This window comes from Rahnella inusitata (genome assembly GCF_003263515.1).
GTDB lineage: Bacteria > Pseudomonadota > Gammaproteobacteria > Enterobacterales > Enterobacteriaceae > Rahnella > Rahnella inusitata.
Genome location: NZ_JYDE01000015.1, coordinates 1 through 115,343, shown reverse-complemented (window position 1 = coordinate 115,343; position 115,343 = coordinate 1). Strand labels below are relative to the sequence as shown.

93 protein-coding genes and 1 pseudogene (1 of these 94 running past the window's edge) are annotated in these 115,343 nt (G+C 52.5%); 52 read left to right on the top strand and 42 right to left on the bottom strand.

Going from position 1 to position 115,343, the window contains the following annotated elements; translation table 11 throughout:
* From TU92_RS09150 to TU92_RS09120, 7 genes are all read right to left on the bottom strand, one after another.
* Positions 1–630, bottom strand: the 5' portion of a protein-coding gene (locus tag TU92_RS09150) for an NAD-dependent epimerase/dehydratase family protein (RefSeq protein ID WP_112166420.1). 405 nt of this gene lie to the left of the window's left edge; the window shows 630 of its 1,035 coding nt (coding positions 1–630); the start codon lies at positions 628–630; its stop codon lies beyond the left edge, outside the window.
* A gap of 154 nt (positions 631–784) precedes the next feature.
* Entirely contained in the window at positions 785–2,227 is a 1,443-nt protein-coding gene (locus TU92_RS09145) for a DUF2867 domain-containing protein (protein WP_112166418.1), read from the bottom strand.
* Between the two features lie 78 nt (positions 2,228–2,305).
* Positions 2,306–3,319 (bottom strand): low-specificity L-threonine aldolase, encoded by a 1,014-nt coding sequence (gene ltaE / locus TU92_RS09140; protein WP_112166416.1) that lies wholly within the window; start codon positions 3,317–3,319, stop codon positions 2,306–2,308.
* A 90-nt stretch (positions 3,320–3,409) separates the two neighbouring features.
* Positions 3,410–5,131: a ubiquinone-dependent pyruvate dehydrogenase gene (gene poxB, locus TU92_RS09135; RefSeq protein ID WP_112166414.1), complete on the bottom strand. Its 1,722-nt coding sequence runs from the start codon at positions 5,129–5,131 to the stop codon at positions 3,410–3,412.
* 187 nt (positions 5,132–5,318) lie between these two features.
* Positions 5,319–6,332, bottom strand: a complete 1,014-nt coding sequence (gene hcr, locus TU92_RS09130) for an NADH oxidoreductase (protein ID WP_112166412.1) — start codon at positions 6,330–6,332, stop codon at positions 5,319–5,321.
* Between the two features lie 6 nt (positions 6,333–6,338).
* A complete protein-coding gene (hcp, locus tag TU92_RS09125; RefSeq protein ID WP_112166410.1) occupies positions 6,339–7,991 on the bottom strand; it encodes a hydroxylamine reductase in 1,653 nt (550 codons plus the stop codon).
* Positions 7,992–8,169: 178 nt separating this feature from the next.
* The gene (locus TU92_RS09120) at positions 8,170–9,069 is read right to left on the bottom strand and encodes a LysO family transporter (protein ID WP_112166408.1); all 900 of its coding nucleotides are present in this window, start codon (positions 9,067–9,069) and stop codon (positions 8,170–8,172) included.
* 189 nt (positions 9,070–9,258) lie between these two features.
* Here TU92_RS09120 and TU92_RS09115 point away from each other — a divergent pair, with 189 nt between their 5' ends.
* Positions 9,259–10,992, top strand: a complete 1,734-nt coding sequence (locus TU92_RS09115; protein ID WP_112166406.1) for an ATP-dependent nuclease — start codon at positions 9,259–9,261, stop codon at positions 10,990–10,992.
* Here the strand turns inward: TU92_RS09115 and TU92_RS09110 are convergent.
* Both TU92_RS09110 and cspD read right to left on the bottom strand, forming a co-directional pair.
* Entirely contained in the window at positions 10,989–11,978 is a 990-nt protein-coding gene (locus TU92_RS09110) for a VirK/YbjX family protein (protein WP_112166404.1), read from the bottom strand. The genes TU92_RS09115 and TU92_RS09110 overlap by 4 nt on opposite strands.
* Positions 11,979–12,265: 287 nt before the next feature.
* Complete coding sequence (gene cspD / locus TU92_RS09105; protein WP_112166402.1) at positions 12,266–12,487, bottom strand: cold shock-like protein CspD; 222 nt, start codon at positions 12,485–12,487, stop codon at positions 12,266–12,268.
* Positions 12,488–12,877: 390 nt separating this feature from the next.
* Here cspD and clpS point away from each other — a divergent pair, with 390 nt between their 5' ends.
* Positions 12,878–13,198 carry an ATP-dependent Clp protease adapter ClpS gene (clpS, locus tag TU92_RS09100; protein ID WP_056769226.1) on the top strand — a complete coding sequence of 107 codons (321 nt, stop codon included), beginning with the start codon at positions 12,878–12,880 and terminating at the stop codon, positions 13,196–13,198.
* Positions 13,199–13,225: 27 nt separating this feature from the next.
* Positions 13,226–15,508: an ATP-dependent Clp protease ATP-binding subunit ClpA gene (clpA, locus tag TU92_RS09095; RefSeq protein WP_112166400.1), complete on the top strand. Its 2,283-nt coding sequence runs from the start codon at positions 13,226–13,228 to the stop codon at positions 15,506–15,508.
* Between the two features lie 234 nt (positions 15,509–15,742).
* Here clpA and infA read toward each other — a convergent pair whose 3' ends face one another.
* From infA to trxB, 5 genes are all read right to left on the bottom strand, one after another.
* Positions 15,743–15,961 carry a translation initiation factor IF-1 gene (gene infA, locus TU92_RS09090; RefSeq protein WP_002211347.1) on the bottom strand — a complete coding sequence of 73 codons (219 nt, stop codon included), beginning with the start codon at positions 15,959–15,961 and terminating at the stop codon, positions 15,743–15,745.
* Positions 15,962–16,054: 93 nt separating this feature from the next.
* Positions 16,055–16,789 (bottom strand): leucyl/phenylalanyl-tRNA--protein transferase, encoded by a 735-nt coding sequence (gene aat / locus TU92_RS09085; RefSeq protein ID WP_112166398.1) that lies wholly within the window; start codon positions 16,787–16,789, stop codon positions 16,055–16,057.
* A 54-nt stretch (positions 16,790–16,843) separates the two neighbouring features.
* The gene (gene cydC, locus TU92_RS09080) at positions 16,844–18,565 is read right to left on the bottom strand and encodes a heme ABC transporter ATP-binding protein/permease CydC (protein WP_112166396.1); all 1,722 of its coding nucleotides are present in this window, start codon (positions 18,563–18,565) and stop codon (positions 16,844–16,846) included.
* A gap of 2 nt (positions 18,566–18,567) precedes the next feature.
* Complete coding sequence (gene cydD, locus TU92_RS09075) at positions 18,568–20,334, bottom strand: heme ABC transporter permease/ATP-binding protein CydD (protein ID WP_112166394.1); 1,767 nt, start codon at positions 20,332–20,334, stop codon at positions 18,568–18,570.
* A gap of 149 nt (positions 20,335–20,483) precedes the next feature.
* The gene (gene trxB, locus TU92_RS09070; protein WP_112166392.1) at positions 20,484–21,452 is read right to left on the bottom strand and encodes a thioredoxin-disulfide reductase; all 969 of its coding nucleotides are present in this window, start codon (positions 21,450–21,452) and stop codon (positions 20,484–20,486) included.
* A gap of 730 nt (positions 21,453–22,182) precedes the next feature.
* On the opposite strand from trxB, the gene lrp reads away from it, so the two are divergent.
* The 12 genes from lrp to TU92_RS09010 all read left to right on the top strand — a co-directional run bounded on the left by lrp (position 22,183) and on the right by TU92_RS09010 (position 39,120).
* On the top strand, positions 22,183–22,677 hold the full coding sequence (lrp, locus tag TU92_RS09065) for a leucine-responsive transcriptional regulator Lrp (protein ID WP_013574775.1): 495 nt from the start codon (positions 22,183–22,185) through the stop codon (positions 22,675–22,677).
* A 122-nt stretch (positions 22,678–22,799) separates the two neighbouring features.
* A complete protein-coding gene (locus tag TU92_RS09060; protein ID WP_112166390.1) occupies positions 22,800–26,291 on the top strand; it encodes a DNA translocase FtsK 4TM domain-containing protein in 3,492 nt (1,163 codons plus the stop codon).
* 196 nt (positions 26,292–26,487) lie between these two features.
* Positions 26,488–27,099, top strand: coding sequence for an outer membrane lipoprotein periplasmic chaperone LolA (lolA, locus tag TU92_RS09055; protein ID WP_112166387.1), 612 nt, complete (start codon positions 26,488–26,490; stop codon positions 27,097–27,099).
* 7 nt (positions 27,100–27,106) lie between these two features.
* Positions 27,107–28,450 carry a replication-associated recombination protein A gene (locus TU92_RS09050; RefSeq protein ID WP_112166385.1) on the top strand — a complete coding sequence of 448 codons (1,344 nt, stop codon included), beginning with the start codon at positions 27,107–27,109 and terminating at the stop codon, positions 28,448–28,450.
* Positions 28,451–28,556: 106 nt separating this feature from the next.
* The gene (gene serS, locus TU92_RS09045) at positions 28,557–29,849 is read left to right on the top strand and encodes a serine--tRNA ligase (protein WP_112166383.1); all 1,293 of its coding nucleotides are present in this window, start codon (positions 28,557–28,559) and stop codon (positions 29,847–29,849) included.
* 286 nt (positions 29,850–30,135) lie between these two features.
* Positions 30,136–32,592 (top strand): selenate/tellurate reductase subunit YnfE, encoded by a 2,457-nt coding sequence (ynfE, locus tag TU92_RS09040; RefSeq protein ID WP_112166381.1) that lies wholly within the window; start codon positions 30,136–30,138, stop codon positions 32,590–32,592.
* A gap of 82 nt (positions 32,593–32,674) precedes the next feature.
* The gene (gene dmsA / locus TU92_RS09035) at positions 32,675–35,119 is read left to right on the top strand and encodes a dimethylsulfoxide reductase subunit A (protein WP_112166379.1); all 2,445 of its coding nucleotides are present in this window, start codon (positions 32,675–32,677) and stop codon (positions 35,117–35,119) included.
* Positions 35,120–35,130: 11 nt separating this feature from the next.
* Positions 35,131–35,748: a DMSO/selenate family reductase complex B subunit gene (locus tag TU92_RS09030; RefSeq protein ID WP_112166377.1), complete on the top strand. Its 618-nt coding sequence runs from the start codon at positions 35,131–35,133 to the stop codon at positions 35,746–35,748.
* A 1-nt stretch (position 35,749) separates the two neighbouring features.
* Positions 35,750–36,607, top strand: a complete 858-nt coding sequence (locus TU92_RS09025; protein WP_112166375.1) for a dimethyl sulfoxide reductase anchor subunit family protein — start codon at positions 35,750–35,752, stop codon at positions 36,605–36,607.
* 71 nt (positions 36,608–36,678) lie between these two features.
* Positions 36,679–37,287: a Tat proofreading chaperone DmsD gene (dmsD, locus tag TU92_RS09020; protein ID WP_112166373.1), complete on the top strand. Its 609-nt coding sequence runs from the start codon at positions 36,679–36,681 to the stop codon at positions 37,285–37,287.
* Positions 37,287–37,841, top strand: a complete 555-nt coding sequence (locus TU92_RS09015; protein WP_112166371.1) for a 4Fe-4S binding protein — start codon at positions 37,287–37,289, stop codon at positions 37,839–37,841. Before dmsD ends, TU92_RS09015 begins: the two co-directional genes overlap by 1 nt.
* A gap of 133 nt (positions 37,842–37,974) precedes the next feature.
* Positions 37,975–39,120: an MFS transporter gene (locus TU92_RS09010; protein ID WP_112166369.1), complete on the top strand. Its 1,146-nt coding sequence runs from the start codon at positions 37,975–37,977 to the stop codon at positions 39,118–39,120.
* Positions 39,121–39,192: 72 nt separating this feature from the next.
* On the opposite strand, the gene pflA is transcribed toward TU92_RS09010, so the two are convergent.
* The 4 genes and pseudogenes from pflA to ycaO all read right to left on the bottom strand — a co-directional run bounded on the left by pflA (position 39,193) and on the right by ycaO (position 45,653).
* Positions 39,193–39,933, bottom strand: a complete 741-nt coding sequence (pflA, locus tag TU92_RS09005) for a pyruvate formate lyase 1-activating protein (RefSeq protein WP_112166367.1) — start codon at positions 39,931–39,933, stop codon at positions 39,193–39,195.
* 269 nt (positions 39,934–40,202) lie between these two features.
* Positions 40,203–42,484: pseudogene (pflB, locus tag TU92_RS09000) on the bottom strand (formate C-acetyltransferase).
* A gap of 74 nt (positions 42,485–42,558) precedes the next feature.
* On the bottom strand, positions 42,559–43,416 hold the full coding sequence (gene focA, locus TU92_RS08995; protein ID WP_112166365.1) for a formate transporter FocA: 858 nt from the start codon (positions 43,414–43,416) through the stop codon (positions 42,559–42,561).
* Between the two features lie 473 nt (positions 43,417–43,889).
* Positions 43,890–45,653 (bottom strand): 30S ribosomal protein S12 methylthiotransferase accessory factor YcaO, encoded by a 1,764-nt coding sequence (gene ycaO, locus TU92_RS08990; protein WP_112166657.1) that lies wholly within the window; start codon positions 45,651–45,653, stop codon positions 43,890–43,892.
* A gap of 159 nt (positions 45,654–45,812) precedes the next feature.
* Here ycaO and TU92_RS08985 point away from each other — a divergent pair, with 159 nt between their 5' ends.
* From TU92_RS08985 to TU92_RS08915, 16 genes are all read left to right on the top strand, one after another.
* Positions 45,813–46,502, top strand: a complete 690-nt coding sequence (locus tag TU92_RS08985) for a DUF421 domain-containing protein (RefSeq protein ID WP_112166363.1) — start codon at positions 45,813–45,815, stop codon at positions 46,500–46,502.
* 172 nt (positions 46,503–46,674) lie between these two features.
* The gene (gene serC / locus TU92_RS08980; protein ID WP_112166361.1) at positions 46,675–47,760 is read left to right on the top strand and encodes a 3-phosphoserine/phosphohydroxythreonine transaminase; all 1,086 of its coding nucleotides are present in this window, start codon (positions 46,675–46,677) and stop codon (positions 47,758–47,760) included.
* Positions 47,761–47,864: 104 nt separating this feature from the next.
* Positions 47,865–49,148: a 3-phosphoshikimate 1-carboxyvinyltransferase gene (aroA, locus tag TU92_RS08975; protein WP_112166360.1), complete on the top strand. Its 1,284-nt coding sequence runs from the start codon at positions 47,865–47,867 to the stop codon at positions 49,146–49,148.
* A gap of 196 nt (positions 49,149–49,344) precedes the next feature.
* Positions 49,345–50,043, top strand: a complete 699-nt coding sequence (cmk, locus tag TU92_RS08970; RefSeq protein WP_112166358.1) for a (d)CMP kinase — start codon at positions 49,345–49,347, stop codon at positions 50,041–50,043.
* Between the two features lie 120 nt (positions 50,044–50,163).
* A complete protein-coding gene (rpsA, locus tag TU92_RS08965) occupies positions 50,164–51,876 on the top strand; it encodes a 30S ribosomal protein S1 (protein ID WP_056769263.1) in 1,713 nt (570 codons plus the stop codon).
* Positions 51,877–51,936: 60 nt separating this feature from the next.
* Entirely contained in the window at positions 51,937–52,221 is a 285-nt protein-coding gene (gene ihfB, locus TU92_RS08960) for an integration host factor subunit beta (protein ID WP_013574835.1), read from the top strand.
* Positions 52,222–52,497: 276 nt separating this feature from the next.
* A complete protein-coding gene (locus TU92_RS08955; protein WP_112166655.1) occupies positions 52,498–54,741 on the top strand; it encodes a DNA internalization-related competence protein ComEC/Rec2 in 2,244 nt (747 codons plus the stop codon).
* A 38-nt stretch (positions 54,742–54,779) separates the two neighbouring features.
* On the top strand, positions 54,780–56,528 hold the full coding sequence (gene msbA / locus TU92_RS08950; RefSeq protein ID WP_112166356.1) for a lipid A ABC transporter ATP-binding protein/permease MsbA: 1,749 nt from the start codon (positions 54,780–54,782) through the stop codon (positions 56,526–56,528).
* Entirely contained in the window at positions 56,525–57,514 is a 990-nt protein-coding gene (gene lpxK, locus TU92_RS08945) for a tetraacyldisaccharide 4'-kinase (RefSeq protein WP_112166354.1), read from the top strand. The genes msbA and lpxK overlap by 4 nt, the downstream gene beginning before the upstream one ends.
* Before the next feature lie 352 nt (positions 57,515–57,866).
* Positions 57,867–58,076 carry a transcription antiterminator/RNA stability regulator CspE gene (cspE, locus tag TU92_RS08940; RefSeq protein ID WP_104921457.1) on the top strand — a complete coding sequence of 70 codons (210 nt, stop codon included), beginning with the start codon at positions 57,867–57,869 and terminating at the stop codon, positions 58,074–58,076.
* A gap of 261 nt (positions 58,077–58,337) precedes the next feature.
* A complete protein-coding gene (locus TU92_RS08935) occupies positions 58,338–58,550 on the top strand; it encodes a cold-shock protein (RefSeq protein ID WP_112166352.1) in 213 nt (70 codons plus the stop codon).
* A 96-nt stretch (positions 58,551–58,646) separates the two neighbouring features.
* The gene (locus TU92_RS08930; protein ID WP_112166350.1) at positions 58,647–59,873 is read left to right on the top strand and encodes a winged helix-turn-helix domain-containing protein; all 1,227 of its coding nucleotides are present in this window, start codon (positions 58,647–58,649) and stop codon (positions 59,871–59,873) included.
* 60 nt (positions 59,874–59,933) lie between these two features.
* Entirely contained in the window at positions 59,934–60,077 is a 144-nt protein-coding gene (locus tag TU92_RS22305) for a hypothetical protein (protein ID WP_167457468.1), read from the top strand.
* A 168-nt stretch (positions 60,078–60,245) separates the two neighbouring features.
* Positions 60,246–60,428 (top strand): Trm112 family protein, encoded by a 183-nt coding sequence (locus tag TU92_RS08925; RefSeq protein ID WP_056771818.1) that lies wholly within the window; start codon positions 60,246–60,248, stop codon positions 60,426–60,428.
* Complete coding sequence (kdsB, locus tag TU92_RS08920; RefSeq protein ID WP_112166348.1) at positions 60,425–61,174, top strand: 3-deoxy-manno-octulosonate cytidylyltransferase; 750 nt, start codon at positions 60,425–60,427, stop codon at positions 61,172–61,174. Before TU92_RS08925 ends, kdsB begins: the two co-directional genes overlap by 4 nt.
* 188 nt (positions 61,175–61,362) lie before the next feature.
* Entirely contained in the window at positions 61,363–62,256 is an 894-nt protein-coding gene (locus TU92_RS08915; RefSeq protein ID WP_112166346.1) for a YcbJ family phosphotransferase, read from the top strand.
* A gap of 1 nt (position 62,257) precedes the next feature.
* On the opposite strand, the gene elyC is transcribed toward TU92_RS08915, so the two are convergent.
* Positions 62,258–63,037: an envelope biogenesis factor ElyC gene (gene elyC / locus TU92_RS08910; protein WP_112166344.1), complete on the bottom strand. Its 780-nt coding sequence runs from the start codon at positions 63,035–63,037 to the stop codon at positions 62,258–62,260.
* Positions 63,038–63,205: 168 nt separating this feature from the next.
* Between elyC and cmoM the strand changes: the two genes are divergently transcribed.
* From cmoM to TU92_RS08875, 7 genes are all read left to right on the top strand, one after another.
* The gene (gene cmoM / locus TU92_RS08905; protein WP_112166342.1) at positions 63,206–63,991 is read left to right on the top strand and encodes a tRNA uridine 5-oxyacetic acid(34) methyltransferase CmoM; all 786 of its coding nucleotides are present in this window, start codon (positions 63,206–63,208) and stop codon (positions 63,989–63,991) included.
* Positions 63,988–65,310, top strand: coding sequence for a chromosome partition protein MukF (gene mukF / locus TU92_RS08900; protein ID WP_112166340.1), 1,323 nt, complete (start codon positions 63,988–63,990; stop codon positions 65,308–65,310). Before cmoM ends, mukF begins: the two co-directional genes overlap by 4 nt.
* Positions 65,291–66,022 carry a chromosome partition protein MukE gene (gene mukE / locus TU92_RS08895; RefSeq protein ID WP_112166338.1) on the top strand — a complete coding sequence of 244 codons (732 nt, stop codon included), beginning with the start codon at positions 65,291–65,293 and terminating at the stop codon, positions 66,020–66,022. The genes mukF and mukE overlap by 20 nt, the downstream gene beginning before the upstream one ends.
* Entirely contained in the window at positions 66,019–70,470 is a 4,452-nt protein-coding gene (mukB, locus tag TU92_RS08890) for a chromosome partition protein MukB (protein ID WP_112166336.1), read from the top strand. The genes mukE and mukB overlap by 4 nt, the downstream gene beginning before the upstream one ends.
* Positions 70,471–70,833: 363 nt before the next feature.
* Positions 70,834–72,684, top strand: coding sequence for a L,D-transpeptidase (ldtD, locus tag TU92_RS08885; RefSeq protein ID WP_112166333.1), 1,851 nt, complete (start codon positions 70,834–70,836; stop codon positions 72,682–72,684).
* Positions 72,685–72,861: 177 nt separating this feature from the next.
* The gene (gene mepK / locus TU92_RS08880) at positions 72,862–73,413 is read left to right on the top strand and encodes a peptidoglycan L,D-endopeptidase MepK (RefSeq protein WP_056769288.1); all 552 of its coding nucleotides are present in this window, start codon (positions 72,862–72,864) and stop codon (positions 73,411–73,413) included.
* 51 nt (positions 73,414–73,464) lie between these two features.
* Positions 73,465–74,112 carry an MBL fold metallo-hydrolase gene (locus TU92_RS08875; RefSeq protein WP_112166331.1) on the top strand — a complete coding sequence of 216 codons (648 nt, stop codon included), beginning with the start codon at positions 73,465–73,467 and terminating at the stop codon, positions 74,110–74,112.
* An 80-nt stretch (positions 74,113–74,192) separates the two neighbouring features.
* Here the strand turns inward: TU92_RS08875 and TU92_RS08870 are convergent, their stop codons facing one another.
* From TU92_RS08870 to pncB, 4 genes are all read right to left on the bottom strand, one after another.
* Entirely contained in the window at positions 74,193–75,383 is a 1,191-nt protein-coding gene (locus tag TU92_RS08870; RefSeq protein ID WP_112166329.1) for an amino acid aminotransferase, read from the bottom strand.
* Positions 75,384–75,627: 244 nt separating this feature from the next.
* Positions 75,628–76,740, bottom strand: coding sequence for a porin OmpC (gene ompC, locus TU92_RS08865; RefSeq protein WP_112166327.1), 1,113 nt, complete (start codon positions 76,738–76,740; stop codon positions 75,628–75,630).
* Between the two features lie 301 nt (positions 76,741–77,041).
* Complete coding sequence (asnS, locus tag TU92_RS08860) at positions 77,042–78,442, bottom strand: asparagine--tRNA ligase (RefSeq protein WP_112166325.1); 1,401 nt, start codon at positions 78,440–78,442, stop codon at positions 77,042–77,044.
* 275 nt (positions 78,443–78,717) lie between these two features.
* Complete coding sequence (gene pncB, locus TU92_RS08855) at positions 78,718–79,923, bottom strand: nicotinate phosphoribosyltransferase (RefSeq protein WP_112166323.1); 1,206 nt, start codon at positions 79,921–79,923, stop codon at positions 78,718–78,720.
* 482 nt (positions 79,924–80,405) lie between these two features.
* Here pncB and pepN point away from each other — a divergent pair, with 482 nt between their 5' ends.
* Positions 80,406–83,021 carry an aminopeptidase N gene (gene pepN, locus TU92_RS08850; RefSeq protein ID WP_112166321.1) on the top strand — a complete coding sequence of 872 codons (2,616 nt, stop codon included), beginning with the start codon at positions 80,406–80,408 and terminating at the stop codon, positions 83,019–83,021.
* Positions 83,022–83,091: 70 nt separating this feature from the next.
* Here the strand turns inward: pepN and ssuB are convergent, their stop codons facing one another.
* From ssuB to ssuE, 5 genes are read right to left on the bottom strand one after another with little or no spacing between them, the layout of a single operon-like run.
* Entirely contained in the window at positions 83,092–83,874 is a 783-nt protein-coding gene (ssuB, locus tag TU92_RS08845) for an aliphatic sulfonates ABC transporter ATP-binding protein (RefSeq protein WP_112166319.1), read from the bottom strand.
* Positions 83,871–84,662, bottom strand: coding sequence for an aliphatic sulfonate ABC transporter permease SsuC (gene ssuC, locus TU92_RS08840; RefSeq protein WP_112166317.1), 792 nt, complete (start codon positions 84,660–84,662; stop codon positions 83,871–83,873). The genes ssuB and ssuC overlap by 4 nt, the downstream gene beginning before the upstream one ends.
* Before the next feature lie 11 nt (positions 84,663–84,673).
* Positions 84,674–85,828, bottom strand: a complete 1,155-nt coding sequence (gene ssuD / locus TU92_RS08835; protein ID WP_112166315.1) for an FMNH2-dependent alkanesulfonate monooxygenase — start codon at positions 85,826–85,828, stop codon at positions 84,674–84,676.
* A gap of 58 nt (positions 85,829–85,886) precedes the next feature.
* Positions 85,887–86,867 carry a sulfonate ABC transporter substrate-binding protein gene (locus TU92_RS08830; RefSeq protein ID WP_112166313.1) on the bottom strand — a complete coding sequence of 327 codons (981 nt, stop codon included), beginning with the start codon at positions 86,865–86,867 and terminating at the stop codon, positions 85,887–85,889.
* 17 nt (positions 86,868–86,884) lie between these two features.
* Positions 86,885–87,466, bottom strand: coding sequence for an NADPH-dependent FMN reductase (gene ssuE, locus TU92_RS08825; RefSeq protein ID WP_112166311.1), 582 nt, complete (start codon positions 87,464–87,466; stop codon positions 86,885–86,887).
* A 316-nt stretch (positions 87,467–87,782) separates the two neighbouring features.
* On the opposite strand from ssuE, the gene pyrD reads away from it, so the two are divergent.
* Positions 87,783–88,793 (top strand): quinone-dependent dihydroorotate dehydrogenase, encoded by a 1,011-nt coding sequence (pyrD, locus tag TU92_RS08820; RefSeq protein WP_112166309.1) that lies wholly within the window; start codon positions 87,783–87,785, stop codon positions 88,791–88,793.
* Positions 88,794–88,980: 187 nt separating this feature from the next.
* Positions 88,981–89,529 carry a cell division protein ZapC gene (locus TU92_RS08815; protein WP_112166653.1) on the top strand — a complete coding sequence of 183 codons (549 nt, stop codon included), beginning with the start codon at positions 88,981–88,983 and terminating at the stop codon, positions 89,527–89,529.
* Positions 89,530–89,597: 68 nt separating this feature from the next.
* Here the strand turns inward: TU92_RS08815 and TU92_RS08810 are convergent, their stop codons facing one another.
* Positions 89,598–90,701: a YcbX family protein gene (locus TU92_RS08810; RefSeq protein ID WP_112166308.1), complete on the bottom strand. Its 1,104-nt coding sequence runs from the start codon at positions 90,699–90,701 to the stop codon at positions 89,598–89,600.
* A gap of 110 nt (positions 90,702–90,811) precedes the next feature.
* On the opposite strand from TU92_RS08810, the gene rlmKL reads away from it, so the two are divergent.
* The 6 genes from rlmKL (at position 90,812) to rmf (ending at position 98,840) form a co-directional block, all read left to right on the top strand.
* Entirely contained in the window at positions 90,812–92,932 is a 2,121-nt protein-coding gene (rlmKL, locus tag TU92_RS08805) for a bifunctional 23S rRNA (guanine(2069)-N(7))-methyltransferase RlmK/23S rRNA (guanine(2445)-N(2))-methyltransferase RlmL (protein WP_112166306.1), read from the top strand.
* Between the two features lie 5 nt (positions 92,933–92,937).
* A complete protein-coding gene (locus tag TU92_RS08800) occupies positions 92,938–94,842 on the top strand; it encodes an ABC transporter ATP-binding protein (protein WP_112166304.1) in 1,905 nt (634 codons plus the stop codon).
* A gap of 78 nt (positions 94,843–94,920) precedes the next feature.
* The gene (gene pqiA, locus TU92_RS08795) at positions 94,921–96,189 is read left to right on the top strand and encodes a membrane integrity-associated transporter subunit PqiA (protein WP_425272534.1); all 1,269 of its coding nucleotides are present in this window, start codon (positions 94,921–94,923) and stop codon (positions 96,187–96,189) included.
* Positions 96,176–97,828, top strand: a complete 1,653-nt coding sequence (gene pqiB / locus TU92_RS08790) for an intermembrane transport protein PqiB (RefSeq protein ID WP_112166299.1) — start codon at positions 96,176–96,178, stop codon at positions 97,826–97,828. Before pqiA ends, pqiB begins: the two co-directional genes overlap by 14 nt.
* Positions 97,828–98,397 carry a membrane integrity-associated transporter subunit PqiC gene (pqiC, locus tag TU92_RS08785; RefSeq protein ID WP_112166297.1) on the top strand — a complete coding sequence of 190 codons (570 nt, stop codon included), beginning with the start codon at positions 97,828–97,830 and terminating at the stop codon, positions 98,395–98,397. Before pqiB ends, pqiC begins: the two co-directional genes overlap by 1 nt.
* Before the next feature lie 275 nt (positions 98,398–98,672).
* Positions 98,673–98,840, top strand: coding sequence for a ribosome modulation factor (gene rmf, locus TU92_RS08780; RefSeq protein WP_112166295.1), 168 nt, complete (start codon positions 98,673–98,675; stop codon positions 98,838–98,840).
* A 189-nt stretch (positions 98,841–99,029) separates the two neighbouring features.
* On the opposite strand, the gene fabA is transcribed toward rmf, so the two are convergent.
* Both fabA and TU92_RS08770 read right to left on the bottom strand, forming a co-directional pair.
* On the bottom strand, positions 99,030–99,548 hold the full coding sequence (gene fabA / locus TU92_RS08775) for a bifunctional 3-hydroxydecanoyl-ACP dehydratase/trans-2-decenoyl-ACP isomerase (protein WP_056769330.1): 519 nt from the start codon (positions 99,546–99,548) through the stop codon (positions 99,030–99,032).
* A 68-nt stretch (positions 99,549–99,616) separates the two neighbouring features.
* Complete coding sequence (locus tag TU92_RS08770; RefSeq protein ID WP_112166294.1) at positions 99,617–101,383, bottom strand: AAA family ATPase; 1,767 nt, start codon at positions 101,381–101,383, stop codon at positions 99,617–99,619.
* Positions 101,384–101,593: 210 nt separating this feature from the next.
* On the opposite strand from TU92_RS08770, the gene matP reads away from it, so the two are divergent.
* The gene (matP, locus tag TU92_RS08765; protein WP_112166292.1) at positions 101,594–102,052 is read left to right on the top strand and encodes a macrodomain Ter protein MatP; all 459 of its coding nucleotides are present in this window, start codon (positions 101,594–101,596) and stop codon (positions 102,050–102,052) included.
* A 137-nt stretch (positions 102,053–102,189) separates the two neighbouring features.
* On the opposite strand, the gene ompA is transcribed toward matP, so the two are convergent.
* Together ompA and sulA are read right to left on the bottom strand one after the other, a co-directional pair.
* Entirely contained in the window at positions 102,190–103,266 is a 1,077-nt protein-coding gene (ompA, locus tag TU92_RS08760; RefSeq protein ID WP_112166290.1) for a porin OmpA, read from the bottom strand.
* 356 nt (positions 103,267–103,622) lie between these two features.
* A complete protein-coding gene (sulA, locus tag TU92_RS08755; protein WP_112166288.1) occupies positions 103,623–104,129 on the bottom strand; it encodes an SOS-induced cell division inhibitor SulA in 507 nt (168 codons plus the stop codon).
* A gap of 219 nt (positions 104,130–104,348) precedes the next feature.
* Here sulA and TU92_RS08750 point away from each other — a divergent pair, with 219 nt between their 5' ends.
* Positions 104,349–105,002 (top strand): TfoX/Sxy family DNA transformation protein, encoded by a 654-nt coding sequence (locus TU92_RS08750; protein WP_112166286.1) that lies wholly within the window; start codon positions 104,349–104,351, stop codon positions 105,000–105,002.
* Positions 105,003–105,021: 19 nt separating this feature from the next.
* On the opposite strand, the gene yccS is transcribed toward TU92_RS08750, so the two are convergent.
* Positions 105,022–107,163, bottom strand: coding sequence for a YccS family putative transporter (gene yccS, locus TU92_RS08745; RefSeq protein ID WP_112166284.1), 2,142 nt, complete (start codon positions 107,161–107,163; stop codon positions 105,022–105,024).
* Positions 107,164–107,215: 52 nt separating this feature from the next.
* The gene (locus tag TU92_RS08740; RefSeq protein ID WP_112166282.1) at positions 107,216–107,677 is read right to left on the bottom strand and encodes a YccF domain-containing protein; all 462 of its coding nucleotides are present in this window, start codon (positions 107,675–107,677) and stop codon (positions 107,216–107,218) included.
* A 207-nt stretch (positions 107,678–107,884) separates the two neighbouring features.
* On the opposite strand from TU92_RS08740, the gene helD reads away from it, so the two are divergent.
* Positions 107,885–109,939, top strand: coding sequence for a DNA helicase IV (helD, locus tag TU92_RS08735; RefSeq protein ID WP_112166280.1), 2,055 nt, complete (start codon positions 107,885–107,887; stop codon positions 109,937–109,939).
* 34 nt (positions 109,940–109,973) lie between these two features.
* Here helD and mgsA read toward each other — a convergent pair whose 3' ends face one another.
* Both mgsA and TU92_RS08725 read right to left on the bottom strand, forming a co-directional pair.
* Positions 109,974–110,435, bottom strand: a complete 462-nt coding sequence (mgsA, locus tag TU92_RS08730; RefSeq protein WP_112166278.1) for a methylglyoxal synthase — start codon at positions 110,433–110,435, stop codon at positions 109,974–109,976.
* A gap of 118 nt (positions 110,436–110,553) precedes the next feature.
* On the bottom strand, positions 110,554–111,213 hold the full coding sequence (locus tag TU92_RS08725) for a YccT family protein (RefSeq protein WP_112166275.1): 660 nt from the start codon (positions 111,211–111,213) through the stop codon (positions 110,554–110,556).
* 192 nt (positions 111,214–111,405) lie between these two features.
* Here TU92_RS08725 and TU92_RS08720 point away from each other — a divergent pair, with 192 nt between their 5' ends.
* Complete coding sequence (locus tag TU92_RS08720) at positions 111,406–111,819, top strand: CoA-binding protein (RefSeq protein WP_112166273.1); 414 nt, start codon at positions 111,406–111,408, stop codon at positions 111,817–111,819.
* Between the two features lie 95 nt (positions 111,820–111,914).
* Here TU92_RS08720 and hspQ read toward each other — a convergent pair whose 3' ends face one another.
* Positions 111,915–112,232 (bottom strand): heat shock protein HspQ, encoded by a 318-nt coding sequence (hspQ, locus tag TU92_RS08715; protein ID WP_112166271.1) that lies wholly within the window; start codon positions 112,230–112,232, stop codon positions 111,915–111,917.
* 123 nt (positions 112,233–112,355) lie between these two features.
* Positions 112,356–113,549, bottom strand: a complete 1,194-nt coding sequence (gene rlmI, locus TU92_RS08710) for a 23S rRNA (cytosine(1962)-C(5))-methyltransferase RlmI (protein WP_112166269.1) — start codon at positions 113,547–113,549, stop codon at positions 112,356–112,358.
* Between the two features lie 98 nt (positions 113,550–113,647).
* On the opposite strand from rlmI, the gene yccX reads away from it, so the two are divergent.
* Entirely contained in the window at positions 113,648–113,926 is a 279-nt protein-coding gene (yccX, locus tag TU92_RS08705) for an acylphosphatase (protein WP_112166267.1), read from the top strand.
* Between the two features lie 9 nt (positions 113,927–113,935).
* Here yccX and tusE read toward each other — a convergent pair whose 3' ends face one another.
* The 3 genes from tusE to TU92_RS22370 form a co-directional block, all read right to left on the bottom strand.
* Entirely contained in the window at positions 113,936–114,265 is a 330-nt protein-coding gene (gene tusE / locus TU92_RS08700) for a sulfurtransferase TusE (protein WP_112166265.1), read from the bottom strand.
* A gap of 136 nt (positions 114,266–114,401) precedes the next feature.
* Positions 114,402–115,064 carry an FtsH protease modulator YccA gene (yccA, locus tag TU92_RS08695; protein ID WP_112166263.1) on the bottom strand — a complete coding sequence of 221 codons (663 nt, stop codon included), beginning with the start codon at positions 115,062–115,064 and terminating at the stop codon, positions 114,402–114,404.
* 92 nt (positions 115,065–115,156) lie between these two features.
* A partial coding sequence (locus tag TU92_RS22370; protein ID WP_211182592.1) for a hypothetical protein occupies positions 115,157–115,343 on the bottom strand: 187 nt, incomplete at its 5' end.

Here is a 115,343-nt window from a genome sequence, read left to right as displayed (position 1 = left end):
GTTCTCGACGTAGGTCATGTCCACCAGCGCTTCACCGCCGCGCGGCAGCATCAGCGTGCCGCCGTATTTCAGCATTTGCAGCAGGCGCGGCAGCAGCACATTGTCGTGCGGGCCGAAAATCCCCTGCGGGCGCAAAATGGTGAAGTGGGTTTGCGGATTGGACATCGCCAGAGTGTGGATCACCTGTTCACCGGCAGCCTTACTGCGGGCAAAGGAGTTCGCAAAGCGGTGAGGGCGGAAGTCTTCCTGAATATCGCGGTGATGATGGAAATCGAAGTAGATCGCCGGTGACGAAATATGGACGAAGTTTTCGACGCCGTAGGCCGCCGACCATTCCCCCAGACGCCGCGTGGCGCGCACGTTAGCCAGTTCAAATTCCTTTTCACTGCCCCACGGCGACATCAGCCCCGAACAATGCCAGACGGTGTCGATATCCGCGAGCAGGGCTTTGGCCTGCGATGAGACCAGCGTGGTGAGATCGGCGTGAATAAACTCCGCACCGATTTTCTGCAAAAGTGAGCCCATCGCGGCATTGCGACCTGTCGCCCTGACGCTGATGCCTTTATTTCGCAGAAACTCAACCGCGTTACGCCCAAGACCGCTGCTGGCGCCGGTAACCAAAACTCTCATAAACAGGCCAATGCCTTCATAAACAGAGAAAAATTGTTGTTCGCTTCGGGGAGAATGCACCCGTGAGCAATAAGGGTGCCATTCTTTCGTGAATTTGTGCGGCTTGCAATGGGAAAGGGCGTGAGCAATGTCTGAAAGCGCGTTAAATAACCCTTTAACGCCCGCAGCGATCTTTCTGTCGCGCGAGGCTGGCGATGCGCTTGGCCATGCCACGAAAAATAAACTGATGAGCGGGCATCATACTAAACCAGTAGAGCAGGCCGCGGAAACCTGCCGGATGCCACCAGGCGCGGACATCAAGACTGCGACTTTCGCCATTGTCAGTGATGGTGAAGGTTAACCGCCCGAGCCCCGGCGCTTTCATCCCGAAGAGCAGCACCAGTTCACGCTGGGGTTTCAGGCCGATGACTTTCCAGCCATCAATTTTATCCCCTAATTTGAGGAATTCACGGTCAGGGCGGCCATACTTTACGCCGCCGCCGAGTAAATCATCCATACGCGCCCGCGTTTTCCATAATCCGTTGGCATAGAAATAGCCTTCGCGCCCGCCCAGCTGTTGCACCACCTGCCACAATGCCGCTTTGGAGGCCGAGGTTTCCAGCGTAAATCCGGCCTGCTTGGGGTAAAAGCCGTAGCCCGGACGCCAGCGTTCCCGTGCGTCGGCATCGTATCCCCAGTCCGGCGAGTCCATCACCTGATGCTCTTCTTTTTCCAGCGTGCTGCGGATGGCTTCATCAACGGAGATAAGTTCCTGCGGGATCAACGTTTGTAACTCTGCGCTGTCTGCGGGGAGATCGTGGTTGAGCCCCTGAATCAGCGCTTTGGCGAGCGGCGTCGGTACAGAGGTGATCAGGCTGAGAAAATAGACGGACACAAATGACGTCGGCATCGGAATGGGGATCAGCCAGCGACGTTTTCCACTCATGGCGATAAAGCGTTCAAACAGCGTCTGATAGCTGATGTACTCCGGTCCGGCCGCTTCCAGAATGCGGTTCTCCGTCGCGGGCAAGGTCACCAGACCGCGCAGATAGACCAGCAGATTCTCCAGCGCCAGCGGTGAGGATTTGGATCGCACCCAGCGCGGCGGCGTAAGCACCGGCAGGTTATAGACCATGTCGCGCATCACTTCGAACGCGGCTGACCCTGCGCCGATGACAATACCCGCGCGCAACTCGGTAACCGGGATATTGCTCATGCGCAGTAAATCGCCGGTCAGTTTGCGCGCCTGCAAATGCGGCGAATCGCTGTCTTGCGGCTGCATCGAGCCAAGATAGACAATGTGTTTGATCGAAGAATCTTTCAGTGCCAGCAAGGTATGCTGCGCAGCCTGCCGCTCTTTTTCCAGCAGATCGTCGTCTTCGGTCATGGCGTGAACCAGATACACCAGCACTTCTGCGTCTTCGAACGCGGCGGCGAGCGTTTTACTCTGGTAGACATCGGCAAAACAGCAGCGGACGTTTTGCCATTTCTGTTGTTGCAGCCATTCAAGGCGGCGCGCGGCGGCAGTGACCTTAAAACCGTGCTGGCTCAGGTGTGCAGTCAGGTGTTGGCCGATATATCCGCTGGCACCGAGTATGACGATCCGTGGCATGTGCATAATCCGTTTTGCTAAAGGTCAAATGAATCATAAAATTGCGGCGATAACTTTCTTATTAGCGCCGCAGGCAGGGCGATGTCAGGCGTGTTCGTGCAGGAACTCCTGCCACAGGGCGACGACTTTTTGCAAATCCTCACGGCTGATGTTGATGTGTGTCAGCACACGGGTCAGCGGGCCGGCACTGATGATCACACCGCGCTCGCGCATCCACGGGCCCATTTTTTCGGCCAGCTCTGCGCTCTGTCTGATGTACAGCACGTTAGTCTGCGCACCGGGCTCGGCGATTTCCACGCCCAGTTTGGTCAGCTCTTCAGCCAGCCATTGTGCGTTGTCGTGATCGTCTTTCAAACGTTCAACGTTATTTTCCAGCGCATAAATGGCCGCAGCGGCCAGAATGCCGGACTGACGCATACCGCCGCCGGTCATTTTGCGCCAGCGGTTAGCGCGGTGAATAAACGCTTTACTGCCGATCAGCAGTGAGCCTATCGGTGCGCCCAGACCTTTGGAAAGACAGATGGTCAGGGTATCGCAATATTGAGTGATTTCGCGCAGCTCAACGCCCTGGGCTACGGCGGCATTCATGATACGCGCACCGTCAATATGCAGCGCCAGCCCTTTTTCGCGGGTGAACGCGTAGGCTTTTTGCAGATAATCGAGCGGAAGCACTTTGCCGCTGTGCGTATTTTCGAGGCTCAGCAGGCGGGTGCGGGCGAAATGAATGTCATCGGGTTTGATGGCGGCAGCGACTTTATCCAGCGGAATGGAACCGTCGTCGGCCATATCCAGCGGCTGCGGTTGAATGCTGCCGAGCACCGCAGCACCACCGGCTTCATACATGTAGTTGTGGGCTTTCTGGCCGACGATATATTCTTCGCCGCGCTGACAGTGGGTCAGCAATGCCACAAGATTGGCCTGGGTGCCGGTGGGCAGAAACAGTGCGGCTTCTTTACCACACAGTGTGGCCGCCATGTCCTGTAAAGCATTTACCGTCGGGTCATCGCCGTAGACATCATCGCCGACTTCAGCGCGGGCCATCGCCTGACGCATAGCTTCACTGGGGCGGGTTACGGTATCACTGCGTAAATCGATCAACGTCGGCTTCCTTCTGCTGGATGAATGTTAAGTGCAGGAAAAGGCGAGCGACAAACGCCCGCCTGATTCTCCACTATAGCCCCGTCAGGGTTATCGCAGCCAGTTGGTTTTTGCCAGTTCGACGACTTCGTCGCCGCGACCGCTTATCACCGCGCGCAGCATGTAAAGGCTGAAGCCTTTAGCCTGTTCGAATTTGATTTGCGGCGGCATCGCCAGTTCTTCGGTGGCAGTGACGACATCCACCAGTACCGGTCCTTCGTAGGCGAAGGCGTCCTGCAAGGCAGCATCAACGTCAGAGGCTTTCTCCACGCGTATGCCTTTGATGCCAGCAGCTTCGGCCATGGCGGCGAAATTCGGATTTTTCAGCTCGGTACCGTCGGTCAGGTAGCCACCGGCTTTCATTTCCATCGCCACAAAACCCAGTACGCTGTTGTTGAAAATGACAATTTTCACCGGCAGCTTTTGCTGCGCCAGCGTCAGGAAATCCCCCATCAGCATGGAGAAACCGCCGTCACCGCACAGCGCCACCACCTGACGCGAGCGGTCGATCGCCTGCGCCCCAATGGCCTGCGGCATGGCGTTGGCCATCGAACCGTGGTTGAACGATCCGAGCAGACGGCGCTGACCGTTCATTTGCAGATAACGGCATGCCCAGACGGTAGGGGTGCCGACGTCGCAGGTAAATATTGCATCGGACGCGGCAATCCGGCTGATTTGCTGTGCCAGATATTGCGGGTGGATCGCCTGCTTATCGTTTGGCGTCGCCAGCGAATCGAGATCCTTTCGCGCTTCCTCGTAATGCTTCAGCGCTTTGTCGAGGAACTTGCGTTCGGTTTTCGGTTGCAGCTGCGGCAGGAGCGCGGTCAGAGTGGATTTAATATCGCCCACCAGCGCCATATCAACGTGACAATGCGAGCCGATGCTGCCCGGATTAATGTCGATCTGGATGATTTTGGCGTCGGTCGGATAAAACGCGCGATACGGGAACTGCGTGCCGAGCAGGATCAGCGTGTCGGCATTCATCATCGCGTGGAAACCGGAGGAGAAACCAATAAGCCCGGTCATGCCGACGCTGTACGGGTTATCCCATTCGATATGTTCTTTACCGCGCAGGGCGTGCACCACCGGCGCTTTCAATGTTTCCGCCAGACGGATCACTTCATCGTGTGCGCCCGCGCAGCCACTGCCGCACATCATGGTGATATTGGTGGCGCCGTTCAGCAGTTCCGCCAGTTTTTCAAGCTCGGTGGGCTGCGGGATAACACGCGGCAGTACCGGCGGATACCAGCCGATTTTGGCATCTTCTGGCGCCGGTTTCAGCGCCACGTCGCCCGGTAATACAATCACCGACACCCCACGGTTAAGAATCGCTTTACGCATGGCGATGGCCAGTACCTGCGGCAGTTGTTCGGGGTTGGTCACCATTTCACAATAGTGGCTGCATTCGCGGAAAAGTTCGGTCGGATGGGTTTCCTGAAAATACCCGCTGCCAATTTCGCTGGAAGGAATGTGCGCGGCAATGGCCACCACCGGCACATGATTGCGATGGCAGTCAAACAGGCCGTTGATCAGATGCAGGTTGCCTGGCCCACAGGATCCGGCGCACACCGCCAGCTCACCGGTGATTTGTGCTTCGGCACCGGCGGCAAACGCGGCGACTTCTTCATGGCGCGTGCCGAGCCATTCGATAGTGCCCATGCGGTTCAGGCTATCGCTCAGCCCGTTGAGTGAATCCCCGGTGACACCCCAGATACGTTTTACGCCCGCGGCTTCCAGAGTTTTAGCTAAATAAGACGCTACGCTCTCTTTCATTCTGTGTTCCCTCAGTTAATCATCAAAAATGAATGCGTTAATCATAGTCCATGAATTCGCAGTGACATTTTCGTGGTGAATGACAGAGGTTAAACCATACAAAAATAGGCAAAGGAGAGGGGTGAAGATTTGTAAATATGCCCGCGCAGACTGTAAGAAGTCATGAGCGGGCAGGGGATTGCGGGGATCAGGCGAGGGTGACGTCGCCCTGAAGCTGACAGCTACACGCCAGCACGTAACCCTGCGCGACGTCATCATCAGTCAGTGTCATGCGGCTGGTCGTCTGGTAATCGCCGCTGAGCACGCGAGTTTTGCAGCTGCCGCAGACACCGGCACGGCAGGCTGCGGTGACCGGCAGCTGGTGTTGCTCCATGGCTGCCAGCAACGTAGTGCCGACGGCAACACGATAGTTGGTCAGCGGCGTCAGGCGTGTCAGCGTCAGAGTCCTTTCATCTGATACTTCCATTTCTGTTGCCTGAAACTGCTCTTTGACGATATTTTCCGCCGGAACGCCCAGCTCCTCCGTCCAGTTTCCGGCCAGCGTCATATACGGCGCGGGGCCGCAAATCATCACACGCCGTGAACGGATGTCCGGCACCTGACTTTGCAGGAGGTCCTGGCTCAGACGTCCGGCGATCTGCCCCGGCAGCGCATCCTGCTCGGCCAGAATGATCAGTGTCAGCTGCGGGTACTGCGCGGCCAGCCGTCGCCATTCGGCGGCGAAAATGACATCTTGCGGGCAGCGTACACTGTAAAAGACGTGGACGTTTTGCGCCGGGCAGTTCGCCAGCACGTCGCGCGCAATGGACATCACCGGCGTCACGCCGCAGCCTGCGGCGAGCAGCAACAGCGGCTGGGCGGTGTCGCAGGTGAATTCTCCCTGCGCGTCTGATAGCCAGACATAGTCGCCCGTTTTCAATTGCTGCGTCAGCCAGCCGGAACCGCTGCCACCGCTGATGCGTCGCACTGTCAGCTGAATAAACGGGCTGAGGCCGGGCGTGGAGGAAAGCGTATACGCACGCTGCACGTCGCCGCGCAGGCTGATATTCACCAGCGCAAACTGGCCGGGGCGATAGTCATAAACGTCATGAGTGAGGAGCGAAATCGTCCACACGTCAGGCGTTTCCTGTGTGACGGAATGCACCTGCATACGGTTCTGACACAGCGCAGTCGGCTGATCGGGAAATAACGGAAAGTTCATCGTGGTTTACTCCGCCAGCATGGTGTGCAGATCCTGCTCCACCGAGGTGATCGCCCGCAGACCGAATTTCTCATTCAGCACTGCCAGCAGATTATCGGTGAGAAAAGCAGGCGCGGTCGGGCCGGTGGCGATATTTTTCACGCCGAGCGACAGCAGGGTCAGCAGGATCACAATGGCTTTTTGCTCGAACCACGACAGCACCAGACTCAGCGGCAGTTCATTGACGCCACAACCCAGCTTCTCAGCCAGATTCACCGCCAGAATAATGGCGGAATAGGCATCGTTACACTGACCGACGTCCAGCAGGCGCGGCAGCCCTTCAATGGTGCCGAAGTCCAGTTTGTTGAAACGATATTTGCCGCAGGCCAGCGTCATGATCAGGCAGTCTTTCGGCACGCTGACTGCCAGATCGGTGAAATAACTGCGCTCGCTGCGGCTGCCGTCGCATCCGCCAATCAGGAAGATGTGACGCAGTTTTTTGGCGGCGACGAGATCAATGACTGTATCCGCCGCGCCAAGCAAGGTCTGGCGGCCAAAGCCGACGGTGATTTCCTGCTCAATTTCGCTGTAACGAAAGCCCGGCAGCTGCAACGCCTGGGCGATCACTGGCGCGAAATCCTCCCCTTCCAGATGCTGTACGCCCGGCCAGCCGACGATACTGCGTGTCCAGATGCGGTCGCCATAATTGCCGACGTTGGGGTCGATAATGCAGTTGGACGTCATCACCACCGGACCGGGGAATTTCGCAAATTCCACCTGCTGATTTTGCCAGCCGCTGCCGTAATTTCCGGCCAGATGCGGGTACTTTTTCAGCTCAGGATAGCCGTGTGCTGGCAGCATTTCGCCGTGGGTGTAGATGTTAATACCGGTACCGGCGGTTTGCTCCAGCAGCATTTGCAGATCTTTCAGGTCGTGGCCGGAAATCAGAATGGCCTTGCCCGCCAAGGGACGGACATTGACGGAGGTCGGCTGCGGGTGTCCGTAGGCGTCAGTTTCGCCTTTATCCAGGATCGCCATCACGCTGAAATTCATCTTGCCGATAGCCATGGCGTTGTCCAGCAGCTCGCCCATGTTCGCCGGTTGGGTGCCTGACCACGCCATCAGGCGGTGATACTCAGCGTAAATCGCCACATCTGCCTGACCGAGCACGTGCGCGTGTTCCATATAGGCCGCCGCGCCCTTCAGGCCGTAAAGACAAAGCATCCGCAGGCCGTGAATGTCGTCACCGACGCGCGCTTTGTCGTCGTTCAGCGCAAATTGCTGCGCCTGCTGTTGCAGCTCGCTCAGATTGTCGCTGACCAGTTCCAGCGCGGCCAGCGGATGATCCACCGTGATTTGCGGATCCATCAGGCGGCAACGCACCCGCAGAGATTCGCGGTGGATAACCGCGTCACGGGCGTAACCGACGATGCGGTCGGAGTCGAAATTAACGTTGGTCAGCGTGGAGAAAAAGGCGCGCGGGGCGAAGCTGTCGATCTCTTCATCGACGATGCCGTAACCGCGGGCGACCAGCGCCCAGGCCGATAAGCCCTGAAGTACAGCCACCAGTAAGTCTTGCAAATCAGAGGTTTCTGCGGTTTTTCCGCACATTCCCTGCGCATACGCGCAGCCATTGCCCGCCGGGGTACGGACTGTTTGTTCACATTGCACACAAAACATTATGAGGTCCTTTTTTAAAGTTGCATTTGAAATGCTTGTTTTAAAATAAGACTAAGACGGGCTGGCTTAGAAATGAAGCGTTTTTAAGACAAAGTGAGGCGGAGTTGATTTACCGCAAGTTTTGGCAGGGGCTGAAAAGGGAAGTTCCCGCCGCAAAGTGCCGCGGGAAAACAGGGCGTCAGGCGGAGAAAAAGGCCATCAGCACTGGCGACAGCAGGCTGAGCACGAAGCCGTGAACGACCGCAGGCGGTACCATGTCCAGCCCGCCGCTGCGCTGTAATACCGGCAGCGTGAAGTCCATGGACGTCGCGCCGCACAGGCCGAGCGCGGTGGAGCGGCTGCTGCGTACTAAGGTCGGGATCAGCATGATGGCGCAAAGTTCGCGCGCCAGATCGTTAAAGAACGCGGCGCTGCCAATGACCGGCCCGAACGAGTCGGTCAGCACGATACCGGAAAGCGAATACCAGCCGTAACCTGAGGCCAGTGCCAGACCGGTTTTCAGCGGCAGGCCGAGAAGCAGTGCGGCAACCGCCCCGCCGATCAGTGCGCTTATCGCCACGACCAAAGCGACGATGATGCCGCGACGATTAAGGATGATCTGGCGCAGCGTCATACTGCTGTTGCGTAGCTGAATGCCCACCAGCGCCAGCAGGAACAGCAGCGCGATTTCGCTGGCCTGTGAGGCGAAGGTCAGCCAGTGCCATTCGGTCAGGCCGAGTGCGAAGCCGCCAATCACTACGCCGCACAATTTCAGTGACTCAAGCGCCATGTGTAAACGCGACGGTAATTTTTCCTGCTTAAACTGGGTTTTCCAGGGACGGCGGCGTTCGAGCAGCCACAGCGCGGCGTAGTTCATCACGAAGATACACAGGAAACAGACGGCGGCGTATTTGAAAATCAGCAGTAAATTGGTACTGAGATTATCGAGAAAGGCCAGGCTGATGCCCATAATGAACAGGATGACGTACACCATCCAGCTCAGCATCTGGTTAACGATGTGCAGTAGCGAGCGGTTTTTGACCGGAATAAGGTAACCGACGATCAGCGGCAAAAGAATAATCAACAGGCCGGAATACATGAGGCAAAAATCCCTGAAAAGTGAGGTTCCATGAGAGGAGCGCGGCACAGAAAATACCGCCCGACACGCTAACCAAAAGTTATCTGACTGTAAAGCAGCTTCGGTACACAGAGATCCGCGGGCAGCCTTGACGGCAACCGATTTTTCACGCCATGCTCAGGAATGTAATGAGCGCACAGGAGGCGTCTGATGTATCTGGAACACATTGATATTGTCGGTTTTCGTGGCATTAACCGACTTTCTCTGACACTGACTCAGCCCGCGCAGCGTGGCGCATCGATAACCGGCTCAGCGCATCAGGGGCAAACCGAATCCTTTCTGACCAACACCGTGTTAATCGGAGAAAACGCCTGGGGTAAATCCAGTCTGCTGGATGCCCTGACGCTGCTGCTCGCCCCTGACCCGAAACTGTACTGCTTCAAAGAAGAGGATTTCTATTTTCCGGCAGGGGAGAAGGAATCTAAATCACAGTATCTGCACATCGTGTTGACCTTTTGTGAAAATCAGGCCGGACACCACATGTCGCCACGCTTTAATGCGCTGTCGCCGCTGTGGGTAAAATGCCCCGATCGCCTGAACCGCATTTATTATCGTCTGGAAGGTGAACTGGACGATGACGGCAGCGTGATGACGCTGCGCAGTTTCCTCTCCTCCAACGGGCAGCCGCTCAATCTGACCACCATCGATCCGCTGGCGCAGGCGCTTGTGCGCCTCAATCCGGTTTTACGCCTGCGCGATGCCCGCTTTATCCGCCGTCTGCGCAGCGAAACGCTGGCACCACGGCTTTCTGCCAATAACGAACAACTGGCGCACCAGCTGGATGAGCTGACGCGCGGACTGGTGCATAACCCGCAATCGCTGACCAACAGCGAACTGCGCAGCGGGCTTTCGGCGATGCAGCAGTTGCTGGAGCACTATTTCGCTGAGCAGGGGACATCCAACAGTGCGCCGTGGCAGCAGAAGCGTCATGGCCGCGCCGAAAGCCGACGGGCATGGCGCTCGCTGGATAATATCAACCGGATGATTGCCGAGCCGAACAGCCGCAGCATGCGCGTAATGCTGCTTGGGATGTTCTCCACGCTGTTGCAGGCAAAAGGTTCGGTAGTGTTGCATCCGGATGCGCGACCGCTGCTGCTGATCGAAGACCCCGAAACCCGTCTGCATCCGATTATGCTATCGGTCGCGTGGGGATTGCTCGATCAACTGCCTTTACAGCGTATTACCACCACCAACTCCGGCGACTTGCTGTCGCTGGTACCGGTTGAGCAAATTTGCCGTCTGGTGCGCGAATCGTCGCGTGTCGCAGCGTATGCCATCGGCCCGGAAGGGTTGAGTATGGAAGACAGCCGTCGGATCGCGTTTCATATCCGCTTTAATCGCCCGTCATCGCTTTTCGCCCGCTGCTGGCTGCTTGTGGAAGGCGAAACCGAAGTCTGGCTGCTCAATCAGCTGGCGCGCCAGTGTGGATATCATTTTGAGTCGGAAGGGATCAAGGTCATCGAATTTGCCCAGTGCGGATTGAAGCCTTTACTACGCTTTGCCCGGCAGATGGGCATTGAATGGCACGTGCTGGTGGACGGTGACGAAGCGGGGCGCAAATACGCGGCGACGGTGACGGCCAACGTGGAGAATCACGATGACAATCTGCGCTACCGGCTGACCTCGCTGCCTACTCAGGACATTGAATATTTTCTGTATCGGGAAGGGTTCGAAGATGTGTATCGCAAACACTCGGCGATACCGGAAAACGTGCCGATGTCGCCGAGAAGGATTATCGATAAGGCCATTCACCGCAGTTCGAAGCCGGATCTGGCGATTGACGTCGCGCAGTCAGCGTCGCTGCGAGGGACCTCCTCGATCCCTCCGCTACTGAGGCAAATGTTTTCCCGCGTTGCCTGGCTGGCGCGGGGCAGGGCGGATTAGGCTGCGCGGTTCTCTTCAACAATGATCTGGTGACCATGTCCGCTGGAAAATGTCTGACGGATCTGGCTTTCCAAATCATCTAACAGCTGGTAACGGCGGCGGTATTCTGCGCGACGTTTACTGGCGATCTCTTCCAGCGGCCGGTGGGCTATCTGACGCGGCAGATGGAAATAACCGTCTTCGCCCTGTTTCGCCTCCATGGTTTCCCAGAAGCTGTCGTAGTCGGCATATACCATACCTTTACGCTTTTTGTAGCGCGGGTTTTCGTAGATGTGCGTGTGATTTCCCACCGCGACAATCTGCGACATGCCCGCCAGCTCTGCCAGCGTGGTCAGCGCTTCAATCACCAGACGTTTCGGAAATAAACCGTGGCAGGCTTTGGTCGCTTTCTGGATTTCCTGATGATCAACCTGTGCTTTCGGGCCCTGAAGTGCGCCAATGAACAACGTTGGCTGGCCTTGATAATAGATGAAAGAGAAGGTCACGATAGCGATCGGTTCGCCCTGCGGATTGTTGAAGATCAATGTGGCTTCACCTTCTTTATCCAGACGGCTGACAGAGTTAAAGGTGATCGCGTAACGCTGCTCTTCTTTGCCGGTCAGGGTGGCGATCGCCATCGGTTTTTTATTCAGATAGCCGTGGTTAATCGCCTCCGGCAGGCAGTGGCCGATCATGTCGTAGTGATCGGTGATGCGCTTCATCGCCTCTTCTGGGGTGATATTGGACGCCTGATAAACACGATGCAATTTGCACGGCAGGCTCGGCTGCGCAGTCAGGATCTCATCGCGTTGCGGGTGATGAGCCAGATAATCCAGCAGGCCAAACGTGCGACGTGGCTGGGTCAGCGCGCGGAATAAAAATTTAAAACGGTAGCGCGGCAATTTCCACGACGGTCCAGGCACCAGACGCTGGGAAAGCAACGCCGTCATCAACTGAAGGCCGGAAAGAGGAGCCTTTTCTTCGCAAGGGTAACTGAATGTCGTCATGGTATTTACCTGTTATATCGGGCCGGATTTCAATAACGGCTATTTCAACAGGGCAACAATAAACCGGTGTGCAACGGGGAAAATTATGAAGGGAATGAACGCGATTTGTTGAGATTGTGTTTAGATTTAATTTGTTTTGTGTCGTGTCTTAGCAATCGGTGTCTAAAAAATGTACTTTAATTTGCACCGAGGACTTGAAGCCTGAGGCATTCTCCCCCATAAATAAAAAATGCCAGTCAGTGAGTGACCGGCATTGGCTTTTAATCGTTCGGACAAAAGAGAACCGGTCAGGCGACCACTTCACTTTCCACTGGAATAATGAGGCTGGCATGATTCCCCTTTGGGCCTTCATGAACATCAAAGTTGACCTGCTGGCCTGCCTTTAACGTCCGGTAGCCCTCCATCTGAATCGTGGAGTAGTGGGCAAAAATGTCTTCACCGCCATTTTGCGGGCAGATGAAGCCAAAGCCTTTAGCATTATTGAACCATTTAACAGTACCCGTCAGCATGCTTCTTCATCCCTCTTATGACTCGGCTGGTAGTGTAGTAAAGAGTTTTAAAGCCAGTTGAATGAGCGGGAGGGCGAGAACGCGGCGGATAAAAACCTGCTCAAAAGACGTCCAACTCACGAATTTACACTCTAGTGGAATCGGGTTAGAGATCAAGGGAACGGCATTTGTCATCAGGGATCAGATAACCAAACTTTGAAGCAGGTAACGCTATTGGCATATTTTGTTAAATTTATGCCCGCGGGGCTGATGGCAAAGAGGACATTTTGTGCAGCGGCGCTGTGATGCAAGAGATGGTAAAATGGGGAAATAACCTGGTGAAGCCCCGCAGAACGCTTTCACGTCAGGTATTTAGCATCCAATACGATCTTTACAGGTGATGAGCAGGCAATGGGCGACAAACAAGACTGGCTAAATTTTGAACATTTGACGGCGAATAAGCAAAAGGATGAGGTAAAACCGCCATCTATGTATAAAGTTATATTAAACAACGACGATTACACTCCAATGGAATTTGTGATTGACGTTCTGCAAAAGTTCTTTTCTTATGATATTGAACGTGCAACGCAACTGATGCTCCAGGTGCACTATAGAGGCAAAGCGATATGCGGCGTTTATACCGCCGAAGTCGCCGAAACCAAGGTCGCACACGTAAATGAGTACGCCAAGGAGAATGAGCATCCGTTGCTGTGTACGCTGGAAAAAGCCTGATTAAGGCAATCTATTTGGGAGGTGCCTATGCTCAATCAAGAACTTGAACTCAGTCTCAACATGGCTTTCGCAAGAGCCCGTGAGCACCGGCATGAGTTTATGACCGTGGAGCACCTGTTGCTGGCGTTGCTCAGCAACCCTGCTGCCCGTGAAGCGCTTGAAGCTTGTACAGTTGATCTGGTGGCATTACGCCAGGAACTGGAAGCCTTCATCGAGCAAACCACACCCACCTTACCTGCCAGTGAAGAGGAACGTGACACCCAGCCTACGCTGAGTTTCCAGCGCGTTCTGCAACGTGCGGTATTCCATGTGCAATCTTCTGGCCGCAGCGAAGTGTCCGGCGCTAATGTACTGGTCGCGATTTTCAGCGAACAGGAATCTCAGGCCGCCTATCTCCTGCGCAAACATGATGTCAGCCGCCTTGATGTGGTGAACTTTATTTCGCACGGCACCCGTAAAGATGAATCGGGCAGCCAGGCGCCAAACAATGCGGAAAACCCAGTTAACGAAGAGCAGTCGGCGGGGGAAGATCGTATGGAGAACTTCACCACTAATCTTAACCAGTTAGCGCGTGTTGGTGGCATTGATCCGCTGATTGGCCGTGACAAAGAACTGGAGCGCGCCATTCAGGTGCTCTGCCGTCGCCGCAAAAACAACCCGCTTCTGGTGGGCGAATCCGGCGTCGGGAAAACCGCGATTGCTGAAGGTCTTGCATGGCGAATCGAGCAGGGCGACGTGCCGGAAGTGATGGCCGACTGCACTCTGTATTCTCTTGATATCGGCTCTTTGCTGGCGGGCACCAAGTACCGCGGTGATTTCGAAAAACGTTTCAAATCACTGCTGAAACAACTGGAGCAGGATAAGAACAGCATCCTGTTTATTGATGAAATCCATACGATTATCGGTGCCGGTGCGGCGTCCGGCGGTCAGGTGGATGCGGCAAACCTCATCAAACCGTTGCTGTCGAGCGGCAAGATCCGGGTGATTGGTTCCACGACGTATCAGGAATTTAGCAATATCTTCGAGAAAGACCGTGCTCTGGCGCGTCGCTTCCAGAAAATCGATATTGTTGAGCCAACCGTCGAAGAAACCGTGCAGATCATCAATGGCCTGAAAACCAAATATGAAGCGCACCATGATGTCCGCTATACCGCGAAAGCGGTGCGTGCGGCGGTGGAGTTGTCGGTCAAGTACATCAATGACCGTCATCTGCCGGACAAAGCTATCGACGTCATTGATGAAGCGGGCGCGCGCAGCCGGTTAATGCCGGTCAGCAAACGCAAGAAAACCGTTAACGTCAGCGATATCGAAAGTGTGGTGGCGCGTATCGCCCGCATTCCGGAAAAAACCGTGTCTGCGACCGATCGCGATGTGCTGAAAAATCTGGGCGACCGCCTGAAAATGCTGGTCTTCGGGCAGGATCCTGCCATCGAAGCTCTGACAGAAGCGATCAAAATGAGCCGCGCAGGTTTGGGTCAGGATCGCAAGCCGGTCGGTTCGTTCCTGTTCGCCGGTCCTACCGGTGTGGGTAAAACCGAAGTCACGGTACAGCTCGCCAAAGCGCTGGATATCGAACTGTTGCGTTTTGATATGTCCGAATACATGGAGCGTCACACGGTCAGCCGTTTGATCGGTGCGCCTCCTGGCTATGTCGGTTTTGATCAGGGCGGCTTGCTGACGGATGCGGTATTGAAACATCCTCACTCCGTTGTGCTGCTCGATGAAATCGAGAAAGCGCACCCGGATGTCTTCAACCTGCTGTTGCAGGTCATGGACAACGGTACGCTGACCGATAACAACGGGCGCAAAGCCGATTTCCGTAACGTGATTCTGGTCATGACCACCAACGCCGGTGTGCGTGAAACCGAACGTAAATCTATTGGCCTCATTCATCAGGACAACAGTCCTGACGCTATGGAAGAGATCAAGAAAGTGTTTACGCCAGAATTCCGTAACCGTCTGGACAACGTGATCTGGTTCAACCATCTGTCTACGGAAGTTATCCAGCTGGTAGTCGACAAATTTATTGTCGAACTGCAGGCGCAACTGGATGCTAAAGGCGTTTCGCTGGAAGTCAGCGATGAAGCCCGCGACTGGCTGACCGTGAAAGGTTACGATCGTGCGATGGGTGCGCGTCCGATGACACGTATCGTGCAGGAAAACCTGAAAAAACCTCTCGCCAACGAGCTGCTGTTTGGTTCACTGGTGGATGGCGGTTCGGTGTCGGTAGCGCTGGATAAGGAAGCCGATAAGCTGACTTACCACTTCATGAGTGCGCAGAAGAAAAAGCCGGAAGGCGCGGTGCATTGATCCGCTGCTGAGATAAGCTGAAAAGCTTCAGGCAAACAAAAGGCGATGTGAAAACATCGCCTTTTTTCTTTCTGAAAATTCTTTATGAAACGTGAGTTAGTGAGGAATAAGCAGAAAGGATAATGAAACAAAATGCCGAATTGCGGATACCACAAAACGCCCTTGCAACTGCAGGAAGGGCGAAGAGGGTATCCTCAGGTATCGCCGGAAAATCAGCGATGAGTGAGCCGTTTATTAGCGGCTACGGAAGACAATGCGGCCTTTGCTCAGGTCGTACGGGGTCAGCTCTACAGTGACTTTGTCGCCCGTCAGGATGCGGATATAGTTCTTACGCATTTTACCGGAGATGTGTGCGGTAACTACGTGTCCGTTTTCTAATTCTACGCGGAACATAGTGTTTGGCAGCGTATCAAGTACGGTGCCCTGCATTTCAATGTTGTCTTCTTTGGCCATCGAATCCTCTAGGTCTAACTACCATAGTTTTTAACCGGCAAGATAATGCCGAAAAACCCACATTATGTAAAGAAGTATGGTTCATGACCGCACCTATTCCCTATCCTTCGGGAACACCGGCAGGTCTTCATCATGTGGGGATAAGTCTTGTGGCAACCAGCAATCCGGTGCTAACGCGCGTTGCGAAAGTTCGGATAACTGCTGCAAAAATTGGCGGCGGGGGATCTCTCTCGCACCCAGCGACGCAGTGTGAGGGTTGAGCACCTGACAGTCAATCAGTTCTCCACCATTGCGGGAAAAATGTTGGCAAAACATCATCAGCGCGCACTTTGAGGCATTTTCACGGCGGCTAAACATGGACTCGCCGCAAAATAGCCTGCCGACTGAAACGCCGTACAAACCGCCAACCAACTCATCGCCTTCCCAGACTTCAAGTGAATGGGCGTGTCCGGCTTCGTGCAATTCCTGATAACCACGCTGAACCAGGGGTCCGATCCAGGTGCCATCTTCCCGTTCAATTGCACACGCGTGTATCACCTTTTCAAAGCAGCGATTGAGCGTAAAACGGAAAGGCATTTTACGCATAAATTTCTGTAAGCTGCGGCTGATATGGCGTTCTTCGGGCACTAAAATAGCCCGCGGGTCGGGTGACCACCAGAGGATCATTTCACCGGGTTCAAACCAGGGAAAAATCCCGTGCTGATAAGCGGAAAGCAGACGCGGCGACGTGAGGTCGCCGCCGATAGCCAGCAGGCCGTTGGGATCCTGTAATGCAGAATCAGGATCCGGAAAATGAACAGAACTGGCCTCGAGCTTAACTAACCGCATAGATCTCCTTATCCGGCGACTCACGGGTCGCCACATAATTCAGGGACAGACCTCTCAGGTGCGCGCAAGAAAACGCGCGTACCGGCCTTGTGCGGCGGCTAACGTCTGATGATCGCCTTGTTCGACAATCTCGCCTTCCTCCATCACGCAAATCCTGTCGAGGTTATCAAGACCGTGTAAACGGTGCGTCACTAAGAGTAGCGTTTTATTATCACAATGCTTGTGCAACAGCGCCAAAATATGGTGTTCCGTTTCTGCATCCAGCCCCTCGGTCGGTTCATCGAGCAACCACAGCGGAGCATCATGCAGCAACGCACGGGCCAGACCCAGGCGACGCTGTTCGCCGCCGGACAGCTGACGTCCGCCTTCGCCCAGCCAGGCATTCAGGCCTTCGCCTTCGAGTAGCACGTGCAGATCCACCTGTTTCAGCGCGTCGGCAATTTGCTCATCAGAGCTTTGCGGCGAGGCCATGCGCAAGTTTTCACGCAGTGTGGTGTTGAAGATGTGAACGCGCTGGCTGACCACGGTGATCATCTGGCGCAGCGTAGCCTCATCATAATCTGCGATTGCATGGCCGTTAATGCTCATTGCGCCACTGTTGATATCCCAGCCGCGCGTCAGCAATTGCAGCAAAGTAGATTTCCCACAGCCGGTCTGGCCGAGCAGGGCAACGTGCTCACCCGCAGCAATCTCCAGCGTAATGTTTTTCAGTACCGGCAGCGGCTGCCCCGGATAAGTGAAATTCACGTGAGTGAGCGACAGGCTCACCTGTTGAGCGGCAGCCGGGCCTTGTGACGGGAAAGTCACATCGGCAGGCTGACTGATGATTTGGCTGACGCGCTGCGCAGAGGCGATAACTTGCCCGAGATGCTGGAATGCTGCCGCAACCGGCCCCAGAGCTTCGAAAGCGGCCAGCGGCGTAAACACGAACAGCGCAATCAGCGCGCCGGGTTGGGCGATTGTTCCGATCCCGCCTGCGGCCAGCCACAACATCAGCGTCACGGTCAGACCGGCTGCGGCAATCACCATCGCCTGCGACAGACCGGTCAGCTTCGCCTGCTGCTGCTGACGCAACATCCAGCGGCGTTCGATATCATTTAGTTGCTGGCGAAAACGCGGCTGCGCGCCAAATACCACCAGCTCGGATTGCCCCTGTAACCATGAGGTCAGCTGCGTGCGATAATCGCTGCGCAAGGCCGTCAGCTCCCGTCCGGCAGGTTTCCCCGCACGGTAGAAAATCACCGGCAGAAGCAACATCAGAACCAGCATAATCGCCCCGAGTGTCAGTGCGAGTTTGACGTCCAGAAAGCTCAGGCCAAAGGTCACCAGAACAATCACCACCAGCGCGCTGACCAGCGGCGAGATGACGCGCAGATACAGGTGATCCAGCGTATCCACGTCGGCGACCAGACGGTTCAGGAGATCGGCCTGACGGAATCGCGCAATACCGCCCGGCGACAGCGGCATAATTTTGGTGAAAGTGAACACCCGCAAATGCGCCAGCACGCGAAAGGTCGCGTCGTGGCTGACCAGACGTTCAGCGTAACGACCTGCGGTGCGGAAAATCGCCGCACCGCGCACACCCGCGGCGGGCAGCATGTAGTTGAACGTGTACAAACCGGCGATACCGGCGACCGCAGAGGCCGCGAGGAACCAGCCAGAGAGTGTCAGCAGGCCAATGCTGGCCAGCAGCGTAACGATGGCCAGAATCACACCCAAAGACAGCCGGAACCAGTGACGGCGATACAAAGCGAGATAAGGCAGAAGAATTTTCATGATTACAGCTCCTTACTGCGCTGGGATAACAGGCTGGCGAAGAGTCCGCCCTGAGCAACCAGCTGCGCATAGGTGCCGCGTTCAGCAATCTGGCCGTGGTCCATCACCCAGATTTCGTCGTAGTCTCGCGTGTCCTCCAGCTGATGCGTGACCAGTATCGACGTCTGCGCTTTTGATGCTTCATTCAGTGCGCTCATCACGCGCTTTTCGCTGTGGGCATCGAGGCTGGCGGTCGGTTCATCCAGCAACAGTAATTCGCATGGCGAGAGCAGGGCGCGGGCCACGGCCACCCGCTGGGCCTGACCGACTGACAAACGCGCGGCACTGTCGCCGAGCTCCGTTTCCAACCCCAGCGGCAGCAGAGGTAAAAATTCGCTCACGTAGGCGCGGTCAATGGCTGACTGAAGTTGCTGCCCGGTGACGTCCGGCTGATTGAGCAGAATATTGGCCCGCAGCGTTTGTTCCGGCAGATGCGGATTCTGGCCCACCCAGCTCAGCTGTTGGCGCCACGCGTCATTGCGTAAGGTTTTCAGTTCAATGCCGCCTGCGGTCATTGATCCCTGATACGGCAGGAAGCCGAGCAGGGCATTTAACAGGGAACTTTTCCCTGCACCACTCAGCCCGACAATCGCAATACGTTGCCCCGCCTGAAGGTTAAAGGTCAGCGGCCCGGCCAGTGTTTTACCCTGCGGTGACTGAATGATGAGGTTGCGGGCTTCCAGCGATACTTTTTGTCCCTGTGGCCAGCTCTGGTCGCCATCGCCCATTTCAGCACTTTCAGCGGTCAGGAAGGTCACCAGACTTTCCGCAGCACCCACCGCCTGCGCTTTGGCGTGATAAAACGCGCCCAAATCACGCAGCGGCTGGAAAAACTCTGGCGCGAGGATCAGCACCAGAAAACCGGCAAACAGGGTAACCGGCGTGCCGTAGCTGCCGAAATTCAGTTCGCCGAGATAAGAGAAACCGAAGTACACCGCCACCACGGCGATAGAAATAGAAGCGAAAAATTCCAGTACGGCTGAAGAGAGAAAGGCCAGACGCAGGACATCCATCGTACGTGCGCGGAAACTTTCGGTGGAGCGTTTGATCTGATCAATTTCCGCCGTGCCGCGATGGAACAAACGCAGGGTATCGAGACCGCGCAGGCTGTCGAGAAAGTTGCCGCTCAGACGTGCAAGCGCGACAAAATTACGGCGGTTGGCATCCGCAGCGCCCATTCCGACCAGCGCCATAAACACCGGAATAAGTGGCGCAGTGACCAGCAGGATCATGCCCGCCGCCCAGTTAATCGGGAAAATACTGACCAGAATCAGCAGCGGGATAATCCCCGCAAGGGCAATTTGTGGCAGATAGCGGGCATAGTAATCCTGCATATCTTCGATTTGTTCCAGAATGATGCTCGCCCAGCTGCCCGCTGGTTTGCCCTGGATCCATGCAGGCCCCAGTTTTTCCAGACGGTCGAGAACTAACTTTCGCATCTCCTGACGAATCACGCGTCCGCAGATAAAGCCCACCTGCTCACGCAGCCAGGTCACCACGGCGCGCAGCACAAAGGTCAGCGCCATCAGCAGGAAACTTTGCAGCAACGCCTCACGGGGGGGGTGCTGGATGATCAGGCTGTGCAGCAGACCGGCCATCAGCCACGCCTGCGCCAGAATCAGTAAACCCGAAAGTAGACCCAGCATCATAGACAGACGGATCCAGCCTTTGGCGCGTGAGCTTTGTTGTTTTAACCAGCGGATAAGTTCTTGTTGTCGTGTTTTATTCATCAGGCATCAGTCTGCGCAGCTATCCGGTTCGGAGGCTGAACATGTTACATGCTGAGTTCAAAAACTGAAAATATAAAGGCGGCACTGTGGCCGCCTTCCTGCAACTCGAATTATTCAGGATAATCGGAGAGGAGAGTTAGAAAAGGAGATTACAAATCCGGGGCTTGCGATAAGCCATCCAGATAACGCTCTGCGTCGAGCGCAGCCATACAGCCGGTGCCCGCAGAGGTGATTGCCTGGCGGTAAATATGGTCCATTACGTCGCCCGCAGCAAAGACGCCGGGAATGCTGGTTTGCGTGGCATTACCGTGCGAACCGGACTGCACTTTGATATAGCCGTCTTTTAGCTCCAGCTGGCCTTCAAAAATGCCGGTGTTCGGACTGTGGCCGATGGCGATGAACACGCCCGCAACGTCTACCTGAGATTTCTCGTCGGTACGCACGTCCATCAGGCTCGCGCCGGTGACACCCATCTGATCGCCAAGCACTTCGTTCAGCGTTTTGTGGGTATGCAGCACAATGTTGCCACTGGCGACTTTATCATTGAGGCGGTCAACCAGAATTTTTTCAGCACGGAAGCTGTCGCGACGGTGGATCAGATGCACTTCTGACGCGATGTTTGCCAGATACAGCGCTTCTTCGACGGCGGTATTGCCGCCGCCGACCACGGCCACTTTCTGATTGCGGTAGAAGAAGCCGTCGCAGGTCGCACAGGCAGAGACGCCACGGCCTTTGAACGCTTCTTCAGACGGAAGACCGATGTAACGGGCAGAAGCGCCAGTGGCGATAATCAGGGCGTCACAGGTGTACTCGCCGCTGTCGCCTGTGAGGCGGAACGGACGGTTTTGCAAATCCACTTTGTTGATATGGTCGAAAATGATTTCAGTGTTGAACTTAGTCGCGTGCTCATGCATGCGATCCATCAGCGCCGGGCCGGTCAGGCCTTCCGGATCACCCGGCCAGTTTTCCACTTCTGTGGTGGTGGTCAGCTGACCGCCTTTTTCCACGCCGGTAATCAATACAGGATTCAGGTTGGCGCGCGCCGCGTAAACCGCGGCGGTGTAACCTGCCGGACCGGAACCTAAAATTAATAATTTACTGTGTTTAACCGTACTCATGGGCAATCTATCTCCGCGATGGGGACTAGCGATAAAGGGATTGTAGGGAAAAGTGCGTGTTAAAAAAAGTAAACTCAGATGTTGTTAGCGATTTGTCTGATAGTTTTTACTGCATAACCCGCGTAAAAAGGTTTTCGCGCATGACCATGCCTCAGGTAACTGATTGATGGTAAGCATAAAAAACCAGCATGTCTTCGCTATACGACATGTTGAATGTTGTCTACAACGCGTCAAGTTAGCCACATATCAAGGTAAGTTGTAAGGATTTGGCAGAAATAACGCGTGAACTGAATTGTTATTGTTCAAAGAGAAAACATAGCTAAAAAGGGGGCGCTGGCTTTTCAATCTGGCACGTTCTTCTGATTTTGCTTCTTTTACTTTGACAATCCGCTGTGCATTTGCGAAAACATCAGGGTAAGAAGAAATTAACTGCCTGTCAGTGACTTGAATTTATCCAAATGGCTGCTACCCGACCCGTTCTGGTGCCGCTGTTTGATTTTTTTGTTGCAGCAGGGTTTGGTGAATCAGATTGGCAATTCGCAATCTATTAATTCCACAGGGTTATTTCTTTTGAGTGTCCGGTTTTGGTCGTGTTCCTTATGACAGGGGATCAACGCGGCTTTTGGATGCGTAAACCTTAATAATCGGGTCTTCGCTTGGGACAACCCTTAGACATTGAAGTTGGCTGGGGTAGGCAGGTGCAGGGAAGGACAGCAGAGAGACAATAATAATGGTAGACAACAAAAAACGTCCGGGAAAAGATCTCGACCGTATTGACCGTAACATCCTCAACGAACTTCAAAAGGATGGCCGGATTTCAAACGTCGAGCTTTCCAAACGTGTGGGATTATCGCCAACACCATGTCTGGAGCGCGTTCGTCGTCTGGAACGACAGGGCTTCATTAATGGTTATACCGCACTGCTTAACCCGCATTATCTTGATGCATCGCTTCTGGTATTTGTTGAGATAACCCTCAACCGCGGTGCGCCAGATGTGTTTGAGCAGTTCAACGCGGCAGTACAAAAACTCGAAGATATTCAGGAGTGTCATTTGGTTTCAGGGGATTTCGACTACCTGTTGAAAACCCGCGTACCGGATATGTCTGCTTACCGTAAGCTGTTAGGTGAGACATTACTTCGTCTTCCAGGTGTGAACGACACCCGTACCTATGTGGTAATGGAAGAAGTGAAACAGACAAATCGCCTGGTCATTAAGACCCGGTAATTGTCAGGTGCAAAACCTTGTTTTTTTAGCTACACTCCTGTGTATCTATACAGCTATGGCGCCGGGGTCAACTCTCGGCGCTGTTGCTTTTTCTCAGTTCACAGGAACCTGGAGAGCCTTTCTTGAGCCAGGAATATACAGAAGATAAAGACGTTACCCTGAAAAGACTGAGCAACGGCCGCCGTATTCTGGAGGCTTTGCTGGTTGTGGTAGCGATTTTTGCTGCGTACTTGATGGCAGCATTGGTGAGTTTTAACCCCTCGGATCCCAGCTGGTCTCAAACCGCCTGGCATGGTCCTATTCATAACTGGGGTGGTGGCGTTGGGGCCTGGATGGCCGATACGTTGTTCTTCATATTTGGCGTATTTGGTTACGCAATTCCTCCAATTATCCTGTGTCTGTGCTGGGCGGCTTTCCGTCAGCGCGATAATCAGGATTTTATCGACTATTTCGCCTGGTCGCTGCGTCTTATCGGGACGCTGGCGCTCATTGTCACGTCTTGTGGGCTGGCGTCGGTCAATATCGATGACCTCTATTACTTCGCCTCCGGCGGGGTGATCGGCAGCTTGCTAAGCACGGCGATGACACCTTACTTTAATAACGTCGGCGCCACGCTGGTCCTGCTCTGTGTCTGGGCTGCGGGTCTGACGCTGTTTACCGGCTGGTCGTGGCTAACCATCGCAGAAAAGATTGGTGGGGCAGTGCTTGGCGTGACCAACATTGTGACCAACCGTTCCCGACGTGATGATGATTACGACGACTACGATGAGCATGATGATCCGTTGCTGGAAGATGATGCTGAGAAACCGGTTGCGAAAGTAGCACCGGTTGCCGCAGCTGCAACGACAGCCGCATTGGCGTCAACGGCCGACGCTGCGCCATCTGACGTTGATGAAGATGATGTGCTGCTCTCTGCGCCGTCAGTTCATCAGCCCGCGGCTCAACCTGCGGCAGCGGTTGTTGCTGAATCTGCACCGGTAGCGCCTGCGGGCGTCGTCGATCCTTACGCGGCAGAGCCGCCGGTAGCGAACATTGCGCCACCGCCATCGGCACCTGAACCGGCAGCACCACCGTTATACAGTTTCGAAATTCCTGAAGAAACGCCGGTACCGCGACATCCTCAGCCTGTTCAGCAGTCACCTTCACCGGTGCGGGCTGAGCATAATGATGAAGACGGCCCGCGTATGGGTAACTGGCAGACAGCGGCAGAACACACTTCGCGTTCACCGTTTGATTTCAGTTCTCCGACGCCTGACAGCGCGCACGCGGCAAGTGTGGCAGCGACCGCTGCGCTGGCAACGGGTCTGGCGCAAGCGGGGCAGTCCGCCGCGTCTTCTGCGGGTAACACTTTCATGCCTGCGTTCAGCGCAGTCAGTGATGAAAATCCGCAGATCAAAAAAGGTTTTGGCCCGGAATTACCAAGGCCGAATCCGGTGCGCATTCCGACCCGTCGTGAGCTGGCCTCCTATGGGATTAAATTACCTTCTCAGCGACTGGCTGAACAGCAGGAACAGGAACAAAGCGCGTCCCAGCAGAACGCCTCTGTGCAACCTGTTTATCTGGATGAACAGGCTCAGGCGGATGAAGAAGCGATGCAAGAAGCCGCATTGCGTCAGGCGTTCTCTGATCAGCAGCACCAGCGTTATGGTGAGTCTGTCACCCAGGAAGAGCCTGACGACGAAGCCGCCTTGCAGGAAGCCGAATTGCGTAATGCCTTTGCGGCGCGCGAGCAGTCACGCTATCAGCAGGACGTTGAGCCGCACAGTGGTGTGGTTCAGCATCATCATTCGCAAAGTCCGCAGGTGGACGCGCAGACCTCAGGGGCCGATGATTTCGCTGCTGCGGCCATGAAACTCAGTCAGCACGATGCGTTTAGCTTCTCACCGATGGCCGATCTGGTGGATGACACGCCAAGCGAACCGCTGTTTACGTTACCTGCTCAGGCAGAGGAAGAACCGCAGCCTGCAGAATTTGCGCAACAAACGTATCAGCGTCCGCAGTCTCCTCAGCCTGTGCAACACGCGCAGGAATATGAAGCGCCACGTCAGGCGCCTTCACCGGCTAAACCGGATATGGACAGTCTGATCCATCCGTTCCTGATGCGTCATGAACAACCGTTGGTGAAACCAACCACGCCATTACCTTCGCTGGACTTACTGACTTCACCACCGGCTGAAGCTGAGCCTGTGGATGAGTTCGCGCTTGAGCAAATGGGCAATCTGATTGAAGCGCGTCTGAACGATTACCGCATCAAAGCCGACGTAGTCGGTAAACTGCCGGGGCCGGTCATCACCCGTTTCGAGTTGGATCTGGCGCCGGGTGTCAAAGCGGCGCGTATTTCAAACCTGTCGCGCGACCTTGCCCGTTCGTTGTCCGCCGTTGCGGTTCGCGTTGTAGAAGTTATTCCGGGCAAACCTTATGTGGGCCTCGAGTTACCGAACAAGAAGCGTCAGACCGTGTATCTGCGAGAAGTGCTGGACTGCGCGAAGTTTAAAGACAGTCCTTCACCGCTGACTATTGTGCTGGGTAAAGATATTTCCGGCGAGCCTGTGGTGGCCGATCTGGCGAAAATGCCGCACCTGCTGGTGGCCGGTACAACCGGTTCCGGTAAGTCGGTGGGGGTGAACGCCATGATCCTCAGCATGCTCTATAAAGCGACGCCTGAAGAAGTGCGCTTCATCATGATCGACCCGAAAATGCTCGAGTTATCGGTATACGAAGGCATTCCACATCTGCTGACCGAAGTGGTTACCGACATGAAAGACGCCGCCAATGCGCTGCGCTGGTGTGTGGGTGAAATGGAACGTCGCTATAAGCTGATGTCGGCGCTGGGAGTACGTAATCTGGCTGGGTACAACGAACGTATTCAGGAAGCGGAAGCCATGGGCCGTCCGATTCCCGATCCGTTCTGGAAGCCGGGCGATGGCATGGCGGCAGAACCGCCATTCCTCGGTAAAGAACCGTTTATCGTCGTGCTGGTGGATGAGTTTGCTGACCTGATGATGACCGTTGGTAAAAAGGTGGAAGAGCTGATTGCACGACTGGCGCAGAAAGCCCGTGCAGCAGGGATCCACCTTGTACTGGCGACGCAGCGTCCGTCTGTTGACGTTATCACCGGCCTGATTAAAGCCAACATTCCGACGCGAATTGCATTTACCGTGTCGAGCAAAATTGACTCCCGCACGATCCTCGATCAGGGCGGTGCCGAATCTCTGCTGGGTATGGGGGATATGCTGTATATGGCGCCTAACTCCTCGATTCCTGTGCGTGTTCACGGGGCGTTTGTGCGCGATCAGGAAGTGCATGCTGTTGTGCAAGACTGGAAAGCGCGTGGTCGTCCGAAGTACATCGAAAGTATCCTTTCTGGTGGCGAAGATGGTGAAGGCGGCGGGCTGGGATTGGGGGATGATGAAGAGCTGGATGCGTTGTTCGATCAGGCGGTGGCGTTCGTCGTTGATAAACGTCGTGCGTCAATCTCCGGCGTACAGCGACAGTTCCGCATCGGTTACAACCGCGCAGCGCGTATCGTTGAACAGATGGAAGCGCAGGGGATTGTCAGCACGCCGGGCCATAATGGCAACCGGGAAGTACTGGCACCTCCTTCTCACGAGTAAGTGACGACTGATTTGCACATTTGTTATTAAGAAGGGTCGCGAATGCGGCCCTTGTGCAAAGATGCGTAAAACAGTGTTTTTTCAGATGATTGAGCTACCGCTGGCGTCCAGCCTCGGATAGAGTTCGCACCATACGTCTTTTGCCTGTGTGAAAGGCATCGTCTGAAGTTTATGGATTTCTGAGGTAATTATAAAAATGAAAAAACTGTTAATGGTAGGGTGTTTACTGACTGCATTTACCTCCGCTTCCGTTTTAGCGGACGCCAGCAGCGATCTCAAATCCCGCCTGGGTAAACTGAATACTTTCCATGCGAGCTTTACTCAGACCGTCACCAGTGACGACGGTGCTGCCGTTCAGCAGGGCGAAGGCCAGCTGTGGGTGAAACGTCCAAATCTGTTCAACTGGCACATGACCACGCCGGATGAAAGCATTCTGGTTTCCGACGGCAAAACTCTGTGGTTCTACAACCCGTTTGTTGAGCAAGTCACGGCGACCTGGCTGAAAAATGCCACCGGTAACACGCCGTTCATGCTGATCACGCGTAACGACAGCAGTGACTGGGCAAAATATAACGTGAAGCAGAAAGGCGATGACTTCGAATTAACGCCGAAAGCCGCTACCGGTAATCTGAAACAGTTCACCATCAATGTTACGCCAGCCGGCACTATCAAGAGCTTCTCTGCGATTGAGCAGGATGGCCAAAAAAGTGCTTATGCACTTAAAGGCGAGCAAAACGCGTCGGTTGACGATGCTAAATTTAAATTTACGCCACCACAGGGTGTGACGGTGGACGACCAGCGTCAGTGAGGTCCCTTTGAGTAATATGTCACTCGATTTTTCCCATAATGAATTTCAGCCACTGGCCGCCAGAATGCGGCCAGTCACTCTTGCAGAATATATCGGTCAGCAGCATCTTTTAGCGCCGGGCAAGCCTTTGCCACGTGCGATTGAAGCAGGGCAGCTGCATTCGATGATTTTGTGGGGGCCGCCGGGCACCGGGAAAACGACGCTGGCAGAACTGATTGGCCGCTATGCCAATGCCGATGTTGAGCGTATTTCGGCGGTCACCTCAGGTATCAAAGAGATCCGTGAAGCAATTGAACGCGCCCGGCAAAACCGCGATGCCGGGCGTCGTACCATTCTTTTTGTGGACGAAGTCCATCGCTTCAACAAAAGTCAGCAGGACGCATTTCTGCCGCACATCGAAGATGGCACCATTACGTTTATTGGTGCGACCACCGAAAATCCTTCATTCGAACTCAACTCCGCATTGTTGTCCCGCGCCCGCGTTTATCTGCTCAAATCGCTGACGGCTGAAGATATCGAAAAAGTCATCGATCAGGCGCTGACCAATGCAGAGCGTGGCTACGCCAATGAAAAAATCCGTGTCCCGCCAGAAACGCGTCGTATGCTGTCCGAGCTGGTCAATGGCGATGCCCGCCGTGCGCTGAACAGTATTGAAATGATGGCGGATATGGCTGAAATCGACGCCAAGGGATTTCGCACATTAACGCCGGAACTGCTGACTGAAATTGCCGGTGAACGCAGCGCGCGTTTCGATAATAAAGGCGACCGCTTCTACGATTTAATCTCCGCGCTGCACAAGTCGGTACGTGGTTCATCCCCTGACGCAGCGCTGTACTGGTACGCTCGTATTATTACCGCCGGTGGCGATCCGCTGTATGTCGCACGCCGATTACTGGCGATTGCTTCAGAAGATGTCGGCAATGCCGATCCGCGCGGTATGCAGGTGGCGATTGCTGCGTGGGACTGTTTCACCCGCGTCGGACCGGCGGAAGGTGAGCGGGCGATTGCTCAGGCTATCGTGTATCTGGCCTGCGCGCCGAAAAGTAATGCGGTCTACAGCGCATTTAAAGCGGCGATGCGCGATGCTCGCGAGAAATCCGATTTCGACGTGCCGGAGCATTTACGCAATGCGCCGACCAAACTCATGAAAGAAATGGGGTTGGGTGCCGAGTATCGCTATGCACACGATGAACCGAATGCTTACGCTGCCGGAGAAGATTATTTTCCGCCGGAAATGGCCCGTACCCAGTATTATTATCCCACCGCGCGTGGCCTTGAAGGGAAGATCGGCGAAAAGCTGGCATGGCTTGCTGAACAAGATCAAAATAGCCCGACAAAACGCTACCGCTAACTTTATCGTTGCGGTAAGGTTACCTTGATAACTCTTTGACACGCTGCCTTTTAAAGCCGCGTGCATCATCAAATTAACATTCAATAACGACACGTACAGGATTAGCATGCTCGATCCCAATCTGCTGCGTAATGAGCTAGACGCAGTTGCAGAAAAACTCGCTCGCAGAGGTTTTAAACTCGATGTGGAAAAGCTGCGTTCTCAGGAAGAGCGCCGCAAAGTCTTGCAGGTAGAAACGGAAACTCTCCAGGCTGAACGTAACGCACGATCGAAAACTATCGGTCAGGCTAAAGCCCGTGGCGAAGACATCGAACCCCTGCGTCAGGAAGTGACTACGCTGGGTGAGAAATTGGATGCAGCGAAAGCTGAACTGGACGCATTGCAAAATGAAATCCGGGATATTGCTTCCGCCATTCCTAACCTGCCAGATGATTCCGTACCTGCCGGTAAAGACGAAAACGACAACCTTGAAGTGAGCCGTTGGGGAACCCCACGTCAGTACGATTTTGACGTACGCGATCATGTTTCGTTGGGCGAAATGGCTGGCGGTCTGGATTTCGCGGCTGCGGTAAAACTGACGGGTTCACGCTTTGTGGTGATGAAAGGGCAAATCGCCCGCATGCACCGCGCGCTTTCCCAGTTCATGTTGGATCTGCATACCGAACAGCACGGTTATCTGGAAGCGTACGTTCCTTACCTGGTCAACCATGAGACGCTGTACGGCACAGGCCAGTTACCGAAGTTTGGTGAAGATTTGTTCCACACCAAGCCTTTGGACGAAGAAGCGGGCAGCAGTAACTATGCGCTGATCCCAACGGCTGAAGTACCGCTGACCAATCTGGTGCGTGACGAAATTCTTGAAGAAGAATCGCTGCCACTGAAGATGACTGCACATACGCCATGCTTCCGTTCCGAAGCCGGTTCTTATGGTCGTGATACCCGTGGCCTGATCCGTATGCACCAGTTCGATAAAGTCGAGATGGTACAGATTGTTCGCCCGGAAGATTCCATGCAGGCGCTGGAAGAACTGACCGGCCATGCAGAGAAAGTGCTTCAGTTGCTGAATCTTCCGTATCGCAAAATGCTGCTTTGTACGGGCGATATGGGCTTTGGTTCAAGTAAAACCTACGATCTGGAAGTATGGTTGCCAGCGCAGGATACGTACCGTGAAATCTCTTCATGCTCAAACATGTGGGATTTCCAGGCACGTCGTATGCAGGCGCGTTGTCGCAGCAAAACCGAGAAAAAACCGCGTCTGGTTCATACCCTGAACGGTTCCGGTCTGGCTGTTGGCCGTACTCTGGTTGCTGTGCTGGAAAACTACCAGCTCGCAGACGGTCGTATCGAAGTGCCTGAAGTACTGCGTCCTTACATGGGCGGTTTAGAATATATCGGCTAATCCCGTTATGTATTCTATAACATAGCGAAAAAGCGCCTCAGGGCGCTTTTTTTATGGCTTAAACCGTGCGCTGCACGATGATTCCACTGTTACCTCCCAGCCAATCCCTCCTTTTTTGATAGCAAACAAAGTTTCCTACCCCATCGTGAGTAATATCCATGCATTCTGAGTGGGTAAGTGAATACTCCCAGTCCTGCGCAAATCTGCCCGCTCAACTCTTCGTCAATGTCTGATGACGCCGGTGAACGCTGGTACGGATGACGGAGTCACTTACCGGAGCGGAAATATGTCGGAAATCAAACCAGAAATCGCTGCTAAACAATGCGGACTCAGCCGCCGGACGTTGATGAAAACCTCGACGCTGGCCGGTCTGGCAATCGCAGCGGGCGGCCTCTCGCTGCCCTTTGGCCGTACGGCACTGGCCGCTGCCGTAGGTGACGCAAAGCAATCAGTGCCTGAAGATAAAGTGGTCTGGGGCGCGTGTTCGGTAAACTGTGGCAGCCGCTGCGCATTACGTATGCACGTGCGTGATGATGAAGTGTATTGGGTCGAAACCGACAACACTGGCGACGATGTCTATGGTAATCACCAGGTCCGCGCCTGTCTGCGTGGGCGTTCAATGCGACGCCGCATGAATCATCCGGAACGGCTGAACTATCCGATGAAACGCGTGGGCAAGCGCGGTGAAGGGAAATTCAAAACCATCAGCTGGGATGAGGCCTTCGATGCTATCGCTGATAATCTGAAGCGGATCGTGGCCAAATATGGCAACGAAGCGGTGTACATCAATTACACCTCCGGCGTGGTCGGTGGCAATATCACCCGCTCTTCGCCTTACGCCTCGTTGGTCGCCCGTCTGATGAACTGCTACGGCGGTTTCCTCAGCCATTACGGCACCTACAGCACCGCGCAAATTGCCTGCGCCATGCCATATACCTATGGAAGCAACGACGGCAACAGCACGTCTGATATCGAAAACAGCAAGCTGGTAGTGCTCTTTGGTAACAATCCGGCCGAAACGCGGATGAGCGGCGGCGGCATTACTTACTATCTCGAACAGGCCCGCGAGCGCTCGAATGCAAGAATGATCGTCATCGATCCCCGCTATACCGATACCGCAGCGGGTCGCGAAGATGAGTGGATCCCGATTCGTCCCGGTACTGATGCCGCGCTGGTCGCAGGCCTCGCGCACGTGTTGATTTGCGAAAACATGGTCGATCAGGCTTTTCTGGATACGTACTGTGTGGGCTACGACGAAAAAACGTTGCCAGCGGGTGCGCCAGCCAACGGTCATTACAAAGCTTATATCCTCGGGCAGGGCGCGGATGCAACAGCGAAGACGCCGGAGTGGGCTTCACGCATCACCGGTATTCCGGCAGATCGCATCGTCAAACTGGCACGGGAAATCGGGCAGGCCAAACCAGCGTACATTTCTCAAGGCTGGGGGCCGCAGCGTCAGGCCAACGGCGAGCTGACCTCGCGCGCCATCGCCATGTTGCCGATTTTAACCGGTAACGTAGGTATTAACGGCGGTAACAGCGGCGCACGTGAATCAACGTACACGATTACCATCGAACGTATGCCGGTGCTGGAAAATCCGGTGGAAACGCAGATCTCCTGTTTCAGCTGGACTGATGCTATCGCACGCGGCGCGGAAATGACGGCCAAAGCCGACGGCGTGCGTGGTAAAGACAAGCTGGACGTACCTATTAAGTTCATCTGGAATTACGCCGGTAACACCATTACCAACCAGCATTCTGACATCAATAAAACCCACGATATTTTGCAGGACGATACACAGTGCGAAATGATCGTCGTGCTCGAAAACTTCATGACCTCGTCTGCTAAATATGCCGACATTCTGTTGCCTGACCTGATGACGGTCGAACAGGAAGACATCATCCCGAATGATTACGCCGGGAACATGGGCTACCTCATTTTCATCCAGCCTGCGTCATCCGCGAAGTTTGCGCGCAAAGGCATCTACGAGGTGATGAGCGAAGTGGCGCGACGTCTCGGGCCTGAGGTTTACGACAAGTTCACCGAATGTCGAACTCAGCGCGAGTGGCTGCAATACCTCTACGCCAAAATGCGGGTCAAAGATCCGGCTCTGCCTGCCTACGAAGAACTGCGCGAGATGGGGATTTATAAGCGTAAAGATCCTGCCGGGCATTTCGTGGCATACAAAAAGTTCAGACAGGATCCGCTGGCCAATCCGCTGAAAACGCCGTCAGGAAAAATCGAAATTTACTCTTCCGCACTGGCTCAGATTGCCGGCGAATGGGAACTGCAAAAAGACGAAACTATCAGTCCGTTGCCGGTCTATGCCTCCACCTTTGAAGGCTGGGATGACCCCAAACGCAGTCAGTTTCCTTTACAGATGTTTGGCTTTCACTATAAAGCGCGTACCCACTCCACCTACGGCAACATCGACGTGTTGCAGGCAGCCTGTCGTCAGGAAGTCTGGATTAACCCGCTGGACGCCAAAACCCGTGGCATTCAAAACGGCGACAAAGTGAAAGTCTTTAACGATCGCGGAGAAGTCCGCGTAGCGGCGAAAGTCACACCGCGCATTATCCCCGGCGTGGTGGCCATGGGGCAGGGTGCATGGCATCAGGCCAATATGAGCGGCGATCGTGTTGACCACGGCGCCTGTATGAACACGCTGACGACCCAACGTCCGTCGCCGCTGGCGAAAGGGAATCCTCAGCACACGAATCTGATTCAGATAGAAAAAGTCTAAAGAAGCTACGGACTAAGAGCCTGGCTCGATGAAACGATTGTTAATTTTCGCCTCCCTAACCGGAGGCGTAGCGGAGTAAGTCATGTCGGATTCAAAAAGCAGTCAACCAGATCAGAGCGGGATCTCCCGCCGCAGTCTGGTAAAAGGAACCACGCTCGCCGGAATGGCAGCGGCGATCGGCGGAATATCACTGCCGTTCAAATCATTGCGTGCAGAAAATATCCCTGCGTCAGCCAAAGTGGCGGACGAGAAAATCGTCTGGAGCGCTTGTACGGTTAACTGTGGCAGCCGTTGCCCGCTGCGCATGCACGTGGTGGATGGCGAAATTCGTTACGTCGAAACGGACAATACCGGTGACGATAATTATGACGCGCTGCATCAGGTTCGTGCCTGTCTGCGCGGGCGGTCCATGCGCCGCCGCGTGTACAACCCGGATCGTCTGAAATACCCGATGAAGCGCGTCGGTAAGCGCGGTGAGGGAAAATTCAAACAAATCAGCTGGGATGAAGCCTTCGATACGCTTGCAGGCAGCCTGAAAGATATCATTCATCGCTACGGTAACGAGGCGATTTACCTCAATTACGGCACCGGCACATTGGGCGGCACCATGACCCGTTCGTGGCCGCCGGGCAAAACGCTGATCGCTCGTCTGATGAACTGTTGTGGCGGTTATCTGAATCATTACGGTGATTACAGCTCAGCACAGATTGCGGCCGGTCTGAATTACACCTACGGTGGCTGGGCCGACGGCAACAGTCCGTCTGATATTGAAAACAGCAAACTGGTGGTGTTGTTCGGTAATAATCCAGGCGAAACACGCATGAGTGGCGGTGGCGTTACCTACTATCTGGAGCAGGCGCGTCAGCGTTCAAACGCGCGCATGATCATTGTCGATCCGCGTTATACCGATACCGGTGCAGGCCGTGAAGACGAGTGGGTACCGATTCGTCCGGGTACTGATGGCGCACTGGCTGCGGCACTTGCCCACGTCATGATCACCGAAAATCTGGTCGATCAGCCGTTCCTCGATAAATATTGCGTCGGTTACGACCAGAAAACCTTACCCGCTGGTGTGCCGGAGAATGCCCATTATAAAGCTTACATTCTGGGGGATGGCCCGGATGGCATAGCCAAAACGCCGGCGTGGGCGGCAAAAATCACCGGTATTTCGGCGGATAAAATCGTCAGGCTGGGGCGTGAAATTGGTCAGGTAAAACCGGCGTTCATCACTCAGGGCTGGGGACCGCAGCGTCACTCAAACGGCGAAGTAGCGACCCGCGCTATCGCGATGCTGGCGATCCTGACCGGTAATGTCGGTGTGAACGGCGGTAATTCCGGCGCACGCGAAGGCTCGTACGAAATCCCGTTTGTCCGTATGCCTGCCTTTGATAATCCGGTGCAGACCAGTATTTCCATGTTCATGTGGACCGATGCTATCGCGCGTGGGCCTGAAATGACCGCGACCAAAGACGGTGTGCGCGGGAAGGAGAAACTGGATGTGCCGATCAAGTTTATCTGGAACTACGCCGGTAACTGCCTGATTAATCAGCATTCTGATATCAACCGTACACATGACATTTTGCAGGATGATAAACAGTGCGAAATGATTGTGGTGATTGATAACCACATGACGTCCTCGGCGAAATATGCGGACATTATTCTGCCGGATTGTACGGCGTCTGAGCAGATGGATTTCTGTCTCGATGCGTCCTGCGGCAACATGGATTACATCATTTTTGCCGATCAGGTCATCAAGCCGCGCTTCGAATGTAAAAATATTTACGAGATGACCTCCGAGTTATCACGCCGAATGGGCGTTGAAGAGAAATTTACCGAAGGCCGTACGCAGGAAGAATGGCTGCGTCACCTGTATCAGCAATCCCGCGAAGCCCTGCCAGAATTGCCCGATTTCGACACCTTCCGCCAACAGGGCATGTTCAAGAAACGTGACCCCGAGCAGCATCATGTGGCTTACAAAGCCTTCCGTGAAGATCCGATAGCCAACCCGCTGACCACGCCGTCCGGCAAAATCGAAATCTATTCCGCTGAACTGGCAAAGATTGCCTCGGAGTGGGAACTCGCGAAAGAGGACGTAATCCATCCACTGCCGCTGTACGCCGCGGGCTTTGAGAACTACGACGATCCGCTTGCCAGCAAATATCCGCTGCAACTGACCGGTTTCCACTATAAAGCACGCGTTCACTCAACTTACGGCAACGTAGATGTACTTAAGGCGTCCTGCCGGCAGGAAATGTGGATCAACCCGCTAGATGCCGGTCAGCGTGGTATCAAAAACGGCGACATGATCCGTATTTTTAACGATCGCGGGGAAGTGCATATTGCGGCGAAAGTCACGCCGCGCATGATGCCTGGCGTTGTCGCGCTGGGCGAGGGTGCCTGGTATTCACCGGACAGCAAGAAAATCGACCGTGCGGGTAGCATCAACGTACTGACGTCTCAAAGACCTTCACCGCTGGCGAAAGGTAACCCCTCTCACACCAACCTTGTGCAAGTGGCTAAGGTTTAAAGGAGTAAAACATGACTACTCAATATGGTTTTTATATTGATTCAAGCCGCTGCACTGGATGCAAAACGTGTGAGCTGGCCTGTAAAGATTTCAAGAATTTAACCCCGGACGTCAGTTTCCGCCGCATTTATGAATATGCCGGTGGCGACTGGCAAAAAGACGGTGACGGCTGGAATCAGAACGTGTTTGCCTATTATCTGTCGATTTCATGCAACCACTGCGCCGATCCGGCCTGTACAAAAGTCTGCCCGAGCGGTGCTATGCATAAACGCGAAGACGGATTTGTAGTCGTGAACGAAGACGTATGTATCGGCTGTCGTTACTGCCATATGGCCTGTCCTTACGGCGCACCACAGTACAACGAAGCTAAAGGCCACATGACCAAGTGCGACGGCTGCTATGAACGCGTTGCCGACGGTAAAAAACCTATTTGTGTCGAATCCTGCCCGCTGCGCGCGCTGGATATGGCTCCTATTGAAGAGTTGCGTGCGAAATACGGTGATCTGGCGGAGGTAGCACCGCTGCCAGCTGCTCATTTCACTCACCCAAATATCGTCATCAAACCCAATGCGAATTGCCGTCCTGTAGGTGATACCACGGGTTATCTGGCTAACCCTAAGGAGGTTTGAGATGGGAAACGGATGGCATGAATGGCCTTTAATGGTCTTTACTGTATTGGGGCAGTGCGTTGTAGGGGCCTTTATCGTGCTGGCCATTGCGCTGCTGACTCACCGCTCCGTGGAAGAACATCGTCGTATTCATCTCTCGATGTTCTTTCTGTGGGTGCTGATGGCGGTGGCGTTTATCGCCTCTGTTCTGCACCTCGGCTCGCCGCTGCGTGCTTTCAATTCGCTTAATCGTCTCGGTGCTTCACCGCTGAGTAATGAAATCGGCAGCGGTTCACTGTTCTTCGCGCTGGGTGGCATTTACTGGCTGCTGGCAATGATCAACAAAATGCCGCGTGCGCTGGGCAAAATCTGGCTGGTGATCACCATGCTGGCGGGTGTCGGTTTTGTTTACGCGATGTGCCGTGTTTATGAAATCAGTACGGTGCCTACATGGGATAACGTCTATACCGCGTTCCACTTCGGCCTGACGGTGCTTATCGGCGGTCCGGTGCTCGGCTATTTGCTGCTGCGCGGTGCTAACATTAGTGGCTGCGGTTTGCGTTTGCTACCGGCGATCAGCCTTATTGCACTGGTGGTGAGCATGGCGGTGGTCGTGATGCAAAGCGCCGGTCTGGCGGACATCCACAGCTCCGTTCAGGCGGCTTCCACACTCATCCCGCAATACGGCACATTATCTGCGTGGCGGCTGGTGCTGATTGTTCTGGGCCTGGGTTGTTGGTACTGCCCGCTTATCCTGCGCAAGCGCCCGGCATTAGCCTCAATGATACTGGCCTTTGTGCTGGTCTTCGTCGGTGAGCTGATCGGGCGTGTGATTTTCTACGGGCTTCATATGACTGTGGGTATGGCCGTCAGCGGTTAATGACCGGCCAGTAATGAGTGTCAGGGAACGCGTTGCCGCAGGTGGCGCGTTCTCACAACAATGAGTGAATTATGTCAGCAGAATCTATCAGTTTAACCGGAAAGATTTTAGGCGCGACGCTGTTCTATCCGCCAGGATCGCAAGAAGTTCAGCCCCTCGTCGCCTTACTGAAAAGCAGTGACTGGGCACCGCTGTGGCCCTGTGCTACAGAAGATGCGAAAGCACAGGCCACGGAAATGTTAAGTCAGACTGAAAGTGCAGAAGAAAGTATCGACGATGCCTATCAGCGCCTGTTTATAGGGCCGTACGCCTTACCGGCCCCACCGTGGGGTTCAGTGTATCTGGATAAAGAATCGGTGGTGTTTGGTGATTCCACGCTGGCATTACGTCAGTGGATGCGCGAAAACCATATCGGGCCGCAGCTTACGCAGGCAGAACCTGAAGACCATATCGGACTGATGCTGATGATGTGTGCATGGCTGGCGGAGAATTCACCGTCATTGCTGAACTCGTTTCTGACGGTGCATTTACTGCCGTGGGCAGGTCGCTATCTCGAATTATTGCGTCAGAAAGCAGATCATCCGTTTTATGTCGGTGTGGCAATTCTCGCTGAATCGACGTTGGCTGGCTGGCAACAGGCGCTGGCGATTGAAACACCTGTAGCTAAGCTCTATTTCTGATGAGCGATTCACAAGGCCGGATGGGCAACCGTAACGTCAGTCGTCGCGGATTGTTTCGCGGCCTGCTGGCGTCAGGAAAGCAGACAATTGAACAGGCTGCGGTGCCTGCGACGCCACCGTTGCAGCGCCCGTTACCCCGTCCGCCGCAGGCGCTGGCAGAGCCTCAGTTCCTGCTGCTTTGTAATGGCTGCGGAAAATGTACTGAAGCCTGCCCTGTGGGGATCCTGCGAATTGAGCAAGATAAAGTCGCCCTGAGTATCGAACACGCGGAGTGCGATTTTTGTGGTGCCTGTACGCAAGCTTGCGAGAGTGGGGCGCTGGATATTTCCTTACAAGGGGATACAGGATTGAGACCTGTTATCCTGCCGCAATGTCTGGGACGCATGGATGACCTGTGCCGGATGTGCGAAATTGGGTGCCCGCGCACGGCAATATTTTTTAATCAACAGAATCAGCCCTCTGTCGATACGGAAAAATGCGATGGTTGCGGAAAATGTAAACTCGTTTGTTATCATGGCGATATCCGTTTGTCATTAAAGCTTCATGATTCCTAATTGCAGCGCTTGATTAACGATTTCAATCATCGTCATCCAGATTGTGCTCAGGCCTCCTTTCGCCAGATTGACTTTTATTGCGCCGGTGGCATGATGCGCGCAATTTCTTCGTCTTTGTGGTCGTCAACGCCCTATGTCCGCCTATTCCCGTCCCGTTTTTCTGCTGCTGTGCGGACTCCTTCTGCTGACGATTTCTATCGCCGTCTTAAACACGCTGGTCCCATTATGGCTCAGCCATGAGCAGCTGCCGACATGGCAGGTGGGCCTTGTCAGTTCATCGTATTTCACCGGTAATTTACTGGGGACGCTGATTGCTGGCGGCCTGATAAAACGGTTCGGTTTTAATCGCAGCTACTATTTCTCGTGCTTCCTGTTTGCGGTTGCGACAGCGGGTCTGGCGCTTTCCATGAGTTTCTGGAGCTGGATCGGGGCGCGTTTTGTAGCCGGTGTAGGCTGTGCGCTCATTTGGGTGGTCGTGGAAAGTGCGCTGATGCGCAGCGGAACGGTGAAGAACCGTGGGCAACTGCTGGCGGCATATATGATCATGTATTACATCGGTACCGTCGTCGGGCAGTTATTGGTCGGAACAGTACCAACGTCGTTATTCAGTGTATTGCCGTGGGTTACCTCGCTTATCGTGATCGCCATGCTGCCATTGCTGTTTGCACATCTTGAAAATCAGGACAGCGAAGAGCCGCGTCATTCGGTTCTGCCGATGTTCCGCCGCCGTAATGCGCGCCTTGGGATCAATGGCTGCATTATTTCCGGCATCGTGCTCGGCTCGTTGTATGGCCTGATGCCGTTGTTTTTGGCGCATCAGGGTATGAGCGATGCGGATGTGGGTTACTGGATGGCGTTGCTGGTCAGCGCCGGGATCATCGGGCAATGGCCGGTCGGCCGTCTGGCAGACCGCTATGGTCGCCTGATGGTGTTGCGCATTCAGATTTTTTGCGTGATCCTCGGCAGCATTGCTATGCTCAGTGGTTATGCGATGGCACCGACGTTATTCATTCTTGGGTGCGCTGGTTTCACGCTGTATCCGGTCGCGATGTCATGGGCCTGTGAAAAGGTCAGTTCAGAAGAGCTGGTTGCCATGAATCAGGCGCTGCTGATGAGCTACACACTCGGCAGCCTTGCCGGGCCAACCATGACGGCAATGCTCATGCAGAGCTATTCTGACCGCCTGCTGTTTGTGATGATTGCCGTCGTTTCACTGGTGTATCTGGTGATGCTGATGCGTAAAGCCGACAAGAGTCACAATCCGGTGGCAGCCGCGTAATCTTAAGGTTCTCCGCCGCTCCCAATAAAAAAGACGCCGTAAATGGCGTCTTTTTTTGCATTGCATTGGGCATCAGTAAATAACTTTATGCCCGTAACTGGCAAGGATGTTTTTCACTCTGTCCATGATTTCTGTGGTGGGCGGGTTTACACCGTCCAGACCATACTTCTCACCCATCGCGGTCCATTTGTGCTTACCCAGTTCGTGATAAGGCAGCAGTTCAATTTTCTCGATGTTGGTCATGTCTTTGGTGAATTCACCGAGTTTATGTGCCGACTCATCATCATCAGACCATCCCGGCACCACGACGTAACGGATCCACGTGCGCTGATTACGTTTCGCCAGATAACGGGCAAAATCCAGCGTGCGGTGGTTCGAGACGCCGACCAGATTCTGGTGAATGTCATCGTTCATCTGTTTCAGGTCGAGCATGACCAGATCGGACGCATCAAGCAATTCATCGATTACCGGGTCGTAACGGCGGACAAAACCGTTGGTATCCAGGCAAGTATTGATTCCTTCTTTCTGGCAGGCACGGAACCAGTCACGCACGAACTCAGCCTGAAGGATGGCTTCCCCGCCAGAGGCAGTAACACCGCCGCCGGATGCATTCATAAAGTGGCGATAGGTCACCACTTCTTTCATTAAATCTTCGACATTGATTTCTTTGCCGCCGTGGGTGTCCCAGGTATCGCGGTTATGGCAATACATGCAACGCATCAGGCAACCCTGGAAGAAAACAATGAATCGGATACCTGGGCCGTCTACGGTGCCACAGGACTCATATGAGTGGATTCGACCTTGAACTGACATTGCGGGTTATTCTCCATATTGACCAATGAATAGCAGTCTAAAAGTGCGGATGCTGGCCTGGCAGAGATAAACTGGGTTCTATCTGTTTATGATACCAGACAATCAATAAGGTTGATTGCCAGCGATGGCCGGAACTGCTTTGCCAGAGGTCCACAATCATAGCGCTCTGGCAAAACAGACTGTCGGACAGACAGTAAAGGATAGGGCGGATGAAACAAAGGCTCCACAGTGTGGAGCCTTTTTTATCAACTAAACCAGAGATTTAGCTATTACAGTGACTTGGTGAAAGTACGGGTAATAACGTCTTGCTGCTGTTCTTTAGTCAGAGAGTTGAAACGTACAGCGTAACCAGAAACGCGGATGGTCAGCTGAGGATAGTTCTCAGGGTGTTCCATCGCATCTAACAGCATTTCACGGTTCATTACGTTCACGTTCAGGTGTTGGCCACCTTCGATGGAAGCTTCGTGGTGGAAGTAACCATCCATCAAACCCGCGAGGTTCGCTTTACGAACATCATCATCTTTACCCAGCGCATTTGGAACGATGGAGAAGGTATAAGAAATACCATCTTTAGCGTAAGCAAACGGCAGTTTAGCAACGGAGGTCAGGGAGGCAACGGCACCTTTCTGATCACGACCGTGCATTGGGTTAGCACCTGGACCGAATGGAGCACCAGCACGACGACCGTCTGGAGTGTTACCGGTTTTCTTACCATAAACCACGTTAGAGGTGATCGTCAGAACAGACTGAGTTGCTACAGCGCCACGGTAGGTACGCAGTTTCTGAATTTTCTTCATGAAACGTTCTACCAGGTCACAAGCGATATCATCTACGCGAGAATCGTTGTTACCGAACTGTGGATATTCGCCTTCAATTTTGAAGTCGATAGCCAGGCCGTCTTCGTCACGGATGGTGCTAACTTTGGCGTATTTGATTGCAGACAGGGAGTCAGCAGCAACGGACAGACCTGCGATACCACACGCCATAGTGCGATAAACATCACGGTCATGCAGTGCCATCAATGCAGCTTCGTAGCTGTATTTGTCATGCATAAAGTGAATGATGTTCAGGGCAGTCACGTACTGTTTAGCCAACCAGTCCATGAAGTGATCCATGCGATCCATGACTTTGTCATAGTCCAGCACGGTATCCATCATTGGCGCTTCTTTCGGGCCAACCTGGATTTTCATTTTTCATCAACGCCGCCGTTGATTGCGTACAACATGGTTTTCGCCAGGTTTGCACGTGCGCCGAAGAACTGCATTTGTTTACCCACAACCATCGGGCTCACGCAACAAGCGATAGCATAATCATCGTTGTTGAAGTCAGGACGCATCAGGTCATCGTTCTCATACTGTACAGATGAGGTATCGATAGACACTTTCGCTGCGTACTTTTTGAAGTTCATTGGCAGCTTTTCAGACCACAGGATGGTCATGTTCGGCTCTGGTGAAGGCCCCATGGTGTACAGGGTATTCAGGAAGCGGTAGCTGTTTTTAGTGACCAGAGTACGACCATCAACACCCATACCTGCCAGGGATTCAGTCGCCCAGATTGGGTCACCAGAGAACAATTCATCATACTCAGGCGTACGCAGGAAACGTACCATACGCAGTTTCATGACCAGGTGGTCAATCAGTTCCTGAGCTTGTTCTTCGTTCAGTTTACCTGCTTTGATATCACGATCGATGAACACGTCAAGGAAGGTAGATACACGACCGAAGGACATTGCAGCGCCGTTCTGAGATTTCACCGCAGCCAGATAGCCAAAGTAAGTCCACTGAACTGCTTCCTGTGCGTTAGTCGCAGGACCAGAAATGTCGTAGCCGTATTTCGCAGCCATTTCTTTAATCTGACCCAGAGCACGGTGTTGTTCTGAGATTTCTTCACGCAGCTGGATGGTCATTTCCAGATTCACGCCGTTTTCCAGATCGTTTTGCAGAGACTGGAACTGTGCGAATTTGTCAGCCATCAGGAAGTCGATACCGTACAGCGCAACGCGACGGTAGTCACCGATGATACGGCCACGGCCATACGCATCTGGCAGACCAGTCAGAACACCGGATTTACGGCAGTTCAGAATGTCTTTGGTGTAAACGTCGAAAACACCCTGGTTGTGCGTTTTGCGGTAATCGGTGAAGATTTTTTTCAGTGCTGGATCCAGTTCACGGCCATAAACTTTACATGAACCTTCTACCATTTTGATGCCGCCGAATGGGATCAGGGCACGTTTCAATGGCGCGTCAGTTTGCAGACCAACGATGGTTTCCAGAGATTTGTTGATGTAGCCAGCGTCATGAGAAGTGATGGTAGCCGCAACGTCAGTATCGAAGTCAACAGGAGCTTTGGTGCTGTTCTCCAGTTTGATACCTTCCATTACTTTATCCCACAGGGTGGTTGTCGCTTGTGTCGCGCCAGCCAGGAAGGACTCATCACCTTCATACGGGGTGTAGTTCTTCTGAATGAAGTCACGGACGTTTACGCCATCCTGCCATTCACCAGCACTAAAGCCTTGCCATGCGTTGGTCAATTTTTCATTGAGCTTGGACATCTTGCACCTACCTTCTAATTTGGATTTCTTTAAAAATCGCGTGTAAAACTGTCGTAACGAGAATCCACGTTGAATCAGTGATTTTTCTCATCGCGAAGATATATGACCCAGTACGTTAACCCTACCAGCAAACCGCCACCAATGATGTTACCTATGGTCACAGGGATGAGGTTATCGATGATAAAGTTAGTGACGTTCAGTTCTGCAAATTGTGCAGGCGTAGTACCGACTGCTTGCCAAAATTCGGGTGTTGCAAAGTTCTTAATGACGATACCTAACGGGATCATGAACATGTTGGCAATACTGTGTTCGAAGCCGCTGGCGACAAACATGGCCACCGGCAGAATCATCGCAAACATTTTATCCATCAGGCTGCGGCCGGAGTAACTCATCCAGACAGCCAGGCAAACCATCAGGTTAGCCAAAATCCCAAGACATACCGCTTCCACAAAGGTGTGATGCATCTTATGGTCGGCTGTTTGCAGAACGTTGAGCCCCCACAAACCGTTATCGACCATGTACTCACCGGAGAACCAAATCAGGGCGACAAAGAACAGTGCGCCGATCAGGTTGCCAATATAGACATTGGCCCAGTTGCGTGCCAGTTGTCCCCAGGTGATACGCCCGCTGGCTTTAGCAATAACAATCAGCACAGTGGAAGTGAACAGGTCTGCACCACACACGACGACCAGCATCAAACCCAGTGAGAAGCAGATGCCCCCGACCAGTTTTGCCAGACCAAAAGGAACGGTCCCAGTGCCGGTGGTTGAAGTGATATAAAAAGCAAAGGCAATAGAAATAAAGACGCCAGCAGTAATGGCTAAAAAGAACGTTTTTAACGGCTGTTTGGTGGCTTTATAAACGCCGGCATCTTCAGCAACTTTAGCTGTAGCGGCGGGTAATATAAGATCGAAGGGGTTGTCAGCTTTCACATTAACTCTCTTATTCAGGGCTATGCACTGCGCAACGAGATACTAGCAAAGCAGTATAACGTAAAAATTGACGTGGATCATAAGGGGAGGATTTTGGTGGTTTGAAGTCTACTACTGAATGGGTGCTTTTTATGCTAACTGACTGAAAATAAAGGTGTAAAAACATTTTAATTTTTACAAATAAAGTTGATGGATGCAAAAAATATTCTTATCCATTAGTGAAACTTAATGATTAGCTGTTAATTATTGTCACTAAATGGGCTTTTGTTCTTTCACAAATACTTAACTTTAATTCCTTCGGAATTTATTTATTCTTCAAAAAACGAATCAGCCGTTATTTCGCGCGAAATTACACGCCATTTCCCCCGCGGAGTCAAACCTTAGATGGCAAATAAGAGCGCCGGGCGTGAAACGGAGACAAAAAAACGGCAGATTTCTCTACCGTTTCAGGTTCAGTCAGCGCGCTGAGTCAATCAGGCTTTAGACCAGTGGCGACGCTTAGCCACCTGCAGCTTTTCGTACGCACCCAGAAGCGCCCGATGAGCAGGCAGCGCTTTAAGATCCGGGTCAACGGTAAACAGGCTGTGGAAACGCACTTCGCCGCTTATCGCCGCAGAAGCATCTTCCACTGCTTTCTGACCGTACATTTTCACGAAGGCATTGTAGTACTGAGCCGGTTCGCGATCTTCTTCCAACGAAAGCTGAAGCAGGGTTTGCAGACAACGATAGTAGTTGTTGCGTTCGTCGCTGTAGACCGATGAGTTGAACTCATGCGCCCATTCCGCCCAGGTCAGTGCCTGATCGAAATCGCCGCCCGCCAGTGCCAGCATTGATTTCAGCTCGCCCACGCGCAAAGTGTACCAGCCGTTATCCTTGCCGCTGGCGATACCCAACAGCTCGCGCACGCGGGTGAAGTCATCCAAACCTTCATCGTCTAGCTGAGTTATCATCTCGAGATAGGCTTCTTTCGGCAAATCGCTGTCAGGCAGTGCCAGCAACTGTTCGCGCAGATGTGCGCCCATGCTGTTATTGGCCAGCAATAAATCTTCCGCCGGATAAATATCAGACATGCCAGGAACGATGATGCGGCAAGCGTAAACGTCCAGATGCTCGTAATCGGCGATGTATACTTCAGCATCTTCTTTATCAAAGATGGCCATCAGCGTAGCGAACTCTTCTTCGGTCGATCCGCTGAAACTCCAGTCAGCAAACGGATAGTCTGCGTCTTGTTTAAACATATCCCACGAAATCAAACCGCTTGAATCGATGAAGTGCGTTTCGAGGTTAGCGTGTTCAGCAACTTCTTCGTCATCGAAAGTCGGCGGCGTGAACACATCCAGATCTTTCAGGCTACGGCCCTGCAGTAATTCGGTCACGGTACGTTCAAGTGCCACGCCGAAATCAGGGTGCGCACCAAATGAGGCGAAACAGGTGCCGTTAGCCGGGTTGAACAGAACCACGCAAATGACCGGATAGTTGCCGCCCAGTGAGGCGTCATAAGAGAGGATCGGGAAACCTTCTTCTTCCAGTTTCGCAATAGCTTCCACCACACCTGGATAACGCGCCAGCACGTCGGCAGGAATTTCAGGCAGGCTGATAGATTCAGCAATGATGCGGTTTTTAACGTAACGCTCGAAGACTTCTGAAAGGCCCTGCACACGTGCCTCGTTGGCAGTGTTACCGGCCGACATCCCGTTGGACACATACAGGTTGCCGATGATGTTCATCGGAATGTACACAGTTTGCAGATCAGACTGACGGGTGAACGGCAGGGCGCAGATCCCGCGATCGGGATTGCCCGATTGCAGATCGATAAGATCGCTCGCCACCAGCTCTTTGTCCGCATCGTAAAACTCATGCAGGCGCTCATCCAGAATGCCTTCCGGCAGCGTGTTATCTTCGGCAATCGGGAACCATTTTTCGTTCGGATAATGAACGAAATCACCATTGGCAATTTCTTTACCCAGATAGAAATCAGCGAAGAAATAGTTTGTCGACAGACGCTCAAAATATTCACCCAGCGCAGACGCCAGAGCGGCTTTCTTGCTCGCACCTTTACCGTTGGTGAAACACAGCGGACAGTCGCGATCGCGGATATGCACGGACCAGACGTGCGGAACCGGGTTCAGCCAGGAAGCTTCTTCGATGTTAAAACCGAGATCGGTGAGTTTTTGTTGGAAGCGGGAAATGGAGTCTTCCAGCGCCGCGTCTTTACCAGGAATAAAAGTTTGCGTCATTGAGTTCACTTTTGAGCGTGCTAAAAACGCGCAATGATACGGGGTTTTGCGACGCACCTCCATGTATTCGTGTTAAGAATGTAATCGCGTTGTAACGCGCTAAGCTTGTCTGTAAGAAGGCATTCGATAAGCGGCTGTTTTTCCAATCATGAGGTCTCTATGCAGGCGTTTGATGTTAAGCGTATGGCGCTGGATAAGTTCCCGCTCGAATATCTTGGCGAAGTCACCTTTCGGTGTTTCTTCATCTTTGTTGTGGTTTTCCTATTTCTGAAACTGACCGGGAGACGCGGGGTTAATCAGCTTTCTTTGTTTGAAGTCGTGATTATCCTGACGCTCGGATCGGCGGCGGGTGATGTGACTTTTTATGATGACGTCCCGCTTTTGCCGGTTTTTGCCGTATTCTTCTCGATTCTGCTGTTCTACCGTTTCTCAACCTGGCTGATGGGGCGCAGTCACCATTTCCAGAACTGGATGGAGGGAAAGCCGCTGATCATCATTCGCGACGGCATGTTCGAATGGGAAACGATGGATCGGGAAAACATCACTAAAGGTGAATTCTACATGGAGCTGCGACAAAAAGGCGTGGAGCATCTGGGACAGGTGCGTCTGGCGATACTGGAAACCAACGGCGGCCTGAGCGTGTACTTCCGTCTGGATGAGGATATCCAGCCCGGTCTGCCGGTGTTGCCTGAGGATTATATTGATATCGAAACACTGATGATGACCAGCGGGTGGTACGCCTGCCATCAGTGCAGCCTGGTGAAAGAGCTCAAGGTGGGTGAAAAGGCGGTCTGTCCGCGTTGTCAGAATCTTACGTGGGTCAGGGCGCTGAACACGTTGCGCGCGTGAACAGATAATCCTGTTAAATCAGCTTTCCAGGGAGGAAAGAACCTTGTGACCCAGATCTCATCGTTGATTATCAGGTCGTCATCAATAACCGTTGCAGACTGCTTGTCTCGGATGATAAAACCGGTAAATTAATGGTTACTATGTGGCTGTCTCAGAGAAGTGGTGAGGGGAAATGACTCAGGTTTATAATTTTAGTGCAGGCCCGGCAATGATCCCGGCAGAAGTATTGCGTCGTGCGGAACAGGAACTTTGTAACTGGCACGGACTGGGTACCTCGGTGATGGAAATCAGTCACCGCAGTAAGGAATTTATCCAGGTGGCCGAGGAATCCGAAAAGGATATTCGTGACCTGCTGAACATTCCCTCCAACTATAAAGTTCTCTTCTGCCATGGCGGCGCGCGTGCGCAGTTCGCCGCAGTGCCGATGAATCTGCTGGGTGAGAAATCTACCGCGGACTACATCGATGGCGGTTACTGGGCGCACAGCGCAGTGAAAGAAGCCCTAAAATACTGTACGCCAAACGTGATTGACGTCACCACCACGATTGACGGCAAGCGCGGCATTCTACCCATGAGCGAATGGAAGCTGAGCGCAGATTCTGCCTATGTCCATTACTGCCCGAATGAGACTATCGATGGCGTGGCTATCGATGAAATGCCTGATTTCGGTGACAAAATTGTGGTTGCTGATTACTCCTCCTGCATCCTGTCCCGCCCGATCGATGTCAGCCGCTTTGGTGTGATTTACGCCGGCGCGCAGAAAAATATCGGTCCTGCCGGCCTGACGCTGGTTATCGTCCGTGAAGATCTGCTGGGTAAAGCACGCACTGAATTGCCTTCCATCCTTGATTACACCGTGCTGGCCGAGAACGATTCCATGTTCAACACCCCGCCGACGTTTGCATGGTATCTGTCAGGTATGGTCTTCAAATGGCTGAAAGAGCAGGGCGGCCTGCGTGAAATGGAAAAACGTAATCAGGCAAAGGCCGAATTACTGTACGGCGCCATCGACCGCACCGGTTTCTACCGTAACCCGGTCGCTGCGACTAACCGTTCGTGGATGAACGTGCCATTCCAGATGGCGGATGCTTCTCTGGATAATTTATTCCTGGAGCAGGCGCAGGCAGCCGGCCTGCATGCACTGAAAGGCCACCGTGTGGCTGGCGGTATGCGCGCATCTATTTATAATGCTATGCCTCTCGAAGGCGTGAAAGCTCTGACCGACTTTATGGCGGAGTTCGAAAAACGCCACGGCTAAGCGGTCTGGCTTTCGGGCTGGCACAATGCTTTTGTAGGAAGCCTTAAAAATGACCCCGGTTTACACTCCGGGGTCATTTTATGAAATGAAGAATTGGAGAAAGAGTGGAATCCCTGACATTACAACCCGTTGCATTGGTTAACGGCAGCATCAACTTACCCGGCTCAAAGAGTGTTTCTAACCGTGCGCTTTTACTGGCTGCTTTTGCACAGGGCACTACCCGCCTGACTAACCTGCTCGACAGCGACGATGTGCGCCATATGCTGAATGCGCTGACGCAACTCGGTGTTACGCACCGCCTGTCTGCCTCCCGCACTGAGTGTGAAATCGACGGTCTGGGCACGGCTTTTTCCAATGCTAAAGGGCTGGAATTGTTCCTCGGAAATGCGGGCACTGCGATGCGCCCTCTGGCTGCAGCATTATGTCTGGGGGAGCAGAACGTCGTACTTACCGGCGAACCGCGTATGAAAGAGCGTCCGATTGGCCATCTGGTTGATGCCCTCCGTCAGGGCGGCGCGCAAATCGATTATCTCGAGCAGGAAGATTATCCGCCGCTGCGCCTGCGCGGTGGTTTTACCGGCGGCGATGTCAGCGTGGATGGCAGCGTGTCCAGCCAGTTCCTGACCGCTTTGCTGATGACAGCTCCTCTGGCTGAAAATGACACCACAATTCAGATTAAGGGCGATCTGGTTTCCAAACCTTACATCGACATTACGCTGAATCTGATGAAGACCTTTGGTATTGACGTTGAAAATCACCAGTACCAGCAGTTCCGCATCACCGGTAAACAGCAGTACGTTTCGCCGGGCGCTTATCTGGTGGAAGGCGATGCTTCCTCCGCGTCCTACTTCCTGGCCGCTGCCGCTATCAAGGGCGGAACGGTTCGTGTAACCGGTATTGGTAAAAACAGCATGCAGGGTGATATCCGTTTTGCGGACGTGCTGGAGAAAATGGGCGCAAAAATTCACTGGGCAGATGATTACATCGAATGCACCCGTGGTGAGCTTAAAGGCATTGATATGGACATGAACCATATCCCGGATGCTGCCATGACCATCGCCACGGCGGCGCTGTTCGCACAAGGTCCGACTACGCTTCGCAATATTTATAACTGGCGTGTGAAAGAAACTGATCGTCTGGCGGCGATGGCGACGGAACTGCGTAAAGTTGGGGCGACGGTGGAAGAGGGCGAAGATTACATTCGCGTAGAACCGCCGCAATCCCTTAAATTTGCAGAGATTGGCACGTATAACGATCATCGCATGGCGATGTGTTTCTCGCTGGTTGCGCTATCCGATACGCCGGTTACCATCCTTGATCCGAAATGTACGGCGAAGACGTTCCCTGATTATTTCGAACGTCTCGCAGCAATAAGTACGCTGGCATAGTCTATAACTATGTGGGTCATGCAGCGGACATCCTTGATGTCCGTTTTTTTTGCTTATTTTCTTTGAGAACCGTCCGCTTTTTAGACAACTGGTCAATGTGGGGTAACAGTTGCCGCAAAGGCAGCGTATAATGCCGCTCCTGAATTAGTCCTCTGAGACTAATGAAGCGGGTATCACCCACCGAAAGGAGACAAAAATGACGGCTTTAGCCCCGGTAATCACCGTTGATGGGCCAAGTGGTGCAGGTAAAGGTACGTTATGTAAAGCGTTGGCCGAAGCCTTTAACTGGCATTTGCTGGATTCCGGTGCCATTTACCGCGTTTTAGCGCTGGCGGCACTGCATCATCAGGTTGATATTGTCTCAGAAGAGGCGTTAGTTCCGCTGGCCGCACATCTCGACGTGCGTTTTGTCGCTCAGGATGGGCAGTTACAAGTAATTTTAGAAGGTGAGGATGTCAGCAATGAAATCCGCACCGAAACGGTAGGTAATACCGCGTCGCAGGCGGCCGCTTTCCCCCGTGTTCGCGAGGCGTTACTGCGTCGTCAGCGCGCATTTCGTGAAGCGCCGGGCCTGATTGCAGACGGACGAGATATGGGCACGGTGGTATTCCCCGATGCGCCGGTGAAAATATTTCTCGACGCCAGCTCAGAAGAGCGTGCAAACAGAAGAATGCTACAGTTGCAGGAAAAGGGCTTTAGTGTTAACTTTGAACGGCTTTTAGCCGAGATCAAAGAACGTGATGATCGGGATCGTAATCGATCCATTGCGCCTTTAGTGGCTGCTTCCGATGCGTTATTACTGGATTCAACCAGTATGTCCATCGATGAAGTCATCGAAAAAGCGTTGGCTTATGCCACAGAAATTCTAGGGTTACCGCAAAAACAAACCCGGTAATCGAGCCTTAATCTGGTGCTGGAGTCCATTCAGTGCCAGTTTTGGCTATAGTTTTTTTTAACCTCGCCGCAAGGACCTGTAGCGGGGCATTTGAAACAACCCCATCCAGCAGGACGCCAGATGGACGTTAAACTTAAGAACCTAAAGATTAACAACATGACTGAATCTTTTGCTCAACTCTTTGAAGAATCCTTAAAAACAATCGAAACCCGTCCTGGTTCCATCGTTCGTGGTGTTGTTGTGTCAATCGACAAAGATATCGTACTGGTTGACGCCGGTCTGAAATCTGAGTCTGCAATCCCGGCAGAACAATTCAAAAACGCACAGGGCGAACTGGAAATCCAGGTTGGCGACGAAGTTGATGTTGCGCTGGACGCTGTCGAAGACGGCTTCGGTGAAACTCTGCTGTCCCGTGAAAAAGCTAAACGTCATGAAGCTTGGATCACGCTGGAAAAAGCTTACGAAGAATCTGCAACTGTTACCGGTGTTATCAACGGTAAAGTTAAAGGCGGTTTCACTGTTGAGCTGAACGGTATCCGTGCGTTCCTGCCAGGTTCACTGGTAGACGTTCGTCCTGTTCGCGACACGCTGCATCTCGAAGGCAAAGATCTTGAGTTCAAAGTCATCAAACTGGACCAGAAACGCAACAACGTTGTTGTTTCCCGTCGTGCAGTAATTGAGTCTGAGAACAGCGCAGAGCGCGATCAACTGCTGGAAAACCTGCAGGAAGGCATGGAAGTTAAAGGTATCGTTAAGAACCTCACTGACTACGGTGCATTCGTTGATCTGGGCGGCGTTGATGGCCTGTTGCACATCACTGACATGGCTTGGAAACGTGTTAAACACCCAAGCGAAATCGTCAACGTGGGCGACGAAATCACTGTTAAAGTTCTGAAATTTGACCGTGAACGTACTCGTGTATCCCTTGGCTTGAAACAGCTGGGCGAAGATCCATGGGTTGCTATCGCTAAGCGTTACCCAGAAGGTACTAAACTGACTGGTCGCGTTACTAACCTGACTGATTACGGCTGCTTCGTAGAAATCGAAGAAGGCGTTGAAGGTCTGGTTCACGTTTCTGAAATGGATTGGACTAACAAAAACATCCACCCATCTAAAGTTGTTAACGTGGGCGATGTTGTTGAAGTTATGGTTCTGGACATCGACGAAGAACGTCGTCGTATCTCCCTGGGCCTGAAACAATGCAAATCTAACCCATGGCAGCTGTTTGCAGAAACCCACAACAAGAACGACCGTGTTGAAGGTAAAATCAAGTCAATCACTGACTTCGGTATCTTCATCGGTCTGGACGGCGGCATCGACGGCCTGGTTCACCTGTCTGACATCTCCTGGAACGTTGCAGGCGAAGAAGCAGTACGTGAATACAAAAAAGGCGACGAAATCGCAGCTGTGGTCCTGCAGGTTGACGCAGAACGTGAACGTATCTCCCTGGGCGTGAAGCAACTGGCTGAAGATCCATTCAATAACTACCTGTCTGTTAACAAGAAAGGTACTATTGTTACTGGTAAAGTCACTGCAGTTGACGCCAAAGGTGCTACAGTTGAATTAGCTGGCGGCGTAGAAGGTTACCTGCGCGCTTCAGAAGCTTCTCGCGACCGTATTGAAGACGCAACTCTGGTTCTGAGCGTTGGTGATGAAGTTGAAGCTAAATTCACCGGTGTTGATCGTAAGAACCGCGTAGTAAGCCTGTCCGTCCGTGCTAAGGACGAAGCAGACGAGAAAGATGCAATCGCTGTGGTTAACAACAAACCAGCAGAAGAAAGCAACTTCTCTAACGCTATGGCTGAAGCGTTCAAAGCGGCAAAAGGCGAGTAATGACGGGGGGCGGTTCTGCCGCCCCAATACGGTAGTTTAGCTGCAAAGCTTGGAGGTAATATGACCAAGTCTGAACTTATTGAAAGACTTGCTGGCCAGCACTCTCATATCCCGGCGAAAGCCGTTGAGGATGCAGTGAAAGAGATGCTTGAACATATGGCTGCAACCTTGGCTGATGGTGAACGCATCGAGATCCGTGGGTTTGGCAGTTTTTCTCTTCACTACCGTGCTCCGCGTGTTGGGCGCAACCCTAAAACTGGTGACAAAGTTGAGCTGGACGGTAAGTATGTCCCTCACTTCAAGCCGGGCAAAGAGCTGCGTGATCGCGCGAACATTTATGGTTAAGGTTTCGGCCTGAATCGTGAATGACTGCCTATAGCGAATGCTAAAACGGTGCCTTTCAAGGCGCCGTTTTTTTTGGTTTAAATTCTCCAAATTTCTTCCTCAATCTCTCCCCCCTATTTGCGTAACGTCTCGCATTCCGTCGTTCTTCTGCTTGTCCCCTATCAATCTCAATACCATACTCCAGCCAGAATCTGACCAGGGTGGTCGTATGATGAACGTAGAGGGAACGCCATCAAAATCTCATTGGAAGAGGTCGCTGTCGCGGTCATTGCAGGTATGGCGCCGCTGGTATTTATTGCTCAATTGCCTTCAATGCAGTGGCTTGCGGCGATGTGCTTTTTCGCATGGATTCTGTGGGGCTCACGCCGAAAGATAATCAGACTGACGATGATCGCATTGCTGAGTTTCGTTTGGGCGAGCATGCAGGGCAGCAGCCTGATTGAGCAGACGCTTACGCTTATGGGTGCCAATCGTGAGGTTGTCGCCAGCGTGCAAACTATTAATCTGGGGCAGGGCGGTGTGACATCTCAGTTTTTCAAAATTGAAAAGGTAGGCGGGAAGCAGATTTTCCCGGCGATACTATTTCGTGCTAAATGGGAAGGAGCAGAAACAGCCCTATCAGCAGGACAAAAGTGGAAATTGATCGCCAGTTTTCGTCCTGTCCACAGCCTGTTAAATGAAGGAGGATTTGATGCCCAACGATGGGCGCTGGCGCAGCATGCACCGCTGACTGCGACAATCCGGCAAGGCGAAATGCTGGAGGGCGGGAGCTCGTTCCGCCAGCAATTCATCCATCGCGTACAAGCTGAAATGCCAGAACTGGCGAATACGCCAGTGCTAATCGCCTTAGCTTTTGGTGAAAAGGGATTAATTAATGGCGATGAGAAGATTTTGCTGCAAAGAACCGGCATCGCTCATCTCGTGGCGATTTCCGGCCTGCACATTGGTATTGCTGCCTTATTTGGCTGGTGGCTGGCGCGGGGAATGCAGTTTTTCCTCCCGATAAGGTTGATTGATTACCGCTTCACTCTACTGGTCAGCGAGATATTTCTGCTGACGTATACATGGCTTTCAGGTTGTAATGCCCCCGCATTACGCGCGGCATTGGCAGTCTCGCTATGGATTGTGCTGAGGTTTTTTCGTATAAGTTGCCATCCCTGGCAGGTCTGGTTGTGGGGCGTCGCGTTATTGTTACTGGCTGACCCGATGAATATTCTGTCGGACAGTTTCTGGCTGTCTTGTTTTGCCGTAGCATCGCTGGTTTTTTGGTTTCAATGGATGCCGTTATCTGCGCGTTTTCAGCATGCCTGGTATTGGTCTTTCTTGCGCTGGGGACATCTCCAAGCGGGTATGACGTTGCTTTTGCTACCGTTGCAGGTCGCAATTTTTCATGGCCTGAATCCATCGTCTTTTCTGGCAAACATGTGGGCGGTACCGATTGTTTCGATGGTGACTGTGCCGTTAGTCCTGATGGCGCTAATCATTAATTTATTCCCTTCTGGCTGGATGTCAGGGGCGCAAATCATCATCTGGAAAATGGCGGATCAAACCCTTAGCCTGGCTATGTGGGGCGTTGAACCTTTTTCCGGGAGCTGGTTTACCCTGGGGGAATCCTTCTTGCTCATCAGTTTCTCAGGCTGGCTGTTCGTTCTCTTTTGGCGACTAAGCGATATCAGGCATCGATTGTCGTTGCTGATTTCATTATGCGTAGTCTCTCTGTGTTGGCTCACTCGCATGGCACCTGAGCGCTGGCGGGTGGATATGCTGGATGTCGGACACGGGCTATCGGTGCTTATCAGCAAAAATGGCAGAGGAATTCTTTACGATACCGGCAATCGCTGGGAAGGGGGCTCGGCGGCAGAACAAAATATCGCGCCACTGCTGCGCTGGAGGAATATCCAGTTAGAGCAAATAATCATCAGCCACGATGATAAGGATCACCGTGGAGGGCTCGAAATTTTACAGGCGATGTATCCGAAGGCGAGCCTGCGTGACAGTTCTCCCTCTGTGGGGCATCTCTCTTGTATTGCCGGGGAGCACTGGCGATGGCAAGGGCTGAACTTCGACATTTTGTGGCCGTTGACGTCGACGACGGATGCACGTAACGATGACAGTTGTGTCATTCGCGTTGATGACGGCACATTCAGTCTGCTGTTGACGGGCGATATTGAGGCCGGTAGCGAAAAAGCGTTAATCAAAAAGGAGCGAAAGGGGTTACAGTCCACATGGCTTCAGGTGCCACATCACGGCAGCAATACATCCTCTTCACCCCCTTTCCTGCGGGCCGTAAAGCCGGTAGTGGCGATGGCATCGGCAGCGAGATTTAATAAATGGCATCTTCCTGCGCATAAAGTTGTTAGCAGATACAACAAAGCCCGCTATGACTGGCACTCGACCTCTGTATCAGGCCAGCTGAGTATCTTCATTTATGATGAATATTGGGCAATTAAGGGCTTACGTGAGCAATTAATCCCCCGTTGGTACCACCACCGGTTTGGAGTATCAGAAGATAATGAGTAGAATAGACCGCTATTTCTTTCGATGCTGGTTGATATTGCATGATGAACGATAAAGATCTCTCGACGTGGCAGACATTCCGTCGCCTATGGCCGATGATCACACCTTTTAAGGCCGGGCTGATTGCTGCGGCTATTGCACTGGTCGCCAACGCCGCCAGTGATACCTTCATGCTGTCTTTGCTGAAGCCGCTGCTTGATGATGGGTTTGGTAAAGCCGACCGCTCAATTTTACTTTGGATGCCGCTGGTCGTTATCGGCCTGATGATTGTGCGTGGGGTCAGCGGATATATTTCAAGTTACTGTATCTCGTGGGTTTCAGGGAAAGTGGTCATGCATATGCGCCGCCGTCTGTTCGGCCATATGATGAGAATGCCTGTCGCTTTCTTTGATCAACAGTCTACCGGTACCTTGCTCTCGCGTATTACTTACGACTCCGAGCAGGTTGCTTCGTCTTCCTCCAGCGCACTGGTGACTGTGGTGCGTGAAGGGGCGTCGATTATCGGCCTGTTCATCATGATGTTCTACTACAGCTGGCAGCTGTCAGTGATCCTGCTGGTGATTGCGCCGATCGTCTCTGTTGTTATCCGCGTGGTGTCAAAACGTTTCCGTAACATCAGTAAATCCATGCAGAACACCATGGGGCAAGTTACGACCAGCGCCGAGCAGATGCTGAAAGGCCACAAAGAAGTACTTATCTTCGGTGGTCAGAAAGTCGAAACTCAGCGCTTTGATAAAGTCAGTAACCGTATGCGTCAGCAAGGTATGCGTATGGTCTCTGCTTCTTCGATTTCAGATCCTATCATTCAGCTGATTGCTTCTCTGGCTCTGGCGTTCGTGCTCTATGCCGCAAGCTTCCCGTCCGTGATGGAAACGCTGAGTGCCGGTACAATCACCGTGGTGTTCTCATCGATGATCGCCCTGATGCGCCCGCTGAAATCCCTGACTAACGTGAATTCCCAGTTCCAGCGCGGTATGGCTGCCTGTCAGACACTTTTCTCTATTCTGGATATGGAGCAGGAGAAAGACGAAGGTAAACTTGAAGTCAAACGAGCTAAAGGTGACGTTGAATTCAAAAATGTGACCTTTACATACCCTGGACGTGACATTCCTGCACTGCGTGAGATTTCTTTCAGCCTGCCGGAAGGAAAAACCGTGGCACTGGTGGGGCGCTCTGGTTCAGGTAAATCGACCATCGCAAACCTGCTGACACGTTTCTACGATATCCAGGAAGGGCAGATCCTGATGGATGGCCATGATTTACGTGAATACACGTTGTCTTCACTGCGTGATCAGGTGGCGCTGGTCTCCCAGAATGTCCACCTGTTCAACGATACCATCGCCAATAACATCGCCTATGCCCGTACTGACATCTATTCCCGTGAAGAAATCGAAAAAGCGGCGACTATGGCGTATGCCATGGACTTCATCAGCAAGATGGATCAGGGGCTGGATACGGTGATCGGTGAGAATGGTGTGCTGCTTTCGGGCGGTCAACGTCAGCGTATTGCTATTGCCCGCGCCTTGCTGCGTGATTCGCCAATCCTCATCCTCGATGAGGCTACCTCGGCACTGGATACAGAGTCCGAGCGTGCAATTCAGGCCGCTCTTGATGAGTTACAGAAAAACCGTACCTCACTGGTGATTGCGCATCGCTTATCGACTATTGAAAAAGCTGATGAAATTCTGGTGATCGAAGACGGGCGCATTGTTGAACGTGGTTCTCATGCGGTTCTGCTGGAAGAGCGTGGCGTTTACTCACAGCTTTACCGGATGCAGTTTGGCCAATGATTGAGCGCATCTGGTCAGGTCAGTCACCGCTTTACTGGTTACTTCTGCCACTGTCATGGTTGTATGGACTGATAGCCACGATCCTCCGTTACAGCTATAAATCAGGGCTAAAAAAAAGCTGGCGGGCACCTGTGCCCGTTGTGGTGGTCGGTAATTTGACCGCCGGAGGTAACGGTAAAACGCCGGTGGTGATCTGGCTGGTGGAAACGCTGCAACTGCATGGATTTCGCGTTGGTGTTGTGTCACGCGGCTACGGTGGGAAATCACCTCACTATCCGCTGGTGCTGTCTGAAAGCACGACGACAGCGCAGGCGGGTGATGAACCCGTGTTGATTTATCAGCGGACGGGGGCACCGGTTGCGGTGTCACCGCTGCGTTCTGACGCGGTTAAAGCGTTACTTGCTGAACATGAATTGGATGTGATCATTACCGACGATGGTTTACAGCACTACGCACTTAAGCGGGATGTCGAAATTGTCGTCGTGGATGGTGTGAGACGTTTTGGCAATGGTCACTGGTTGCCGGCAGGCCCAATGCGGGAACGTGCATCCCGTCTGCGCTCCGTTGACGCCATCATTACTAACGGTGGCACTGCGGAAACAGGTGAGCTGGCGATGATTTTACAGCCTGGCAAAGCGGTCAATCTGGTGACGGGTGAACAGCGAGATGCATCAGCATTGCGAAATGTGGTGGCAATGGCCGGAATAGGGCATCCGCCACGTTTTTTTGCCACGTTGAAACAATTGGGGCTGACGTTGCAAAAAGAGGTCGCTTTTGCGGACCATAAAGCCTATCAGATTGAGCAACTTTCTGGATTGGCTCAATCGGGTCAAATACTTTTGATGACCGAAAAAGATGCCGTGAAATGTCGTGGTTTTGCGCAGGCTAACTGGTGGTATTTACCCGTTGAAGCAAAAATTCAGGGCAGACTTGCTGAGAAATTACTGCAAAGAATCACCGATCTTATTCTTAAAAAATCGCACTGATTTGCCTTAAACTCGTCAGGATCACCGTTCTTCGGTAAATTTTACATATTTTTTTTTAAATTTAAAGAGCATGATTTATAAAGACTATTTATCCATATCTTGAAAATCATAACATTTGTTTCAGCACTTCACTTGCTATTGTTTCAGGGGTGTGAGTTAATGCGTGCAGCCTGTGTTGCAGCGCTATTTATGTATGAGTGTAGAGTAAAGCAGTTCCTCCCAGACGTTATCTCTTTCCCGATGATTCCGCTTCCAAGACGAACCTTCTAAGTCCTCCCCATAAGTAATTGTCTGAACTATTGGCCAACATTGCCGAATGGCAGGATTTTATATTTCGTAAAAGGTTTTAAGCATGTCTAAGAAAATGGGTCAGGTTAAGTGGTTCAATGAAAGCAAAGGTTTTGGTTTTATTGAGCAGGCTGATGGCGGTAAAGATGTCTTCGTACATTTCTCTGCAATTGCCACCGATGGTTTCAAAACTCTGGCCGAAGGTCAGCGTGTAGAATATACCATTCAGGATAGCCCGCGCGGTCCTGCTGCTGCTAATGTTATTGCTCTCTGATAAGAGGCTAACATGATGATATGAAACAACCTTATCCGTTATTCATATCAGCAGAGTAAAGCCCGCCGGACGGCGGGTTTTTAATGTCTGCAAAAATACATACGGCGTGATGATAAGTCGTAAAAGTAGTAAAAATAATCGTTAAAACAAATTCGCTCATTAGAGGTTTTTTATAAAAAAATTAACTTAGAAATGGGCAAACGCATCCGAACAATAATAAAAAAGTGTGTTCATGGATGCCCAAAAGAAAGGATAGAAATTATGATGTTAAAAATGGGTTTAGTTAAATGGTACAACCAGGCTAAAGGCTATGGTTTTATTTGCCCGCTCGACGGTTCTTCTGAGATTTATGTTCAGCGTACTTCCATCGCGAATACCAAAAATAAATCCCTGAATGCTGGTCAGCGTGTCGAATTCACTACGTACCGCAGCGTAGCGCACGGCCCTTCAGCGGCTGATGTTATCGCGTTCTGATTCTGAATTTTGTTATTCCCCGTTGAGCTGAATTTTACGCTCCGGTAAAAATATGCTATCGGTATCCACAGTTTATTTGCTGCCATGGATACCGATATGTCTCACCCGGTTATATCTCTCGTTTCAGCCCGCACCCTGCATTTGTCTGCTCAAAACTTTTATAAACCCCGGATCAAAAAACCGTCTGCCGACGATGTTGTGCAGGCAATCCGCACTATGGGATTGTTGCAGATCGACACAATAAGCGTGGTTGCCCGCAGTCCGTATCTGGTGCTGTTCAGCAGGCTTGGCAATTATTCACCGCATTGGCTGGAAGACGCGCTGTCAGCGGGTAAGGTTTTTGAATACTGGGCGCATGAGGCCTGCTTTATCCCCAGCGAAGATTACGGTCTGCTGCGCCATCGCATGTTAAATCCGCAGAAAATGGGATGGAAGTTTTCGCAGGCATGGTTCGATGAACACCAGAACGATATTCAGGCGTTACTTGCCCATATTGCTGAGAAGGGTCCTGTTCGATCAGCCGATTTCAGCGCCGAGAAGAAACCGAACAGTGGCTGGTGGGACTGGAAACCGCATAAAAAGCATCTGGAAACCCTGTTCACGTCGGGCCAGCTGATGGTCGCTGAACGGCGTAATTTTCACCGGGTTTATGATCTGGCTGAACGTGTTATGCCCGGCTGGGATGATGCGACCCAGGCGCTGACGCAAGAAGCGGCAGAGTTTCAAATGCTCAGGCGGTCCGCGCAATGTCTCGGTTTATTCAAGGCGGAGTGGCTGGCGGATTATTACCGGCTTAAACGTGTTGATACCAAAAAAGTGATTGCGAATTTGCTGGCAGATGAGGAAATTACGCCCGTTGAAGTTGACGGACTGGAGGGCGTTTTTTATGTGCATCAGCAACAATGGCCTCTGTTACAGCAGGCGCTTGATTCAGGTATTACGTCTACAGTAACGACGCTTTTATCGCCCTTTGACCCTGTGGTATGGGACCGCAAGCGTGCATCGACGTTGTTCAATTTTGAATATCGGATCGAGTGTTACACGCCAGAAGCGAAACGCCAGTATGGCTATTTCAGCTTACCCATTCTGCAACGTGGCGAACTCATTGGCCGCGTAGATGCCAAAATGCATCGCAAGGAAAAAATCCTTGAGGTCAAAAGTTTGCATCTGGAGCCAGGTACAAGAATCACATCCCGACGGGTGCAGGATATCACCGGTGCTGTTAATCGGTTTGCGTTATGGCAGGGGGCTGAACAGGTGAGTGTCCTAAAAATTCCTGATGTGTTAGAGGGTTACTGGAATTCCGGCTGGCAGCTAAGCTAAAAAAAGTAAAACGGCTGCCTCAGGCAGCCGTTGATTCACGATGATAGCAGGTGCCACGCAATGTTAGTTGCTGAAGTTTGCGAACATAGCGATGATTTTGTTAATGGTTTTCATTTTAAAACTCGTATTGAAGGTTATTTATGTGATGTAGCTCACAAAAAATTCTACTCCGGCTCCGCCAGTAACGCAATCATCACAAAGTGAAAATTTTCTCGTTACATTTCGTTCTCTCTCTACCTCTTCCTGGGGATGTGGGTATTAACGCTGATCGGGCGGTTATGCTATTCTCTGGCACCGTCGTATTGTGTTTTCCAATGCATTTTCGCGCTGCGCCACATAGATTATGGGCGTACTCGCCTCCGGGAGAATTTTATGGATCACCGTTTGCTTGAAATCGTTGCCTGCCCTGTGTGCAACGGAAAGTTGTACTTCAATAAAGAGTCACAGGAACTGGTCTGCAAAGCGGACAGCCTTGCGTACCCCGTCCGGGATGGCATTCCTGTATTATTAGAAAATGAGGCCCGCCCACTTTCTGTTGATGAGACGCATCCATGAGTTTTATTGCCATTATTCCTGCCCGATATGGTTCGAGCCGTTTGCCGGGTAAACCTCTGGCAGATATCAACGGCAAACCGATGGTTGTCCATGTCATGGAGCGTGCGTTAGAGTCGGGCGCGAAGAGAGTCATTGTTGCGACCGATCACCCGGAAGTCGTGAAGGCTGTTGAAGATGCCGGGGGTGAAGTGTGTCTGACGCGTGCGGATCATCAGTCCGGGACTGAGCGTCTGGCAGAAGTAATCGAATTGTGTCAGTTCGCCGATGACGAAATTATCGTTAATGTGCAAGGCGATGAACCGTTAATCCCGCCAGTTATTATCCGTCAGGTGGCTGAAAATCTGGCCAACAGCGAAGCGGGAATGTCCACGCTGGCCGTGCCGATTGAAACCGCCGAAGAAGCGTTCAACCCGAATGCGGTGAAGGTTGTGCGCAATGTTCAGGGTTACGCGATGTATTTTTCCAGGGCGGCAATCCCCTGGGAACGTGAGCGCTTTGCGATATCAAAAGAAACTATTGGCGATGTATTCCTTCGCCATATTGGTATCTATGCCTATCGCGCCGGGTTTATCCGCCAGTACGTTAAGTGGGAGCCGAGCGAGTTAGAACACATTGAACTCCTCGAACAACTGCGTGTGCTGTGGTACGGTGAAAAAATCCACGTTGGCGTGGCGAAGGCCATTCCTTCGGTCGGGGTTGATACGCCGGAAGATTTAGAACGCGTGCGCGCAATCTTGAGTCGCTGATGATTCCCAAACGGGATGCCATCGCATTCCGTTTACTCTTTCCTGATTTACATGAAATTCATTTCCTTTTGCGTGATGTCTTTCTCTTTCTCTCCCGACTATCCGGTTTTTGTTTGATCTGAAACGGGGTATTCCTGCATTGAAGCTTCCATCATAACAACCACTCATTTCGTCACTGCGAAAACGTTATGGAACAGCTAAAAGCCGAATTAAGTATTGTGCTGGGCGAGCGTTTATCCCGCCTGGAATGCGTAAGTGAACAGCCTTATGCCCATCTTTTTTCACTTTACGATGAGCAGGGCTACGCCATGCCGCTGATGGCGAAAAGCTTTACCTGTCTGGGCATTGCCGGACAGGAGGCTTACAAGCTCTCGATGCTGGCGCGTGAAGGCGTGGTGCGCGTGCCGACCGTATACGGCATGGTGACCACACACCAGAAACCTTATCAAGAAATTCTGCTGCTCGAACGCCTCCGGGGCGTTTCGGCAGAAGCGCCTACGCGAACCCCCGAGCGCTGGCAGGTATTGCAGGATCAAATCGTGGAAGCGATGCTGGCCTGGCACCGCATCGACAGCCATGGTTGCGTGGGCTCGGTCGACAGTACGCAGGAGAATCGCTGGGAAAACTGGTATCCGCAACGTGTAGAAGTGTTATGGGCCACGTTGTCGAACTTACAGGCGCCCGAACTCACGCCTGAGGATCGCACGCTGCTGTTCCGCTCGCGCCAGTGTCTGGATGCCATGTTTGAGGATTTTGACGATACGCCGGTGCTGGTTCACGGTAATCTTTCGCTACGCAGCATGCTTAAAGATCCGCGCAGCGATCAACTATTGGCGATGATCAATCCAGGCACCGTGCTGTGGGCACCGCGTGAGTTTGATATGTTCCGTTTGTGGGAAAAGGGCATGAGTGAACAATTGCTGTTCAGCTATTTGAAGAAAGCGCCCGTTTCGGACACCTTCCTTTCCCGGCGCTGGCTGTATCTGGTCTGGGAATCGGTAGCACACCTGATCCATACCGGTAAGCTCGACCGACGCCAGTTTGATTATGCACGGCAACAGCTGCTGCCGTGGCTAAATTAAGTCAGTCTGCCGCAGCCTTGTCTCTGGATAACCATTGCCATGCGCGACCTAACGTTTCATACCATGCACGCTCGCTGTGGGAAAAATATAAGGCCTGCGGCAGGGTTCTTTCCCATGGATTAAGCGGAGAGTCGATCGCCAGCTGGTTCGCCGGCGCAGGTATCGGCGACAAACCCTGCTGATGGAAGAAAATCATAGCGCGCGGCAGGTGATTGGCCGAGGTAACCAGCACGAATGGCTGTTGCCCGATCAGCATTTTGACTTGCTGCGATTCCTCATGGGTATCCTTCGGCTTATCCAGCAATAAGATATCGCTTTCAGGCACGCCTAAACTTTCTGCCACTTTTCCGGCAACCGCCGCGCTGCTGACTGGATTGGTCATCGCGGCGCCGCCGGTAAAGATCAGTTTTGCCCCCGGATTGGCGCGGTAAATTCGGATCCCTTCTGCTACGCGTGGCAGGCTGTTGCTGATTAAATTCGAACTTGGTGCCCAGTCAGGATTGAAGGTATAGCCGCCGCCCAGCACCACGACATATTTCACCGGCGGATGCGCCTGAGGCTGATACGTCGGATATTCTGATTCTATCGGGCGCAGAAGACTGTCAGCGACAGGTTGCAGGCTCAGCAGCAGTAACAGCAGCCAACTCAGCGAAAAACATACTTTTCCTGTTTTCTGCCAGCGAGTCATCCACAGCAACACCAGCGCAAAGGCCATGATCAGCAAAATAAACGGCAAGGGAAGCAGCAGGCCGCCCACGGTCTTTTTAAGGATAAACAACATCAGAAACCGGTCCTTTTGAGTGAAAAAACGACATCCGGGCGTGATTCCGCTTCAGGATGATTTATTCTACGTCCGCCTGTGCCAAAATAGCAGCCACATAGCTGTACTATGAATTATTCAGCAGGTATGTTTCCAGCAAAATGCTCAACCGTGAACAGGTAACACCTCATGCAGGATCGTAATTTTGACGATATGGCCGAAAAATTTTCGCGCAATATCTACGGCACAACGAAGGGACGTATCCGTCAGGCTGTGCTGGGTCAGGATCTGCAGGAGTTGATGAAAAGTTTGCCTCAGCGGCCGTTGCGCATTTTAGATGCGGGTGGCGGTGAAGGACAAATGGCCTGTGAACTGGCCGCTTTAGGACATCAGGTCTTGTTGTGCGATCTTTCAGGTGAGATGATCCGTCGCGCTCAGGCAGCAGCGATTGAAAAGGGTGTGAGCGGTAACATGCAATTTGTACAATGCCCCGCTCAGCACATCGCAGAACATTTGGAACAGCCGGTTGATCTGATATTGTTCCATGCTGTCATCGAGTGGTTGGCCGAACCGCAGGAGGCGCTGGCTGCGCTGGTCGATTGTCTTGCACCGGGTGGCGCATTGTCCCTGATGTTTTACAATATCCACGGTCTGGTCATGCGGCATATGATCCTCGGCAACTTCGGTCATGTTGAAGCCGGCGTGCCAAAAATCAAAAAGAGCTCATTGTTACCCGATCATCCGCTTGAGCCTGCGCAGGTCTATCTGTGGCTTGAACAGCTTGAGATGCAGATAAGCGGTAAGACCGGTGTTAGAGTGTTCCACGATTATTTGCGAAACAGACAACAACATAAACAGGATTTTGACGAGCTTCTGGCGCTGGAACAGCGTTATTGCCGCCAGGAACCTTTTGTTAGTTTGGGACGTTACATCCACGTGATGGCGCACAAACCCATTCTGAAGGACGAATTATGAGTGAATTTTCCCAGACTGTACCCGAACTGGTCGCCTGGGCACGGAAAAATGATTTCTCAATTTCGCTGCCAACGGAGCGGCTGGCTTTTCTTCTGGCGATTGCCACATTAAACAGCGAGCGCCTTGATGGGGAAATGAGTGAGGGTGAACTGGTCGATGCATTTCGTCACGTCAGCAAAGGTTTTGAGCAGACCAACGAGACCGTCACCGTACGTGCCAATAACGCCATCAATGACATGGTGCGTCAGCGTTTGCTCAACCGTTTTGTCAGTGAGCTGGCAGACGGCAACGCCATTTATCGCCTGACTCCTTTGGCGATCGGCATTTCAGATTATTATATCCGTCAGCGCGAATTCTCCACGCTGCGTCTCTCTATGCAGCTTTCGATTGTTGCGCAGGAACTCAAGCGTGCGGCGGACGCCGCTGACGAAGGCGGCGATGATTTCCACTGGCATCGCAATGTTTACGCACCGCTCAAATACTCTGTCGCGGAAATCTTCGACAGCATCGATATGACCCAGCGCATCATGGATGAACAGCAGCAGGGCGTGAAAGACGATATCGCCGGTCTGCTCAACAAAGACTGGCGCGCGGCGATCTCCAGCTGTGAACTTCTTCTGTCAGAAACATCCGGTACGCTGCGTGAGTTGCAGGATACGCTGGAAGCGGCGGGTGATCTGTTGCAGGCGCATCTGATGCGCATTCAGGACGCCACGATGATCGACATGGATCTGAGTTTTGTCGACAAGCTGGTCTTCGATTTGCAGAACAAACTTGACCGTATCACCAGCTGGGGCCAGCAGGCGATTGACCTTTGGATCGGTTATGACCGTCACGTGCATAAATTTATCCGTACTGCGATCGACATGGATAAAAATCGCGTGTTCGCTCAGCGCCTGCGCCAGTCGGTGCAAAATTATTTCGATCAGCCATGGACGCTGACCTTTGCCAATGCGGATCGTCTGCTGGATATGCGTGACGAAGAACTGGCGCTGCGCAGCGAAGAAGTGACCGGCGAACTTCCGCCTGATCTCGAATTTGAAGAATTTAATGAAATCCGCGAACAACTTGCGGCATTGATTGAACAGGCATTACAAGTTTACCAACAACAGAAAACGCCGCTCAATCTGGGCATGGTGATGCGCGAATACCTCATGCAGTATCCGCGTGCCCGACACTTTGATGTCGCGCGAATTGTGGTCGACCAGGCTGTGCGCCTTGGTGTGGCTGAAGCAGATTTTTCAGGGTTGCACGCCGAATGGCAGGCAATCAATGATTACGGAGCCAAGGTGCAGGCCCATGTCATCGACAAATATTGAACACATAATGCCAGCTAAGCTGGCGCAGGCACTGGCGAACTCAGTGTTTCCTGCTCTCGACAGCCAGTTACGTTCTGGCCGCCACATCGGCATTGATGAACTGGATAACCATGCCTTCCTGATGGACTATCAGGAAGAAATGGAACTCTTTTACAGCCGCTATCACGTGGAATTGATCCGGGCACCGGAAGGTTTCTTCTATTTGCGGCCGCGCTCCACGACGCTTATTTCACGTTCGGTCTTATCTGAGCTGGACATGATGGTCGGGAAAATTCTCTGCTATCTGTATCTCAGTCCCGAGCGTCTGGCGCACGAAGGTATTTTCACCCAGCAGGAGCTCTATGACGAATTGCTGAGCCTGGCCGATGAAAACAAGCTGCTGAAATACGTTAACCAGCGCTCAACTGGCTCGGATTTAGACCGTCAGAAGTTGCAGGATAAAGTCAGGACTTCCCTAAACCGTCTGCGCCGCCTGGGCATGGTGTTTTTCATGGGGGCCGACAGTACCAAATTCCGCATTACCGAAGCGGTATTCCGATTCGGTGCCGATGTCCGCAGCGGAGATGACGCCCGCGAAGCCCAGTTGCGGATGATCCGTGACGGTGAAGCAATGCCCGTCGACAGTGTGTTGTCATTAAATGACGAACCCGAAGAAGGTGAAGCGCTGGCCGGACAGCAAGCACGCGAGAGCGCAGAGGATGAACAGGAATGATTGAACGCGGTAAATTTCGCTCACTGACGCTGGTTAACTGGAACGGCTTTTTTGCCCGCACCTTTGACCTCGATTCACTGGTCACCACGCTTTCAGGGGGCAATGGTGCGGGTAAGTCCACCACCATGGCCGCCTTCGTCACGGCGCTGATCCCGGATTTAACGTTGCTGCATTTCCGTAACACCACGGAAGCGGGGGCGACCTCGGGTTCGCGCGATAAAGGTCTGCACGGTAAATTGCGTGCGGGCGTCTGTTACTCGGTGCTGGACGTCGTGAACTCACGCCATCAGCGCGTCGTGGTCGGCGTTCGTCTGCAACAAATCGCCGGGCGCGATCGCAAAGTGGACATTAAACCTTTTACGATTCAGGGCCTGCCGGTCGCGGTGAATCCGACCGAAATGCTGACCGAAACCGTCGGTGAACGTCAGGCGCGCGTACTGTCTTTGCAGGAATTGAAAGACCGCGTCGAAGCGATGGAAGGTGTGCAGTTTAAGCAGTTCAACTCCATCACGGATTACCACGCGCTGATGTTCGATCTGGGTGTCATTCCGCGTCGCTTACGTTCGGCGTCTGACCGCAGCAAGTTCTATCGTCTGATCGAAGCCTCGCTGTACGGCGGGATTTCCAGCGCCATCACCCGTTCCCTGCGCGACTATCTGTTGCCGGAAAACAGTGGTGTGCGTAAAGCTTTCCAGGATATGGAAGCTGCACTGCGTGAAAACCGCATGACGCTCGAAGCGATCCGCGTTACGCAATCCGACCGTGATTTGTTTAAGCATCTGATTTCTGAAGCTACCTCCTACGTGGCTGCTGACTACATGCGTCATGCCAATGAGCGCCGTAAACATTTAGATGGCGCATTGGTGTTGCGTAACGAGTTGCTGTCGAGCCGTAAACAGCTGTCCAGTGAACAATATCGGCACGTTGAAATGGCGCGTGAACTGGCTGAGCAAAGCGGTTCACAAAGCGATCTGGAAACCGATTATCAGGCCGCCAGCGACCATCTGAGTCTGGTTCAGACCGCCATGCGTCAGCAGGAAAAAATCGAGCGTTACGAAAGTGACCTCGAAGAGCTGACCTATCGTCTGGAAGAGCAGAACGAAGTGGTTGCAGAAGCCAGTGAGCTGCACGCCGAGCACGAGGCTCGTGCCGAAGCGGCTGAGCTGGAAGTGGATGAACTGAAAAGCCAGCTGGCGGATTACCAGCAGGCGCTGGATGTTCAACAAACCCGTGCGATTCAGTATCAGCAGGCGTTACAGGCAATTGAACGCGCTCGTGAGCTGTGCCAGATCCCCGATCTGACCACGCAGAACAGCGAAGAGTGGCTGGAAACCTTCCAGAGCAAGGAACAGGAAGCGACAGATATCCTGCTGATGCTCGAGCAAAAAATGAGTGTGGCATCAGCCGCGCACAGTCAGTTCGAAACGGCTTATCAGCTGGTGGTGAAAATCGCCGGTGAAGTCAGTCGCAGCGATGCCTGGAAAACCGCGCGTGAGTTACTGCGTGAGTGGCCTTCGCAAGTGCATCAGGCAGAACGCGTTGAACCGCTGCGGATGCGACTGGCCGAACTGGAAGGGCGTCTGCGTGAGCAACAGGACGCTGAGCGTCAGTTGCAGGAATTTTGTAAACGAACCGGACAGGACGTCCAGCCGGAAGATCTGGACGAAATGCAGCGCGAGCTGGAAGTACAGATCGAAGAATTGCAGATCGTGGTATCGCAGGCCAGCGAGCGTCGCATGGAAATGCGTCAGGAATTAGAGCAGGCTCAGGCGCGTATCCGCGAACTGACAGCCCGCGCGCCGGTCTGGCTGGCAGCTCAGGAAGCCCTGAGCCAGTTAAGCGAGCAGAGCAAAGAGCCGCTGGAAAACAGCCAGCAGGTGACCGAGTACATGCAGCAGTTGCTGGAAAGCGAACGCGATACCACCGTTGAACGTGACGAAGTGGCTGCGCGTAAACGTCGTATTGAAGGGCAGATTACCCGCCTCAGCCAGCCGAGTGGTGCAGAAGATTCCCGCATGATTGCGCTGGCAGAGCGTTTTGGTGGCGTGCTGCTGTCTGAGATTTATGATGACGTGACCATTGACGATGCGCCTTACTTCTCCGCGCTCTACGGTCCGTCGCGCCACGCGATTGTGGTACCCGATTTATCGCTGATCCGCGACCAGTTAGACGGTCTGGACGATTGTCCGGAAGATTTGTATCTGATCGAAGGGGATCCACAATCCTTCGATGATAATGTTTTCGAAGTCGATGAAATGCAGGGCGCGGTACTGGTAAAAACCGGAGATCGTCAGTGGCGTTATTCCCATTTCCCGCAGGTGCCGCTGTTTGGCCGTGCGGCACGTGAGAACCGTCTGGAAACGTTGCATAAAGAGCGCGAAAGCCTGTCCGAGCGTTATGCCACGTTGTCGTTTGACGTGCAAAAAATTCAGCGTGCGCATCAGGCTTTCAGCCGCTTTATCGGCAGCCATCTGGCCGTTGCTTTTGATGCCGATCCGGAAGCGGACATTCGTACTTTGAGCGGCCGTCGCGGTGAGCTTGAACGTGCACTGAACGCGCATGAAGGCCAGAATCAGCAGCAGCGTCAGCAGTTTGAGCAGGCGAAAGAGGCCGTCGGCATGCTCAACAAATTGCAGCCGCGGGTTGGCCTGCTGTGTGATGAAACGCTGATTGACCGTGTGGAAGAAATCCGCGATGAAATGGAAGAGGCGCAGGACGCCGCCCGTTTCATTCAGCAACACGGCATTTCTCTGAACAAGCTGGAACCGCTGGTATCGGTGCTGCAAAGCGATCCGGAACAGCACGAACAGCTGAAGGAAGATTACGCGCAGGCACAGCATGCGCAGCGTCTGGCGAAACAACAGGCCTTTGCATTGACCGAAGTGGTTCAGCGCCGCACGCATTTCAGCTACACCGACTCTGCCGGCATGTTAAATGAAAACGCTGACCTCAACGACAAACTGCGTCAGCGTCTTGAACATGCGGAAGCGGAACGTACCCGCGCGCGTGAGCAAATGCGTCAGCATCAGGCACAGTTCACGCAATACAGTCAGGTTCTGGCCTCGCTGAAGAGCTCGTTCGATGCCAAGCGCGACATGCTTAAAGAGCTGGGTCAGGAATTGCAGGATATCGGCGTTCAGGCCGATCCGAATGCCGAAGAGCGCGCCAAAACCCGTCGCGATGAACTGCATGTTGCACTGAGCACCAACCGTGCGCGCTGCAATCAACTCGAAAAACAGATCACCTTCTGCGAAGCCGAAATGGATAACCTGCAGAAGAAACTCCGTAAGCTGGAACGTGATTATCATCAGAGCCGCGAGCAGGTCGTGACATCGAAAGCCGGCTGGTGTGCGGTGATGCGTCTGGTGAAGGACAACGGCGTTGAGCGCCGCCTGCACCGTCGTGAACTGGCGTACATGGATGGCGACGAACTGCGCTCTATGTCGGATAAATCACTGGGTGCGCTGCGTCTGGCGGTATCGGATAACGAGCACCTGCGCGACGTGCTGCGCCTGTCCGAAGATCCGAAACGTCCGGAACGCAAAATTCAGTTTTATATCGCCGTGTATCAGCATCTGCGTGAGCGCATCCGTCAGGACATTATCCGTACCGATGATCCAGTGGAAGCCATCGAACAGATGGAAATTGAACTGGGGCGCCTGACCGAAGAACTTACCGCCCGTGAGCAACAACTGGCGATAAGCTCTAAGAGCGTGGCGAACATCATCCGTAAAACGATTCAGCGCGAGCAAAATCGTATTCGCCAGCTGAACCAGGGCCTGCAGGCCGTGGCATTCGGCCAGGTGAAAAGCGTTCGTCTGAACGTTAACGTGCGCGAAGCTCATGCTGGTTTGCTTGATGTGCTTTCCGAACAGCAGGAACAGCATCAGGATCTGTTCAGCAGCAACCGTCTGACCTTCTCCGAAGCGCTGGCGAAGTTGTATCAGCGCCTCAATCCGCAAATCGACATGGGTCAGCGTACGCCGCAAACCATTGGTGAAGAGCTGCTGGACTACCGCAACTATCTTGAGATGGAAGTGGAAGTTAACAGAGGATCCGACGGCTGGCTGCGTGCAGAGAGTGGCGCACTGTCGACGGGTGAGGCTATCGGTACCGGTATGTCGATTCTGGTTATGGTTGTTCAAAGCTGGGAAGACGAATCGAGCCGTATGCGCGGTAAAGACATTTCACCGTGTCGCCTGTTGTTCCTGGATGAAGCGGCGCGTCTGGATGCCAAATCCATCGCCACGCTGTTCGAACTATGCGACCGTCTGGAAATGCAGCTGATCATCGCCGCACCTGAAAACATTAGCCCGGAAAAAGGCACGACCTACAAACTGGTACGTAAGATGTTTGGTAACAATGAACATGTACACGTCGTAGGCCTGCGTGGTTTTGCGCCACCTGAATTACCGGTGCTGGCCAATACGGAAGCTGATATTTCCTGATCCCTTTTACAGACAACATTTTCTGTGGAACTTCAAAAGCCCTGGCAAAAATGCCGGGGCTTTTTTACACGTATTTATTCACTTAACTTATGTTTTATTGCGATTATCCGTTAGTTACTTATATCTGCTGAGACATTTCCAACGCACCGGTTGAAATGTAATCGACTGGCTGAAAACAGTGCGGAAACTGTTTAATGAAAGCTTTATTTCCCCTGGTCGCTGGCTTAGAGTCTTTAGGTCAGACGAGGGCTCTATTTCATTGAGTTTCTACGCAAAAAATGAATTTTCTTTATATACTTAATCACAGAGTCGCTGGAATATTTCGGGGATGAAATTGAGCAATTTACCGGGAGGCAAGGGAAGATGTTGATGAATCAAAGGTCTCTCAAGTTTTTAGTGGCCAGCTGCCTGCTGGCAAGCGGCCTGTCGCCGTGGTTTGCTGCCTGGGCGACTGTACCGACTATGCCGGTGCGCACCGCCACGCTCTCCAGCGTTCAGAGCATGAGCCAGCTACAAGCTGAACTCTTACCGCGAGGCATTCGTCCGCTGTATTTGTCTTCCCTCTCATCACTGTATGCATCGAACCACATGCAGCCTATGTGGAAGGACAGGGAAACCGTCCAGATATTTCAGCAGCAGCTCGCAGAACTGGCTATTTCCGGTATTCAGCCGCAGTTTACACAATGGGTTAGATGGCTGACAGATCCCGAAGTCACTGGCATGGCACGCGACGTCGTGCTGTCTGATGCGATGCTGGGCTATTTGCAGTTCACCAGCAGCGTAGAGGCCAAAGGCGATACCTGGCTTTATAGCAATGTTCCGTACAAAATGACCACACCACCGCTGACCGTCATTAACCAGTGGCAGCTCGCTGTGCGTCAGGGCACGACGGCACAGTATTTGTCGACGCTGACACCGCAACATCCTTATTATGCAAAAATGCACGATGCGCTGAAAACCATGCTGGCGGATAACCGCCCGTGGCCGGTGATAACGGGCGCAACCAGCCTGCGTCCGGATCAGATTAGTGACGACATTCCTGCACTGCGTGAAATTCTCAGCCGCACCGGCATGATGGTCGCACCGCCAGACGAGGCCAAAGCGCCGAAGCCGACGGATGAAACCATCGCACCCAACGTGCCTGGCAGCGCGGCAAATGACGATCTTTCCGTTGATGAAAGCGCTGACAAAGCGCAGGCATCCACGCCAGCGGTGAGCCCGTCGGCAACTTCCGTGCAAGATGTTCTGCCAACGGTGCAGTCAGTTGAAAGCCCGGCTCCCGCAGCACCTGTTGTGGTATCTAACAATCAGTACACGCCGGATCTGGTCGAGGCGGTTAAGCGTTTTCAGAAATGGCAGGGACTTGAAGCGGATGGCATTATCGGTGCCCGTACGCGTCAGTGGCTAAATTCATCTCCGCAGCTGCGTGCCACGTTGCTGGCGCTGAACATTCAACGGTTGCGTATTCTGCCGGGCAATGTGAACACCGGTATCATGGTAAACATTCCGAATTACCAGCTGACGTATTATCTCAACGGTAATGAAGTGTTGTCATCGCGGGTGATTGTTGGCCGTCCAAGCCGTAAAACGCCGCTGATGAGCAGTGCATTAAACAACGTGGTGGTGAACCCGCCGTGGAACGTGCCGACGACCTTAGTGCGTGAAGATATCGTGCCGAAAGCCCGCAACAACCCGACGTACTTCCAGCAGCACGGTTATCAGGTGTTATCCGGCTGGAGTAATGATGCAGAAGTGATCGACCCGACGATGATTGACTGGGCGATGGTGTCACCGAGCCATTTCCCATATCGCATCCGACAGGCACCGGGCGCGAGCAATTCCCTTGGTCGATACAAATTCAACATGCCAAGTTCTGATGCTATCTACCTGCACGACACGCCGAATCACAATCTTTTCAGTAAAGATATTCGTGCGTTAAGTTCAGGATGTGTGCGGGTGAATAAAGCCTCTGAACTGGCCAATATGTTGTTGCAGGACGCGGGCTGGAATGACACGCGTATTTCCTCTGCATTGCAGGGCGGTAATACCACTTACGTCTCTATTCGTCATCGCATACCGGTAAAACTGTTTTATCTGACAGCGTGGGTAGCGGAAGATGGTAAGCCGCAATTCCGTACAGATATTTACAATTATGATTCTACTGTGAGATCCGGCGCACAAATCTTGCCTCAGGCAGAAAAATTACTGCAATAAATGCAGTAAAACTAGTCTGATAAAGGTCAGAGTATTTGGCCATTGAACGAGCGTGAGCCATTGGCACGCTCGTTTTGCATATTTGGGTCCCTTGACTCGCCCAATTTAGGAAGTTAAGGTTCGAGGCGGTGCTGGCATTGCACCTTTTTGACACTCTTACCGGATAGTAAACTGTTCATGAATGAAATCGACAAACATCGCCGTAAATGGCTGGCATTAGGCAGTGCCGCTATGGGGATTGCATTGCTTCCGAGTCGTGCGTTCGCCACTCTTTCCACTCCTCGTCCACGTATTCTGGTCGTTAATAATCTAAATACTGGCGAAACCCTCAAAACTGAGTTTTTTGATGGAAAGCGTTACAACAAGGATGAATTGGCCCGGTTGAATCATTTGTTCAGGGACTATCGGGCAGAAAAGGTGAAGTCCATCGACCCCGCTTTGTTCGATCATCTCTATCGCTTACAGGTCATGCTCGGAGGAACGAATAAACCCGTGCAGTTGATTTCTGGCTACCGCTCGCTGGCGACGAATAACAGCATGCGTGAACCAGGAAGTGGTGTGGCCAAGCACAGTTACCACACGCTGGGTCAGGCGATGGATTTCCACATTCAGGGCATCGAACTGAGCAATATCCGCAAAGCAGCATTAAAAATGCGGATGGGTGGTGTAGGATATTATCCACGAAGTAACTTTGTGCACATCGATACCGGCCCTGCACGGACCTGGTGATGTGTGTCATTAGTGGCCTGCCCAAATGGACAGGCCATTTTGTGGAGCCTTATGAAAACCCATCTCATTACCGTCACGGCGTTCAGCCAAAATTGCTCACTGATTTGGTGTACTAAAACCAATCAGGCCGCGCTTGTCGATCCGGGCGGCGAAGCAGCCAAAATCATCCGCGAAGTCTCCGCTCAGGGCGTACTGGTCACCCAAATTCTGCTGACACATGGTCATCTTGATCACGTTGGTGCTGCCGCGGAACTGGCTGCACATTATCAGGTGCCGGTGATTGGGCCTCATCCAGAAGATCAATTCCTGCTGGATGCACTGCCAACGCAAAGCCAGATGTTCGGATTAGACCACTGTGACCCGCTGACGCCTGATACCTGGCTGGAAGAGGGCGATCATGTCAGCGTGGGCGAAGAGAAACTTTCCGTGCTGCATTGTCCCGGACACACGCCGGGCCATATCGTTTTCATCAATGATAAAGCGCGTTTAGCCGTTTCCGGTGACGTGATATTTAAAGGTGGCGTTGGCCGTAGTGATTTCCCGCGCGGTGATCATCAGGCGCTGATCCATTCGATCAAAACCAAATTGTTGCCGCTTGGCGATGACATCGTGTTTATCCCAGGTCACGGGCCGATGTCAGATTTTGGTTATGAACGTAAAACCAACCCTTTCCTGCAGGATGAATTACCGGTCTGGTGATTTATTTTGCGCCTCAGGAACAGCAAAAAGCCCGTCAGTTTCCTGACGGGCTTTTTTAATGGAGCAGCGTTGCTTATGTTTTACAGCACAGCGACGATGGCTTCACACAGCGGTGCCATGTTATCTAGCGTAATACCGGCCACGTTAATGCGTCCTGAGTTCACCGCGTAAACCCCGAATTCATCACGCAGACGCAGAACTTGATCTTTGGTCAGGCCGCTGAATGAGAACATACCATTCTGATTGATGATAAAGCTGAAATCCTGTTTAGCGCCTTTTTCCTGCAAGGTTGTGACGAACAACTGGCGCATGCGGTGAATTCGTTGACGCATGTCGCTCAGTTCCTGCTCCCACAGCGCGCGCAGTGACGGGTTACCCAGTATGGTCGCGACGACGGCTGCGCCGTGTGCCGGTGGGTTAGAGTAGTTTGCACGGATAACGGATTTCACCTGGCTAAACGCGCGGTCAGCGGTTTCGGCATCAGACGCCACAATCGTACAGGCACCCACTCGCTCGTTATACAGACCGAAGTTTTTCGAGTAGGAGCTCGCGACCAGCAATTCTTTGTGTTTTGCCACGAAAAGACGCAGGCCACCGGCATCTTCTTCCAGACCTTTCGCAAAGCCCTGATAGGCGAAGTCAAACAGCGGCAACCAGCCTTTCGAGACGGACAGCTCCGCCAGCTGTGACCACTGTTCCTGTGTAGGATCGATACCGGTTGGGTTATGGCAGCAACCGTGGAACAGCACTACGTCGCCCGCTTGTGCTTCACTCAGGCTCTTAAGCATACCGTCGAAATCAAGGGAGTGATTCTGCGCGTCATAATAGTTGTATTCAGCCACTTCCAAACCTGCAGCATTAAATACGCTTTTATGGTTCGGCCAGCTTGGGTTGCTGACCCACACCCGTTTGGCGCTGGTTTGGGTGGCGATAAAATCTGCTGCGATACGCAGTGCGCCGGTGCCGCCGGGAGTTTGAGCAGTGCGGGCTCGTTTTTCAGCGATCACTGCGCTGTCTTTGCCAAACAGCAATTCCTGTGTGCAGTGTGCAAAATCAGGCAATCCGTCGATGCTCAGATAGGTTTTGGTCGTTTCATTTTCCAACAGGAATTGTTCGGCTTTCTTCACGCTGGCCAGAACCGGCGTTTTACCTGTCTCATCTTTATAAACACCAATCCCAAGATTGATTTTATCAGAGCGGTCGTCAGCGCGGAAAAGATCGGAAAGGCCCAGAATCGGGTCGGCAGGTGCTGCAGTGATTTTTTCAAACATGTTGGAAACTTCCATTAGCCTGATAGTACGAAAGAGGCCTTAAGGGTAACGCCAGAGCGCGCGTTTTGCCAACCGTTTGCGGGAAAAAGTAAGCAGAGTTGTGAGGGCGGATCCGAGATTAAAATATTTTATGAAAAGGGCATGGAAAAGGGTGTTTTTAAGAAATCAGAAATGCAAAAGGCAGAGCCGAAGCTCTGCCTTGATATCCACTTTGATGCGCCCGTAAGCGCATCGTTAAGCGATATTAGAACTGGTATTGCAAGCCAACACCCACAGTGTCGTCGGTGCTGCGACCGGCGGCTTTGGTGTAGCTGTTGTCGTCCAGCAGGTTGATTTTGTAGTCAACGTAGGTAGACATGTTTTTGTTGAAGTAGTAGTAAGTACCAACTTCTACGTATTTAACCAGGTCAGCATCGCCGCCAGCGTAGGTTGCGCCGTTGTCGCTGAAGCCGTTCAGCTGCTTGCCTTTAGACTGCAGGTAAGCGATGGATGGACGCAGACCGAAGTCGAACTGGTACTGTGCAACCACTTCGAAGTTCTGAGTTTTGTTAGCAATCGCATCTGGGTTGCCGTAATCGGTGGTGTTACGTGATTCACCGTAGAAGGTTGCCAGGTACAGGTTGTTAGCGTCGTATTTCGCGCCGAATGCGTATGCGTCAGCTTTGTCGCCGTTACCGTCAGCTTTCTGAGTAGAGGTACGGTTAGAAGAGAAGTAAGCACCAGTCAGGCTAACACCAGAGTTGCCCAGTGCGTATGCAGCAGAAGTACCCCAGCCGTCGCCGTTGGAGTCAACTGCGCCACGACCGTCACGACCTTCGTCGTTTTTGCCCTGGTACTGTACAGCGAAGCTCAGGCCGTCAACCAGACCGAAGAAGTTGCTGTTACGGTAAGTTGCCATGCCATTACCACGACCAACCATGAAGTTGTCGTTGTTCTGGTACATGGTGTCATCACCAAAGATTGGCAATTGGTCGGTGTAGGACATTACGTCGTAGATTACGCCGTAGTTACGACCGTAGTCGAATGAACCTGCATCACCGAATTTCAGACCTGCGAAGCCCAGACGAGTTTTGTTGCCTTCGTCGCCAGCGCTTTCTGCATGGTTAGCCTGAACGTTGTATTCCCACTGGCCGTAACCGGTCAGTTGGTCAGTAATTTGAGTTTCGCCTTTGAAGCCGAAACGAACATAGGTCTGGTCGCCATCATCACCAGCGTTGTCAGAGAAGTTATGGCGTGCGTCAACTTTACCGTACAAATCCAGTTTGTTGCCGTCTTTGTTATAGATCTCTGCTGCATTAGCTGCACCAGCGACTAACAGAGCTGGGATTACTACTGCAAGAATGTTGCGCTTCATCATTATTATTACCCTCATTGGTTTTATTCGGACACCTGCCACTGCCGTCAATAATTCTTTGGGGAACTATTCATGAAAGTTTGGTGTCTCCTGTGTCTGAACGCACTATTCCATCCGAGGTTCGCTTAATCTACAGCGAAAATGCTACTAAATTACTAAATATGTTTCAGCGAGAAAGAATGTATTACAAAATGTGTATTTTAGGGAACTTTGTGACGGGGATCTATTTTTAAAAATGACTAAGGCCAGCAATGCTGGCCTTAGTTTTGTAAAGTTTTTGTTAATTAAAAAATAGTTTAATTAATTAGAAGGTTGCATTACGTGGTGTGCGTGGGAACGGAATCACGTCGCGGACGTTCTGTACGCCGGTGACATAGGCGACTAAACGTTCAAAGCCCAAACCGAAGCCGGAGTGTGGCACAGTGCCGTAACGACGAAGATCGCGATACCACCAATAATCTTCAGTTTTAAGTCCCATTTCAACCATTCGCGCGTCCAATACATCCAGACGTTCTTCACGCTGAGAACCGCCGATAATCTCACCGATGCCAGGCGCTAATACGTCCATCGCCGCGACGGTTTTGCCATCATCGTTCAAACGCATGTAGAAGGATTTGATATCCTTCGGATAGTTTTTCACTACCACCGGCGCTTTGAAGTGTTGCTCAGCAAGATAACGTTCGTGTTCTGAAGAAAGATCCACACCCCACGAAACAGCGTTCTCAAACTTCTGACCGCAATTCATTAGGATTTCTACTGCTTCAGTGTAATCCACCTGCGCGAAATCAGAGGTTACAAAACGCTCAAGGCGGGCAACCGCATCTTTGTCTACGCGTTCAGCAAAGAAAGCCATATCGTCTGAACGTTCGTTCAACACGGCCTGGAAAACATATTTCAGCATGTTTTCAGCCAATGATGCAATATCGTCCAGTGTGGCAAAGGCCACTTCCGGTTCCACCATCCAGAATTCAGCGAGGTGACGGCTGGTGTTGGAGTTTTCTGCACGGAAGGTCGGGCCGAAGGTGTACACCTTGGACAATGCACAGGCGTACGCTTCACCGTTCAGCTGACCAGAAACGGTCAGGAAGGATTCTTTACCGAAGAAGTCTTCGCTGAAATCGATCTCGCCTTTGTCAGTACGCGGCAGGTTTTGCAGATCCAGCGTGGACACGCGGAACATCTCACCAGCACCTTCGGTATCGGAAGCTGTAATCAGCGGCGTCGACACCCAGAAGTAGCCGTTTTCATGATAGAAACGGTGAATTGCCTGAGACAGGGTGTTACGCACGCGTGCCACCGCGCCAATCAGGTTGGTACGCGGACGCAGGTGTGCCACTTCACGCAGATATTCAATACTGTGACGTTTAGCCGCCATCGGATATGTATCAGGATCATCCACCCAGCCGACGACTTTAATCGCAGTCGCCTGCAGCTCAAAGCTCTGGCCTTCGCCAGGGGAGGCGACAACAGTACCTGTCACTTCAACAGAACAGCCGGTCGTCAGATGCAGAACCTCATCCTGATAATTGGGCAGAGAATTATTGACGACGGCCTGTAATGGATTAAAGCAGGAGCCGTCATAAACGGCGAGGAATGAGATACCAGCTTTAGAATCTCTCCGGGTACGTACCCAACCGCGTACGGTGACTTCACTGTCAACCGCAGCACGGCCTTGCAGTACGTCGACTACAGGCACAACGCTCATAGATTTCTCTCTTTCTTTATATACAGATGTTGACTAAGAAATAATGGACACCCTGTAAAAAGGGATTTTGCTATGTTACTTAGCCTTTCTCAGGACACAAGCAGAAATCAACGTCGTGGTGTAAGAATTGTCAGGCAGGGGCGGGTATACACGAAAATTATTGAGTGAATGAATGAAAGCCGAGCAAATTGAATATCATCTATATAAGGAAGGAAATACGCGGGATAAAAAATCAGCAAAGCGCCGGAGGTCATTTCCCGGCACTTCGCGGCAGATCAGGAGGCTTTTTTGACCAGTGGCAGATCAAATGCTTTGCGCAGCGCTTTCACAAACGCTTTATCCTGACAGATGGTTTTTCCCGGACTGTCGGAAAGTTTCGCCACTGGCTTACCATTACACTGAACCAGTTTGATGACGATATTCAGCGGTTTCACACCGGGAATATTACAGGTCAGGCGCGTACCGATGCCGAATACTAAATTCACCCGCTTGTGGAAATGGCGATATAAATGCAGTGCCTTATCCAGGTCGAGATTATCGGAGAACACCAGCGTCTTAGTCATCGGATCAATATCCAGTGCGTGATAATGCGCGATGGCTTTTTCACCCCACTCAAACGGATCCCCTGAATCATGGCGCAGACCCTGATACGCGTTCGCGAATTTCGGTCCGAAATCACGCAGGAAAGCATCCATGGTTATGCAGTCAGTCAGGGCGATACCGAGCTGATCAGGGTACTCATCCAGCCAGGCTTGTAGCGCCGCGCGCTGACTGTTGGCCAGCACCGGGCTGATTTGCTGATGCGCCTGAAACCATTCATGTGCCTGCGTTCCGACCGGCGCCAGTTGCAACTTATGGGCGACATCGTAGTTGCTGGTACCGACCAGATAAGGGAATTCACTTTTCAGCGTGCTGACAATCGCTTCCTGCACCTCGCCCGAGAAACGGCGGCGTGTGCCAAAATCCATCAGCCGGAAAGCGGAAAGATCGATATCAGAGGCCTGCTCATTAAAGCTGACCAGATTTTTACGCAGCTGTTCGACCGCCATTTGCGCCGTGATTAGCGGTGAACGATGGCGATGTACCACTTCACTGATAACCGCCAGCAGCGGCACTTCCCACATGATGACTTCACGCCACGGCCCTTCGATGCGCACATGCAAATGGCCGTCGCGGTCGGAAACGGTGACGTGTTCCGGGTTATAGCGGAACGTTTTCAGCCAGCTGAGATAGTCCTGTGTAAAGAAAGGCAGCCCGGAGAGGTAGGTGAACTCATCGTCGGTCAGCGCCAGTTCGCTCATCAACTGGATTTGCTGACGGATTTCACCGGCGTATTCGCCCAGCAGTTCATCACCGCGGCAACGGAACTCGGCCACCACGCTGATACTGTGATAACGATGGAAAACCGCTTGCTGCATATGAAGCTTGTAGGCATCGGTATCTAACAGCGAAGTCAAAATCGGGGAGGCGTATGGAGTCATAGCGCTTTACAGCATCCTCGTCAGAAACTGAGTGTTTGAACACAAACAACCGTTCCGTAATAAAAACGTTCTGAATAAAACAGCAAAAGTCTGTGAAGTATACCGTAATATCCCGCCAAAGAACCCTCATCACATCATAATTGTCCGTGACGGGTCGAGGCCAAAATGTGCTCACAGGCGGGGTGTACGGTGATTTGCGCTAATTTGCGCAATAAATAAGGCACAAATTGATTACATTTGGTGAGGCGGATAAGTCTTCCTGGTGGACAGCGCGAACAAAATTCTGTGTTTTGGTTGAAAGGTGCGCATACGAACTCACAACCTTGCAACAATCTGGGATTTCCTGATGCCTGTGTTAGAGTTTAGAGAGAAAGTATGAAGGTCGCGTCAGGTTCTGTGCAGCCCTGTGCTGATGACAGGAACACCCTTCAACGCCATAAATCGTCATCACCATAAACTATGAAAACGCCAAAAGGTTTTTTATGACTCAACTGCCGCAAGCCAAGTTCCGCCACGATTACCGTGCGCCGGACTACACCATCACGGATATCGACCTTAATTTCGAGCTTGATGCACAAAAGACGGTCGTGACGGCCATCAGCCAGATCAAACGTCTGGGCGCAGAAGGGGCTTCCCTGACGCTCAACGGTGAAGACCTCCAGCTGGTCAGTCTGAAAATCAACGGTCAGGACTGGCCGAAGTATCAGTTACAGGAAGGCACTTTGGTGATCGACGGCCTCCCGGAAGCATTTGAGCTGGCGATTGTTAACGAAATTCATCCGGCGAAAAACACCGCGCTGGAAGGCCTATACCTGTCCGGCGACGCGCTGTGTACCCAGTGTGAAGCCGAAGGTTTCCGCCACATTACCTATTATCTCGATCGCCCTGATGTGCTGGCGCGTTTCTCCACCCGCATCGTGGCCGATAAAGCCCGCTATCCTTACCTGCTGTCTAACGGTAACCGTATCGACCAGGGCGAACTGGAAGACGGCAAGCACTGGATCAAATGGCAGGATCCGTTCCCGAAACCTTGCTACCTGTTTGCGCTGGTGGCGGGTGATTTCGACGTGTTGCGCGATACCTTTAAAACCCGTTCAGGCCGCGATGTGGCGCTGGAGTTGTTTGTTGACCGCGGCAATCTTGATCGCGCCGGCTGGGCGATGGAATCCCTGAAACAATCCATGAAATGGGACGAAACCCGTTTCAATCTGGAATACGATCTCGACATCTTCATGATTGTCGCGGTTGATTTCTTCAATATGGGCGCGATGGAAAACAAAGGCCTTAACGTCTTTAACTCCAAATACGTGCTGGCAAAAGCCGAAACCGCCACCGACAAAGATTACCTCGGTATTGAAGCGGTGATCGGCCATGAATACTTCCACAACTGGACCGGTAACCGCGTGACCTGCCGCGACTGGTTCCAGCTGAGCCTGAAAGAAGGTTTGACCGTTTTCCGCGATCAGGAATTCAGCTCCGATCTCGGATCGCGCTCGGTTAACCGTATCGATAACGTCCGCGTCATGCGTGGCGCACAGTTTTCTGAAGATGCCAGTCCGATGGCGCACCCGATCCGTCCGGATAAAGTCATTGAAATGAACAACTTCTACACCCTGACGGTGTATGAGAAAGGTTCTGAAGTTATCCGCATGCTGCACACCCTGCTGGGCGAAGAGAAATTCCAGGCCGGTATTCAGCTGTATTTCGAACGTCATGACGGCAGCGCAGCGACCTGTGATGATTTCGTGCAGGCAATGGAAGATGCGTCCAATGTCGATTTGTCGCTGTTCCGCCGCTGGTACAGCCAGTCCGGTACGCCAGTCCTGACCGTGCGCGACGACTATGATGTTGAAAAACAGCAGTACACGCTGACCGTCAGCCAGAAAACGCCGCCGACGCCAGATCAGACCGAAAAGCTGCCGCTGCACATCCCGCTGGATATCGAGCTGTATGACCCGCAGGGCAACGTCATTGCATTGAAGCAGGATGGTCAGATTGTCAGCAACGTGCTCAACGTGACCGAAGCTGAGCAGACTTTCATCTTCGAAGACGTGGAAGCGCCGCCGGTGCCTTCTTTATTACGTGAATTCTCCGCGCCGGTGAAACTCGATTACAAGTGGGGCGATCATCAGCTGACCTTCCTGATGAAGTACGCGCGTAACGATTTCGCCCGCTGGGATGCGGCTCAAAGCCTGCTGGCAATTTACATCAAGCTGAACGTCGCGCGTCACCAGCAAAAACAGCCGCTGTCTCTGCCGCTGCACGTGGCCGATGCGTTCCGCGCGGTATTGCTCGATGAGAACATCGATCCGGGCCTGGCGGCGCAGATCCTCACGTTGCCGTCGGATAACGAGATTGCCGAGCTGTTCGACATTATCGATCCCGAAGCGATAAGCGCCGTGCATGAAGCGATTACCCGCTGTCTGGCCACCGAAATGGCCGATGAGTTCCTTGCCGTTTACAACGCTAACCGTCTGCCGGGCTACCGCGTGGTCCATGAAGATATCGGTAAACGTACCCTGCGTAACACCTGCCTGCGCTATCTGGCCTTTGCCGATGTGACGCTGGCCGATCAGCTGGTGAAAACTCAGTTTGAGCAGGCAGACAACATGACCGATTCTCTGGCCGCGATGTCTGCGGCGGTTTCTGCGCAACTGCCTTGCCGCGAGGCGCTGATGGCGGCTTACGATGAGCGCTGGCATCACGACGGTCTGGTGATGGATAAATGGTTTATCCTGCAAGCCACCAGCCCGGCTGCCGACGTCCTGCAGAAAGTACGTTCATTACTGAATCACCGCTCGTTTAGCATGGGCAACCCGAACCGCGTACGTTCTTTGATTGGCGCATTCGCTTCTGCCAATCCTTCTGCGTTCCACGCAGCGGACGGCAGCGGTTATCAGTTCCTGACCGAAATGCTGACGGATCTGAACACCCGTAACCCGCAGGTGGCGGCACGTATGATCGAGCCGTTGATTCGTCTTAAACGTTACGATGCAGGCCGTCAGGCGCAGATGCGCAAAGCGCTGGAACAGCTGAAAGGGCTGGAAAATCTGTCCGGTGATTTGTTCGAGAAAATCACCAAAGCGTTAGACGCGTAATCAAAAAACAGAAATGACAAAGGGCGATGGAAACATCGCCCTTTTTACATCCAAAGATCTCAAAAATACGTTATCGCTGCGCCCGTTTCGCCTCCAGTGAAACCGTCGGCGCAGGCTGTGGCGTCAGAACGCGCTCCAGCACTTCGGCTTCCAGCTCTGCCAGTCTTACCGACCCCTTACGGCGTGGGCGCGGCAAATCTACCGTCAAATCCATCCCAATCTGCCCCTGATCAATAAGGATCACCCGGTCGGCGACCGTTACGGCTTCACTGACATCATGCGTCACCAGCAGCACGGTAAAATCATGCTGCTGCCACAGGCGTTCGATCAAACTTTGCATTTCGATACGCGTCAGGGCATCCAGTGCGCCGAGCGGTTCATCCAGTAACAACAGGCGTGGACGATGGATTAACGCACGCGCCAGCGCCACACGCTGTTTTTGTCCACCTGACAGTGCCGAAGGCCATTCATCGGCGCGATCCGCCAGTCCGACCTCTTCCAAAGCCGCCAGCGCGGCTTCACGCCATTTGCCTTTTAAGCCCAGCCCGACGTTATCGATCACTTTCTTCCACGGCAGGAGACGGTCATCCTGAAACATCAGCCGCGTATCGTCACGCACCTGACTGAGCGGGGCGCTGGCGCTGAGCAGTTCGCCCTGCGTGGTTTTTTCCAGACCGGCGAGCAGGCGTAATAACGTACTTTTCCCGCAGCCGCTGCGGCCAACCACCGCCACGAACTGGCCGGGCGGAATGCGCAGATTGATGTCATTGAGCACGGCGCGGTTGCCGTACTTTTTAGTGATGCCGGAAAGCGTAACCGGCGTGCCTTGCGGGATACGTGCAGGGGCGCTCATGCGGCGTCTCCTTGTTTTTTCTGATAAGCGGGGTGCCAGCGCAGCCAGACACTTTCCAGCTGGCGGGCTAAAATATCGGCCAGTTTGCCAAGGATTGCGTACAGCACGATGGCGACCACGACGACGTCAGTTTGTAAAAATTCGCGCGCATTCATGGCCAGATAACCGATCCCTGAATTGGCAGAAATGGTTTCAGCGACGATAAGCGTCAGCCACATGAACCCGAGCGCAAAGCGGACGCCGACCATAATCGACGGCAGCGCGCCCGGTAACACCACCTGAATGAACAACGGGAAACCGGATAAACCATAGCTTCGCGACATCTCCAGCAGGCCGCGGTCAATATTGCGGATGCCGTGATAGGTATTGAGGTAAATCGGAAACAGCGTTCCCAGGGCGACCAGGAAAATTTTGGCGGTTTCATCAATGCCGAACCACAAAATCACCAGCGGGATCAGCGCCAGATGGGGAATATTGCGCAACATTTGCAGGGAACTGTCGAGCAGGCGTTCGCCCCAGCGGGAAAGCCCGGTGATAAAGCCGAGCAGCAAACCCAGGCTGCCGCCGATAGCAAAACCGGTCAGTGCGCGGAAGGTGCTGATTTTCAGGTTTTGCCACAGATCGCCACTCTTCGCCAGTGTCCAGAACGCCTCGACCACCGCGCTGGGCGCGGGAAGAATGCGGTTGGATAACCAGCCCGCTTCGACGGCAAGCTGCCAGCCGCCGATCAGCGCCACCGGTACAATCCATGGCAAAATACGGTCTAACCAGCGTTGTGATGAGGTCATGTCTGTTCTCCTTAATGCTGGCTGGCGACTTTTTTGTTGGCAAAGTCGTGAGCAACCAGTTCACCGCGCGGCAAAATAGCTTTCTTCACCACCTGCTCATCTTCCGGTTTCGCCAGATCCAGATGCGGGAACAGCAACTCGCTGACGCGGTAGGCTTCTTCCAGATGCGGATAACCGGAGAAAATAAAGGTGTCGATGCCCAGATCGGCGTATTCCTGCATACGTGCCGCCACGGTTGGACCGTCGCCTACCAACGCAGTGCCTGCGCCGGTGCGTACGAGGCCGATGCCAGCCCAAAGATTCGGGTAGATTTCCAGTTTGTTACGATCGCCGCCGTGCAACGCCGCCATACGGTGCTGTCCAACGGAATCAGTTTTGGCAAATGCCGCCTGTGCGCGTTGAATGGTTTCATCATCAATGTTGGCGATAAGGCGGTCGGCGGCCTGCCAGGCTTCTTCATTCGTTTCGCGCACAATCACGTGCAGACGGATCCCGAAGCGCACCGTACGACCATGGGCAGCGGCTTTCGCACGAACCTGATCAATTTTTTCTTTCACCGAAGCCGGTGGCTCGCCCCATGTCAGATACAACTCGACCTGTTCTGCCGCCAGATCCTGCGCTTCCTCAGACGAACCGCCGAAATACAGCGGCGGGCGAGGGTACTGAACCGGCGGATGCATCAGGCTCGCGCCTTTAACCTGAATGTGTTTGCCTTCGTAATCCACCGTTTCGCCTTCCAGCACGCGACGCCAGATGCGGGTGAATTCGGCAGAGGCTTCGTAACGCTCTTTGTGATTAAGATGAAGACCTTCAGCGGCCAGCTCAGCCGGATCGCCGCCGGTCACCAGATTAAACAGCGCGCGGCCACCCGACAGCCGGTCGAGCGTTGCCGCCTGACGCGCCGCCAGCGTCGGGGAGATAATCCCCGGACGCAGCGCCACCAGGAATTTCAGCCTCTGGGTAACGGAAATCAGTGAGGCGGCTACCAGCCATGAGTCTTCGCATGAACGGCCAGTAGGCAGCAGCACGCCGCCGAATCCTAAGCGGTCGGCCGCTTGTGCGATCTGTTGCAGATAACCGTGGTCAACGACGCGCGCACCTTCTTCAGTGCCTAAATAGCGACCGTCGCCGTGGGTAGGTAAAAACCAGAATACGTTAAGACTCATAGGGTTACTCCTCTCTCGTTCGTTTCCGCTCGTGGGTGGCGGTTAAATAGTCGGATATTCAGTCCGCTTGTACTGTCGGTTTCCAGATGCGGTCTTTGATTTCGACCTGCTTTGGCAAAATATGGTTTTCGTAGAACAGATCGGCGGTTTGCTGCTGGCGCTTTTCCGTTTCAGCACTGACGGGCGTGATGGGCAAATCCGGCAGATGATCCAGATACGACGCCACCACTTTTTCCGGCAGGCCCATCGACTGGGAAAGCAGCTTGATGCTCTGGTCGCGATCGGTTTTGGTCAGCGCATTCGCCTGCGTTAACACCGTCAGAACCTGCTGGATAAACTGCGGATTGGCTTCGGTATATTTTTTCGGCGCAAGATAGAAGGAACCGGTCTGATGCAACGATGAACCGTCCGTCAGCACCCGGACATTTCCCTGAACCTGTGCGGCGGAGTAGTACGGATCCCAGATGGCCCAGGCATCGACGTCATGCTGCTGGAAGGCCGCGCGTGCATCGGCGGGCGTCAGATACACCGGCTGGATATCGCTGAGCTTAAGCCCCGCCTGTTGCAGGGCGCGGATCAGTAAATTGTGCGAGCTGGAACCTTTCTGGAAGGCAACTTTATGACCTTTCAGATCGGCGACGCTTTTGATCGGGCTGTCGTTATCGACCAGAATGACTTCTGCTTTTGGCTTTGGCGGTTCCGAGCCGATATACAACAAATCTGCGCCCGCTGCCTGCGCGAACAGCGGTGGCAAATCACCGGTGCCGCCTAAATCAATACTGCCGACGTTAAGTGCTTCGAGAATTTGCGGTCCCGCAGGGAATTCGATCCAGGTGATTTTGGTATCGGGAAAACGCGTTTCCAGCAGTTTGTGCGATTTCGCCAGCACCAGTCCGACAGATCCTTTTTGGTAAGCGATGCGCAGCTGCTCCGGCGCTTTTTCTTCTGCTCCGGCGTACGCGCTGAGCAGAAGGCTGGTCAGCAAACCGGCAACTACCGGCAGGCGGCGTAGTGATGACAAGGAGAATGACGCAGTCATGGTGAATTCCTTTTTAGTCAGACGCGCAAAACTTGCGCTGAAAGAGAGGCTGCGGAGTTCGCAATAGGCCGGCGGCGGCTGAGTGCCAGATAAAAGTTTTCCAGGGATTCGTTCAGGCGCCCGGCAAGGGCCGGGTCCAGCGTCGCAGGGAAGGTGTGATAATCAGTAATCAGGCTGTCATCGGCGAACACACCCTGCAAAACCTCCTGCGCTTTCAGCGAGGCGAGGACCGGCTTGAGGGCATAATCCACTGCCAGCATGTGGCCGATAGAACCGGCAGTCGCCAGCGGCAGTACAACTTTGTGGTCGAGTGCGCGTTCAGGCAGTAAATCCAGCAGCGTTTTCAGTGCGCCGGAAAACGACGCTTTGTACACCGGCGTGGCGACGATCAATCCGTCTGCGCTCGCCAGTTCGGCAATCAGTTGCTTGAGCTGCGGGCTGGAGAAATTTGCGAATAGCAGATCATCAGCGGAGAAATCCTGAAGATTGTAGGTAAAAACTTCCACACCACGGCTTGCCAGCCACTGGTGGCTGAGCGCCAGCAGGGAAGAAGAGCGGGACGGCTGTCGGGGGCTGCCTGCCAGGGAAATAACGCGCATGTTTATTCTTCCTTATAACAATATGTTATAGAACCATCATTTTTCTTAACAAAGTGAATTAAAACTAGCAGGCAACGCAGTGGGAGCGGAAATCTCAATTTTGGCTATTCATAGTCACAAAACGGATAAAGAAGGCAGCCAGGCAGGCGCAGGGGGAAACACAGAAGGACGTAAAACGTGAATCGAAAGTAAATAGAAAGTAATCGTTTGCGCATAAACGCATTTATTGCCACAAATGGCCGGTTATCGTTTCCAATTGGCCGACGGTTAGTCGATAATACCGCCCCGTCTAGCCACCGGGAATCCAGGAGTCTCCATGTATTACCCTCTTGTCAGGAAAGCACTGTTTCAGCTCGATCCAGAGCGCGCCCACGAGTTAACCTTTCGTCAGCTGAGCCGCATTTCCGGCACTCCCCTTGAATTTTTGATCCGCCAGTCTGTCCCAACCAAGCCTGTCAGCTGCATGGGATTATCTTTTAAAAACCCATTAGGTCTGGCCGCGGGTCTGGATAAAGACGGCACCTGTATTGATGCGTTTGGCGCAATGGGCTTTGGATTTGTGGAAGTGGGCACCGTTACGCCGCGTGCGCAGGACGGAAATGATAAGCCCCGTATATTCCGTATTGTTGAAGCAGAAGGCCTGATTAACCGCATGGGCTTTAATAACCACGGCGTCGATAATCTGGTCAATAACGTCAAGAAATCCCGTTTTGGCGGTATCATCGGCATTAATATTGGTAAGAATAAAGATACCCCGGTTGAGCAAGGTAAAGATGATTATCTGACCTGTATGGAGAAGGTATATCCACATGCGGGCTATATTGCGGTGAATATTTCATCGCCAAACACGCCGGGATTACGTTCGCTGCAATACGGTGAAGCGCTGGATGATTTACTGGCGTCGATCAAGAATAAGCAGCTTGAACTTCAGCAGCGTCACCAGAAATATGTCCCGGTTGCCGTGAAGATCGCACCGGATCTTTCACAAGAAGAACTGATCCAAATAGCCGACAGTCTGGTGCGTCATAATATGGATGGCGTTATTGCGACCAACACAACGCTCGATCGCAAACTTGTTCAGGGACTTAATTATTGCGAACAAGTGGGTGGCCTCAGCGGACGTCCGGTGCAGCTGCGCAGTACAGAAATCATCCGCATGTTGTCGAATGAATTACAAGGTCGCCTTCCTATTATTGGCGTCGGCGGGATTGATTCTTTAACCGCAGCGCGCGAAAAAATGGCGGCGGGTGCGTCTTTAATTCAAATATATTCCGGATTTATCTTCAAAGGCCCGCGTCTCATCAAAGATATTGTTACCCATATCTAATCTTTTTCATCCTCAGGACGAGTCAGGGGTTTATTTATCAACCCGGCTCGTCTATATTTTGTCCACTGACCTTAATTAAGACTCAGGATTTGTCTGATTTCTTTTCATTATAAAAAATTCTATTCTTAACGGAGTAGCAGGTAATGAAGTCAGATTGGCGGGCATTGAGGGTGAACAGGATGACGAAATGAAAATCAAACCAGATGATAATTGGCGTTGGTATTTTGATGCTGAACATGACCGGCTGATGCTGGATCTGGCCAATGGCATGATTTTTCGTTCCCGTTTTCCGGCTAAAATGTTAACGCCTGACGCGTTCGGCGATATGACATTTTGCGTTGATGACGCCGCGTTATATTTTGATTTCGAAGAGCAATGCAAACAGATTAAACTCGGGGCTGAGCAACGCGCAGAATTAGTATTAAATGCCTTAGTCGCTTATCGCTTCTTAAAACCCCTGATGCCTAAGAGCTGGCATTTCAGTCAGCAGGTTCATCCTTTCCAGCCAGGTAACGGACAACTTGCCCAGGTGCAGGTGATGGAAAGCGGTGAGCAGGCCACATTACTGATTGTGGAATCCGGTGACAATGCCAGCCTGTGCCTGCTGGCGCAGGAAAGGCTGACTGTGGCCGGGCGCGGAATGGTTCTGGGTGATGCGATTAAGATTATGCACGATCGTCTGATGCCAGCCGTTGTCCGCACCAGCCATCGCGACCTGTACGATCAGGCGGTTTAATCCTTTATCTTTTGGGTTGAATCAAATATTGATAAAGCCGCCTGACCTTCCTGCCAGTTTCAAATATTCTAGCCGAGCACGATGTCTGATGCCGGAATACAGCTGCATGCCAAAATCGTCCCGTCTTTTCCCACTGCGCTTTCTTTGAGCGGCGAAACCTGCCCGTTTTGTAGCGTCATTTTACAGGCTCCACAAATTCCCGCCCGGCAGGAATAAGGGATGCGTAACCCCTGTAACTCAAGCTGTTCAAGTAAAATCTGCTGATTGTTGCCGGTAAATTCTGTGCCCTGATAATTAATTGTCAGAGCCTGTGCGCTGCCTTTAGGTGCTTCAATGCTTTCTACCACGTCACCGGCGCCATAAGGGCGGGGTGGTCTGGTGGCCAGCACCTCCACGTTATCGCCTGCGCGTATCACGCCGGTATTACGGGCAATCATGTTCTGACCGAAATCAACATCGCCATCGCTGGCCGTACGGTAACTTTGCAGCGTTTTCAGCGGTTCACCGCCGGGATGCTTGCGCCCCTTCTCAATGCTGACCGTCGTGAAAATACAGCGACTACAGGGTTTGACCAGATCAAAAATAACCTCGCCGATCCGGATCGTCTGCCAGGTATCTTCGGCATAAGCCTCAGCGCCGCTGACCACAATGTTCGGGCGAAATTGCTCCGTTCTGACGCCGACCGGACAGCGACCTTGTAAATCCAGCATGGAGGCTTCATTAATCAACAGATACGGGAATCCGTCGGCAAACGACAGTGGCACGTCAGGGTGTTTTTTTACCCGACGGGTCGGTTCTTCACCGACCCAGCGCAGTTGCACCTCACGCTTTAAATAACCACTTAACCAGCGATTTACCGGTTCTGGCGCGATGAGTGAGGTAAACTGATTGCCCCAGACTTCTGTCGGCGCGTTCTGACCATTGAATTCAGCGAATTTGACACTGATGCTGTCGCCTTCTGGTGCGGCAATCATCAGGCCATCGGGTAACAGAACCGGGGTGAACAACACCAGATTCGGATACTGCCGGGCAGTAATAAACATGCCCTGAGGATCCGTCAGCATAAACTGGCGGTCAAACGCCAGACCCGTCGCCGTGACCAGCGCATGTGAAACTTGCAGGCCGCGCATGGATTTTATCGGGTGAACAAATAAACGTGAAAGAATGGGCACTTAATATCGCCTCTCTGATTTTTGATCCTAAAAGAGAACCAGAGACTTTATGACAAGCGCCCGGGATTAGCTATAATGCGCAACTATTTTATTTTTGGTGATATGTCGATATGAACTCTTTGTTTGCCAGCACGGCGCGTGGACTGGAAGAACTGTTAAAAAGCGAACTGGAAACGCTGGGTGCGCAAGCCTGCAAAGTTGTGCAGGGAGGGGTGCATTTTGAAGGTGACGATCGCCTGATGTATAAAAGCTTGCTGTGGAGCCGTCTGGCTTCGCGCATCCTTCTGCCTCTGAACGAATTCAAAGTCCACAGTGACTTAGACCTGTATATGGGCGTGATGGCGATCGACTGGCCGGAAATTTTCAGCGTCGATAAAACCTTCGCGGTCCATTTCAGCGGCCTGAACGACGAAATTCGCAACAGTCAGTACGGTGCACTGAAAGTCAAAGATGCCATCGTTGACAGCTTTACCCGCAAAATGGACGAACGTCCTAACGTCGCGAAGCAGTTGCCTGACATCCGCGTTAACGTCTTCCTGCAACGTGACACCGCCAGCGTGGCGCTGGATCTGAGCGGTGAAGGCCTGCATCAGCGCGGCTACCGTGATCTGGCCGGACAGGCACCGCTGAAAGAAAACCTCGCAGCCGCGATCGTGATGCGTTCCGGCTGGCAGTCGGGCACACCGATGCTGGATCCGATGTGTGGTTCCGGTACTTTGCTTATCGAAGCGGCCATGATCGCTGCCGATCGCGCGCCGGGCTTGCATCGCCCGCACTGGGGTTTCACCGGCTGGAATAAATTTGATACCGAACTGTGGCGTGAACTGACAACGGAAGCGCAGGTACGCACCCGCCGCGCCGTGCAGGAAACCACCTCGCGTTTCTTTGGCTCTGATATCGACAGTCGTGTGATCGAGATGGCGCGCTCCAACGCCCGTCGTGCGGGTGTTTCAGAGTTGATCAGTTTCGAAGCCGCTGAAGTCGGTAAACTGGTGAATCCGTTACCTGAAGGCCCGACCGGCACCGTCATCAGCAACCCGCCATACGGCGAGCGTCTGGAAAGTGAACCGGCGCTGATTGCGCTGCATAACCAGCTGGGCCGCATCATGAAGATGCAGTTCGGCGGCTGGCAGCTGTCTCTATTCAGCGCATCGCCTGAATTGCTGAGCTGCGTGCAATTGCGCGCCGACCGCCAGTTCAAAGCGAAAAATGGCCCGCTGGAATGCGTGCAGAAAAACTATCAGCTGTCGGAAAATCCGACCGGCGCTGCGGGCGTGCAAATGGCCGAAGATTACGCCAACCGTCTGCGCAAGAACGTCAAAAAACTGGAAAAATGGGCCAAACAGCAGGGGATCGAATGTTATCGCCTGTATGACGCCGATTTGCCGGATTACAACGTGGCCGTCGATCGCTATGGCAGCAAAGTCGTGGTTCAGGAATACGCACCGCCAAAAACGGTTGATGCGCAAAAAGCCCGTCAGCGTCTGTTCGACGTGATAAATGCTACGCTCTCCGTGCTGGATGTTTCATCCAGCCAGCTGGTGTTGAAAACTCGCGAACGTCAGAAGGGCACCAACCAGTACGAAAAATTGGCGCAGAAAGGTGAATTCCAGCTGGTTGAAGAGTTTAATGCCAAGCTTTGGGTGAACCTGACCGATTATCTCGATACCGGTTTATTCCTCGATCACCGCATCGCGCGTAAAATGCTGGGCGAGATGAGTAACGGTAAAGACTTCCTTAACCTGTTTGCTTACACCGGCACCGCCAGTGTCCATGCAGGTCTGGGCGGCGCACGCAGCACTACCACCGTAGATATGTCCCGTACTTATCTGGAGTGGGCGGAGAAAAACTTGCGCGTTAACGGCCTGACCGGTCGTCAGCATCGCCTGATTCAGGCGGATTGCCTGTCTTACCTCGGCATGTGCGACGAACAGTTTGACGTGATCTTTATCGATCCACCGACGTTCTCTAACTCCAAACGCATGGCCGAAAGTTTCGACGTTCAGCGCGATCATCTTTCATTAATGAAAGATCTGAAGCGTATCCTGCGTCGCAACGGTACCATCATGTTCTCCAACAATAAGCGCGGTTTCCAGATGGATCTCGACGGACTGAGCAAGCTGGGTCTGAGCGCGAAAGAAATCACCAGCCAAACCCTGTCACAGGATTTCGCCCGTAATCGTCAAATTCATAACTGCTGGCTGCTGTCCCATGCTGGCGAGGAAAAATAAAGTTTATGTCGTTAATTAGTATGTCAGGTGCCTGGCTGTCATTCAGTGACTCGCCGCTGTTGGATAACACCGAATTGCACATTGAGCCAAACGAGCGCGTTTGCCTTGTTGGCCGTAACGGCGCCGGTAAATCGACGCTGATGAAAATTCTGAACCGCGAAGTGCCGCTCGATGACGGGCGCATCGTGTACGAACAGGATCTGATTGTGGCGCGTCTGCAACAGGATCCGCCACGTAACGTTGCCGGTACCGTGTTTGATTTCGTCTCTGAAGGCGTATTTGAGCAGGCTGAGCATCTGAAGGCCTATCACGCCATTTCGCATCTGGTCGAAACTGACCCGAGCGAAAAGAACATGAACAAACTGGCGCAGGTGATGGAGATCCTCGATCATCAGGGCCTTTGGCAGCTCGACAGCCGGATCAACGAAGTGCTGTTGAAACTGGGGCTGGATGCGGATACCGAATTGAAATCTCTGTCCGGCGGCTGGCTGCGTAAAGCTGCGCTGGGCCGTGCACTGGTCAGCGCGCCGCAAATCTTGTTGCTCGACGAACCGACCAACCACCTGGACATCGAGAGTATCGCGTGGCTGGAAGACTTCCTGAAAGAGTTTCAGGGCAGCATCATCTTCATTTCCCATGACCGTTCTTTCATCCGCAATATGGCGACCCGGATTGTCGATCTCGATCGCGGTAAACTGGTGTCCTATCCCGGCAACTACGAAGCTTACCTGCTGGCGAAAGAAGAAGCGTTGCGTGTTGAAGAACTGCAAAATGCTGAATTCGACAAGAAACTGGCGCAGGAAGAAGTCTGGATCCGTCAGGGCATTAAAGCGCGTCGTACCCGTAATGAAGGCCGCGTTCGTGCTCTGAAAGCGTTGCGTAAAGAGCGTTCAGACCGTCGTGAAGTGATGGGCACCGCCAAAATGCAGGTTGTTGAAGCCTCAACGTCCGGCAAGATTGTCTTCGAAATGGAAGATGTCAGCTACGCGATTGCCGGTAAGCAGCTGGTAAGCCACTTCTCTGCACAAGTCATGCGCGGTGATAAAATTGCGCTGGTAGGTCCGAACGGCTGTGGTAAAACCACGTTGCTCAAACTGATGTTAAGTCAGATTCAGGCCGACAGCGGCCGCGTTCACTGCGGTACCAAGCTGGAAGTGGCTTACTTCGATCAGCATCGTGCCGAACTTGATCCTGAACGTACCGTGATGGATAACCTTGCCGAAGGTAAACAGGAAGTCATGGTCAATGGTCGTTCCCGCCATGTGCTGGGTTACCTGCAGGACTTCCTGTTCCACCCGAAACGCGCAATGACGCCGGTGAAAGCGCTGTCAGGCGGCGAACGTAACCGCCTGCTGCTGGCTAAATTGTTCCTGCGTCCAAGCAACCTGTTGATTCTCGATGAACCGACCAATGACCTGGATGTGGAAACGCTGGAGCTGCTGGAAGAGATGATCGACAGCTATCAGGGCACCGTGATGCTGGTGAGCCATGACCGTGAGTTCGTCGATAACTCGGCGACAGAATGCTGGATTTACGAAGGCAACGGTGTGATCAATAGCTATGTGGGCGGCTATTTTGATGCGCAGCAGCAGCGCCGTAACCAGAAGCCAATCCGTCAGGTTGCGCCGACCGAAAGTAAGCCGTCTGCACAACCTAAAGCAGAACCGGCCAAACGCACGGCGAACAAGCTCAGCTATAATCAACAACGTGAGCTGGAACAATTGCCTCTGCAAATCAGCACACTGGAAGAGAAAATTGAAGCACTGCAACAGCAGATGAGCGATGCGAACTTCTTCACACTTCCTCATGAAGAAACTCAGCAAGTGCTTGCCGCTTTCGCTGCGGCAGAGCAGGAATTAGAGCAGGCGTTCGAACGTTGGGAAGCGCTGGAAGCGCAGAAAAACGGCTAACACTGTACGCTTATCGGTAACCGGTCTAATGGATAACCGGTTGCCGATATCTTTGGCCTTTCCGCTATTGAGGAGTCGATTGTGTGTTCTGATGCCCATGGCCCGCACATTTTATGCCCCCAATGCGACATGCTGGTGGCAATACCTGGTCTGCATATCGGGCAAAAAGCCGTGTGTCCCCGTTGTCATACAACGCTGACAACCCGCTGGAATGAACCACGCAGACGTCCTGTCGGTTACGCAATCAGCGCCTTATTTATGCTGGTGCTGGCCAACCTTTTCCCCTTTGTAAACATGAATGTTGCCGGGCTGAGCAGCGAAGTCACGCTGGTGCAGATCCCGCAGGTATTGGTGTCAGAAGATTACGCCAGTATGGCATCACTGTTTATGATCGTGGTGCAGCTGCTTCCGGCAATCTGCATGATGTCGATCATCATCCTTTATCAGGGGATGAATATTCCCGTCCACTGGAAAGTCAGTATCGCCCGCACCATGTTCAGGCTGAAAAGCTGGTGCATGGTGGAGATTTTTCTCGCCGGCGTTCTGGTCAGCTTCGTGAAACTGATGGCCTACGGTGACGTGGGAGTCGGTACCAGTTTCATCCCTTATGTCCTGTTTTGTTTACTGCAACTGCGGGCCTTCCAGTGCACCGATCGTTTCTGGCTATGGCAGCACATCGAGCCAGCACCGGCGGTGGAGCAACCGGTTCGCGTGGGTGAAAGCGGTCTGCGTCAGGGACTTCGCTCCTGTCACTGCTGCATGGCGATTTTGCCGGTCGATCAGAGCGAGTGCGGGCGTTGTAAAAGTAAAGGACACGCACGGCGTAAGAACAGCCTGCAATGGACGATGGCGCTGCTGGTCACTTCAATTTTGTTATATCTCCCGGCGAATCTGCTGCCAATTATGATCACGCAGGTATTGGGAACCCCGATGCCTTCGACGATCATGGCAGGTGTCGTACTGCTGTGGAGTGACGGTTCGTACCCGGTTGCCATGGTGATTTTTATCGCCAGTATCATGGTGCCGACTTTAAAAATGATTGCTATTGCGTGGCTATGCTGGGACGCAAACAGCAATAAAGAAATCGACCGTGAAAGGTTGCATGTGATTTATGAACTGGTTGAATTTGTTGGCCGCTGGTCGATGATCGACGTGTTTGTAATTGCGGTACTTTCTGCGCTGGTAAGAATGGGGCAGCTCATGAGTATTTATCCGGACATCGGCGCGCTGCTGTTTGCTGGCGTCGTCATCCTCACTATGTTCGCTGCAATGACGTTTGACCCAAGGCTCATTTGGGATCGTGCCGGAATGAAGTCTACAAAGGAGCCACAAGATGGCAGGAAATAATATGGCAGAGCATGACGGAACTGCCAAAGTAGAAAAGATTAAACGCTGGTCACCAGTGTGGATTGTTCCGATTGTCACTGCGCTGATCGGGGCATGGATCCTGTTTTACCACTACAGCCATCAGGGACCGGAAGTCACTCTGATCACCACGACGGCGGAAGGGATTGAGGGCGGGAAAACCACCATCAAAAGCCGAAACGTCGATGTGGGTAAAGTAGAGTCCGTGACGTTGAGCGAGAACCTGCAGCAGGTGATCATCAAGGCGCGTCTGAACACCGGTATGGAAAAAATGCTGCGTGATGATTCGGTGTTCTGGGTGGTGAAACCGCAAATCGGCCGCGAAGGTATTTCCGGTCTGGGCACATTGTTGTCCGGGGCGTATATCCAGCTACAACCGGGCAATAAAGGCGGCGAAAAATCAGAATATAAACTTGATGATTCTCCGCCGCTGGCCTCGCCGGATGCTAAAGGTATCCGCGTGGTTCTCGAGAGTGAACGCTCTGGTCAGCTTAGCCCCGGTGACCCTGTGCTGTTCCGTGGTTTCCAGGTAGGTACGGTTGAAACCAGCCACTTTGATCCGAAAGCCCGTAATATCAAATATCAGCTGTTCATCCGCGCGCCGTACGACACGCTGGTATCTGACAATGTTCGCTTCTGGAAAGACAGCGGCGTGAACTTTGACATGTCAGCCGCCGGTATGCGTGTAGAAATGGGTTCGCTGACCACGTTGTTTAGCGGTGGCGTCAGTTTTGATATTCCTAATGGCTGGACGCAGGGCCAGGAAGCGAAAAACGGCGATAACTACCAGCTGTTTGACGATCAGAAAAGTATTCAGGAATCGCTGTATACCCGCCACATGGATTACGTGATGTTCTTCTCTGATTCTATTCGCGGCCTGCAACCGGGGGCACCGGTCGAATTCCGCGGCATCAGGCTCGGTACGGTTTCAGAAGTACCTTTCCCGATCAATGCGCTGAAACAGCAAATTGCGAACGACTATCGTATTCCTGTTCTGATCCGCATTGAACCGGATCGTTTTGCGCAGTTGCTCGGCAGCGATTTCAACATTGCCGATCATATTCGTGATGGTATCTCGCAGGGACTGCGTGCCTCGATGAAATCAGCCAACTTGCTGACAGGTTCGATGTATGTCGATCTGGATTTCTATCCGAATGAAAAACCGTGGAAAGGGCCGCTGGAAGTTGCCGGACATAAACTGCTGCCGACCGTGAGTGGTGGATTCGCGCAGATCCAGCAAAAACTGATGACCACGCTGGATAAAATCAACAATCTGCCGATCGAACCTATGCTGCGTGAAGCCACCAGTACACTGGCCGAAAGTCAGAGAACGATGAAATCCACGCAGAAAACCATCGAGTCTCTGAATGCGATTGTCAGCAGCAAAGAGATTAAGGCGCTACCTCAGGATATGCAGCAGACGCTGATCCAGCTTAACCGCAGCCTTAAAGGTTTCCAGCCGGGTTCACCTGCGTACGGCAATCTGGTGGGCGATATGCAAAGTCTTGATAAGACCTTGCGCGAGCTTCAGCCGGTGCTTAAAACGCTGAACCAGAAAAGTAACGCTCTGATTTTCGCCGCCCCAGGGCAAGATGATCCTCAGCCGAAGAAGGCCAAATAATGAAAAAATGGATACCCGTCGTCTTTGCATTATTCCTGACTGCCTGTAGCAGCAGTGACCAGAAAACCTACTATCAGTTGCCTGTGCTGAGCAGCGCACCGGCAGAGGGCAACGTGTTGTCATCCGGCATGGTCGAGCAGCGTAAGCTGTGGGTTGAGCACGTGAGCGTGGCTGATTATCTGGCAGGTTCGGGGCTGGTGTATCAGACTAATGATGTGCAATACACGCTGACGCAAAATAACCTGTGGGCAAGCCCGCTGGATCAGCAGCTTCAGCAATCACTGGTGACTTATCTGCGCCGGGATTTGCCCGGCTATCTGGTTTCAGGTCAGCCAGCCAGTTCTGACGATCAGGATGTGCTGAATGTGAACGTCACTGGTTTCCACGGCCGATATGATGGCATCGTCGTGGTAAGTGGTAGCTGGACGCTGACTCGTCAGGGGCAGACCGTTCAGCGTGATTTTGCACTGAATATGAAACAGGGTGAAGACGGGTATGACGCTCTGGTCAGAACCCTGGCGACCGGATGGCAGCATGAAGCAAGCCAGATAGCCGCACAGGTCAGATAAAAAACTTTTAAGCTTAATTTTATTTAAGCTAAATTATAAAAATCCCGGTTTCTGAATTTCAGACGCCGGGATTTTTTATTTGTGATCAGCCAGATGTGAATCCTGAGACGCGATTTATTTGCGCGCAATCCGATAAAATATCTCAAATTTATGACATTGGCGTGAATTTTGAGCATTGACCTCGTTTGCGATAACGGCTATTTGTTAGAGGTGGACGCAGAAGCGTACCACTGTTTTCTTTCCACCTAGACCTGAATAAATGAGGGATATAAGGCATGAAGAGACAAAAACGCGATCGCCTGGAACGGGCACAATCACGTGGTTACCAAGCAGGTATCGGCGGGCGCTCAAAAGAGATTTGCCCCTACCAATCATTAGATGCCCGATCACATTGGCTCGGGGGTTGGCGACAAGCCATGGAGGTCAGGGCTGTAAACGCTTAAGCGACAGCTCTGTCAGAATAAGGAACGACCTCCGCTGCGCGCGGAGGTTTTCGTTTGTAGGGCCCGGGTGACGCAGTCACGATTCCCGTCAAAGTGTTCTCAATAAAAATAATAAAAACAAAATCATCAGGCATAAAAAAACGGCGAACCTTACAGGCTCGCCGTTCTGTCAAACGCGGTATTAAACGTTTAGAACGCAGCAGCGTCCTTGAACAGACCGACTTTCAGATCGGTTGCGGTGTAGATCACCACACCGTCAACCAGTACTTCACCATCGGCGACGCCCATGATCAGTTTACGGTTGATGACGCGCTTGAAGTTCAGGCGATAAGTCACCACTTTAGCCGTTGGCAGAACCTGACCGGTGAATTTCACCTCGCCGACACCGAGGGCGCGGCCTTTGCCTTCGCCACCGAGCCAGCCCAGGTAGAAGCCCACTAACTGCCACATGGCGTCCAGACCCAGACAACCAGGCATCACCGGGTCACCGATGAAGTGGCAGCCGAAGAACCACAGGTCCGGATTGATATCCAGCTCAGCTTCTACATAGCCTTTGCCATGGGTGCCACCATCTTCTTGCATCTTGACGATGCGATCCATCATCAGCATGTTGCCTGACGGTAACGGAGGACCGCCAGCGCCGAAGAGTTCACTGCGGCCGGAAGCTATGAGGTCTTCTTTCGTATAGGAATCGCGTTTATCTACCATGTTCTATGTAAGCCTTATTTTAATGAAGGGCGAAGATTAGCTTACAGCTGTAAGCTGAACAACTCCGATCAGCTGTGATTAAACCAGTTCAACCAGCGAAGAGGCCAGGGATAACGCGGGCCACCTTGCGATGTTGCCAGCGCAATGCGCTGCTGAATCAACCCCAACAAACTCGGGCGCTCTTCTTCACCTTCCCCTTCGTTTGAGTAAATCAGTCCGGTCAGGATTGGCAGCGCTTCGGCTGCGTTGTCTACTGCCCATAAATGAAACTGGCCTTCGCGAACGGCGTCAAGAACCTGCGGATGCAGACACAAGTTACGCACGTTGCTGGTTGGCAGAATGACCCCTTGCTTACCGGTCAAACCGCGACGTTGACAAACTTCGAAGAAACCTTCGATTTTCTCATTAACGCCACCAATAGGTTGCACGTTCCCAAACTGATCGACAGAGCCAGTCACCGCAATTTGCTGGTTAATCGGCTGCATCGAGAGCGCACTGATCAATGCGCAAAGTTCAGCAAGGGAGGCGCTGTCGCCATCCACTTCTCCGTAAGACTGCTCAAACACAATCGAGGCGGAGAAGGGCAGTGGCTGGTCGAGCTCTAACTCGGATATCAAAAAGGCCTGCATGATCATCATACCTTTGGCATGAAGATTACCGCCCAGTTCCGCTTTACGTTCGACATCAGTAAATTCGCCGTCGCCGGTGTGTACGACACAACTAATGCGTGAAGGTTCACCTAACGCCCTCGGGTGCCCTGGATATTCCAGAACGGAGAGGCCGTTGATCTGACCGACGACTTCACCTTCGGTTTCAATGCGGATCTGCCCCAGCTCAATTTCATCCTGCATGCGTTCCTGCAAATAGCTCTCACGCCATGCGCGGGCATTGGACGCCGCTTCTAACGCCTTAGCGCTCAGAAGCTCGTCTTCATTGTAGAGAGCCGCTTCGCTAAGTTGCATATTCAGCCATACCGGGTCTAATGTCAGGCTGCCCTGATCGGTACTCTGCCGGATTGCTATTTTCAGAAACTCTGGCCACGCATCCGCAGCAAGTCGTGGGACTTCCAGCTCATCCGCCAGCGTATTGACATATCCACACCAGGTTTCCATGTCGCTCAGTTCGGTCAGTGGCAGGTCAGCTTCGAATTCACCGTAGATGGAAGAATCCATCAGCTCCGGTTCCATATCGCTGAGATCTCCCAGAGACAGACGATCACCGACCAGAATCACGCGGATATCCAACGGCATCGGCGGAATGGTCGCGGGCAAAGGGCGTGTTTCATCAGGTGATACCCAATGATATTGCCCTTCAGTAATCATCTGCTTCAGACGTAACCACATCAGTGGCTGAGCGAGCAGGCTGCGAATCGACAATACCAGCACGCCACCGTTGATGTTATGCACCAGACCTGGTTCAAGCTGGATCTGGTCTTTATACACACGGACGCAGCCAAACAGCTGTTCAGGTTCAATCCATTCGCGGTACTGGCAGGTAAACTTGGCTGCAAAGGGATCTTCTGCCGATTTAGCCGCCAGCAATGTCACCTTGTTACCTTCAATATGATAGCGGTTCCCGACGATGTCATCCGGCTCAGGCACCAGATCGCTGACCACATTGGAGATACGGGAAAGATACTCGCGATTTTCTTGCGCTTTAAGGATCATAAAGCGGGGGCGCGAGCGGGGATGACAAAACAGCGTTAAACCATTTTCCAGCCGAGGCTGAGTTCCAGCGAAATCGACAGGGGCTAACTGGGCAGCCGTTGCAAAGATTGCCTCGTAAGGCGCGGAGTCGGGCAGTAAAAGCTGCCAGTCAAGTCGGTTATTGGTCAATGTGTTAGCTGTTTTCTATAAAAAGGGAAAGTGCGATTATACAAGAATAAACACTGCTGCATACAATGAGAGTCACGACCGAATTCGAGTTACTGCACATTGCTGAACGGGTGCGCAAAAAACAAACAAAATATGCGGGTTTATTTGCAGTGAAAAATGAAACAAAGCTGTTATGCTTAGTAAAGTTACGTGGTCACATAAGAGTTCACGATGAAATATCAGCAACTGGAAAATCTGGAAAGTGGTTGGAAATGGAAGTATCTGGTCAAAAAACACCGGGAAGGTGAGCGGATCACCCGCCATTTAGAGAACAGCGCTGCCCAGGAATCGGTGAATCAACTTCTCAGTCTGGAAAGTGAGCCGGTGAAGGTCATGGACTGGATTGCTAACAATATGAATCCGGCACTGGAAAATCGTCTCAAACAAACTATTCGTGCGCGCCGCAAACGCCATTTCAACGCCGAACATCAGCACACCCGTAAGAAGTCCATCGATCTTGAGTTTCTGGTCTGGCAGCGTTTGGCTGGGCTTGCGCAACGACGTGGTGCGACGTTATCCGATACAATTATTCAACTGCTCGAAGACGCTGAACGTAAAGAGAAATACGCTAATCAGATGTCTTCACTGAAAGAAGATTTGCAGCAGATTCTGGGCAAACAAGACAGCTAATCTGCTCATCATTAGTGTGTCATGAATAATACTGAAGTTGCTGAACCAAAATCCACCTTCAGTCATAAAAATAAGACATAAAAAAACCCCGCCTTGGCGGGGTTTTTGATATCTGTAGTAAAAGCTAAAGAGTGTTATTAAGCCTGTGGCTGAGTAACAGTATCTTTGTAGCCTTTAACTTCGATTTCTACACGACGGTCTGGTGCCAGGCAGTCGATCAGAGCAGCACGGCCTTTAACGGAGTCACAGGTAGAACCAGTAACTGGGTTAGATTTACCCTGGCCTTGTGCAGAGATCTTGTTAGCAGGGATACCTTTAGATACCAGGTAATCTACTACGCTCTGAGCACGTTGCTCAGACAGTTTCTGGTTGTATTGTTCTGAACCGATACGGTCGGTGTAACCCAGAACGATAACAGAACCGTCTTTAGGATCGATTGAGCTCAACTGGCTGTACAGCTGATCCAGAGCCTGTTGGCCTTCTGGTTTCAGAGTCGCTTTGTTGAAGTTGAAGAGAACGTCAGATTTCAGAGTGAATTTCTTAGTCTCTACAACTGGAGCTGGTGCTGGTGCTGGAGCAACAACTGGAGCAGCGGCTTCATCTTGACCGAAACGGTAAGAAACACCCACAGCCAGCATGCCGTTATCAGGACGTGCGCCAACAGTAGCTGCGTCACCAATGTTGTTAACCCACTGGTAATCCAGACGGGTAGCCCAGTTTTTGGTAACTGCGTATTCAAGACCAACGGCTGCCAGTGGAGAAACACCGGTGTCGTGGTCGCTGATGCGGCCAGCTGCGCCATTGTTGAAGTTACCTTTAGAGTCTGCACGCCAAACCATACCACCCAGACGGGTGTAGATGTCCAGTTCGTCAGTCAGTGGGTAGCTCAGTTTAGCAGCCAGCTGAACGCCTTGTGCTTTGAACGCGCCGTTGTTTACGCTGCCTTTAGAAGGCATGCGACCAAGCCAGTCATATCCCATTTCAAAGCCCAGGTATTGGTTCGCTTGGTAACCCAAGAACGCACCTGCACCCAGTTGGCTTTCGTGGGTAGGGCCGTTGCCGATACCTTCGTAAGCATTTGCGAAACCAGTGTCATGGTATTGGGACCAGCCCAATTTACCACCGGTATACCAGGTGTTATCTTTAGGGGCGGCTTGCGCTACGGTAGCGAAACCTGCCAGTGCCACTGCTAATGCGATAGCTGTCTTTTTCATTTTTGCGCCTCGTTATCATCCAAATAGGCAATTGAGCTTTAAGCTGTAAGCCCTTGGTTAAAATCCTTACGCCAAGGTTATTGCGTCAATTAGGAACTTGCCACTTTACGTTGGCATTATAGAGCAACCTTGGCGTTGTAAAGTCTACAACGTGGCGCGAAACTTACAAGCTTGAAGTGTTAACACCGTGGAAAAAAAGGGAAAAATGTACACATTTCTTAACGTGTTTGACCTTTTGTTGACAAAACTTGGAGGATATCTGCGTCAGGAATGCCCGTTTTTACTGGCTTTGGCGCTTGTTCCAGCACAAATCACTAAGTTCCGTATTATTTTCATCAGAACATTCCTAATTTGAACTAATGATATACAGAAGAGTGAATTTTTACTGTTGAGTGATGTCCATTGGCTGAACTTTGCTCATTTGTTGGCTTCATAATGAACCCGTAAGCCCCTCCCTGACGTGCTGCAATTTGCAGTCTTTCTCTCTCCATATCGTTCAATTCGGGTAGCCATCCCAACACCACGCTGTAATTTCCTGTTTGCAGCGCTTTTTCCATCGCATCTACTGTCGACATTGCCGTAATTTGATTCACCTGAACCATTTTATCGACAGGTAAGCCCGATTGAGACAACCAAACACGACTCAGTTTTTGTTGTGGCGTAAGCCATAACAACCAGCGGGACTGTGTGCCGAGATGTTGAAGCAGAGGCAGCAATAACTGGGCAAAAGCAGGTTGGCTCGCACTATAGACGAACTCAGTGATCAGACCATTATTCAGGGATGCAGACGTATTTACCTGTGGATGACTTACCGGCAAAGCAAGCTGACTAAAATGATGATTTGCATGTTGTTGAGTTCGCATAGTGATGTACCCCAGTGAGTTACTGTATGAATGTACAGTACTCTGGCGATGAACAAAGATCAACCCAATTTTTTCCAAGATATCTCGCAAATTTCGAAGGTAACAGGCTGCAAATGCATTTTGTATTTGGCGGGATGCGTCGCATTGCGTATTTTGATTTTAGCTGTTTAGCTAACCCATAAATGGGGTGTATGGAATTAATATGAAAAGGATAACGCAATGATAACTCAGTCAAAAAAACGTATTCTTCAATGTATGGAACTCTTCGCTTCATTAGGTAATATTCGCGCCCGCTCCCAGTTTGGAGGGTACAGTTTATCGGCTAATCGCGTGATGTTTGCCCTGGTCTCAGACGGTGAACTGTATCTGCGTGCGAGCCAAGAAACCGAACAGTATTTTTGTGAGCAGGGCATGGAAAGGCTGATTTATCGTAAACGCGGGATGGCCGTCCTGCTCCGTTATTTTAAGGTGAGTAAAGCCCAGTGGGAGAAGCCCAGAGCATTGCGTCGGATGGCAATGCTTTCTCTGCGAGGAATGCAGCGTGATATCGACAGACGAAAAAACAACGAAGCCGGGCGGCTCAAAGACTTACCCAATCTGACGCTGGCATTAGAAAGAATGCTGTGGGAAGTGGGTATCGAAAACTCAGATGATCTTCGCCTGCAAGGGGCGTGCGTGACGTATGAAAAGCTCTGCGCAGTCAAAAAGGATCTGAGTATCAACATATTGATGGCCCTTGAAGGCGCAATTCTGGGCTTTCATGAAGCGGCTCTGCCAATGGCATCCCGTGAGTTGTTAACTCAGTGGTACAACCATCAGCAAGAGCAGCTGGAGCAGCAACGACAAAATACACATAACGTCGCAGCTAGTTGACTCGCACGGGGCATGCTTATCAGAGATGACTTTGTCCGGGCAGAATTTTGTTGTTCAGGCTGGTGAGCTCAGGTAAATGAGCCACCAGCAAACCAATCTGCTGCAGTACGAGCTGTTCTTTACTGTCGGATTCTGTCGTTCGTAATTGGATCCGCGCAGTCAGATGATTAAGCGCACGCTGAATCCGGTCTGTTTCTGTCGGCATATGATTGAGAGCACCATCCACACAACATGCCGCATCATCGAGCAGGCGAAGTGTTTCCGTATCTTCAAGTTTTTCCCGGTGCGCACCGAGTGCTGAAATGTAGCTCAGCATGGTGTGATTGAGGCATAACAGTCTGAACGCAGCTTCGAGCGTAGCAGGATCGTTATTTTTCTCTGAGCTCATGTTGGAGACCACGGAAGCCAATTCGGCATCGCAGTTGTGCGCATCACGACGTGCCAGACGGTAATCCAGGCTGTTATCTTTGCCCTGATGATATTGGACCAAAATAGCATCCAGATAGCGGCAGTTAGCTTCAAAGGTTTTGCTGACCACTTTGTCAATCTGGCGGAATTTCCAGTCAGGCCAGATATAGGTCACTGCCGCCCACGCAATCCCACAGCCAATCACCGTATCGATAATACGCGGTATGGCCACTTCGAAACCTTCGCCCAGCAAATTGAAACACAACAACACCAATAGGGTGATAAACATGGTGGCCTGCGCATATTGCACGGTACGAAATGCGAAGAATAACAGTCCACTGATGACAATCAGGATCATCTGACCGTCAACGGAAGGGACGAAATACAGGATCGGAATACCGATCGCGATACCGGCCAGTGTGCCGATAATCCTCAGCGCTAAACGACGACGCGTCGCGCTATAGTTGGGCTGACAAACAAACAGGCTGGTCAGCAAAATCCAGTATCCGTGATTCATTCCGCTTACCTGAATAAACACATATCCGACAAAGAGTACGACGGACATGCGAATGGCGTGGCGAAACAGCACCGACTGCGGCGTAAAATGCCGCGAAATGCGCAGCCAGATATCATCCAGTCCGGTTAACCGATCTTCGGCAAAAGGACTCTTGCCGGAATGATTCTCAGGTTCTGACTGCTCTGACTCAATGTTTGCCAGCTGTGCATCGATCGCATGCAGGTTGCGTAAAAGATGACGCAATGCCTGTAACATTTCCCGATGATCCCCCTGCGCTTCCAGGCGTTTTAGCGCTTCTTCGAGTCGCGCAAAGGCACGCTCGAACTGGCTGTTGTGCGAGTAGGGCTGACGATAAAGAATGCACTGTGAAAGTTGAGAACAGGCGCGCGCTTGCATACTCATCAGGCGTTGGAAGCGAAACAGGATGTCGCTGTGGTGGAACTGTTCACTGAGTTTCAGGTATTTCACATGGGAAGAACTGGCGCGCTCGTGAATATCCTGCACGACAAAATAGTAATGCAGCGTGCGGCGCGTGCCTTTCTGCCCACGGTCACCTTTCAGGCGGGTTTGCAGCGTATTTTTGGTCTGGTTCAGCGTGGCAACCAACTGCCCGTTGGCCATCGCGAGTTCCACCAGCTGCTGATTATTGTCTTCCTGATCGGGGTCGAACAAGGTCGCCTTGGCTTCCAGATAGGCGGCCAGCTGAGTGAAACAGCGGGAAATCTGATCCTGAAGGGGGCGGATAGGGTAGATCAAATGCCCGGCAAGAGTCAGCAAGTTATACCATATGGCACCTGCCAGCAGGAGCAGCGGTTGCTGATACCAGATATGGTACATACTGGTGCCAAGCATGGTGTAAATCGCAATCAGTAACGCGCCAAACGCGATAGTGGCGTAGCGCTGACCGAGTGCGCCCAGCAAAATGAATCCGCAGGTTGAGAGCATCAGGCCGGGCGCAAACAGCCACGGATGGGGGAAGAGCAGCTCTATTGAAGCCGATGCAATAAAAAAACACACCAGCGTAATCAGCAAATTGCGCAGACGGCCAGCCAGCCGGTCGTCGAGGTCGGCGAGCGCTGCGGCAACCACGCCCAGCGTCAGGGGTATGGTCAGCGTAGTCTGACCTAACCACCATGGCACCGCTGCGGCACCCGCCAGAGCAATGAAAATCCTGATGTGATAAAGAACATTGCTGTTATAGGCGTAACGCCTTAAACCTGGTGCAATAGAGAGCACGAAAACCCCACGTTAAACAAAAAAAGTCACGGTCATTAAAAAGCAGTTTTATTCAGCGAATACGGCCATTTTCACGAAGGCGGGCGGCATTGGCCTCACGCATCTGTTTGGCCAGCTCGACAGAGACCACGCGGCGGCCGACAGGCCAGAGAGCGATCGCGGCGATTTTAAAATTCGCGATGCCAACAGGAATCCCGATAATACTGATACATTGGGTGATACCCGCAACGATGTGAGAAATACATAACCACCAGCCAAAGAAAATCAACCAGAAGATATTCAGCAGGGTGCCACCGCCGGAGAGCACGGCATTACGTCTCTCAGGATATAAATCATCGACATGGACGGCTTCATTACCAAACGGCAGCAGTGACAGGCGGGTGATTTCCCAGCAGGAGCGGGTCAGCGGCAGGGTAAAAATCAGCACAATACTGACCAGCGTGGCGAACAGCCAGGCGAGCGTGGTGAAAAAACCACCTAAAACAAAGTTAAGAATATTGAGTACAGTGCGCATGTTGGGATCTTCCCGAAGTTATTAAAAATGTTAAAAGATTTCATGTTCACTAAATGGAAACACCTGCTTTATTCTACCTTGTTTTGTGGAGCGGATCGCCTCTGCTGTTCAAAGGGGAACTCCTAAATACGCTTTACCACTCTGAAGATGTAAAATAACGCATACTATTTTTCCGTCAGGAATAAAAAGAAAACACGGTGTGATGATATGGAATTGAAATCGACTTCTTTCGGGAAACATCTGGCACAGCACCCTTACAACCGGGTACGCATGCTGAACGCGGGCGTTGAAGTCAGCGGCGACAAACATCACTATCTGATCCCTTTCAATCAGTTGATCCAGATCCGCTGCAAACGCGGCATTGTCTGGGGTGAGCTGGAATTCGAACTGCCGGATGAAAAAGTCGTGCGCCTGCACGGCACGGAATGGCAGGAAACGCAGCGTTTTTATCAGCATTTGCTCAAGGTCTGGCAGAGCTGGAGCGTTGAAATGAGCGACGTCAGTGCCGGGGTATTGCACGGGCAAGTTCAAAAAATAGAACACATTGAGCAGCAGGATAAATGGTTCAAACGTGTCGATCTTGCTGATGTGCAAAAAGACATCGCTGGGGCTTTTACCGCCATACCGGTACCGGTTGAGCGTTTGAATGATTTTGATAACTGCCGCGATGATTATCAGACCTGCCTGCGCTGGCTCGAACAGGGTAAGCGCAGCGTAGAACGGCGCAATCTGGCCTGGACTGAACGGGTGATTGCTGAGAATCGTGACTTCTTCGACACCGTTGAAGCTTCCGGGCTCAACGACAGTCAGTGCCGCGCAGTTGTCAATGGCGAAGATGCGGTTCTGGTACTGGCTGGCGCGGGCAGCGGCAAAACATCGGTGCTGGTGGCGCGCGCTGGCTGGTTGCTGCGCCGTCAGGAAGCACACCCGGAGCAAATTCTGCTGCTGGCGTTTGGCCGTCAGGCCGCTGATGAAATGAACACCCGCATTAAAGATCGTCTGCACACCGACGGCATCAAAGCCAAGACGTTCCATGCGCTGGCCTTACAGATTATTCAGGAAGGTAGCAAGAAAGCGCCGAAGATAAGCAAACTGGAAACCGATGCCAAAGCGCGCCGCAGCCTGCTCATCAAAACCTGGCAACAACAGTGTGCCGAGAAAAAAGTGCAGGCCAGCGGCTGGCGTCAGTGGATGACTGAAGAGCTGGAATGGACGGTGCCGGAAGGCGATTACTGGAAGAATAAAGCGCTGGCCGAACGTCTGGGCAGCCGTCTTGAACGCTGGCTAAGCCTGATGCGCATGCACGGCGGCAGTCAGGCGGAGATGATTGAGGCCGCGCCGGAAGAAGTGAAAGAGCTTTTCCAGAAACGTATCCGCCTGATGGCCCCGTTCCTGAAAGCGTGGAAAACTGCTCTCAAAGAAGAGGGCGCCGTCGATTTTTCCGGGCTTATCCATCAGGCCGTTAATATTCTGGAGAAAGGCCGTTTCGTCAGTCCGTGGAAACACATTTTGGTGGATGAATTTCAGGATATTTCGCCACAGCGGGCGCAGCTACTTTCTGCGCTGCGAAAACTCAACAAACACACCAGTCTGTTTGCCGTCGGCGATGACTGGCAGGCGATTTACCGTTTTAGTGGCGCTGAGCTTTCACTGACAACGGCGTTTGCAGAGAACTTTGGTGAAGGCGCGCAATGCGCGCTCGACACCACATATCGCTTTAACGATCGCATTGGTGAAATCGCCAATAAATTCGTCCAGCAGAATCCGTATCAGCTCAAAAAACCGCTTAACAGCCTGACGAAGGGCAACAAGAAAAACGTTGTGATCCTTCCTGAGGATCAGATGGAAAAACTGCTCGATAAGCTCAGTGGTTATGTCACGGCAGAAGAGCGAATTATGGTGCTGGCGCGCTATCATCATCTGCGCCCGCAAATTCTGGAGAAAGCGGCCACGCGCTGGCCGAAACTGAACCTGGAATTTATGACCATTCACGCCAGTAAAGGTCAGGAGGCGGAATACGTGATTATTGTCGGGCTGCATGAAGGCAATGACGGATTCCCCGCACCGGCGCGTGAATCGGTGCTGGAACAGGCGTTACTGCCGGAGCCGGAGAATTTCATGGATGCGGAAGAGCGGCGCTTGCTGTACGTGGCGATGACCCGTGCAAAGCATCAGGTCTGGCTGATGCAGGATAAAGCGCGCCCGTCGGTGTTTATCGGGCAACTGGAAGATATCGGCGTACCGGTGCAGCGGAAACCATAACGCAAAGGCCCGGATTGCCGGGCCCTTCGAGAAATTATTCTTTTAAGCGTGCCCACAAATAGCGCTGATAATCAGGGATGGTAATTTCAACCTCTGACTGGAATAGCGGTGACTGGATCAGAAAGTCAGCGGTAGACAGGTTAGTGGCGACGGGGATATTCCACACCGTTGCCAGACGCAGCAGCGCCTTGACATCCGGATCGTGCGGAACAGCATTGAGCGGGTCCCACAGAAAAATCAGCATATCAATTTTCCCTTCCGCAATCAGCGCACCGACCTGTTGATCGCCGCCCATCGGGCCACTTAGCATACTTTTGACATTAATCCCGGTGTTGCGCTGAACCAGATTCCCCGTCGTGCCGGTGGCATAAAGGACATGCTTAGAAAGTTCAGCGACGTTTTTATCCACCCATTTCATCAGAGTATTTTTGCAATGATCGTGCGCGACAAGAGCAATATGTTTTTTTTTGGCGATCGTGCGGGTTGTGAAGTCCATCTAATTCCCTTCAACGCGAAAGTAAGAGTGGATCACAGAATACTGAAACTGGGTTTTACTGCATAGGGCGGGGGCAATAATTTGGCGTTAAGAAAGAGAATGCGTGATGCAGATTAAGTTACGACGCTTGTTCTTGTTTCACCGGCAGTTTAAACCAGAGCAAAAACTGTTCGATGCCGGCATTGGCGGCGAGACGCGTCCACAGCGGATGCAGATAAGTTATCTCAATCTGTGAAGGCATTTTGCGAGCCATTACCGTTTTTCTTTCAGCGTTATTTTTGGCAAACGACGGCACGGCTGCGCGTGCACCGGACAGGTTGTAAGTCATCATGAGTTTTTCAGCGTCAGCGACCTGTTCGGGATTAAACATATTCAGCACATCTCGCTGAGTTTTAATCTGACGTCCCTGTTCATTGACCAGCTGATAATTCATCACGTGGGTGAACTGAACGGTTTCTTTTTCGCTGTCTAATGAAGGCAGAACGAAGGAAACAGAGCGGTGGCCTTGCGCGTTAAAGGTGACGATAAACGCCGGAGAATGGTAAAGCAGAGGCGTTTGCGGTGCGGCAGAATGGACACTTTTGCTGACCTGGAACAGGATCTGATGCTGACCGCCATCGAGTTCGAGGCTTTCAGCACCTTTGAGAATAGCACCAGACATCAGTTTGCCGTCGATCACCAGAACATCTACGTCTGGCGAAAGTTTGAGGGAGGTCGCCGAAGCTGACGCCATCAGGCTGAGACTCGCTAATGCGACCAGCGCATGACAGACTTTCATTCTTCTCTCCTCAAACACAACGTTCTTCATCGTCTATTATTCAGCAACGCTGATAGTGTGTCAAAGTTTTACAAAATGTTTTAAATTCACACGTTTCTGATTGAGGTCTGGCTATCCTTTTATGAGCGCCGCACTGTCGGAATCCGGATGCTGAGTTACACTTAGCTCAGACAGGTCAAAGGAGATAATCCCGTGCAAGACAATGAGATCCGCGACATTCTGCAGAATGTGAAAACCATCGCACTGGTCGGTGCCAGTGACAATCCGGGGCGTCCGAGTTACGGCGTCATGGCTTACTTACTTTCTCAGGGCTATGAGGTCACCCCGGTCAGCCCTAAACTTGCCGGGCAGGAGCTGTTTGGGCAGAAAGTCGTCGCTTCGCTGGCGGAAATCCCGCATCCGGTGGATATGGTCGATGTGTTCCGCAATGCCGACGCCGCTTACGGCGTGGCGCAGGAAGCGATTGCGATTAAAGCGAAAGTCCTGTGGCTGCAAATTGGTGTGATCAACGAACAGGCCGCAGTGCTGGCGAAAGAGGCCGGGTTGAGAGTGGTGATGGATCGCTGCCCGAAAATCGAAATCCCACGCCTGGGCATCGAACAATAGTTCTTATCGAACAATCTTTTTTACCGTCGTTTACGGCAAAAATCGAAATAAAAAAACCGGCTGCGATGGCCGGTTTTAATGTGCTTTGCTGATGATCAGTTACGCAAGCGTGGCGCCTGAAGCTGGCTGCGAACCGATGCGGCCAGATCATCCAAAGACGTTTGCTCTGGGTGCGCCCGTGCTGCCTCGTGATCAATCTGAATTTCAGCCAGATAGGTATGCACCGGCTGGCCCTCATCATCTTCCATCACCACGTGATACCAGGGTGCGGCTCGCAGAGAGTCGTCGGTCGCGAGTTCAGCGACATCAGGCTTTTCCAGCGAATACTCCGCGTCGACATCGATTACCACGCCTAAATAGCCCAACATTCTGTGGCGGACCTGCTGGCCGATACCAAATTTACTGGCAATCATAGTCATCTCCTGAAATTAGTGTCTTATCTTCTATATGGAGATAAAACGCGCTGTTTCAAGTTTCGACCACTTAATCCGCTAAACATTCGCCGGTGTGCTGCCAAAACAGCACACCGTGATCAATCAGTTTGTCACCAGACAGGCGAAACCTTTCAGATACAAGCCTTCCGGATAAGCGCCGGTGACCGGATGGTCGGCGGCCTGACGGAACTGTTCGACGAACTGAATTTCGCGGTGGGCGTCCAGTGCGGCGTCGGCCAAAATCTTCTGGAAAAGATCTGTAGGCAGCAGACCGGAACAGGAGAAGCTCAGCAGGATGCCGCCGGGGCGCATCAGTTGCAGCGCCAGCATATTGATATCTTTGTAACCACGGCAGGCACTCGCCAGCTGGTTCTTGTTCTCCACGAATTTCGGCGGATCCATGACAATCATGTCGAACTGTCTGCCTTCGGCGCGATATTTACGCAGCAACTGGAAAACGTCTTCGCGCACAAATTCTGCTTTGGACAGATCCAGCTTATTCAACTCGACGTTCTGACGCGCCACATCCAGCGCCGCCTGAGAGGTATCGACGTTGGTGACTTTAGTACAACCGCCCATCAGCGCCGAAACGGCAAATGCACCGGTATATGAGAAGCAGTTCAGCACGTCACGGCCCGCGGCATAGTTGCGTGCGGCAAGACGGCTGTCGCGCTGGTCGAGGTAAAAACCGGTTTTATGGCCTTCTTTAATATCCACCAGCAGGCTCATGCCGTGTTCCTGAATCGGCAGCAGGGCAGGAGGCTCACCGCCCAGCACATGCCCCTGCACCATTTCCAGACCTTCTTTCTTACGCACGGCCACGTCGGAGCGATCCCAAATCGCACATTCCGGGTAGCAGTGTTGCAGGGCGGCAATCAGCGGCGCGCGCTGATATTCCGCACCGGCAGACAGCAATTGAAGGACCAGAAAATTCTGGAAGCGGTCGATGGTGATACCCGGCAGACCGTCAGATTCACCGGCAATCAGGCGGTAACCATCCAGACCGTCGCGTTTGGCGATATAATTACGCCAGTTCTGCGCCTGCTGTAAACGGCGGATAAAGAAGTCGATGTCGATCTCTTCGTCCTGGCTGAAGGTCCAGACGCGGGCACGAATTTGAGATGATGGCGAATAGGCACCGCGCGCGAGCCATTTGCCCTGACTGTCTACAATATCAATAGTGTCGCCGGAATTGGCTTTGCCATCGACGCGCTGAACAGCGCCGGAAAACACCCACGGATGGCGGCGCAGAAGGGATTTTTCGCGGCCTTTGGCCAGAATTAAACGTGCAGTCATAGAATTAGGTTCTGTCGGTTCGGAGACAAAAAAGAGCGACATTGTCCGGTCATGCAGGTGAAATTGCAACGAACCATACCGCTAACGGAGAGATTATTATGGCAACAGTCAGTATAGCCGCCTGGGTGCACGGCATGGTGCAGGGCGTCGGTTTTCGTTTTTCCACGCAACATCAGGCCACCGCATTAGGGCTCACCGGTTACACCAAAAACCTGGAAGACGGCAGCGTAGAAGTGGTGATGTGCGGCGAGCAGGAAAAAGTGGATCAGTTGTTAGCCTGGCTGAAACAGGGCGGACCGAAACATGCGCGGGTGGATCGGGTGCTCAGTGAGCCAACCGCACCCGGCAATTACAGTGATTTCAAAATCAGATACTGATTCAACGTGTTAAAGGCATTTTACCGGTTTTGGCAGGCCTGCAATTTTCGTGGCCTGTTTGGCCGGGCCTTTCGGGAACAGCCGGAACAAATAGCGGCTGTTGCCTTTCTCTTCGCCATATTTTTGTGCCATGGCTTTCACCAGCATGCGCACGGCGGGTGACGTGTTAAATTCAAGGTAAAACTCACGCACGAACCGCACAACTTCCCAGTGCGCTTCGGTCAGCTCGATACCTTCTTCTTCTGCCAGCAGCGGCGCCATGCCTTCCTGCCAGTCTTTACTGTTTTTCAGGTAACCCTGTGCGTCGGTTTCAATAACCTGACCGTCAAACTCCAGCATACAACCTCAAACCTGTAAAAATGCAGCGGCCAGTTTAGCAAAAAGCCGTGCCTGACAAAATAAAAAGCCCCGCGGGAAGCGGGGCTGCAATTTACTTCGGACAAATCAGCAGTGGATTACACCTGATAAAGCGTCATCAGTTACGCGATGACAGACCGAGAATACTCAGCAGACTGACGAACACGTTGTACAGCGAAACATACAGGCTGACGGTAGCGCGAATGTAATTGGTTTCGCCGCCGTGAATGATATTACTGGTTTCCCACAAAATCGCGCCCGCCGAGAACAGAATGAACAGGCAGCTGATGGCCAGAGACAGCGCCGGAATTTGCAGGAACAGGTTCGCTATCACCGCAACCAGCAGGACAACAAAGCCAGCCATCATCATGCCTGACAGGAACGACATGTCTTTACGGGTGGTCAACACGTAGGCTGAACAGCAGAAGAACACCAGCGCAGTACCGCCGAGCGCCAGCATAATAATATCACCCGCACCGGCGGCCAGCAGAGAGCTCAGCAACGGCCCCAGCGTGTAACCCATAAAACCGGTCAGGGCGAAGGCGGAAAGAATACCTGCCGGGCTGTTTGCCGTGCGATAGGTCAGGAACATCAGGCCATAGAAACCGACAATCGTCAGCAGAAAGCCAGGCGAGGGCAGACGCAGAACGGTACTCGCCGTAGCAGTAATGGCCGAAACGCCTAAGGTCAGGGCCAGCAGGAAATACGTATTACGCAATACCCGGTGTGTGCTTAACAACGAGCCTGCGCGCGATGACGAAGAGGCAACGTAACGATCCATAATAAAATTCTCACTCTTATAAGATGATGGAAGTCGGTGAAAATACAATCAGACTGGAGTGTAAGTAGTTGCGCAGCGTCATTAAAGTCGTTTTACCCTTCTTTACCTCGCCGAACGGGGCAGGGCGCGGATTCCTGACGGCAAAATCGCCGTAATGATGCATAAATCGTCATTTGCGATTTGAATGCCTGTTTTTCAGGCAATTGAACGGGATCAGGCTTTACAAGAGGATCGGCACTGTTTATAGTTCGCTTCGTTGCGGAGGGGTGGCCGAGCGGC

Bases quoted from the DNA above. Each gene is read 5' to 3' on its own strand.
- TU92_RS09145 (WP_112166418.1), bottom strand. From the start codon at position 2,227: ATGCACATGCCACGGATCGTCATACTCGGTGCCAGCGGATATATCGGC.
- poxB (WP_112166414.1), bottom strand. From the start codon at position 5,131: ATGAAAGAGAGCGTAGCGTCTTATTTAGCTAAAACTCTGGAAGCCGCG.
- hcr (WP_112166412.1), bottom strand. From the start codon at position 6,332: ATGAACTTTCCGTTATTTCCCGATCAGCCGACTGCGCTGTGTCAGAAC.
- hcp (WP_112166410.1), bottom strand. From the start codon at position 7,991: ATGTTTTGTGTGCAATGTGAACAAACAGTCCGTACCCCGGCGGGCAAT.
- TU92_RS09120 (WP_112166408.1), bottom strand. From the start codon at position 9,069: ATGTATTCCGGCCTGTTGATTATTCTTTTGCCGCTGATCGTCGGTTAC.
- TU92_RS09115 (WP_112166406.1), top strand. From the start codon at position 9,259: ATGTATCTGGAACACATTGATATTGTCGGTTTTCGTGGCATTAACCGA.
- TU92_RS09110 (WP_112166404.1), bottom strand. From the start codon at position 11,978: ATGACGACATTCAGTTACCCTTGCGAAGAAAAGGCTCCTCTTTCCGGC.
- cspD (WP_112166402.1), bottom strand. From the start codon at position 12,487: ATGCTGACGGGTACTGTTAAATGGTTCAATAATGCTAAAGGCTTTGGC.
- clpS (WP_056769226.1), top strand. From the start codon at position 12,878: ATGGGCGACAAACAAGACTGGCTAAATTTTGAACATTTGACGGCGAAT.
- clpA (WP_112166400.1), top strand. From the start codon at position 13,226: ATGCTCAATCAAGAACTTGAACTCAGTCTCAACATGGCTTTCGCAAGA.
- infA (WP_002211347.1), bottom strand. From the start codon at position 15,961: ATGGCCAAAGAAGACAACATTGAAATGCAGGGCACCGTACTTGATACG.
- aat (WP_112166398.1), bottom strand. From the start codon at position 16,789: ATGCGGTTAGTTAAGCTCGAGGCCAGTTCTGTTCATTTTCCGGATCCT.
- cydC (WP_112166396.1), bottom strand. From the start codon at position 18,565: ATGAAAATTCTTCTGCCTTATCTCGCTTTGTATCGCCGTCACTGGTTC.
- cydD (WP_112166394.1), bottom strand. From the start codon at position 20,334: ATGAATAAAACACGACAACAAGAACTTATCCGCTGGTTAAAACAACAA.
- trxB (WP_112166392.1), bottom strand. From the start codon at position 21,452: ATGAGTACGGTTAAACACAGTAAATTATTAATTTTAGGTTCCGGTCCG.
- lrp (WP_013574775.1), top strand. From the start codon at position 22,183: ATGGTAGACAACAAAAAACGTCCGGGAAAAGATCTCGACCGTATTGAC.
- lolA (WP_112166387.1), top strand. From the start codon at position 26,488: ATGAAAAAACTGTTAATGGTAGGGTGTTTACTGACTGCATTTACCTCC.
- serS (WP_112166383.1), top strand. From the start codon at position 28,557: ATGCTCGATCCCAATCTGCTGCGTAATGAGCTAGACGCAGTTGCAGAA.
- ynfE (WP_112166381.1), top strand. From the start codon at position 30,136: ATGTCGGAAATCAAACCAGAAATCGCTGCTAAACAATGCGGACTCAGC.
- dmsA (WP_112166379.1), top strand. From the start codon at position 32,675: ATGTCGGATTCAAAAAGCAGTCAACCAGATCAGAGCGGGATCTCCCGC.
- TU92_RS09030 (WP_112166377.1), top strand. From the start codon at position 35,131: ATGACTACTCAATATGGTTTTTATATTGATTCAAGCCGCTGCACTGGA.
- TU92_RS09025 (WP_112166375.1), top strand. From the start codon at position 35,750: ATGGGAAACGGATGGCATGAATGGCCTTTAATGGTCTTTACTGTATTG.
- dmsD (WP_112166373.1), top strand. From the start codon at position 36,679: ATGTCAGCAGAATCTATCAGTTTAACCGGAAAGATTTTAGGCGCGACG.
- TU92_RS09015 (WP_112166371.1), top strand. From the start codon at position 37,287: ATGAGCGATTCACAAGGCCGGATGGGCAACCGTAACGTCAGTCGTCGC.
- TU92_RS09010 (WP_112166369.1), top strand. From the start codon at position 37,975: ATGTCCGCCTATTCCCGTCCCGTTTTTCTGCTGCTGTGCGGACTCCTT.
- pflA (WP_112166367.1), bottom strand. From the start codon at position 39,933: ATGTCAGTTCAAGGTCGAATCCACTCATATGAGTCCTGTGGCACCGTA.
- ycaO (WP_112166657.1), bottom strand. From the start codon at position 45,653: ATGACGCAAACTTTTATTCCTGGTAAAGACGCGGCGCTGGAAGACTCC.
- TU92_RS08985 (WP_112166363.1), top strand. From the start codon at position 45,813: ATGCAGGCGTTTGATGTTAAGCGTATGGCGCTGGATAAGTTCCCGCTC.
- serC (WP_112166361.1), top strand. From the start codon at position 46,675: ATGACTCAGGTTTATAATTTTAGTGCAGGCCCGGCAATGATCCCGGCA.
- cmk (WP_112166358.1), top strand. From the start codon at position 49,345: ATGACGGCTTTAGCCCCGGTAATCACCGTTGATGGGCCAAGTGGTGCA.
- rpsA (WP_056769263.1), top strand. From the start codon at position 50,164: ATGGACGTTAAACTTAAGAACCTAAAGATTAACAACATGACTGAATCT.
- ihfB (WP_013574835.1), top strand. From the start codon at position 51,937: ATGACCAAGTCTGAACTTATTGAAAGACTTGCTGGCCAGCACTCTCAT.
- TU92_RS08955 (WP_112166655.1), top strand. From the start codon at position 52,498: ATGGCGCCGCTGGTATTTATTGCTCAATTGCCTTCAATGCAGTGGCTT.
- msbA (WP_112166356.1), top strand. From the start codon at position 54,780: ATGATGAACGATAAAGATCTCTCGACGTGGCAGACATTCCGTCGCCTA.
- lpxK (WP_112166354.1), top strand. From the start codon at position 56,525: ATGATTGAGCGCATCTGGTCAGGTCAGTCACCGCTTTACTGGTTACTT.
- cspE (WP_104921457.1), top strand. From the start codon at position 57,867: ATGTCTAAGAAAATGGGTCAGGTTAAGTGGTTCAATGAAAGCAAAGGT.
- TU92_RS08935 (WP_112166352.1), top strand. From the start codon at position 58,338: ATGATGTTAAAAATGGGTTTAGTTAAATGGTACAACCAGGCTAAAGGC.
- TU92_RS08930 (WP_112166350.1), top strand. From the start codon at position 58,647: ATGTCTCACCCGGTTATATCTCTCGTTTCAGCCCGCACCCTGCATTTG.
- TU92_RS22305 (WP_167457468.1), top strand. From the start codon at position 59,934: ATGTTAGTTGCTGAAGTTTGCGAACATAGCGATGATTTTGTTAATGGT.
- TU92_RS08925 (WP_056771818.1), top strand. From the start codon at position 60,246: ATGGATCACCGTTTGCTTGAAATCGTTGCCTGCCCTGTGTGCAACGGA.
- kdsB (WP_112166348.1), top strand. From the start codon at position 60,425: ATGAGTTTTATTGCCATTATTCCTGCCCGATATGGTTCGAGCCGTTTG.
- TU92_RS08915 (WP_112166346.1), top strand. From the start codon at position 61,363: ATGGAACAGCTAAAAGCCGAATTAAGTATTGTGCTGGGCGAGCGTTTA.
- elyC (WP_112166344.1), bottom strand. From the start codon at position 63,037: ATGTTGTTTATCCTTAAAAAGACCGTGGGCGGCCTGCTGCTTCCCTTG.
- cmoM (WP_112166342.1), top strand. From the start codon at position 63,206: ATGCAGGATCGTAATTTTGACGATATGGCCGAAAAATTTTCGCGCAAT.
- mukF (WP_112166340.1), top strand. From the start codon at position 63,988: ATGAGTGAATTTTCCCAGACTGTACCCGAACTGGTCGCCTGGGCACGG.
- mukE (WP_112166338.1), top strand. From the start codon at position 65,291: ATGTCATCGACAAATATTGAACACATAATGCCAGCTAAGCTGGCGCAG.
- mukB (WP_112166336.1), top strand. From the start codon at position 66,019: ATGATTGAACGCGGTAAATTTCGCTCACTGACGCTGGTTAACTGGAAC.
- ldtD (WP_112166333.1), top strand. From the start codon at position 70,834: ATGTTGATGAATCAAAGGTCTCTCAAGTTTTTAGTGGCCAGCTGCCTG.
- mepK (WP_056769288.1), top strand. From the start codon at position 72,862: ATGAATGAAATCGACAAACATCGCCGTAAATGGCTGGCATTAGGCAGT.
- TU92_RS08875 (WP_112166331.1), top strand. From the start codon at position 73,465: ATGAAAACCCATCTCATTACCGTCACGGCGTTCAGCCAAAATTGCTCA.
- TU92_RS08870 (WP_112166329.1), bottom strand. From the start codon at position 75,383: ATGTTTGAAAAAATCACTGCAGCACCTGCCGACCCGATTCTGGGCCTT.
- ompC (WP_112166327.1), bottom strand. From the start codon at position 76,740: ATGATGAAGCGCAACATTCTTGCAGTAGTAATCCCAGCTCTGTTAGTC.
- asnS (WP_112166325.1), bottom strand. From the start codon at position 78,442: ATGAGCGTTGTGCCTGTAGTCGACGTACTGCAAGGCCGTGCTGCGGTT.
- pncB (WP_112166323.1), bottom strand. From the start codon at position 79,923: ATGACTCCATACGCCTCCCCGATTTTGACTTCGCTGTTAGATACCGAT.
- pepN (WP_112166321.1), top strand. From the start codon at position 80,406: ATGACTCAACTGCCGCAAGCCAAGTTCCGCCACGATTACCGTGCGCCG.
- ssuB (WP_112166319.1), bottom strand. From the start codon at position 83,874: ATGAGCGCCCCTGCACGTATCCCGCAAGGCACGCCGGTTACGCTTTCC.
- ssuC (WP_112166317.1), bottom strand. From the start codon at position 84,662: ATGACCTCATCACAACGCTGGTTAGACCGTATTTTGCCATGGATTGTA.
- ssuD (WP_112166315.1), bottom strand. From the start codon at position 85,828: ATGAGTCTTAACGTATTCTGGTTTTTACCTACCCACGGCGACGGTCGC.
- TU92_RS08830 (WP_112166313.1), bottom strand. From the start codon at position 86,867: ATGACTGCGTCATTCTCCTTGTCATCACTACGCCGCCTGCCGGTAGTT.
- ssuE (WP_112166311.1), bottom strand. From the start codon at position 87,466: ATGCGCGTTATTTCCCTGGCAGGCAGCCCCCGACAGCCGTCCCGCTCT.
- pyrD (WP_112166309.1), top strand. From the start codon at position 87,783: ATGTATTACCCTCTTGTCAGGAAAGCACTGTTTCAGCTCGATCCAGAG.
- TU92_RS08815 (WP_112166653.1), top strand. From the start codon at position 88,981: ATGAAAATCAAACCAGATGATAATTGGCGTTGGTATTTTGATGCTGAA.
- rlmKL (WP_112166306.1), top strand. From the start codon at position 90,812: ATGAACTCTTTGTTTGCCAGCACGGCGCGTGGACTGGAAGAACTGTTA.
- TU92_RS08800 (WP_112166304.1), top strand. From the start codon at position 92,938: ATGTCGTTAATTAGTATGTCAGGTGCCTGGCTGTCATTCAGTGACTCG.
- pqiB (WP_112166299.1), top strand. From the start codon at position 96,176: ATGGCAGGAAATAATATGGCAGAGCATGACGGAACTGCCAAAGTAGAA.
- pqiC (WP_112166297.1), top strand. From the start codon at position 97,828: ATGAAAAAATGGATACCCGTCGTCTTTGCATTATTCCTGACTGCCTGT.
- rmf (WP_112166295.1), top strand. From the start codon at position 98,673: ATGAAGAGACAAAAACGCGATCGCCTGGAACGGGCACAATCACGTGGT.
- fabA (WP_056769330.1), bottom strand. From the start codon at position 99,548: ATGGTAGATAAACGCGATTCCTATACGAAAGAAGACCTCATAGCTTCC.
- matP (WP_112166292.1), top strand. From the start codon at position 101,594: ATGAAATATCAGCAACTGGAAAATCTGGAAAGTGGTTGGAAATGGAAG.
- ompA (WP_112166290.1), bottom strand. From the start codon at position 103,266: ATGAAAAAGACAGCTATCGCATTAGCAGTGGCACTGGCAGGTTTCGCT.
- sulA (WP_112166288.1), bottom strand. From the start codon at position 104,129: ATGCGAACTCAACAACATGCAAATCATCATTTTAGTCAGCTTGCTTTG.
- TU92_RS08750 (WP_112166286.1), top strand. From the start codon at position 104,349: ATGATAACTCAGTCAAAAAAACGTATTCTTCAATGTATGGAACTCTTC.
- TU92_RS08740 (WP_112166282.1), bottom strand. From the start codon at position 107,677: ATGCGCACTGTACTCAATATTCTTAACTTTGTTTTAGGTGGTTTTTTC.
- helD (WP_112166280.1), top strand. From the start codon at position 107,885: ATGGAATTGAAATCGACTTCTTTCGGGAAACATCTGGCACAGCACCCT.
- mgsA (WP_112166278.1), bottom strand. From the start codon at position 110,435: ATGGACTTCACAACCCGCACGATCGCCAAAAAAAAACATATTGCTCTT.
- TU92_RS08725 (WP_112166275.1), bottom strand. From the start codon at position 111,213: ATGAAAGTCTGTCATGCGCTGGTCGCATTAGCGAGTCTCAGCCTGATG.
- hspQ (WP_112166271.1), bottom strand. From the start codon at position 112,232: ATGATTGCCAGTAAATTTGGTATCGGCCAGCAGGTCCGCCACAGAATG.
- rlmI (WP_112166269.1), bottom strand. From the start codon at position 113,549: ATGACTGCACGTTTAATTCTGGCCAAAGGCCGCGAAAAATCCCTTCTG.
- yccX (WP_112166267.1), top strand. From the start codon at position 113,648: ATGGCAACAGTCAGTATAGCCGCCTGGGTGCACGGCATGGTGCAGGGC.
- tusE (WP_112166265.1), bottom strand. From the start codon at position 114,265: ATGCTGGAGTTTGACGGTCAGGTTATTGAAACCGACGCACAGGGTTAC.
- yccA (WP_112166263.1), bottom strand. From the start codon at position 115,064: ATGGATCGTTACGTTGCCTCTTCGTCATCGCGCGCAGGCTCGTTGTTA.